The sequence below is a fragment of the Rhodococcus sp. IEGM 1330 genome (assembly GCF_033142445.1).
GTDB lineage: Bacteria > Actinomycetota > Actinomycetes > Mycobacteriales > Mycobacteriaceae > Rhodococcoides.
The window spans coordinates 284,002-398,429 of record NZ_JAWLSB010000003.1 but is presented as its reverse complement, the minus strand read 5'-3'; the positions used below and the strand labels follow the sequence as shown (position 1 = coordinate 398,429).

Sequence of the window (114,428 nt, the reverse complement as noted above, 5' to 3'; positions counted from 1 at the left end):
TTCGGCTGCGCGGCGGACCACATCGATGCAGATGTCGAGATTGAGCGGGCTCAACGTCGAGAAGCCCTGAGCCACTTCACCTTGTTCGAGCACCACCACCCGGCCCGCTGCGACGCTCGGCAACGAGGTGAACAGTCCGGTATCGACGATCCCGGCCGAGCCGAAGTCGAACACGACGAGCACGTCGGCATCGGCGAGAATGTCGGCGTTCTCAGCGGAGAACTCGGGGCGCGGGGCGTCGGCGGTCGCTCCGTCGGACAGAGCGGCGACCGTCGTGAACCCGGCTCGCCGGAACAGATCCACGGCGGGGATCGACTCGTGACCGAGCCCGTAGAAGGTCGACGTGTCGTAGGCGGCGATCAGACCGACCGTGGCACCGGCGACGTCGAGGCCGTCGAGCGCGGCGGACATCCTCGCCTCGGTGTCCGCGATGAGCTCGTCGGCGCGATCTCGACGATCGAGTGCGTCGCCGATCATCTGCAGGTTGCGTCGCCAATCGAAGTACGCGATCTGGACCACCGGGGCAAGCGATTCGAGCTGTGAACGAGAGTCGGCCACCCCGTCGTCTCCGATGATGAGATCCGGTTCGGCAGCGGCGATGCGCTCGGTGTCTATCGACTCGCCGAGGGAGATCCGCTCACTCGACCCGCCGAGTTCGATGAGGGCGTTCTCGTGCCACTCCCATGACCTGTCCGGTGCGCCGATCATCTCGGCGAAGCCCTCGCGCACCCCGAACTGCACGGGGACGATACCGAGCGCGAGCACCGTGTCGAGATCCCACAGGTTGGCCACACACGCCACCCGCTGGGGCCGACGGTCGATCACTACGGACTCACCGGCATCGTCGACGATCGTGCGGGGATAGCCATCCCCTGCCGTCCCGTCGCCCGAGGCCTGCTCATCATCGCTACCGCATCCGGCCAGCAACGCAGCGAGGGCAACGCTGCCGATGAGGAATTCACGACGCGTCGCCGCGTCGATCCTGGTTGTCTCGAACTGGGTTGCCCCGATAGCGAAGGCGGCGGCGAAGTCGGGCGCAGGTGCGGTCGTGACCCGGAATAATAGGCATGCCTAACCTAGGTCGTCAAGAGAAGGTCAGCCGAGCAACTTCTTCTGGACCTTCCCCATCGCGTTGCGCGGGAGGGAATCGACGACGCGAATCTCGCGGGGACGCTTGTGAATCGACAGCTCGGTGGCCACCAGATCGATCAGCACCCGATCCTCCACATCACTGCCGACGACGAACGCCACGATGCGCTGGCCCAGATCGTCGTCGGGCACACCGACCACGGCCACCTCGTCGACGCTCGGATGCCCCAGCAACACCGTCTCGATCTCCCCTGCGCCGACGCGATACCCGCCGGACTTGATCAGATCGGTCGAGGCACGCCCCACGATTCGGTGGAAGCCGTCGGGCTCGATGAGAGCGACGTCTCCGGTGTCGAACCACCCGTCCTCGGTGAAGGTCTTCGCTGTCGCCTCCGGGTCGTTCAGGTAGCCGTCGAACAGCATGGGGCAGCGGATCTGCAACGCTCCGATGGATTCGCCGTCGTGCGGGAGGAGTTCGCCCTTCTCACCGCGCAACCGCGTCTCGACGCCCGCGACCGGCAGTCCCACCGAGCCTGCTCGACGCTCCCCGTCGGCGCGGGTGCTGATGGTGATGAGGGTTTCGCTCATGCCGTAACGCTCGATCGGGGCCTGGCCGGTGAGTTCACGCAGCTTCTCGAACACCGGGACCGGGAGCGGGGCACTGCCGGAAACCAGCAGTCGGGCACCGGCCAGGGCGCGGGCCGAGGCCTCGTCCGCGGCAATGCGAGACCATACGGTCGGCACCCCGAAGTACAGGGATCCGCGCGCGGCCGCGTAGAGCTCCGGCGTCGGCTTACCGGTGTGGATCAGCGGGCTGCCCACTCGCAGTGGGCCGAGCACGCCGAGGATGAGACCGTGCACGTGGAACAACGGAAGACCCTGCACCACAGTGTCTTTCGACGTCCATGCCCAGGCCTGCGCCAACGCGTCGAGCCCGGCCGCAATGGCACTGCGCGAGATCAGGACGCCTTTCGGTGGGCCGGTGGTACCGGAGGTGTAGAGCACGAACGCGACCGAGGACGGCTGCGGTTCGGGGTAGCTGTGCCACGACCGTGCATGTTGACGCACCGGCAGGACCTCGAGCCCGGAGGTATCCGGCGGCGCTTCACCGAGCCACGCCTGCGCGCCCGAGTCACGGAGGATGTGCTCACGTTCGGCCACCCCGGCATCGGGCGGAACCGGCACCACGGTGACACCGGCGATGAGTGCGCCCACGACGGCGAGCACGGTCTTGACCGACGGTGTCGCGTAGATCGCAAGGCGGTCGGCTCGCGAGATGCGCTCGGCTACGGACGTCGCCGCGCCCAGGATATCGGCACGGGAGAGCGAGACTCCGTCGATGGTGATGGCGTCGGGAATGTCGTCTCCTCGCGCAACGGCGAGTGGGTTCAGTGAACGAAGCAGCACATGGCTACCGTACATACATGGACGTGGACGGAATCGACACCGGCGACTACGCCGAGTACATGACGGTCGCCGCCGGTGACCTGCAGGCGGGTGTCTATCTGATCGGGACCGACGCAGAGCAGGACACCGATTCCGAGGACGACCTCGACCTGGACCTCGAGGACTCCGATTCCGACGATGACGACATCGACATCGCGCACGTCACCGACGGCGCACCGCGGCTGGTCTACTCGGTGCAGTCCGACGACTTCTGGACCCGAGTCGAATTGGCCGATCTTCGAGCCACTCAGCTCTACGAGGAAGCTCACGCACGCAATCCCGAGGTAAACACGGAGCCCAAACGCTTCACCACTGTCGAGGCGTTCGGAAGCAACGAACTGGTCTACATCCTGCGCATCCGACGCGGCGGTTGGGATGTGGGCGAGCCGGACCTCGAGCCGTGATCAGCGCGCTCCGCTAGGCGGCGGACGCGACGGTTCCGACACCGAGGGCAACCAGGATTCCGGCGCTGATGCGATCCAGCCAGTCGGTCACCGCAGGCTTGCGCAGCAATGCGACCGCGCGCGAGGCGAGAACGGAGAACACTCCCATCACCAGCGCGGCGACAACCACCTCGACCAGACCGAGCGTCATGGCACCGGCGAACGTGACCACGGTGAGGAACTGCGGCACCACTGCGAGGTAGAACAGTCCCACCTTGGGGTTGAGCGCGCACGAGAGAACTCCGGCACCGAACGCCGACCACGCGGTCGCCGCGACCGGCACGAGTGGCTCACCGGCCACCTTGTTCTTCCGTCGCGCCCGAAACGCTTTGACGCCCAGGTACAGCAGGTACAACCCGCCGAGAATCTTGACGACGCGATACGCCGTCGCAGACTGCTCGACGATCGCTGCCAGCCCGACGGCCACCAACACGGCCCAGAACAGTCCACCGATCGCGACGCCCATCGCCGCCGCGATGCCCGGCCGCAGTCCGCCGATGCTGTAGCGCAGCACCAGAAACGAATCGGGCCCAGGCAGAATCGCCAGCAGAAAGCACACACCGGCGAAGCTGAGCAGCAGGCTGAGGGTCATGGGTACATGAGAACACCCAGGCCGAGCCGGGGCCAACTGACCTGAGCGTCCACAATTCACCTCGGCAGGCGGGATCCCGTCAGCCGTGGGAAATAGTGGACACTCAGCGCACCAGAAATCTCCAGCTACCCACGCAGGCGAGCGGCGGCAGCGTCGATTCGCTCGTCCGTGGCCGTCAGCGCAATACGCACGTGCTGTGCACCGTCCGGACCGTAGAACTCCCCAGGGGCGGCGAGGATGCCGCGCTGTGCGAGCCAGTCGACGGTGTCGCGGCACGGTTCGCCCCGCGTGGCCCAGAGGTAGAGGCCGGCCTCGGAGTGGTCGACGGTGAATCCAGCGGCTTCGACGGCGGCTTTGAGCACCGTCCGCCGAGCCCGGTACCGCTCGCGTTGAATGTTCTCGTGCTCGTCGTCGGCCAGTGCGGCGGTCATGGCGGCCTGGATCGGCAACGGCACCATCATGCCGGCGTGCTTGCGCACCTCGAGCAACTCGGCGACGAGGGAGGCGTCCCCGGTGACGAAGCCGGCGCGGTAGCTGGCCAGGTTCGATGTCTTCGAAAGAGAATGCACGGCAAGAAGATTGGTGTGATCACCGGCGCACACGCGGGGATCGAGGACCGACACGGCGTCGGCGTCCCAGGTCAGACCGAGGTAGCACTCGTCGGAGACGACGATCGCGTCCCGTTCACGGGCCCAGTCGACGACCTTGCGCAGGTGCTCGACTCCGAGCACCTTGCCGGTCGGGTTGGACGGTGAGTTGACGAAGATCAGCGACGCCCGCTCCGGGCCGAGGCGATTCAGCCCGTCCGCGCGCAGGATTCGCGCGCCCGCCAGCAAGGCACCCACTTCGTAAGTGGGATAAGCCAATTCGGGAATGACGACGAGGTCGTCGGCCCCGAGGCCCAACAGCGTCGGCAGCCAGGCGATCATTTCCTTGGTGCCGATGGCAGGCAGCACCGCGTCGGGCGAGATACCGGTGATCGAGTAACGGCGCTCCAGCGCAGCCACGGCCGCTTCCCGCAGCGAGCTGGTCCCGACTGTGGTCGGGTACCCGGGCTCGCCCGCAACCGAATTCAGCGCGGTGCGGATGACGTCGGCGACCGGATCCACCGGTGTACCGACCGACAGATTGACGATGCCGTCCGGGTGCGCCGACGCCTTCTCTTTGGCAGCGGTCAACGAGTCCCAGGGAAAATCGGGCAGCGCCGCTGCCACCGCTCTACGTGCCAAGGCGTCAGTTCTCGCCCATGGGAGGCAGAGCCTTGATGAACGGCGGGTCGTAATCGGTCTTGCCGAGCTTCGCCGCGCCACCGGGAGATCCCAGATCGTCGAAGAAGTCGACGTTGGCACCGACGTACGCGCTCCACTGCTCGGGCACGTCGTCCTCGTAGAAGATGGCCTCGACGGGGCACACGGGCTCGCAGGCTCCGCAGTCGACGCATTCGTCGGGGTGGATGTACAGCATTCGGTTACCCTCGTAGATGCAATCCACCGGGCACTCTTCGATGCACGCTTTGTCCAGTACATCTACGCACGGTTCTGCAATCGAGTAGGTCACTGCTGCTCTCCCCTCCTGTATCGATCGTGGGCGCTCGCGCGCCCTGAGCATCCTAGTATCCGCCGTCCGAACCTGGGGCAAACCGACCAGGGTGGCCTCACCTGCCCCGGACGGCTATCGCCGCAGCTGCTTCGCGGGCACGTCGGCACCGAAGGCGGACGCCTTCTGGTGGGCGGCGAGCCACTTACGTCCCTGCTTGGCGGCGCGAGAGAGCGCGCCGCGCTCGCCGAGATATCCGGCGACGCCACCGACGAGTGGGATGGCACCGAGCACGCGGTAGATGCCACGGGGATGCGGGCGCTTCTCCAATTCGCCGGCGACGTCGCGCAGCACGTTCGCGATCTGCCACATTCCGCGCAGCAGTGCGAACGGACCCGACTTGGGCGACTCGTCCTTCTTCACCGGGGCACTGTCTGCGAGCGCCGTCAGATCCCGCTTGCACAGCACCGATCCGAGCAGCGCCACGTGCGTCTCGCGGTCGGTCACACCCGACTCGCGCGCCACGGCCACGAGCACCATCGCCTGGTTGGCGAACCCGAGGAGATCCTGGATCGGCAGCCGATTGACCAGGATGCCGAACACGCCGGGAAACGCCACGGCGACGGTGTTGAGCGCTCCGATGCGGTTGACCCACCACTGCGAGCGCGCGTTGCTGTCGAGCTCTTCCCAGCCGGCCGTACCGGGAAAATCGGTGGTGTCGAATGCCTTCGCAAGGAAGTCGATGACGTTGTCGAGAGTGGAATCGTCGTCGGTGGGCTTACGGAACGTTCGCCCCTTGAGACCGATCGGGTCCCGTGTCGCAAGGATGTCGAGCACGGGATGAATGATGGCGACGGCACTGCTCAGAACCGCGGCGACTCGACGGTCGTCCATGTCAGACAAGCTCCATTTCGAAAGTGGGACCCGAGGGTCAGATCAGGCCGGCAACCGACACGGCCGGGGCCGGGTCGTATGTGGTGGTGCGCTGACGAACCGGGCGTCCGATGCCGTCGGCGATCTCGTGCAGTTCCGCGACGGTCTTCTCCGAACCGTTCTGCGAACCCGCCATACGCGAGATCGTCTCCTCCATCAGAGTCCCTCCCAGATCGTTCGCGCCTCCGTTCAGCATCGCCTGTGTACCCGTGATTCCCAATTTCACCCACGATGTCTGAATGTTGTCGATTCGGCCGTGCAGCATGATGCGAGCCAGGGCGTGCACCGCGCGGTTGTCGCGGTTGGTCGGCCCGGGTCGCGATGCGCCGGCCAGATACAGCGGCGAGGACTGGTGCACGAAGGGCAGCGGCACGAACTCGGTGAACCCACCGGTCTTGTCCTGGATCTTCTTGAGCACGTTCAGGTGACCGACCCAGTGCGACGGATTGTCGACGTGCCCGTACATCATCGTCGAGCTCGATCGCAGGCCGACCTCGTGCGCGGTGGTGATCACTTCGATCCACTCGGCCGCGGGGAGCTTGCCCTTGGTGAGCACCCAGCGGACCTCGTCGTCGAGAATTTCCGCGGCGGTACCCGGAATCGAGTCCAGGCCCGCAGCCCGTAGCTCGGTGAGCCACTCACGGATCGACTGCCCGCCGCGGGAGGCCCCGTTGACGATCTCCATCGGCGAGAAGGCGTGCACGTGCATCGACGGCACCTTGGCCTTCACTGCACGCACCAGATCGGCGTATCCCGTCACCGGCAGTTCGGGGTCGATCCCGCCCTGCATGCACACCTCGGTGGCTCCGACGACATGCGCTTCCCACGCGCGATCGGCGACCTCGGTGGTGGACAGGGTGAACGCATCGGCGTCGCCCTTGCGCTGAGCGAACGCACAGAAGCGGCACCCGGTGTAGCAGATGTTGGTGAAGTTGATGTTCCGGTTCACCACGTAGGTGACGGTGTCTCCGTTGACCTGCTTGCGCAGATCGTCCGCGAGGGCCGCGACGGCGTCCATGCCCGGGCCTTCGGCCGTCGCGAGCGCGAGGTACTGCTCGTCGGTCAGCCCGGCCGCATCCTTCTCCGCTGCCGTCAACGCGGACACCAAGTCCCGGTCGACCCGCTCGAGCCCGGCGAGATCGCGTACCTGCTCGCGGATCGACTCCCAGTCGCCGAACGCATTCGCCAGATCCGAGCGGGTCTCGGTGTTGCGGCCCTGCGTGTCGATCTCGGTGTTCAGATCGACGCGGCCCGAGGACTCCCACTGCTCGTCCGGTTCCTGCCACGGCAGACCCGTCGGGTTCACACCGCCGCGCGCCATGCCGGTCTCGGGATCGGCCAACGCGTGGACGTGCGCCGAGATCCGTGGATCTATCCACGGAGCGCCGGCCAGAACGTACTGCGGTTGCGCTGCAGTACGTTCCACCAACCGATATCCGGCCTTCGCCGACAGCTCGGCGAGGGTGTCGAGGTTCGGCCACGGCCGCTCCGGATTCACGTGATCGGGAGTCAGCGGAGACACCCCGCCCCAATCGTCGACGCCTGCGCCGAGCAGCGCCGCAGTCTCCTCCGGTTCCACCAGATTCGGCGGAGCCTGGATCCGCATCGACGGGCCGACCACCATGCGAGTCACAGCGATGGTCGCCAGGAATTCTTCGAGCCCCGCGTCGGGAACGGACCGCATCGCGGTATCGGACTTGGCCAGGAAATTCTGCACGATGATTTCCTGCACATGCCCGAAAGACTTGTGCACCTTACGAATTGCCATGATCGATTCGGCGCGGTCGCGCAGCGTCTCGCCGATTCCCACCAGAATGCCGGTCGTGAACGGGATATTGAGACGGCCCGCGTCGGTCAAGGTCCGCAGCCGAACCTCGGGATCCTTGTCGGGGCTGCCGTAGTGCGCCTGCCCCTTCTCCTCGAACAACCGACGCGAGGTGGTCTCGAGCATCATCCCCATCGACGGGGCCACCGGCTTGAGGCGCGACAGTTCCTGCCACGACATCACCCCGGGATTGAGGTGCGGCAGCAGGCCGGTCTCCTCGAGCACCCTGATCGACATGGCGCGCACGTAATCCAGCGTCGAATCGTAGCCGCGGGAATCGAGCCACTCCTTGGCCTCCGGCCACCGCTCCTCCGGCCGGTCACCGAGGGTGAACAGCGCCTCCTTGCAGCCCAGCGCGGCACCCTTGCGGGCGACGTCGAGGATCTCGTCGGGATCCATGAACATCCCGTGGCCGGACGCGTTGAGCTTGCCCGGCACCGTGACGAACGTGCAGTAGTGGCACTTGTCGCGGCACAGCCGGGTGATGGGTACGAACACCTTTCGCGAATACGAGACCGTCTTCGGACGTCCAGCCGACTCGAGTCCCGCGTCACGAACCCGCGCGGCCGACGCCATCAGGTCCACCAGATCGTCCCCACGCGCATGCAGCAGAACCGTCGCCTCGTCGACGTTCAACGAGACTCCGTCCCGGGCGCGACGCAGAACGCGACGCATGGCAGAAGCGGCTGGAGCGGTGTCAGGCTGCAAAGTCACCAGTCGATCATGCGCTTCCTGGTACGCACGTGCCACCCACGCCTCCCCTGCAGGGTCGTTCCGCAGGCTCCGGGGGTGGTGGATACCAAACGACACCCCTAGGTTTGTACCCGTGACAACGATGACCGATCCACAATGGCAACCGTCTCCGCGTGCACGTCTGCTCTGGGCTCTCGGTGCCGGACTGTTGTGGCTACCGATCTTCATCGCCCAGATCGTCTGGGCCGTCGTCGACTCGAGCTGGACCACCTGGCCGCATGTCGTTGTCCTCGTCGCCTCGATCGTGTTCGCGTCCCTGCACATCGCGATCGTGCCGCAGTGGCGGTATCGCGTACATCGCTGGGAGATCAGCGACACCGCGGTCTACACCCGCACCGGGTGGCTGAGCCAGGAGCGACGCATCGCACCGATCTCGCGGGTACAGACCGTCGACACCGAGCGCGGACCACTCGACCGTCTGTTGGGGTTGGCCACCGTCACCGTCACGACGGCATCGTCCGCGGGCGCGGTGAAGATCACGGCGCTCGATCAGGATGTCGCGGACAAGACGGTCGCGCGACTGACCGACATCGCCGGCCGTACCATCGGAGATGCAACGTGACCGCCGGTAACCCGCAGGACCAGGCGGAACTGCTCGCCGTCGAGGAGGAGCAGCCGTGGCTGCGCCTGGACAAGCGAATGCTGTTGGTACATCCGGTGAACGAGGGCATCAAGATCCTGCCGGTGCTGTTGATCTCGTTCTTCGTCGGTAGCCAGAGCGGCAACCACTTCTGGAGTCTCGGCCTTCTCGCGGTCGTCGTGGTGTTCGCGATTCTGCGGTGGTTCACCACCAGCTACCGGATCGGTCCGGTGCACGTGCAACTGCGCAGCGGGGTGTTGCAGAAGAAGGCGCTTTCGATTCCGCGCAACAGAATTCGGTCGGTCGACGTGGAAGCGAACGTTCTGCACCGCGTACTCGGCTTGTCCATCCTGCGCATCGGCACCGGGCAACAGGCAGGCAAGGGTGAGGCCTTCGAGCTCAACGCACTCGACACCTCGCTGGTACCGGCACTTCGTGGTGATCTGCTGCAGCGAGTCTCGGGGCAGATCCAAGCGACCGACGGAACACCCACCGCATCAGCCTATTCCGGCGTGGAGATTGCGCATTGGCAGTTCTCGTGGGTGCGGTTCGCGCCGTTCTCCATCACCGGCATCGTCACCATCGCCGCTGCCGTCGGCGTGCTGTTCCAGTACGGACTCGGGCAGACGCTGGCCGAATCGTCGGTGGTCTCCAACAGCATCGATTCCGCCGAGCGATTCGGAATCGCGGTGTTCGTCGTCGTGGCGCTGATGGCGTTGCTCGTCGTATCGAGCATCTTCGCGTGCGTCCGCTATCTGCTGGCTTACGCCAACCTGACGGTGACGGACCAGGGACGCACCATGCACGTCAGTCACGGACTGCTGCGCACCCGCCAGTCGACACTCGATCGCAAGCGGCTGCGCGGTACCTCGCTGTCCGAACCGCTGCTGCTTCGTGCGGCCGGTGGAGCCAGCCTGGACGCCATCATGACCGGCGTCAGCGCCGAGAAGAAGGAATCCTCTCTGCTGCTCCCCCAGGCCCCACGCGCCGAGGCACTGCGAATGATGACCACCGTGCTCGGCGAGGCCGGACTGCACGGTAGTGCCGACCGTCCTCTGCTGCAGCACGGATCCGCAGCGCGTCGACGCCGCTACACGCGCGCTGTTCTGCCCGTTGTGGTTCTCGGTGCAGGGCTGGGTATCGCACAATACGTCGGTGCACCGATCCCGGTGCTTACGTGGATCGCAATCGGGGTGTTGTTCGTTGCCGCATTCGGGCTCGCACACGATCGCTTCCAGGGCCTCGGCCATGCGGTGCTGCCCGGTTGGCTCATCACCCAGCACGGTTCGCTCGACAGGACTCGCCACAGCCTCGAAGCCGCAGGCATCATCGGTTGGACGGTGCGGCAGACGTTCTTCCAGCGCCGCGCCGGGGTGGCGACCATAGTCGCTGCGACTCCCGCCGGCGTCGGACACTACGAGGTGATCGACATCCCCATCGAGAACGCGTGGGCGATGATCGACGCCGTCACCCCGGGAGCCGGAGACGTCTGGCTGCAACGAACCTGACATGACGCGGCCGCAGACCATCGAACAACTCGACCTCGCGGTGGCCGAGTGCCGCGCCTGCCCTCGCCTGGTGCGGTGGCGCGAGCAGGTCGCCGCCGAGAAGCGGGCTGCCTTCGCCGACGAAACATATTGGGGCAAAGCGGTTCCCGGCTTCGGCCCGGCCGATGCATCGATGTTGATCGTCGGGCTCGCCCCGGCCGCACACGGTGCCAACCGCACCGGTCGCATGTTCACCGGCGATCGAAGCGGTGACGTGCTGTACCGAGCCATGCATGCCGTCGGGCTGGCGAGCCAACCCACCGCGACCCATATCGGCGACGGGTTGACGCTCAACGGAGTTCGCATCACGGCCCCGGTGCATTGCGCGCCGCCGCAGAACAAGCCGACTCCGGCCGAACGAGACAGGTGCAAGCCGTGGTTGGACGACGAATTGAGATTGCTGCGTCCGACGTTGCGATCGGTGCTCGTTCTCGGCGCCTTCGGCTGGCAGTCCCTGCTGCCGATACTGGCCGCCAACGGATGGGAGATACCAAGGCCTGCACCGAAATTCGGCCATGGGTTCAGGCTCGACCTGGGCTCGATCACCGTGTTCGCCAGCTATCACGTGAGCCAGCGAAATACCTTCACCGGACTGTTGACTCCGACGATGATCGAGGACGTGCTGCGGGATGCGGGTCGGCATGCACGTTTGCTGTGATCGCCTTCATCCGGAACATGAACAGCAGCACTCCGGCGGGGCCAGCACCGGCGACGATGAGCAGCATCGTGCGCCAATCGGCGAGCAGTAGCACATCGTTGCCCGGGCCGCCGAGCATGCACAGCACCACTGCGAAGAACCATCCGATCAGGGGCGACGCCACCCAGATCGGATGGTCTGCGACTTTGCGTGCGGCCAGAATCAGCGCGACGTTGGCGATCCCGCCGAGCACTGCGCTGATGGGGAACTGCACCGACCCGAGGTAGGTCGGAAGGAAGAAGACCGACAGAATTCCGGAAAGAAAGCCGTCGAACACCAGTACTGCGACGGTCGCCCAGGACACCAGGGCGACAGTATTGGATGCGGCCTTCGAGATCATGCGCCCAATACTGCCTTGACCCGGGTTGTTTCAGTGCATCGCATTCGAGAAACCGGGCATCGGCACTCAGGAAACCGGCGGGTATCCCAGCGAAGTGAGCAAGTTGCTCGCACCCATGGCGATCTGACCCAATACGTACTGGTACAGATCTGCCTGCGCGCCGAACTGCGGCTTGAGAGAATCGACGAACGCGACGATGGCGTCCTGCACTACCCAGTTGTACATGTGTGTTCCGCCCCTGCTGTATTGAGATCAGTGATTCAGACCACAGCTTAGTACGCCTGCGAACAGATCGTTCTCCCTACCCGTCTCATCTGGATCGAGTTCACCGCGGACGAGCACGTATTGCTCGTCGAGCAGGATCGGCTGGGCGATGTCGTTGGACAGTGCGTACTCGCTACCCGACGGCGCTACGGTCACCTGAGTCGCGTGGGCTCGGAGCGCATCCCTCTTGGCATCGAGCACGCCGCGGATGTCGATGCTGGTGGTGATGGTGTTCTCGGGAACGCTCGGGAGCTCGCCGGCCTCCGGCATTCGCCAGTGCGAGGGAATCTCTTCGATGGCTGTAAGGCCCGTCTGCAACTGATCGTGTCCGGTGACGGTCCAGTAGAACTTCGACACCTCCCAGGGCCATCCGACCCCGGGGTAGGAATCCGTCCCGCAGACCTCGACGGCCTCGGTCACCAGCGAGTGGACCTGCTGATGATCGGGGTGACCGTATCCGCCCTCGGGGTCGTACCCGACGACGACCTGCGGCCGGAGCTCACGCACCACCGCGACGAGCGCTCCGAGGGCCTCGGCGCGATCGGCGTTGACGAACGCGCGCGGCTTGCGGGCAGCCGACGTCCCCGCCATCCCCGAATCTCGCCAACGACCGGCTCCACCGAGGAATCGCGGCGGGTTGCACCCCAGCGCCGCGAGAGCGCGATGCAATTCAAGAATTCGATAGCCGCCGAGCTGATCCGCACGGTCGACGACCAGATCGGCCCACGTCTCGCCGATCACTTCCCCCTCCTCACCCAGCGAGCAGGTGAGCACCGTGACGTCTGCCCCGGCTCGAACGTAGTGAGCGATGGTGCCGCCGGTGGTGATGGTTTCGTCGTCCGGGTGTGCGTGCACCAGGAGCAACCGCTGCGGCTCCGTCATGGAAGGCTCCGTCATGGAAGGCTCCGTCATCGTCTGCTCGCTCGTCGACTTGTTCGTCATCTCTCCGCCGCTCGCTGTGTCGTTGTCGTCGGTGTCGACGGTGTCGACGGCTCGGTCATCGGGGCGTCCGCACCCATTGCGACGCGTCGGCGAAGATCCCGACCTCCACCGGGCCGGTCAGCGAGACGCCGGTGATGCCGGGAACAGCGGCCACCACGGACGAGTCCTGCATGATCGGCAGCGTCGACGCCAGCGACCACAGTGTGGGCTCGACGTCGTCGGTGGCCACGGAGGGTTCGAGACCGCTCACCAGTGCCCTGTCGATCGTCGGTTGCAGTTCCGGAACGCACAGGCCGGACAGGTTGCGCGGTACCTCGACGCCGTCGCCACTGCCGTCGGCCGGTTCGTCGACGCAGCCGAACCGTGAGGCGAGGGCCGTGGCGGGGTCGACTCCCGCGCTGGTCCATCCGACCACCGCGTCGACGGTTCCGTCGGTCAACGCCGTCGAATACAGCTCGTCGGCGGGCAGTGGGGTGACGGTGGCATCGATGCCCGCGCCGACGAGTTCGTCGGCGGCGGTTCCGGCGACTGCGAGCGCGATGTCGTCGTTCTCGACGGCACCGATCACGAACCGCAACGCGGTGCCGGTCGCGTCCGCAAGGCGGGTGACACTCGGAGCCGGAGCACTCGTGGCCGTCGGGTCGGGGCTTGTCGTCGGAGCGGCGGTGGTCGGTGCGCTCGGGTTCGGTGTTGCTGTCACCACGGCATCGGGTGTCGGCACGAACCCGGCCCGGTCGAGCAGATCGAGAGCGGCAGTTCTGCCGATGGGGGCTGGCGCGGTCGCGGAGTAGCCGGGGTCCGACGGCGAGGACAGCTGCGCTGCCGCCCGGCGATCCGTCGCACCGCCGCCTGCTCCGACCGTGGCCAGCAAGTTCGGATCGAGCAGACCGAATATCCCTTGCCGCACAGCAGAATCGGACATGTTCGGAGCTCGCCCGTTGACCGTCATCGACAGCACGCGTGACTGCCTGATGGTGTCGGTTCGCACTCCGGGAATTGCGGAGAGCTGAGCCAGCAGAGCCGAGCCTCCGCGAACCTGGGCGATCTGCGCGTCACTGGACCGCAGCGAATCGGCCAGCTGCGCTGAAGTTCCCCCGCGGCGGATGAGGATCTGGTCGGGTGATGCGGGTCGGTCCCAGAATCGGTCGTTGCGTTCGAGCAGAATCTCGTCCCGACCGCGGTCGACGGTCTTGATGTTGAACCGGGAACCGGAGACCGGCACATTGTCCGTCAGACCCCCCTGAAAACCGCCGGGTGAGTCCTTGAGCAGGTGTGAGGGGACCAGATCGGCGAACAGTCGCTGCCAGGCCGGATAGGGCGACGAGAGCGTCACGTCGACCGTCTTGCCACCGCCCGAGGACGCCACGTCGCTGATCAGGGCATACCCCGCAGGATCGACGACACCGGGCTCAGTGATCATCTGCTGCCACAGGTAGCGGAAATCCTCGGCGGCGATCGGAGCGCTGTCGGACCACTGGGCCTCGTTGCGCAGCTGATAGCGGATGGTGAACGGCGCTTGCGACGTCACCTCGGCCGAGATCATCAACGACAGGTCCGGTTCCCAGGTGGTCACCCCGGTGGCGGGGTTCCTGACCGGGCGGAACGGGCTGGGCAGAACCAGTGAACTCACCGCGGCCGTCGCGGGCGACTGATCCGCCAGAAGATGTGGATTGAAGCCGATACCGACGTCGTCGATGGCGACGACGACCGGATCACCGGTCTCGGCCGGAACCATCGTCGTGCTGACCGGAGTCTCGACACTCTCGATCGGGGGCGGCGGATCCGCAGTGCACGCGGTGAGTACCAGAGCGATGGCAGAAACCAGAACCGTCGGCATCAGCACCTTGCGCAACGAGGATCTCCTTCGTAGTCGGCTACCTTCCGCGACAGAAGCGACGCGCCCCACGAGGGTGACACGTCGCTTCTGTCGCACGAAGTGAGTCTTACAGAGCAGCCTTGTCGCGAGTCTTGCTACGCGAACGCTCGCGGGCGCGCTCGTTGGAATCGAGGTGCACCTTGCGGACGCGGACGACCTCGGGAGTCACCTCGACGCACTCGTCGCCTGCACAGAACTCCATGGCCATTTCCAGGTCGAGCTTCTTGGGCTTGGCCAGGGTCTCCATGACGTCTGCGGAGGACTGACGCATGTTGGTCAGCTTCTTCTCGCGCGTGACGTTGATGTCGAGGTCTTCCTGACGCGGGTTGATGCCCACGACCATGCCCTCGTAGGTGTCTGCGCCCGGCTCGACGAAGAACGTGCCGCGATCGGCCAGCTGGATCATCGCGAACGGGGTGACGGTGCCGTGGCGGTCCGAGACGAGCGAACCGGTGTGGCGCGCGCGGATCTCACCGGCCCACGGTGCGTAACCGTGGAAGACGGCGTTGGCGATACCGGTGCCACGCGTGTCCGTGAGGAACTCGGTGCGGAAGCCGATCAGGCCGCGCGAAGGAACGATGAATTCCATGCGAACCCAGCCTGCGCCGTGGTTCGTCATCTGCACCATCTTGCCCTTGCGAGCTGCGAGCAGCTGAGTGACCGCACCGAGGTACTCCTCCGGTGTGTCGACCATGAGCTCTTCGAAGGGCTCGTGCAGCTTGCCGTCGACCTGCTGGGTGACCACCTGTGGCTTGCCGACGGTGAGCTCGAAGCCTTCGCGACGCATCTGCTCGACGAGGATGGCGAGAGCGAGCTCACCACGACCCTGAACCTCCCACGCGTCGGGGCGACCGATGTCGAGGACCTTGAGCGAGACGTTACCGATGAGCTCCTGATCGAGACGGCTCTTGACCATGCGCGAGGTGAGCTTGTGGCCGCTGACGCGTCCGACGAGCGGGCTCGTGTTGGTGCCGATGGTGACCGAGATGGCGGGCTGGTCGACGGTGATGCGCGGGAGAGCGACCGGGTTCTCGAGATCGGCGAGCGTGTCACCGATCATGATGTCGGGGAAGCCCGCGACGGCGACGATGTCGCCGGCGACGCCGCGCTCACCGGGGACGCGCTCGACGCCGATGGTGTTGAGCAGCTCGGTGATCTTGGCCTTCTGGACGACGGGCTCGCCGTCGACCTCGCGCATCCAGCTCACGGTTTGGCCCTTTGAGAGCTGGCCGTTGTGGATACGCACCAGGGCGAGGCGGCCGAGGAAGGCCGACGCGTCGAGGTTGGTGACGTGCGCCTGCAGCGGTGCGTCGACGTTGCCCTTGGGCGCGGGGACGTAGCTGAGCAGAACCTCGAAGAGCTCGTCGAGGTTCTCGGCGTCGGGTGCGTTGCCGTTCTCGGGCTGAACGCGCGACGCCTTGCCCTCACGGCCGGAGGCGTAGAGAACAGGAAGATCGAGTGCGAGCTCGGCTGCCTCGGACGCTTCGTCGTCGAGGTCGGACGCGAGGTCGAGGAGCAGATCGTGGCTCTCCGAGACGACCTCTTCGATACGCGCGTCGGGACGGTCGGTCTTGTTCACGACCAGGATCACCGGGAGCGAGGCGGCGAGCGCCTTGCGCAGGACGAAGCGGGTCTGCGGAAGCGGGCCCTCGGACGCGTCGACGAGAAGGACGACGCCGTCGACCATGGACAGGCCACGCTCGACCTCTCCGCCGAAGTCGGCGTGGCCTGGGGTGTCGATCACGTTGATGACGGTGATCGTGCCGTCGGCATTGCGCTTGTGAACGGCCGTGTTCTTGGCCAGGATCGTGATGCCTTTTTCTTTTTCGAGGTCACCCGAGTCCATGACGCGGTCGATCGCTTCGGCACGTTCCTCGAACGCGCCGGACTGCCGGAGCATGGCGTCGACCAGGGTGGTCTTGCCATGGTCGACGTGTGCAACGATGGCTACGTTGCGAAAAGTGGTGGTGCTGTCGATGTTGTCTGCACTGCTTGGGGCGCTCACGCGAAAAATTCTCCTGGAGTCGAATGCGGGCTCTTGTTCGCTAGCGGGCTTATGTCGCTAGAGAAGCGCGCTGCACCGCGAGGTTCTCGCGACTGATCGAGTTTACCCGTAGTCCGACGGTGCCCTGCGCCACCCTCAGGTCTGTGACCTGCGCCACCCATTAGTCTTGGTGCTCATGGGCAAGATAAAGGCAGTAGATGTCTCGGGGATGAAGCCCAAGAAAAAATGTTGCCGCAAGAAGGTTCGGTGCATCACATGCCCCGTTGTCATCATGCGAATGAAGAAGCTCGAATCGGCAGGCGCAACCAAGAAGGACCTGAAGAAGGGCCTCAAGACCGCCCGGGCGAAGTGAGCAGAATCTGCTGTAGTTCTGGCAACCAGAGCCGATCCGCGTCAACCAGATCCATGGTCGGAAGCGTCCCCGCATCCACCCACCGCAAAGCCGAATGTTCCAGCGCTGCAGGCATTCCCGAGACGAGCGAGACCCGGTAAGCGCGAAGCACGAGACCTCCGGGCAGGTCGACGTCGCCGGTGAGTGCCGCTCCGATGGAGCACTCGACTCCCAGTTCCTCACGCAGCTCGCGCACCAGGGCCGCGTCCTCCGACTCCCCCGGCTCGACCTTGCCGCCGGGCAGTTCCCAGAGGCCCGCCAACTCGGGCGGACGAGTTCGTTGCGCGAGCAGAAGCATGCCGTCGTGCATCAACGCGGCTGCGACAACCACAGCGGTGGGTGTACCGGACATGCCACCATCTTTCTATGACCGAACTGCTGACCGACCGCGACATCGAGGACGCCCGGCTCGCCGAATGGACCGTGGTCGGGAAATCCCTGACTCGCACCGTCGAGCTGGCGTCGTTTCCGGCAGCGATCGAGGCGGTGAACCGCGTGGCCGACGCCGCGGAAGAGGCGGACCATCACCCCGATATCGACATCAGATGGCGGACGCTCACGTTCACCCTCTCCACGCACTCTGCAGGCGGTCTCACGCAGAAGGATGTGGACCTTGCGCGTCGGATCGACGATCTGATCGCGAACTGATGCGTCCGGAATAGACCACCCAGCCGAGGAACAACGCTGCTCCGACGACGTCCACGGCACCGGCCCACGCCTCGAGTGCGGGACGGGGGATGGTCCAGATCGATTCCTGGAAGAAACTGAGCAGCCACGGCACCCCCACGGTCACCGTCACCAACCAGTAGCCCGCGACGATCTTCGCCCCGGCGACGTCGCGCAGCGGCCCGTGCACCAGCCAGATCACCATCGGGATCACCCAGATCCAGTGATGCGACCACGAGATCGGCGAGATCAGCAGGCCGAGAAGTTGCACGACCACCAGCGTGCCCAGATGGTCTTCACGTCCGATCGCACGCCATGCCGCGATCGCAAGTCCTGTCGCGACGACGGCGGCGGCAATCCACAGCGGCCCCTGCCCGACGTCCTCCCCCGCGATCCGGCTGAGCGCGCCACGCAGAGACTGATTCCAGACCGAGCCGACGGGGCCGATGCGGTCGGCATCACCGAGCAGCGTGGTGAAGTACGTGGCCGCCTGATGTCCGAGCGCCGCGTAGCTCACCGCGACGGTGAGGGCGAAGGCCACTGCCGAGAACGCCGCAGCCTTCCACCGCCGAGTCGCCAGGAAGTAGAGACCGGTGATGGCCGGGGTCAGCTTGATTCCGGCAGCGAAGCCGACGAGTCCGCCTGCCACCCACCACCTGGTGCTGCGTACCGCGACAATCGCCACCAGCACCAGGAACACGTTGACCTGGCCGTAGTCCAGTGTCGTCCGCACGGGTTCGGACCACAGCCCAAGCGCGGTCCACAGCATGGCGATACGCACCCACCGCGGCTCGGCGGAGCGCTCGTCGCCGAGCACCATCGACAGGGTCAGCCTCACCACGGCGAACAGCGCGATCATGGTCGCTGCCTGCCAGAGGACGCCGACCAACGTGAACGGCAGATAGTGCAGTGGGAAGAACACGAGCGCGGCGAACGGCGGGTACGTGAACGGGAGCGGGAAGTCCGGGGTCTGCACCGAATACGTGTAGTCGTACAGATTGCCGCCGAGCAGTGCCGCGGAGCCGTCGACGTAGACGTGTAGGTCTACGAGATTCATTCCGTTGGGCGTCGCGAAGGCCCAGACGAATCGGCTGATCACCGAGACCGCGAGCAGAACGGGGGCCAGCCGAACAAGTCGGTTCACTGTGCGTGCGGTTCCGTTCGGTATCGATGCGTTGTATCGATCGTCGAGCTTATAGGGCTCCGCTCACGCGCCCCAACCGCGGATGCAGCCGAGTAACATTTGTATCACCTTTCACACTGATAACTTCAGTAACAGGTTATCGTGTGCGTCTGCGGACAATTCGCAGCGTGTGACCAATAGACTGCCCTGGCATAGATGCGACGGGGGAGGGCTCGATCGACAACAGCTGTACATCGGGGATTGCGCTACATAGAGTGGCCCCTCGAGCACCGGCTGTCGCCGTGGGCCCGCGTCATGATCAGAATGGGGAATATCACCGTGCTTCGTACCCGCGGAACGCGTCGCGTAGTTACAGCTTTGGCCGTAGCCGCAGCCGCCGCACTAGTCGTGCCGACCAGCGCATCCGCACAGCCATTGGTGCCGATGGCACCAGCAGATCTGCCCGCAGCACCGGCCGATCCCGCTGCTCTGATCGCACAGTTCCTTCCCGCCCCCGGTGAGCCATTGCCCAACCTGGCCGAGGTGGAAGCACTCGCCTCGTTCGCACCGGCCATTCTCGGTGCCGCAGCCGGACCTGCCGACGTGGGAGCTGCTCCGGCCGCCGACCTGCTGGGTCAGGCCCGCGCGCTGCTCGAGACGGCGCAGCTGCCGGACCAGGTCAAGTCCCTGCTCGAGAGGGTCATCACGTTCCTGGACGGCTCCGGCGGCGGCGGACCGGAACTTCCGGCCGACGGACCCGTCATCGCCCAGTTCCTGTACCCGACGCTCGGCGTGGGGTGCATCTCCGACACCGCCGATTCCGTCGGAACCGCCCTGGCCGTACCCGGCCCCGCAACCCTGCCGCCTCCCGGACCGGGCGCAGGCCAGGCCGGCTTCGTCTTCACCGCCCTCGGCACCGCACCGATTGCCGCGGAGCAGGCAGCTCCCCTGACGGTGACCTGGCTCAACATCGACAACCGTCGCTCGGGAACTCAGGATCTGACCGGCGCGGCCATGATCAACGCGGACGGTCCGGCGACGCTGTCTGCGATCGCCGACACCGGCCCCGGACGCGTCCTCTCGGTCGTCTCCGGTTCGATCACCACGCAGTCGAAGGAAGATCCGGCGGCAGCTCCGCGCAGCTGCACCTTCCTGCCCACCATCGGTACGGTCTACGTTCCGTAGCTCGTATCTGCGCTACCGACTCAGTTCGCCCCCGGCTTTCATCAGAAGCCGGGGGCGAACTGTTTGTAGAGCCGAATTCGGAAAGAATGGCGCGAGCGGCTCGAATCGAATGTCGCGCTACATTCGGAGATGGTCGGAATGAATTACATCGATGGTATTTCAGACAATGTCCGCGGCAGATTTCGACCACTGCCCGTAATCGGCTTTGAGAATATTGTTGATGTCGACTTTGACTCCGCCCACGAAATCCTTGTCGATTCGGATCTGATGAATGTGCGCGTCGGGATGAACGAAGCCCTTGGGTGTTCCCCAATTGTGCTGCCAATACCACTGGCCGAGGCCGGCGACCGAGGCCAATTCGATGGTCGGTGAATTGGCGTAGATCCCCGTGTTCTCGGCTCCGATCACCGACTGCCAGCCCAGGATGTACGGCGCGATCAGGGTTGCGAACTCCACTGCGGTGGGGTTGTCGTCGATCGACGCGTAGATCGGGCGGTCCGCAGGACCGCCGGCAGCCGTGTGGAGTTCGAGGCCGCGCGTGGCATGCTTCACGCCTGCTGCGTACCCGCCGCGCCAATCAGACGTGGTTCCCTTTCCGAACTGGTAGTTCGAGACCACCTCCAGCCCGGCGGAGGTGAGCGAGTCGGCCTCGGACCTACGCATCGGCTTGCCGATCATCCAGTTCGCATCCGGCCGCCGATCGGAGACATATCGGACGGCCCCGAGGTGACCGGCATTCTTGATCGCCGATGCCGATGGCACCCCGCCCGAGTAGTCGACGAGTGTGCCGAGTCCGGCGTCGGCGTGTGCGGTCGCGGTACCCAATGCAACCAATCCGACGGCGGCCGCGGAACCCGCGGCGGCGTACTTGAACAACTCACGTCGCGAAACCTGCACTGAAATCTCCATTGTCGTTCGATCGCCGCGGCGCGCCTACCCGAGAAATCGCACAACCACTGCTAGCTTGCATCGTTTGTCGTATCCCACCACAATCCCATCGGTACCGCCAGCCCCACTGCTCACACCCGCCACGTTGCCCTCCGGCTTCACACGAGCACCTCGAGCACCGACATCACGAACATGAATAAGGTGGAGAGCACGATGCACGGACGAACGCGCTGAGGAGTGGATGGACATGGGCGTAACGCTTGCCAAGGGTGGAAATGTCTCGCTGACCAAAGAAGCGCCGAACTTGACGGCCGTCAGCGTAGGACTCGGCTGGGATGTCCGTGCCACCACCGGCGGTGACTTCGATCTCGACGCCAGCGCCATCGGACTCCGCACCACGAAGAAGGCACTGAGCGACAGCTACTTCGTCTTCTACAACAACCTGCGCTCCCCCGACGGCGCCATCGAGCACACCGGCGACAACCGAACGGGCGAAGGCGAAGGCGACGACGAGAGCATCGATGTCGACCTGGCGGCCCTGAACCCGGAAGTCGACTCCATCGCCTTCCCCGTGTCCATTCACAACGCCGACGCCCTGGGCCAGAACTTCGGTCAGGTCGTCAACGCCTTCATCCGCGTGGTGGACAAGTTCGACGGGCGCGAACTCGCCCGATTCGACCTCAGCGAAGACGCCTCCACCGAAACGGCCATGGTGTTCGGCGAGCTGTACCGCCGCGGGGCCGAATGGAAATTCCGCGCCATCGGCCAGGGCTACGCCTCGGGCCTGGAGGGAATCGTGCGCGACTTCGGCATCGACGTGGGTTAGAAACGTCGACGCTCACCCGCCGACATTCGTCCATCCGGCGCTGCGTGCGCGTCTCGATTGGACAACGGTATGGGTCGGAACTTGTGACGCCCAGATGATGTGTGGTGGTATCAGCGCACACGCAACATAAGCCACATCAGTCACAGGAGTCACACATGTCTCGTCGCCTCAGCCGCTTGGCGGGCGCGCTCGCGCTCTCCTGCGCGGCATTGCTCGCTGTTCCCGCCACTGCTACAGCGGATCCGGCACCGGCCGATCCGCTGGCGCAGGCGATCGCCGCACTGCAGGGACAGGGTGGTGCCTCACTCGACGCCGCAACCGCGATCGCCGACTCACGTACCCCGGTCGCCGAGGACGCGAGCGTCGACCCGTTCGCTGCACTGAACGCCGCCAACAAAGCCCTCACCGACTTCGGCATCACGCCGTTCTTCTACCCCACCGCAGCGATCAACTGCGCCGCAACAGCGGGCTCGCCCCTCGGCATCGTTCCGGGTGTCGCAGGCGGAGCGGCCGGACCGTGGCCTCAGCTGACCGCGCCGGCCATCCCCACGTTGCCGTTCCTGCCGTCCATACAGATTCCCGAGCTCAATGCCGTGGACAAGGGCGAAACGATGTTCGCGTTCGTCCCGGCCGGAATCGTGAACGATTCTGCCGACAAGACCGGGATGCAGGTCGCCTGGTTCAACGTCAACACCCTGCAGGGCGGATTCGCCGACTTCGGCGGCTTGGCTACCACTCTCGCCGACTCGATCCTCACCAATTCCGGCGTGCCCGACGCCGCGAAAGACATCGTTCGGCCGTTCGTCATCGGAGCGATCGACTCGCTGCCTGCCGCCGGTGCCCGCGCCGTACCCGTCGAAACCGGATCGGGAACCGTTCTCGCCGCGGTGTTCGGCACAGTGAACCACAAGGCCCTCGACGGTTCGGACAAGAGTTGCTTCTTCTTCCCCACCGTCGGCATGATCAACGTCGCCTAGAGGTTACGCACGACCACGAAAGGCCCTGCCGCGCACTGCTGCAGGGCCTTTCGGCTGTTACGCCCTGACGATTCGGCCCAGCCGTCCCAGTACCGCCTGCATCTCGGTGTGTTCCGAGCGCGCCGCCCAGGGCCGTTGCCTGTTCCTTCCCCGCATCTGCATCGCGGCCCCGGTCACGAGGTCACCGTTGGGGGCGAAATGCACGCGAACTATCTCGTTGAGTGAGCGCCCCAACCCGAAACCCGGTACGACACTGCAGAACCCGTAGGGAAACAACGGTGCATCCGGTTCGTTGTACTTACCACCGACGAACACCGGGACGCCGGTACGGAAGTCGCGGCACTGCGCGATGAACCCGTGGAACGCACGACCCTTCTCGCGTCCGTAGTAGGCGATACCCACCCGCCCGGACCCGGTGGCGGTGATCGCGCCGAAGCGGGCGTCGCGCACCCCTGGTGCCGACACCACCACCGGCCTCGACCAACTCACCGCACCGTCGGAGGACCAGGCGGCATGCAGCAACCCGTCGCGGTCCGGCCACACCGCGTACACGTTTCCGTCGTCGTCGACGGCCATCGACTCCGGCAGCAGGTAACGCGAACCGAGCAGCAGAAAATGTAAGACATTGTGGTACTTCGCCAGCGCCGACCCCGGGACCATCCGAACGTCCCACGTCAGGCCTTCGTCACGACTGACCGCCACAGCGAACCGTCGACCGTAACGGCCACCGATGTAGACCGTGCCGTCCGGACCGACGACGCCCTTGCCGAACGCAACGTACTCCCGGCTCGGTAACCCGGGGATGTTCTTCGAATCGATGTCGAACCCACCGGCCACCTCCCACTTCACACCGCCGTCGAAGGACCGCCAGATGACCTGACGGGTGACGTTGATCAGTGGCCGCACGCGTACCGCGAACGGCGTGGGCGCGGAGAGGTACGTAACCCTGCCCGCCCGTGAATTGCTCGGTCCGGCAAATACTTTGGCGTCCATCCTGGCTTTCGATGCCACTGTTCGCGTGCGCCAGGTTTCCCCCCGATCGTCACTGACTCCGAGGGTGAAGCCCGTTCTCAGCGGGCGGGGCGGCACCGCGTCGAATCGGCCGGCGTGCAGAAACAGTCGCTCGTCGACGTCGTCGAAGTACAGATAGGGTCGATTCCGACTCTGTTGCACGCCCTCGGGAACCGATGCGCGCCATGACTTTCCGAAGTCGGGCGAGCGCAGTACACCGATACCGTCGACGGTGAACGCGGGCGCGACGAAGACGGTATTGTCCGCCGCGACCCCGAGGGTGCAGGCCGCGGAGCCGTACTCGGTGTAGGAGATGTCGGTGACGAAGTCGGCCGATGCGGCGGCGGTGGTCGAGGAACGCAGCCCTGCCCGATAGCCCGAGGCAACTCTGGGCGTCACGACACCCGCCATGAGGTGCCGCAGCGTCGCGGCCGCGGTGCTGGTCGATGCATTGGACCAGGCTAGCGCCGATGCTGCCGGTAGACCTCCAAGCAATCGAAGAAGTCCTTCGCCCGTCCTGGTGACAGTTCACAGAACAGGACCGGTCAGTACGTAAGCTCCCCGTTCGCAGTGGGACGCATAGGCTCATCGTGTGCCCCGCGCTCGAGCCGACCACATCCGCCCCAAATCGACGCGCCTGCATCCGTCCGACGCGCGCGCGTACTGGATGGCGTCGAAGATTCCGAGCGACCAGTTTCTGCTGTACTGCTTCGACAGCGGATCCGAGGACCTCGACACCGAGGTGGCACGCCTGCACGAGCGCAGCGGTCGTATCGAGGTTCTACGTCGACGCATCACCGAGTCCGCCTGCGGACTCGACTATCCCCGCTGGACCGAGGCGGGTCCGCGCTCCGACGCGATCTCCGTCCAGAGGAACACGAGCATCTGGTCGGAGTGCCTCGATGCGATCGCTGCATCGTTTGCCAGTCAGGTCGACCCCCGAGTGTCCGTATGGCACCTGCACCTGTATCCGAACATCGCCGACGCTCCCGGCGGCACAGCCCACGTTGCCGTACTACAGCTTTCGCACGCGGCAGCCGACGGAACACTGGCCGCTCGCACTGCCCGCGACCTGTTCGGCACGCATCCACTCCCACCGGCCTCTGCCCGGGCGGATCCTCCCGGGGTGTTCGAGCCGGCATCCACAATCGTTGCCGCTGCGACTGTCCCGCTCCGACTGGCGCGGATGGTTCGCGGCGGCATCCGTGCCCGACGCGACGCGCTGAGTCTCGGACGAGGCACCGACTCGGGTGAAATCCCCCCGCCCGCACACTCGCGCGCTCTGACCACCCTCGACGTCGCACCCACCGGCCGGACGTCCGTGCGGACCATCGTGCTTCCGAAAGCCGACCTGCAGTCCGGCGGTACCACCGTCACCACGTTCGTGCTGACCGCACTATCTGTTGCGCTCCAACGGCTTCTGGAAGATCCTGCGGATCTGGCCGCCGAGGTCACGGTCGCCAGGGACGCACGAGCCGATGCCCGCAACAATTTCGGGAACGTCGGCGTCGGACTGTTTCCCGCCGAACCGGACATCCGCGCTCGCAGTCGACTCGTATCGGCCGATCTGGCTGCGCGCCGTACCCGCGCGAATCATCCGCTGTCGCAGGCCGCCCGCGCAGCACAGGACGACGTCGAAGCCCACGTGCCGGCATTTCTGGCCGAATGGGGAGTCGCGCAGTTCGATCCGACCGCAGTCCCTCCGACGGTCACCGGGAACACCGTCGTGTCCAGCGTCTCACGCGGCGCCGCCGACCTCACGTTCGGCGGCGGCTCCGTCCGATTCACCGCAGGTTTCCCGGCCCTGTCCCCCGCCATGAGCCTGACCCATGGAGTCCACGGCATCGGCGATACGGTCACCATCGGCATCACGTCCAACAGCGCGGCCGTACCCGACCCGGATCTGTACGAGGCACTCCTTCGCGGCGCCCTCGACGACGTACGCACGGCTCTGGCCTGACTGGGACCGAACTGCCAGACAGTTCTCAGCATTTGTCGGGCGTCGGGCTCAGGTTCGCCCACCAGACTGACAGCCATGAGCCAGGAAAAGGTCACCGTACTCGCCGTCGGAGGTACCGGAGAATCACATCCGTCCGACCACAGGACACGGGTGACGGGCCTGCTGGCCTGCGTCGTCGGCGAGCTCGACGACCGCTTCGTCGGCCGGTGGGTCGGCTATCCGGCGTCGTACGGTCCGGTCGCGCTCGGCGGACTGTGCTTTCGACACAGCGCAGACATCGGCGTCAGACGCCTGCGCCGCGCGGTCGAGGGCACCAGCGGACCGATCGCCCTGATCGGGTACTCCCAGGGAGCGACCGTCGTACGCGAGGTGCTCGGTCTGGTGCACGACGGAACGATCGACGGCAGCCGCATCGTTGCCGCTGGTCTGGTATCGGATCCTCAGCAGCCGGTCGGTGCCGTCGACGGATGCACCGGACGTGGCGTCGCCGGTGCGGGTGCGGCTCTGCCCGAGTCGATTCCGGTCAAGTGGATCGGGCTGAAGTCCGACATGATCTGCAATGCCAGCGACGACAGCCTCATCCGCGACGTTGCCGACCTGACCCGATGGATGTCGTTTCGCACCCCGAAGACATGGCTACGCGAGCTGTGGAACCTACTGCGCAGCAACAGCTTCCAGAACGCGACTCGAACGCGCCTTCGACCCTCGCAGTGGGCGAAGGATGTTCGGCGTCTCCGCACCGCGGCCGTCGAAGTGGCCGGGTATCTACCGCAGTCGCTGCGCTGGCGTCGACTCGAATGGGCCAATCCCGGCGGTGGCCGACACATCGCGTACGCAAGCGAACCGTACGAGGACGACTCGACCGGCTGTCAGGTTCTCGCACGGTGGTTGGGCGGGCAGGCGGATCGGCGGGAGAACCGACTCAGCCCTTCTCTGCCACAGCGGCGAGCTGCCTGAGCCCCTTCTCGAAGTCCGGCCCGACGAGCTTGTCCATCGAGAACACTTTTCCGATCAGAGCGAACAGCTTGTTCTGCTTTCCCGACATTCGCCAGGTCACTCGGGTTCCGTCGGCGACAGGCTCGAGCAGGAACGCCGTGACGTTCCTGTTCTTGAACGGCTTGGTGAACGCGAGGTCGAGCACGATTCGTTGTTCGGGAATCGACTCGGTGATGGTCATCGTCCCCGCGCCGGCCTTGCGGTTACCCGACCACGAGTACGACGCCCCCACTCCGGCGTCGGGACCGGTGTAGGTGCGCGTCAGATCGGGGTCGACTCCCTCGTAGGGCGACCATTTCACCCACTGGTGAAAGTCGTCGATCAGGGCGTGCACGGTTGCGGCGTCGGCCCGAACCACGGCCGAGCGTTCGACGAGGACGGGGACGGGTTCGCTGGCCATCGCGGTGTCGTCAACTTCTCTTACAGAGACAGAAGATATGCCCGGCCGGATCGCGGAACACCCAGAACGAGGGTTGCGCGTGGTCGATGAGTTCGGCCCCGGCGTCGACGACGAAGTCTCTGGCCTGCTCCATGTCGTCGACCACCAGGTCGAGGTGAATCTTGATGCCCTCGTTCGGCCAGTCGATGGGGGTGAAGTCGGGTGCCTTCTGAAAGGCGAGCCGCAGTTCGCCCGGACCGTGAACCACCACCCAGTCCCCGTCGTCGCGGACCGGCTCCCATCCGAGGATGGTGCTGTAGAACCGGCCGAGTGCGGCGGGTTCCGGGCAGTCGAGCACGGTGTAGTCGACGGTGATCCGCGGTGGCGTCATGGCGGACAGAGTAGCGGTCAGCCGCCGACAGCAGGGGCGATCGTCTCGAACCATGCCTCGTGCAGGTGCTGCTCCCAGTGGTTCCACCAGTGCACACCGGTGCCGGTGATCTTGACGTTGGGACGCCCGCCTGCGGCCTGCAGCAACGGAACGAATGCGCGGCTGCTCATGCCGGCAGCCGTCTCCAGTGGCACCATCTGCGCGAACTTGACGGGGTCGAAGCGGCTGCTGGCCGGGTTGAACACAGGGTCCGTAGCCGGTGAGCCACTCCCCGAGGAGACGAAGACTGCCGTGTTGCGCAACGCGCCGACGTTGAGGGACGGGTCGTTGCGGATCCAATCCGCGGACGGCCAGGTGCCCCACATGTTGCGAGCGTTGCCGCCCATCTCGCCGACGGCCACCGAGATGCCCTGCGCAAATCCGGGGCTGCTCGCGGTCGGGTAGCCGCTGAACGATGCAACGGCCTTGTAGAAGTCGGGGTGGTGGGCGGCCAGGTTCAGAGCCGACGTTCCGCTCATCGACAGTCCGGCCACCGCGTTGTTGACGTTGTCGCTGCCGAAGCGATCCGCCATGAACGGAGGCAGCTCCTGGGTGAGGAAGGTTTCCCACTTCACGCGTCCGAGCTTGGGGTCGTCACGCTGCCAGTCGGAGTAGAAGGTGCCGCCGCCGCCGAACGGGATGGCCACGTTGACGTGCTTGTCGGCGAAGAAGCTCTCGACGTCGGTCTCGATGAGCCAGCCGTTGTCGTTCTCGGGCGCACGCAGGCCGTCGAGCAGATACAGGGTGGGGGCGGGGCCGCCGCCGGCAGCTTTGAGCACCTTGACCGGAATGTTCTTGTCCATCGACGGCGAGTAGACGTAGACGAGCTCGGAGTCGGCCTTCGCCACACCGGTCCCCATCAGCACCGTTGCCATCGTGGCGACCAACACCGCCACTACAGCGAGCAACAGACTTCGTATCCGACCATGCAGCATGAAGATTGTCCCCTTGTTCGTATCCAGCCGACCGTCTCGGGGAGGGTAACAGCCCGGTCACGGCAGCGCCTCTTCTAGCGCAGCGGGTTGTCGACGATCCACCACGCCGCATACGGCGGCAACCACACCGAGCCGGTGTCGTCGACCTGCAGATCGTGCTGCGAGAGAACCTCGACCGGGGCCGGAATTCCGAGTTCGATCAGCTGCGCGTGCGGGAACGAGCGATGTTCGGCGGTGACGTTGTACAGAGCGACGAGAGTGCCGCTGGGATGCCGCCTGCGCACCACGAGCAGACCGTCGTCCGACTCGCTCTGCACGTCCACCGGAGCCTCGGCGTGCAACATCGGTAGTCCGGCGCGCACCTTCGCGATCCGGGCGATCCCGTCGAACACTCGTTGCGCGTCGCTCCCCTGCTGGAATCGGCCGGCGCGATCGGCGTCGGTGACGCGGGGTCGATGCACCCACCGGTTGTCCTCGGCATGAGCTGGTTCCTCGGCCCAGTTCGGATCTCCAGGGGAGCCGAGCTCGTCGCCGCTCCACACGACCGGAATTCCGCCCCATCCGGCAATGATGGCGTGCGCCAGAAAGATTCGCCCGAACGCGCCGTCGGGATCCAGGCGGGACGTTCCCAGACCGGTCAGCGCGGCTGCGGTTCCGCTGATCCGGCGGTCACCGGTGTCCGGGTTGTACTGGAACACCAGGCCTTCGGCCCAGGAGCCGTCGAATTCGCCCGAGTACCAGTCGGCCAGGAAGTGGCGATGCCCTGCGCCCGAGAGTCCCAGGGACGCCGCGTCGCCGTCGTCGATGGCCCAGCCGATGTCGTCGTGGCAGCGAACGTAGGTCACCCAGGTGCCACTCGGCGGCGTCGGGGGCAACGACGCCAGTGCGTGCCGCGCCAATGCTGTACTGCCCGTTGCCAACATCGACCACACCTGCACCATCAGCGAGTTGTGGTAAGCGATATCCGAGACCCGTCCGGTGTGCCGCCCCTGACCCAGGTACGGCAGCAGATCGCGGGGTCCGACGATCGCCTCGGCCTTGAACAGCGTGGCCGGAGCAGCGAGTCGCGCGGTGGCGCGCAGGGCCTGGGTGACCGCATGCACCTCGGGTTGGTTCTGGCAGTTGGTTCCCAGCCGCTTCCACAGAAATGCGATCGCATCGAGGCGCAGCACTTCGACCCCGAGATTGGCCAGGTGCAGCACGATACTTGCGAACTCTTGCAGCACAGCAGGATTGGCCCAGTTCAGATCCCACTGCCATTCGTTGAACGTCGTCCACACCCACTCGCCGAGTGTGTCGTCGAAGGTGAAGCTGCCGGGCGCGAAGTCGGGAAACACCTCGGGGAGAGTGCGCTCGTACGAGTCCGGGGTGGTGCGATCGGGATAGATCAGGAAGTAGTCTCGATACTTCGGATCACCTGCGCGCGCCTTTTCGGCCCATTCGTGCTCGCGTGCAACGTGATTGAGCACCAGATCGACCACGAGACTGATGCCGCGTCCGCGCAGCGTTTCCGCGAGCGCCCGCAAGTCCTCGTTGGAGCCGAGGTCCTCGCGCACCGCTCGGTAGTCCATCACCGCGTATCCGCCGTCGTTGTCGCCGGGCCGCGGTTGCAGCAGCGGCATCAGGTGCAGGTAGGTGACACCCAGATCGGTCAGATGGTCGAGCCGTTCGCCTACCCCACGCAGCGTCTGTCCGTACCGGTCGACATAGCAGGCATAGCCGAACATGTCCGGCTGCTGAAACCAGTCCGGTTCGAGCAAACGACGCTGATCGAGCCGGTGCAGATCCTCGGGGCGGGCGGCATAGGCGCGCGCAGCGATCTCCACCAGGGTGGCTGCCACGGCGTCGGGATCGGGGTAGACGGCCGTGACCGCGTCGTGCAGATCGGGAAACCACTGCTCGAGACGCAACTCGAACGTCTCGCGTCGGTGGGCGGGAAGCTCGGCGAGGATCTCTCGGGTGACCTCGGAGACAGCGGGGTGAACCATGGACACATTCTGGCATCGACCCCAACGTGCGGACGCGCATACATCCGGTTACCGCGGGGTATCAGAGCGGCATGTCATTGCTGACCCGCACGCTGGACACGATCCTCGACAGAGCAGTCGTTCCCGGATACTCCCGCATCGGTGCCACGGTGCGCCGACGCTTCTGGGCCGCGGATCCGACGCCGTTCCCCTCCCCCATCGACATGGTGGTGACCGGCGCGTCGTCCGGGTTGGGCGCAGCCACCGCGAAAGAACTGGCCAGACTGGGGGCGCGGGTTCACCTGGTCGGCAGGTCTGCCGATCGGTTGGAGACCGCGGCCACCGCCATCCGAGCCGAGGTGCCCGACGCCTCCCTGGTGGTGCGCGAATGCGATATCAGCAACCTCGACTCCGTGGCCGAGTTGATTGCGGCTCTGGCGTCCGAGCTCACCGCGGTGCACGCTCTCGTCCACTGCGCCGGGGTCATGCCGGACGGGCGGCAGCTGTCCGCGCAGGGACACGAATCCGCTTTCGCCACCCACGTTCTCGGGCCGGTCGCATTGACGGTGGGACTGCGCGAGCTGTTCGACGCCGGATCGCGGGTCGTCTTCGTCTCCAGCGGCGGCATGTACCCGGTGCCGTTGCAGTCGGCCGACTTCGAGTTCGAGAACGGCAAGTACTCCGGTATGACGGCATACGCCAGGACCAAACGCATGCAGGTGGTGGTGACCGAGCAACTGGCGGAGCGGTTCTCACTCGAAGACGATCCGGTCGTCCACAGCATGCATCCCGGTTGGGCGGCCACTCCCGGCGTCACCGGCTCGATGCCGCTGTTCGGTTCGGTGATGAAGCCGATTCTGCGCAGCGCACACGACGGGGCAGACACCATCGTCTGGCTCGTCGCGTCCGACCAGGCATTGACCAGTACCGGCACGTTCTGGCACGACCGGGCCCCGCGTCCGACGCACTACCCCTCGTGGCGCGGCGATTCACCTCGCGTGCGAGATGCATTGTGGGCGAGCGTGGTCGAAGCAACGGGCGTCGAGCTCTGACGCTCGCTCAGCTGGTGACCACCGACCAGACATAGCCGTCGGGATCGGTGAATCGCGAGTCGCTCACAGCCTGTCCCCCCGCCGATTCCGCGGTACGCAGGATCGTGTCTGCCTCATCGCGCGAGGCGGTTCGGTACTCGAGCACGACGTTGCGCGCACCCACGGAACCCTTCTCGGCACCGGAATCCTTGGCCAGTGCGTCCACGGTCATCAGTCCGAGTCTGCACGCACTGTGTGCGGGCGCGAAGTCGATGTACTTGTTTCCGTAGTCTCGATCGGTCGTCATACCCAGAGCCTCGTAGAACTTCTTGGATGCCTTGGGCTCCGAAACTCCCAACAGAACAGCGATTTCCGTCGGCTTCGGACTGTCGAGCGCGGGCCCGGTGTCCTTCTTCGTGGGTGCCGCGACCTTCCAGAACGAACCGTCAGGAGCGAGGAACACCCCGGAGAACGCTCCGAACAGCATCTTCTTGGCCGGCTTGACGACGGTCGCGCCCGCCTGTTCCGCTGCAGCGAGAACGGACCGCACTTCAGTGGGCTGTTCGACGATGTACGACACCGTGTAGCCCTGATATCCGGACGGTTTCTCGTCGAAGTCACCGACACGGACCACATCGGAGGCCTGTAGGGCAGATGCGTAGAAGGCCCGCGCTCGCTGTGGATCGGACGATCCGAGCTGTATCGAATCCAGGGAGAAGGTCATGGCTCGAAGGGTAAGGGACCCGCCTTCATCCGTCTTCTCCGTTCCTGCTCACTTCCGAGTCGTCACAGACCCAGCAGGTCGGCCGATCGCCGCAGGCGCATGAGCACCTGAAGATCGAGGGCGTCGTCCGGGTCGCGCCACTGCGTACCGATCAGCCGGTCGATCGCCTCTAGCCGTTGGTAGAGCGTGTTGACGTGCACCCGCAGGCTGGACGCGGTAGCCGAATGATGCCGGCCGTGGGCCAGATACGTCGACAGCGTCTCCATGAGCGGGACTCCGCGCTTGGTCTGCTCGGCGAGCAGCGGCCCGAGCTTGTCCTCGGTCAGTTCGTCCAAATGCTCACGAGCCATGTGGCTCAGCAGGATTCGATAGATCCCCAGGCCGCGCGCCGAGGACACTTCGCCGTCTCTGCCGAGCGTCGTCAGCACGTCGGCAGTCTGTTGCGCCTCTCGGAACGCCGTCGCCAGAGCGTCGGCACCTCGCGCGGGCTCGGAAATTCCCACCGTGGCACGGGTGGTGATCATGCGGCGGACGGTGACGGACTCGCGAGCGGGAACGACCAGCAGGATTCTCGAACCTTGCTCTGCTACAACCGATCCCGGCGGCAGGGCAACGGCTTCCAACTCCGCTCTCGACGCGTTCCCCTGCGCGACCGCCACACAATACGTCACGTCCGGAGTCAGTCCGGCACGGTGGAACTGCCTGCGTTCGTCCTCGGGCGTCGACGTCGGATGGAGGAGTAGGTCGAGCAGGAATGCGTCCTGCGCCCGGCGTGCGGACTCCGCCGCCGCGCGCTCCTCGGCCAGCGACAGCGCGATGGCCGGCACGGCCCGATCGAGCAGTAGGCGGGTCTGGTCTTCGTCCCGTCCGACGGAGATCAACACCCCCAGAAAGCGACCGGCAGCCACCACCCGACGCGCGGTGATCTCATCGTCGACGGCAGCATCAGCGCCCGCCCTGCAGTGTTCGACCAAGGCTTCGACCCGGACAGCTCTGTCCTCCAGCGCAACCGGTACCGACGCGCCGTCGGCCAGGAAGTGCGCCGGCCGTTCGGTGGCCGACGCCACCTCCCGAACCAGGCTCCTTACCCCGCCTCCCCGGAGCACGACCTGGGTCAAGGTGCGGTCCCATTGCACGGTCTGTTCCAGTTCCGCAGTGCGGAGCGATAATTCGGCATTGAGTGTTTCGAGCTTGTCGATCGCTCGCACGTTTTCGATGGCGATGGCCGCATGTGCGGCCAGCGCCGACAGCAGAGCGATCTCACTGTCTGCGAAGTCCCGCTCCTGCCGCTTGCACGCGAACAATGCGCCGATGACGCGGTCGCCCACTCGGAGCGGTACGCCCAGTAGACCGCGCATGTTCTCCGACCGCGCAGCACTGTCGGCTCCCGTGATGTGCCGAAATGCAGGCTCGCTCTGATAGTCCGGGGTCCACGACGGCGACGCCCCGCGCACGATCAAACCGACGAGCCCCTCGTCGAGCGTGAGCCTGATGCCCACGAGCTTCGGCGTCAGAGCACCACTGGTGACCTCGATGACGAACTCGTCCCCGTACACCGAGCCCATATAGGCCAGATCCACGCCCAGAAGCCTGCGCGCCTGGTCCACCACTTCCTGCAGCAGAATGCGATTGTCGCGCACAGTCGTCAGGCGCACCGCGATGTCGTTGAGCGCCGAGAGCTCGGTGCTGCGCTGTTTGCGCTGATCGAGCAACGTGCGCAGCCGCAACGCCGCATGCGCCTCGGCACCGGGAAAGTCCCGGCGATGGGCTTCCAGCTGGTCGACGGACGCGTCGTCGAGAAGCAATTCCATCCATGACTTCGCGGGCGACATGGAGAAAACCTACATTGGACGAGATGCGTGTCACAGCTAAAGTCGTATGCATGTCGCTCGTCGAACAATTGTCCGAGGTCCTGCCCGCGGATCGAATCGTGGTCGACCCGGACGTCATCGCTTCCTATCGACACGACGAGGCCGAATGGGCACCGTATTCGACACCGGTCGCCGTCGTGCGGCCCCGCAGTGCGGAGGAAGTGCAGGCTGTCGTTCGCGCCTGTCTGGCCGACGGCACACCCGTCGTCACCCGGGGTGCGGGCACCGGCCTGTCCGGTGGCGCAAATGCCACCGAGGGATGCGTCGTGCTCGCGCTCGACGGCATGGACGCGATCAAGGAGATCGACTCACTCGAGCGCTACGCCGTCGTCGAGCCAGGGGTCGTCAACGATCACCTGCGTGCAGCCGTCGCCGAGCAGGGTCTGTGGTATCCCCCGGATCCGGCCAGCGCGCCGTGGTCGACCATCGGCGGCAACGTCGCCACCAACGCCGGCGGATTGTGCTGCGTGAAGTACGGCGTCACTCGCGACTACGTGATGGGCATGCAGGTCGTCACCGGAACCGGAGAACTGGTGAGGCTCGGGCGCAAGACCGCGAAAGGTGTTGCCGGCTACGACCTTGCAGGCTTGATGGTCGGATCGGAGGGCACCCTCGGGATCATCACCGAGGTGACGCTGAAGCTGCGTCCGCTCCAGGACCCGCAACGGACCGTGGCCGGCTATTTCGATTCGATCGTCGATGCCGGCCGTGCCGTCGCCGCAGTTGCCGCCGCCGGATTGACCCCGTCCGCACTGGAATTGATCGACAAACAGTGCCTCATCGCCGTCGACGCGTGGAAGAACATGGGCCTGTCGGTCGAGGCTGATGTGGTGCTGCTCGGACGTATCGACGATCCCGGACTGATCGGAGACCAGGAAGCCGAGAAGATGCTCTCGTGCTTCGACGAGGCAGGAGCTACGTGGTCTGCGGTCTCGACCGATCAGGAGGAGGCCGACGCCCTGTTTGCGGCTCGACGGTTGGCGTATCCGGCGATGGAACGTCTGGGTCCGGTGTTGACCGAGGACGTGTGCGTGCCGAAGAAGCATGTGCCCGAGATGCTCTCGCGCATAGAGCAGATCGGCCTTCGCTACGAGACGACGATCGCCAATATCGCACACGCGGGCGACGGCAACCTGCATCCGTTGCTCATCACTCCGCACGACGACCTTCCGGCCCGCGAGCGCGCACAGTCCGCCTTCGCCGAGATCATCGATGCTGCACTGGAACTCGGTGGCACCGTGACCGGCGAGCACGGAGTCGGATTGCTCAAGATGGACGGTCTGGTGCAGGAACTCGATCCGGTGGTGTTGGACATGCACCGCGCGGTGAAAAAGGCACTGGATCCACACGGAATCTTGAACCCCGGCAAGGTATTCGCACCCTGACAGCGCTGAGACCGTACGGTCCTAGGGTTGCGTGTGCAGTTTGCTGTTGTGCAGCGCAGTGACCAGCAGACTCGGCAGGCCGTTGACCAACAAGAGAACGGCCACCATGAGGCCGATCGCCAGCCACGGCTCGGTCAGCCAGAAATAGTTGCCGAGCTGTAGCGCACCGAAAATACTCAGTAACCATCCCGCGGTCTGGGCGCGTCGAGCAGGCCTGACCGGATACGAGCCGTTCACCGTGGGCAACCGCCGGCCATAGTTCTCACGGACTGCGATTCGAGCGGCCACGACGTGAAGCAGAACAGCGAACGTGAGGGCACATACTGCAAGCGACATGTATCCGTCTCCTTTCCCGGTTCCGTACTGCGCAGTCTCTCAGCCCTGGGACGATAGAACGATGACGACCAAGCTGACCAGGGACTTCGGATCTACGCTACCCATTGGGTGGACCGAACTCGACCGCAATCTCGAAGCGGAGCACTGGTCGGTGTTCACAAGTAAGTTCGGGTTTCGACCCGGGACCAAACCCGAGTCGTGGCCGGCCATTGCCGAGCCTGCCCCCTCGATGACATTCGACCTCTCAGCCCACACCGTCCGCACAACAGCTTCGTGGTCTGCGCGAGCCGACGCGATCAACGCGGAAGCGTTGCGCTGCTTCGTCACCGAGTTTTCGGACGACCCCACCTTCGTGGTCCTGGACTGGCAACACCCTTGCTACAGCTTCGACGCCGAAGCGCACGCCGATGCGGCCGAGAACGCCGAATGGCGTGTCCCCGTCCATCCGAACGGCGACCACTACATCTTCGCCCGCGACGAATTCATAGAAGGCACCTTCGGCCACCCGTGGGAACGCACCTTGTGTGTCTTCGGACCGCGCATGGTCGCCACGCTCGGTCGCACCTTAGCAACGTGGCTTCCCACGATCCGCGTCGACGGTGAACAGGTCGCGGCTCGACGAATGTAACCAAGCCCGACCCGCCGACAACAGGTCAACCGAGCGCAACAGAATCCGTATGGTTGCACGATGGACGACAACGACGCGTCGGAAGCGATCGATCTGGCCTTGACGAAGCTGGAGGGGCAACGCGCCTCTCATGTCGACATGATGGGTACTACGCCGTTCGCACCCTTGGCTCACGTGCAGCGCCCCGGCGTGGTCGCCGTCGTGCTGCAAAACAACGCCATGCGAATCACGGTCGTCGTCGACTACCACGAAGGTGGTTGGCGTGTCCCGACGATGCTGACAGGCTCTCGTCGCAACACCGCTGCCCGGGCGCTGGAAACCGGCCCGATGGGACTCCAAGCAAAGAGCATGAAAAAGGTGCGCTGGCCGTCGACCGACCCGAAACGTTCTACGCCGGAGCATTACTGGTTCACGCTGGCTGGCCTTGCCGCAGTCGATGTCGATCACGTCGTCGTCACCAGCGATGTCGATACATTTCGTGCAGTTCCAGACAGTGACGGGGTGGTGTTGGCACTCGTCGAGGCCACCGACACGAGCAACCCGGCCATCGTCGTCCACACAAGAGACGGCCGCGAAATGCTTGCTGGGCCGTGAAGGGACAGGCGTTACCGCCCTGTCGACAACGAAGATTCAGACGACATTTCGGGGCCGTGTTTCTCGAGCGCAACCACCGCAGCCACCAAGATCAGAGCGGCGCTAGCGATACCCGGTAACCATGTCGGATCCGGGGCGTAAAAAAACAGCAGCGCATAGTGCAGCTGAAAGATCGCCACTGGCAACAAAATCAGTGCCCTTGTTCGACGCATCCGGCCGTTCGAGAAAAGTATCTCGCTGATCGAACCAACAAGGATCAGCGCAACCAACGGTGGCCCCTGATGCCATTGCAGTAGTACTTCCCAGTGACTTTGGCCAGTAAAACTGGATCGCGCGAAGACGGCGAACGGAGCCGATACGAGTGCACAGACAATCCAGCTGATCGGATGGCGAAAAAGCTGGCGGACTCTTCTCAAAAACGCTTCCTTACAACATGAACAGCGACGACCTCGAACTGAACCAATGAGCAGCTCGCTTCTCTTCGAGCTGAGCACGTCAACAACCTACATTCCACGTCGTGGCCGGAGGCCTCGAATCACATGCAAAGGGGCCTTATCGTTCACTTGTCCGGGATCGCTCCGGCTTGTGAAACCATCGCCTCATGACCGTTCGACCGTGCACCGATGCTTCCCCAGCTCAGTGGTTACTCACCGCGGACCGCGATTGGTCGGACCTCACTGTTCGTGGGCCACTCGGATACGAGGCATACGCGCGCCTGCGGTTCATTCCCGACCCCACCTATCCTGGTCAGCGCGAGGGGGACGCAGACGTAGACGGTGAAATAATGCCAGAGATCAAGCAACTGGCGATTGCGACCTCACACCTCTCCAGCCACACCTCCACACCCGACGACTGCTACTTCGCAATCTGGGAAGGATGGGGTGGACTCGAACTCGTCGGAGCGGTGCAAGTACCGTTCGTCAATCGCGAAGCTGTTCTGTTCAACGGTGCCACCAGTGATCTCTCGACATGGGTCGACTCTCGCGATGACACCAGCCCCGACAACTTGCCGATCCCGTCATTCGTCTGGCCAGCCGACCGCGCCTGGTGCATCGCCAACGACGTCGACCCCCACTTCGCCACCATCGGAGCAAGTTTTACTGCGATCCAAGAACTACTGGAGAACACCACCATCGACGTCGCCGCGGACGATCCCGACCTTCCGCAGCCCTGGTACAGCGTCTAGAGACGAGTCACCGGCGCGCGGCGGCAAGCAAATCCACGGCCAGTTCGATCCACCACGCGAACGTGGTCATGGCCGTTGCCCCCCTGCTCGCGACGTCACGTCGTAGCTGAGTGGAAAGCCATCGGCATGAATGCGAAGCCGGTTCGCTTAGACGGCGTCACGATCGTCGAATTATCCTGATATTCAGGTAAGCACCAGGAAGTCCGCACGTTTCGACCAGTGCAGGGTTCGTAAGAACTGGCGTTGACATTGCCGTCCGTCCACGTATGAAGACTAAGCTGCGGGCATGTTGCGGTCGGTGTGGTGGGCCCTCGCCGTAGCCACGTTGGCTTTCACCGCATGGAACGGGTTGTCGCTGACAATGTTCGACGTGTCGATGGCGTGCTCCAAGATCGGCGAGGGCGGTTCCTACCACTGCGATGACAGAGCCATCGACGTGCTTGGGGTGTGGCCTCTGGTTGCCGTCGGGCTGTTGCTTGCCACGCCACCTGCGGTGGCAGCAATAGCAATGCGTCAGTGGGTTTCCTGGCTCGCCGTCGCCACCCTTGTTGTTCTGCTCATCGCGGGGGTGGTGTTCGTGACGCATGACTCCTACTTGAACTTGCTTGTTCTCGCTCTTCCTATGGCGGTCATCGGATCCGTATCAGCCACGTTCCAACGAACTTCCCTAGGCGGCGGAGGCAGGAAGGTCTCCTGACACATCGAAGTGAGCGATGACATCGCCCCTCGACCACCCCGCCCGTGCGGGAGGGAACCGCGTCAGCCTTCGAATCGCTCGATTCGCCACGGCGGAATCTCACGACGCGGTCGGACCTTGATCGCGCGAAAGCTGTAACCGTCCTGATCGATAACAGGCTCCCACTCGAAGTCGACCTGCTCGCCTACGTCGAGGTCGGAGACACCTCCACCGATGCTGAAGCCTCCCACCGATCGAGAGTCGATGACTTCGTCTGGATGAAGGGCACTGAAGAAAGTCCAGCACCCACCCGGAGTGTCGTCGGAATCGATGACACCCCAACTCTCTTCGCCGTTCCACACGGACACCACTCCGACGGACCACGTTCCAGCCCGAATCGGTTCTTCCCACTCCAGATCTGTCACTTCGGTGACGGTGCCGTCAGGGGCAATATCCCAAGCACCGGACGTCGGACGATCCGACTGTGCGACAGGCTCCGTGCCGAGCGGCCAGGCGCGAACTGAGAAGAAGCTGTACCCGTACAGAGGTTCTACCTGGTGCTGCCACTCGAACTCCACGTCCTCGCCTGGAGTCAGAACAGGATGTCCGTGAACAGCAACCGATATCGACGGCGTCCAACTTCCGCCCGGTGTGTCGTCGGAATCGATCACGCCCTGCATGCCCAGAATCTCCCAGCTCCGGACCCGCCCACGACTCGTCATCGGTCAAGTATGTCCGTGTTCGGCGCAAGAGCTGGATCCGGTTGCGTGGAGATACCCCGCTCCGTGAATACGCAGCCGTTCGTCAGTGTGCCACCGGCACTTCCTTGTTGCTCTCGGAGCGGACTCCCATTCGACTGCGCAGAGCGATCACGAGAACGACCGCCACGAGCATGACACCGCCGACGACCCACAGCCCGGCCTTGGCGTTGCCAGTCGCATCGAGCAGCCACCCCGTCACATACGGGGCACCGAAGCCCGAGGTGTTGCCCACCGAGTTGATGATCGCGATTCCAGCTGCTGCACCTGCTCCGGTGAGGAACGTACTGGGCAGGTACCAGAACACGGGAAGCGCACAGAACACACCGACGGCATTGACCGTCACCGCGATCATGGTGGTGAACGGCGAATCCATGTACAGCGCAAACGGAATGGAGATCGCACCGATCAGAGTCGGAATCGCCACATGCCAGGTTCGCTCGCCGGTCCGGTCCGAGTGTCGACTCCAGAGCACCATCGCCACTGCGCCCACTGCGAACGGCACGGCCACGATAAGACCGGTTGTCACGAGAGAGAAGTCGGTATCGAAGGTCTGCTTGAATCCCGCGACGATGCTGGGCAGAAAGAAACTCAGGGAGTAGAGACCGTAGGTGATGCCGAAGTAGATCAGGCCGAGCGTCCATACCCGTACATCACGGAGAGCGCGCTTGACCGAGCCGCTGATGTGCCCGTCCTTCACAGCGTCCTCGGACTCCAATTCTGTCGTCAGCCAGGCCTTCTCGTCATCGGTGAGCCACTTCGCCTGAGACGGTCGATCCGTGAGATAGAACCAGGTGACCACGCCGAGCAGAATCGCAGGAATACCCTCGAGGAGGAACATCACCCGCCAGCCGGACAGTCCGAACAGCCCGTCCATGTACTGAATGATCGCACTCGACAGGGGGGCGCCGAGCGCCGACGACACCGGCAGCGCGAGGAGGAACAGGCCCATCAACCGGACTCGGTAGGCGCGCGGAAACCACATCGTCATGTACAGCAGCACGCCGGGGAAGAAGCCGGCCTCGGCGATGCCGAGAAGAATCCGTAGCCCGTACAGCCACCCTGCCGTGGGCACAAAAGCCATGGCGGCGGCCACAATTCCCCACGACACCATGATGCGGGCGATCCATCGCCTGGCACCGAATTTGTGCAGAGCCAGGTTGCTGGGCACCTCGAACAGCAGATACCCGATGAAGAACAGGCCCGACGCCAGGCCGAACATCGTTTCGGTCAGGCCCAATTCGTCGCTCATGGTCAGCTTGGCGAGACCGATGTTGGTGCGATCGAGATAGTTGACGAAGTAGGCCAACCCGAGAAACGGAATGATGCGTCGGGCGACCTTCTTGACCACCCTCGATTCGATCTCGGGCTTCGACGTGGCTGCAGGCATGGGCTCGGCTTTCCTAGAGCGAAAGTGACCTGGACCACGTTATGGACGACTCGAGCGGAGGTCTATGGAGAAACCACCCATCGAAGACGCAGGGACGAGGGTGAAGTCTCCAGCACTCAGCCCCGGGCTGCCGTGTTGCAGCCGAATGCCCACGCTGCGATCCTGTGAACGTGCGAGTAGCTCTCATTGCCGATATTCACGGCAACATCGCGGCGCTCGACGCCGTTCTCGACGACATCGAACGGCAAGGTGTCGACTCGGTGGTCAATCTCGGCGATCTGCTCTCCGGCGGCCTGCATCCGCGTCGAACTGCGGACCGGCTGATGGCGCTGGGTTTTCCCACTATCGCGGGCAATCACGACCGCTATCTGCTCGAGCAGGCTCCCGATTCCATGGGCAGTTGGGATCGGCACGCCCATGATCGACTCGACGACGAGCATCGACAGTGGCTGGGCTCGCTGCCGTTCTCACTCGAGCTGGATCGCGGAATCCTGGCAGTGCACGGTACGCCCACCGATGATCAGCAGTATTTTCTGCACTCGGTGGACCCCGACGGCTCTCGCGAGGCCACCGAAGCCGAAATTATCGACCGAGCAGCAGGTTTCACCGACAGAGCTGTCATCGCCTGCGGGCACACCCACTTGCAGCGACAGTCGACTCTCCCCAGCGGCACACTCGTGGTCAATCCGGGGAGCGTCGGCGCGCCCGCGTACGACGACGATCAGCCCTACCCGCACGTCATGGAATCCGGGTCGCCGCATGCTCGGTACGCAGTACTCGACGATCACGACAGAGGCAGCTGGTCGGTATCGTTCGAGCTGGTCGAGTACGACCACCTCGGTGCTGCCGCCGATGCCCGCGCGCACGGTATGAACGACATCGCCGACGCTCTTCTCACCGGATTTGTCGGCCCTGCGCCACAAATGCCGTCACACTGATCGCGTGAAGATCACCGACGCTCAGCGCCGACACCGGCTCGTCGCGCAGCACTTCGCCCGTGCCTCGACCACCGAAGCTGTAGTGTCGTCACTCCTCGCGTTGCATGCCACCGATCCGGCGACGGTGTATCTGTCGGTGCTCGCCCGCGCTAGATCGCTGGGGCTCTCGGGTGTTCGTGATGCAATGTACGAGCGCCGGAGCCTGGTGCGGTTGATGGCGATGCGGCGCACGATGTTCGTCGTCGCTCACGACGACGTTCCGATGATTCACGCTGCGGCGAGCCTCGGGGTTGCGCGCACCATGCGGGCACGCCTGATCAAACAAGTCTCCACGTTGCCCACCGAACCGGTGATCGCCGACGTCGAATCTTGGCTCGCGGCAACCGAAGCCGAGACCGAATCGGCGTTGCGATCGATGGGGACCGCGACCGGAGCTGAGCTGTCCGCGGCTGTGCCCGGCCTGAAGACAGCGCTTCTACCGACCACCGACAAGGTGTACGACGTCAAGCGGTACGTCACCTCGGAGGTACTGGTGATGATGGCCGCCGAAGGAAGGCTGGTGCGCGTCGAACCACGGGGCGCGTGGACATCTCGACGTCACGCATGGGCACCGATCGATCACTGGTGGCCGGGCGGGATTCCAGATCTCGACGAGACCGAGGCCAGGACGGACTTGGCTCGACGCTGGCTCGAAGTGTTCGGACCTGCGACCCTCGACGATCTGCAGTGGTGGACGGGCTGGAACAAGACTCAGACTCGTGGGGCGATTTCCGGCCTGGAGACCGTGGCGGTCGAACTGACCGAGGGCGACGGAATCATGTTGCCCGGCACTACCTTCGACAAGATTGCCGGCTCGAGCGTCATGCTGCTACCTGCACTCGATCCCACTCCGATGGGATGGAAACACCGCGCCTGGTACCTGGGTGAGCACAAGGCTCCACTGTTCGACACCTTCGGCAACATCGGCCCGACCATCTGGTCCGGGGGTCGCATCGTCGGCGGTTGGGCGGTCACCGGGTCCGGAGAAGTGGTGACCGAAATCCTGGAGGACGTCGGATCGACGGTGACGAAAGCCGTTGCAGCCGAGACTGAACGACTCACCACCCTGCTCGACGGCACCCCGGTGGTCCCATCCTTCCCGACACCGCTGGAGAAAAAACTGCGCGGGAAGAAGTAGCCGACTTTGTCTACCAGTTATTGTGGGCACATGACCAGCGGACCTGTGCCTGAATAGCGGAGCGCCCGACCAATCAGCGCTCGAGTTCGCGGTAGGGTCAGACCGTGCCGATCAGTCTGGTTTCCATCGTCCTCCCCGTGTACAACGGGTTGCCCGATCTGGATGAGCAGCTCGAAGCCATCGCTGCACAGGACTACACGGGCGATGTCGAGCTCATAGTCAGCGACAACGGCCCGACCGACGGCTTGCGCTCACACCTCGAAGAACTCTCTTTGCCTCTGTCGGTGCGAAGGGTGGACGCCTCCGCCAAGCGTGGAGTCTCATACGCCAGAAACGTCGGAGTGAAAGCCGCACGCGGCGACATCGTTGCTTTCGTCGACCATGACGACGTCGCTTCTCCGACGTGGCTGACTGCAATGGTGCGCGCGCTCGACAGCTTCGACGCTGTGGGCGGCGCACTCGAAATCGAATCCCTCAATCCGGCGGAGGTGGCGGCGTGGCGAGATACCCCGCCGACCGGCACTCTGTTTCCCACTGCCTACCTGCCGTATGCACCGGGAAGCAACTTCGCACTGTGGCGGCAGGCCTTCGAGAAGGTCGGAGACTTCGACGAAGACCTCGTCGGCGGCGCCGAGGACGTCGACTACTCCTGGAGGATTCAGCAAGCGGGATTGACGCTCGGACATGCCGCGGACGCGTTGGTCGCTTACCGCATCAGAACGACTGTCCGGCGATCGTTCGACCAAGGCCGCGCGTACGGACACACGTCGTACCAACTGTCGACTAAGCACCGTGCATCGGGCTGCCCGCATCCGTCGTCCTTCGTCAGGATCCCCGTACATGCGGTGTCGATCATCTATCTTGCGACAGTTCGTAATCCGTGGCTGCCGCGGATACTGCGACCGATGCCCGTCGGTCTGTGGGCTCACTACATCGGGATTCACTACGGCGCTTTACGAATTCGAGTGTCCGCGTTCGGCCGACGACAGCGACCGAGCATCCGATGACACGCGAGACCATCGATGCGATACGCGAGGAGACTCTCGCCGTCCTGCGGCCTCACACGGCACCGGGGGATCGCGTGGCTCACTTGGACTTTCCGAATCACTACAATGCCGGTGACTCACTCATCTATGCCGGTGAGGTCGAGTACTTGAAGCGGTTGAACGTGCACGTCGACTACGTGTCGGATCCGTTCACCCACAACGATGCTCTACTCGAAGAACGAATCGGTGACGGGACTCTGTTTTTGCAAGGCGGAGGAAATTTCGGTGACCGCTGGCCGATCGACCAGCGATTTCGTGAAGCGATCGTTGCGCGGTTTCCTCGCAACAAGATCGTGTGCCTTCCGCAGAGCATCGACTTTGCCGACACCGAAGCCCTTACGAGGACCGCAGCCCTGTACGCGCAGCACCCGGATCTGACCCTCATGCTGCGTGAAAAACGTTCGTACGAACTGGCACTCGCCCATTTCCCGAGCAACCGCATCGAATACTGTCCGGACATGGCGTTCGGTGCCGACATCGCTCGACGCGCCGAAGGCTCTGCAGTGGACGTCGTGAAGCTCCTGCGCGCCGATTCGGAAAGCCTCGGCCACGCATCGGTGAACATCGACGCTTCGTCCGTGCAATACGATTGGGGCCTGCGCGGAACGGATCTGGTGATCTCGACGGCGGTGATGCTGCCGACTCTGATTGCGCAACGTTTCCCCAGCGCGAATCGGCTGCTCTACCCCGCTCTTCTACGCTCGTACGAGCAGACGGCAAAGCTCAACCTCCGTGTGGCCCAACGTATTCTGAACCTTGCGCCCGTTGTCCTCACCGATCGACTGCACGCTGCTGTCCTGGCCGCAATGATGGGCAAGCGTGTCGTGGCGATGGACAACGCGAACAAGAAGGTATCCGGCATCTACGACGCCTACCTGCACCGCTTCGACAACGTCCACTTCGCATCGACCACCGACGAGGCCGCCGAGTTGGTTCAGCAGGCCGTATCCGACAGTCGTAGATGAACGCTGGTTGACACAGCGCGGAGGTTCAGAAGGGGTAACGGCCCTCGGCCCAGGCGCGAGCGGCCGGAGGTGTCACCGCGTCGACAGGTTCTCCATCGCGGAAGTACTGCGTGTGCAGAATCCGACCCGTGTCGACGGCTTCCTGCCACGCCTGAGTGGGGCCTTCGCCGAACCAGAGCCACGGGGTGATGTCGTCCATGACGACCACCGACTCGGCGGTAGCGAGCGCACTTAGATCGTCGAGGTCTGCGCGAGCGCCCTCCACCGAGTGGTCTCCGTCGATGAAGATGACGTCGAACCGCATGTCCGGGTGTTCCTTCGCATAGGCCGCGATGGTGGTATGCGAGTCGCCCTGGATGAGGGTGTGTCGGCCCGGAAAGTGCTCGTCGATATGGGCTTTCGCGGCGTCGCTGTAGGCATACGCGGCCAAGTCGAAGGACACGACGGTCGTATCGGGCGACGCGTCCAGAAAAGCCCAACTCGAGAAGCCGGCATTGAACCCGACCTCACAGATCAACTTCGTACTCGCCCGGGCCGCGAGCGAGGACAGATACTTTTGCTCCGCCTCATCGGCTCCGCGCTCGAAAGGTTCACCGGCGGTGGCTGTCTGGTTCACCAACGACTCGAGTTCCTGCAGACCCATCTACGTTCTCCTATCCTCTGATTCGGAGCGTAGTCATTATCGATTCCCCGGGCTGACAACGGCCCGAGCTGTGACGTCAGCCCGGCGCATGGACGGTCAAAGCGTGCGCCTGTGCGGCCGCCGCCAGCCTGACGCCATAGGCGACGAACGCCGTGAGATGGTCTCGAACCGACAGTGCGCTGGCCAGATGGATCGCATCGAGGGTGCGCAGCATCGGGTCACCGACATCGGCCGCTAGGTCGGTTGCACTCGAATCGATGGGGACGAGATTCATCTGCGCTACAACTGCCCGAGCAGTGGGCACAGAACCCGGTGCGTATCGACGCGTTGCGCGCACAACTTCGATTTTGGCCAGTTCGCTACTGACCCAGGGCACTCCCGCTCGCTCCGTAAGCCAGGTCTGCAGGACGTCGCTTTCGGCCTCGTCGAAGATCAGCTTGAGCACAGCGGACGAGTCGAGGTAGATCACCGATCGTCACGCATGTCGTCGAGCATGGATTCTGTGGATACCTCTGCGCGCACTCGTTCGGGAAAACGAACCGGAAGCGTTGCTGCCGTCAATCGCCCTTCGGCAACGAGGCGATCGACGGCGTCGCGACCAGGTTCGGGTGGCACGAGCAGCGCCACGAGCTTGCCACGATCGGTGACCTCGACGGTTTCGCCGGCCTTCACCCGCGCCAGGTAGCGGCTGGCGTGTTGCCGTAGCTCCCTGATGCCGATTCGCTCCACCGCACCAAAGTAGCACTTCATGTGCTACCAGGCGGGCAGGCATTCTCCGGCCGGGCCAGTATTCGCCGACGGACTATTCATCTGCCCACGGTCACAGGTCGGCATCTGCACAAATTCGTGGGCAAAGCTCTATTGACTACACGTTGAAGCGGAACTCATCGCTGGGCGTTTGCTGTTGTTGGCAGTTACCGGAAACCAGCCCTGAGCAGCGCACCTGCAAGTTTGAACCGTTGGTGCGCGACGGTTGCTGATGACACTGCTGCGTACCGGCTGCGTACTGCCGGGGTGGGCCAGAGACCCTCGGTCCACGCCGACATCCGCCCTGGGTGAGGGAAACTCCCACTCCCGCGAATTAGACGGTTCCTGTGGAGAACCGAGGGGTACCGTCCAGAGCTATGGGCGCGGGCCGAACAGCGGGGACCGAAACTGACCGTCTGATAGATGCTCGCCGGGAGGTCGAGGATCTGCGACACCGGTGGACCGCTAAGTCTGCTGAACTGCAAGAGGTCACGACGTTGCTGGCAGCCGCAATCGAACGGGTAGCGGATCTCATTGCGGAGACGGAGAGCGGTGACGCCCGGCGCGAACGCCGCGGAGAGATGAATCGGACGGCTCAAGCAGTGCGGGTACCAACATCGCCATGGCTCAGTACGCGAGAGGCGGGGGAACGTGCTCGCTGCCACCGGCAAAGCATCTACGACGCTTTGCATCAAGAGGAGTTGAAACCAGGCTCGGGGCTGAAGGGACGGCAGAGGAAGGCACCGCAGGGTGCGTGGCTGATCCACGTCGACGACCTCGACGCCTGGGCCGCCAGCGAACCCCCACCCAAACGACAACCCCGAACGAGGTAAACCGTGGCAATTTCCGATGCTGACCGGGCAGAGATCGACCGCCGAGCTGCTGTCCTAGCTGCCGGGCTGGCCGATAAGCCAGTCCCCGACAGTGTGATCCAGTTGCTCAGACGGCTGACCAGACAGCAACACCTGGCCGAGCTTCAGGGTGCCCCATCAGAACCCCAGACCCGTACGGAGGGAAATCCGCCTCCCCCGAGGCGAAGATGACCCCAGTGGGGGAAGGTCCGATAGCCCACCCCCTGCGCGCTGCTGGTCACGGAGGTGAGTTCCTTCGGGTAACTCTCCTCGGAAGCTCCGCTCTGATCGAAAAGCTCTAACCTGCGGGAGTGGGAGTTTCCCTCACTCAGGGCGGGGGTCGGTGTGGCCTGAGGGTCTCTCGCCCACCCCAGCGAGGCGCTAGCGAGAATCGTTTGAACCTGACAGACCTGCGAGCGCCCTCCCTCAGGGCGAAGCGTGAACTGAGGGCTGAGCCCCTCCGCCCACCCCTGTCCGGCGGGTCGAAACTCCTCATTGGTTTCTTCGGTATGCGCGCTGAGCCTTGCGCCCGTTACATGATCTGCACATGGCCTGGAGTGGTCCCGATGGGTCGCCGCCGTGTTGGATGTCGACGATGTGATCGGCTGTCAGTCCTCCGTCAGCTGGTGCGAGCGCGTGCGGTGGGCGCTCGAATCCAGGGCACTGCTCCCCGTACTTCGATCGATGCTCGGCCACTGTTGCTTGCCGGCGCTTCTGCTCGGAGTAGTCACGTGTGGCCTTCGTTGGTGTCGTCGCTCGTTGGTGTCGGTTCACAGCTCGACGGTGGTTCAGGCACCGGGACTCGCGTTGGAGCTCGGGGCATCCGGGCTGTGCGCACACCTTCATAAGTGATCGTGGCATCTGAGGTCAGCCGTTCAGTAGGCGAGGAACGGTGAATGCGGCCAACGCTTCATCGTCGGGTAGTCGCCGCGTGCTTCTGGGTCGGGGATGAGTTCCCATGCTGCTGTGCCGAGGCGGACAGGTGTATCGATACCTGCTCGCCGTGGTCCGCCTGGCCAGTCGGAGACCATGACAGTGGAGATATCGCCGAGTGCTGCGGTGGTTATCGGATCGGCTGTGAAGTCGATGCCGCCTGTGGATTCGAGCCATCGTTCGGGGTTGGTCCGTGACCGTATTGACCAGCTCATAGCAGCGTCAACACTCCCAACATGAACTCCTGCAGTTCGGTGTCTCCGAACTTGAATTGCGATCGACCGTACAGGTCCTGTGTTCCGGTCTGGAAGATCTCGTGTGGCTTGAGGTCTGGCCGGTCTATGCCAGCTTCGTAGGTCTTACCGGTGTAGCCACGGGACCGCTCGGTCCAGTCGTCCTTGTAGGTCATCTCTCCGGATCCTGGGTACATCTCGGCTGGGGTTTCGAGTAGGCCGTTGCGTGTGGCTCGGGTGCGGGCGAGCGCGAACTCGAGTTGGGTCAGACCGGGAATCGATTTCTCCATTCGGTGTCCGAGCTCGTGGATCATGGTCTCGGTTGCCTCGTCGGCGTGGGCACCCCATTCGTAGGGATGGCTGCCTCGTTTGCTGACGACGATGGTGTCGGTGGTGAGAACACTGGGGTGTTGCTCAAGGAAGAATCCGCGGTCTGCGTGGCCAAGTCCGATCGGGCCGCGATCGTCGGCCGCTCTGAGCCAGTCAGTTGGGTAGAAGCGCTCGGCTTCACGGAGCATATCGAGGGCATCAGCATCGACGGGACTGATGGTGCTGCTGCTCTGTTCACCGATCTTCGCGCGGTCGTCCGGGGTGAGCGTGCGCACTGTCTGCTTGGTGCCGCCGAATCCGCGTGCGTCGGTGAGTGCTTCGAGGATGATCTCGCTTTCGCGTTTCGCCACATCGACTCGGCGGGCGTTGATGACCGTGTCGAACTTGAGGAGGTCCTGAAAGTTCCCGGCGGAGAGTAGGCGGTCTCGTTCGGCCGCAACGCTTTCAGAAGACAACAGCGCGCGGGCAGAAGTGAGGGCGTCATCGGCGTTCATGCGTCGCGCAATGTCGGTGTTGATAGCTCGGCCGGCGTCCGTGACCGTGGTCAGGTGCGCCTTGAGCCGACGTGACGGAACGAATGCGCCGTTGGCGTCCTTCGACAAGGTGCTCAGGTTGTCCCAGCCGTCTTGGCCGGCCGGTAGATCGGCGCGTGCAGAGGTGATGAGGTCGCGTGTCGCGCGGGACAGCGGGCGGGATTCTTCGTAGAGGCGTTCAGCTTCGAGCCAGGCCTTCGTGTCAGCGACCTTCTTCTGGTGGGCGGCGCGTTTCGCGGCCTCCGCGGCAGCGACAGCATCCAGATCGACGATGGGACGGACCGGCTTCGCGATATCCGGGACCAGACTCGTCCTCGAACCGACACCAGACGCAGGGCCCGAACGGTCCAGGATGTAGCCGTTTGCTCGTAGCAACCGCAGAGCATCCTCACGGGACTCCGCGATCTCCATGATCGACTCCGGCATCAACCTCGGCGTCGTACGCGGATCACGGCCACGAGCACGGATCACGTTGCCGGCGACACCACGCTTCGTCACACCCTCCGTCGACGTGAACAACTGCTGCCCATACACATCCTGGGTCTGCAACGCCCCCGTCGAACCGGCCGCCGAATCCAAACCTGTAGCACCACGGCGAACGTTGACGACCTGCCCGATATCAGCACCGGACCGGATCGCCTCCGCACCAGCCATCGTGAAGGTCTTGTTCTGCTCGGCGACCGACAGCGAATCGAAGTACTTCACCGGATCGACCATCGCGTCGTCGGCGGTTCCCTCGACAGCGGCAACCACTTTGCAGTCGCAACCGGGATGGCGACGGAACGCCGCGTTCCACCTGTAGAAGCGGCCAGCGAGGACGACACAGCGGGAGCAGGACGGGGGGTTGAGCATTCGGTACGAACCGACTCCGGGTCTCGTGGCAACAGCGACTTTCGTTGCGACTCGGGTAGCGTCCGCCAACTGCGTTTGCATGTACATCTGCAGGGTGGTGAATCCTGCCTGCCATGCCAGGGCGGATCCCTTGGTTTCGACCTGCTTACCCGCGGCAACGACAGCGCCGTAGAACAGGCCGTCGAGTGAACGCCCGTCCGCGGCTGTCCCGGCGAGGCTGTCGGTGATGAGGTCGGCTTCTGGTGTGACTGGGGTTCCCGCTTCGTCGAGGGTCGCTGTCACGTAGTCGTCGATGTCTCGTGTGGCCCGTTGTTGTCCGATGGTCATGATCTGCACCAGGTCGTCGACGTTCGCCGCGAACCACGCATCGAAATCGGCGGGTGGCCTTGAGCCCCAGATCTCCTCGGCATACGCGAGCAGTTCCATCGTCAGTCTCTGCTGACCGAGGTAGTGGGCTTTCACCGTTTCAGGGAGTGGCATATCTGCTCTCCTCAACAGCATTCGGCGCTGGCCGGGTCACCGGTGATGGAAAGGAGACGAGCGCCGCAGCGCTCTGTGTCACCACCTCACCGACCATGCATCCGCTGCACTGCCATGAACAGCCGCGGTGAGTTTGACGCCGATTCGTGGTCATCCCTGCACCCGCACAGCCAGGCTGTTGAAGTGATCCTGGACCTGGGCTGCACGGACACCGGCCTTCAGTTCACGACGGTCGTAGCCATTGACATCGATCTTGATTGGCCGCTGGCTCGCGAACGGATCCGTAGTGGGTTCCCCTGCGCCGGAACCGGCCTTCCCTCGAGCGTTGGCCATCGATGCGATCATGTTCCGCTCCGACTCCAAATACTTACGCTGATCATTGGTGAGCACCAACTCCGAGAAACCAGACATGTTGACCCCCAACGTTCCTGACTTCCACTCGCCACCGGTGTCGAACAACTTCGGGTTCATCGCCTTCATGAACTCGTCGATCCAGTTCGGGGCACCAGGAGTGACCGGCAACTGGGTTTGCGCTTCCTCCGGAGAGATCTGCATTTCCGGAGGATTCATCGCAGCGTTCAGGCCGACCATCGCCAACTTCCCGACCACGCCCATGTTGTCGGCCCCGTAGTAGCCGAGGACATCCCCGCCGTTCTCCGTGACCGCGGCCCCGACGATCTCGCCGAGAGCGGCCGACCACTGATCCGCAGTGGTGAACGCACCCGTTCCCGACGAGCCACCGGACTTGCTCTTTGTCAGTGCATTCCGGGCGCGTTGCAGAGCACGGTCCGCGTCGGCTTTCTCCTCCGGAGTGGATTCCGGGTCGGATGCCGCGTACACCTCGTTGCGTTTCCGGTTCGCCTCCACGACAGCTGCTTCCAGATCCAGCCGTGAGAGCTCGTCGTCGGTGTAGTTCGTCGTCAGCTCGGGAGCCTGCGGTGCCGGTGGAGTGTCCAACCCCTTTGCTGCGGCCTCCTTCTTCGCTTCGAGGTCCTTGACCTTCTGCTCTGCTGCGGTGATTTTCAGGACAGCCTGCTGCCGGTCCGCCTCGGTCTTCTTGCCGTTCGCGAACGTTTTGTCGCGGGACTCCTTGGCCTGCTGCACTGCGACAACAGCGCGGTCGAGGGCGATCTGGTCCTTCTCCGCCCACGTCGCCTTCTTCGACGTCCCCGAGTACGAATACCCGTCCACTGCCGTTGCGGGACTATCCCCGCTGACTGGGGGTGAGATCAGTTCCAGGGGAAGGTGGTATAGGCTCGTGAACTGAGGATCGAACGCGCCGACAGCTGTCCGGCCGTACTGCACACCACCGCCGGCACCACCGGACTCGATGTTGATACCACCGACGGTGGCGGACATGTGTTCCTGAGAGGTACCGACGACGAACAAGTCGGATGGGGAACCACCAGCCACCAATCCTGCGGTCATCCCATCGAGCAGGGAATAGGTGGTGTAGAGGCGTTTCGGTTCGCCACCCATCGCGACGGACTGCGCAGCCGACACCACGAACGAGCAGTCCCTGGAACCGACGACGTACTCCATGCCGTCCATGCCCTGGACGTACTGCTGTGCCGCCGTAACGCCATCGATCGCGCCGCCTGTGGCGTACCCCTTCACCGACCCTCGAGAGAGTGCTTCCCGGAATCGGTAGACGCCTTCCTGTCCGCCGAGACGGTCGACGTCGTCGGTGGTGAGCATGTGTTCGCCTGGCATTGCCAGGATCGGGACGGAGTCCTTGCCTGGAGTGCCTCCGACGATGGGTCCGCCGTCTGCGAACTGGCCGCGGTTGATGTGCCGGCCGGTTGCTTGCTCTGCTTCACGGATAGCGGCGGAGACGGCTCCGGGGTTCTCGACAGCGAAGTTCACCGAGACTGTCTTCGGTTTCGTAATGTCGTTGATGATCCTGTTTGCCTCATCGGCATCGACCGAGATGAGGGAGGAGACGTTGCCGGGAACGAGGTTGAGTCGATCCGCGAGTTCCCGGGCCCGATCTGCGCCGTATCCGGCGGCTTCGGCCTGGGCGATGATGCTGTCTCGCGCGGTCTGAATCGTCGCCGATGCAGCCACCTGTCCGGCTGCGAGGTCACCGTTGGCCGAGGCATTCTGGAATGCTGCTTGTGCGGCTCGTAGGGCTGCGTCTGCCTGGTTCTGGGTGGCGTCGAAGAGTGCCCGCCCGGATGCGGTGGAGGTGTCGATCGCGCCTCCGAGTCCGATGATCGCCCCACCGAATTCGGAGGTTCCATCTTCGGCGGCTTTGAATCCTGCTGCGACCCGGTCGTTCGCCTCGGCGAGGTTGCGTTGTGCGGTGTCGAGATTCAGCGTCCCGCCGTGCAGGTAGTCGAGGGCTTGCTTGAGTGCGTTGATCTTCGCGTCCGACGACGAGGCGGAGTCACCGAGGGTGATGATGGACGCCGCGAAATCACGCGTCTTCTGCGGTCCTTCGGCCAGCGCCTCGACGGTCTGCTGCACTTGCTTCTCTGCCTCAGTGAGATCGGCGTTCATCGAACCGAGCTTGAGACTCAGGTCGACAGCGTTCGTCCCGGATTCGCCGAGTCCGGCCGCGAAGTCCTTGAGTCGGATGGTGCCTTCGCCGGAGGTCTTGTTGTGTGTATCGAGGGCACCGTTGACACGGCCCTGCGCATCCAGATCGCCCATCAGCGCTCGGGTCAGGTCATCGGTGGAGATACCCATTTCCTTGAGGGCATCCGCGCGGACCTTGAACGGGCTGCTACCTTCGAGCGCTGCCTGAGCCTGTGAGCGGAGCGCGGTGTTGACCTTCTCCAGCTCCGGAACGGAACCTGCTGTGGCTTGGACGAATTCCTGCGCTGTGAACGCAGCGCCTTTCATCTTGTCGATGTAGCCGTCTTTGGCGAGCGCTTCTGCGTTGGCCTTGATGCCGGCCTGCGTGAGAGCGCCGGTCTCGGCGTCGAGATTCTGGACGAGACCGTCGACAGCGGCCTTGTGTTCGGCGGTTGCCTGCGCGGCGTCGCGTTGATTCTTGGCGTACAAAGACAATCCGACGACGGCGGCTGTGATCGCGATGCCTGCCGGTCCGCCGAGTGCCGAGAACAGGCCACCTGCGGCGAGCTGGAGTCCTTTGCCTGCGGCGGCTGCTGTGCCGAGTGCACCGGCGTATCGCTGTGTGTTGTCGGCGACTCCGCGGTACGAGGTCGCCATCGCGCCGATCGCGCCCTGCTGGTGGGATAAGACGGCCATCGCTGATCCGACGCGGGTCAGCGCGACGCCCTGATTCGCGGCCGCAGCACGCATGTCGTTGACCGAACGTACGGCACCTCGGAGGGAGTCGCTGTACCCGCGCACACGGCCTTGCACGGTCCCGATCTGGCTCGAGAACACCGATTGGGCGACGCGGAGGGCGACCAGTGCAACCGCGGCAGATTGGATGGGGCCGGGGAGGGCGGTGAAGACTCCGACGAGTGACCCCAGCCCGTTCGCGAGGGGTTCGATTACGTTGAGCGTTCCGGACAGTCCGGCGGACGCACCCTGTCCGGCGGCCTGCAGAGTGTCGAGGAGACCACCCGACACCAGCGCGCCTTCACCGAGATCCACGAGTGCGGATCCGGCAGTGGATGCGATACCGACGAGGCTTTCACCGGACGACGACAGGCTGCTCCATGCGGACTCCAGCATCGGGAAGTCCGACAGGGCAACGCCAGTGAGGGTGCCGCCGAGCCCGGTCATCGATGTCTGGGCGTTCGCAACGACACCATCGAACTTGTCGAGTGCACCATCAGCGAGGTCGACGACAGTTGTCCCCAATGACGTCAGAGGACCGTCGATCAAGTCGTACAACTGCAGCTGCAGCCGTTCGGACGTGTTCCCCATGCGCTCGAACACACCGGGAAGGCCCTGATTCTGTGCGGCAGCCAACGCAGCAGCTGCACCCTGCTCACCCACCGCAGCGCGCATCGAGTTGAACCCGGCAGCACCCTGCTCAGCAGCGACACCACCGAGACGCATCGCGTCCGAACCCAACAAAGTCGCGGTCGCCTGCTGGTACAGCTCAGGCGTCAAGTTCTGGGACGCGGTCTGCAGCTGCCCGATCAGCGACTCCATGCCGACGAACTGGCCCTGGGTGTCGTACACGGTGAGACCGAGAGTCTCCATCGCCCCCTGAGCAGGCTTCGACGTATCCGTCAGAGACAGGAGCGTCGACTTGAGCAGGGTGCCGGCGTCGGATCCGGTGATGCCGGCGTTGGCGAGCATGCCCAGCGTCGCGGAGGTGTCCTCGATGGACAACCCGAACTGGTTCGCGACCGCACCCGACTGCGCGAGACCTGATGCGATGTCGGTGATTTCCGCCGACGATGCGTTTGCGGCGTTCGCCAACACATCTGACGCCGTAGCGGCATAGGATGCATCCAGCCCGAACGCCTGCAGTGCCTGCGACTGGATCGTCGCCGCCTCCGCAGCATCGATCTGAGCAGCAGCAGCCAACTGCAGAGTGCCCTTAGCGGCCTCCATCGACTGCTCGACAGTGAAGCCGCCCTTGGACAGCTCCAACATCGCAGACGCAGCGTCGTTCGCGGATGTCGCCGACAGATCGACATCGTTGCCGAGTTCCATCGACTTGGCTTTAAGCGTCTCCATCTCGGCAGCTGTGGCTCCGGTGACACCGGACAGGCTGTTGAGAGTGCGAGTGAACTCGTTACCGGTCTCGATGACCGAAGCGAACGACAAGCCCGCCCCAGCCACAGCGAGTGCGCCCGCGACCTTCGCACCGATTCCACCGAGAACGTCCGCAGCGTGATCGGCACCGGACTGCACCTCACTGTTGAGGGCAGATAGATCAGCGCCAACCTCGATCTCGATCCTGCCGCCCGCCAAGGGTCAGCGCTCCCGAGTCGAAATATGCACGCGGAGAATGGAATCAATCTCCTCCGCGGTGACACCCTCATCGGTCAGTCGATCGACTAACGGGCCGATACCGCGGACGACGAGGTCCCGCATCGCCAACAACATGATCATCCCGACCGCGATCTGATGCTCGTGGACGACCGACCACAGCTTCGCGATCAACTCGTCATCGTTGTCGCGCAACCGAATCAAGCTTTCGTACAAGTCCGTCGCTGCGTCCGATGCGGACTCGGCGTCGAGCGGTGTGATCGGTAGGGAAGCAATCGGAGTCCCTGTCGGATCGATGATGTAGACCGAACTCGGAGCAGTCATCGGTCAGCCTGCGGCCGTCGCACCGGTGATCTTGATTGCCGCGTCGGGAGCATTGACGTACGGGACGCAGACTCGGCGAGCGCGGATGCGCCACTGGTCGTTGTCGTCGTCGCGGATCGACTTCGTCTCGACGACGTCTCCGGTGTAGCCTTCGCCGAGCTTCTCGTCGGCGATACCGCCGAGAGCATTCGAGTCGATGACCCACACGCCGGGAGCAGGGAGGTTCGGTGTGGGAAGAATGGTAAGTCCTGCGAGAGTGAAGAATTCGCCGGAGTACACCGGGTTCGTGGTGTCCTCGCGAGCTCGCTGCAGAGCGAGGTTCGGGTCCGCAGCCAAGTACGCCCAGGTGTCATCGTCTACGACGAGCAGGTCCGGGTCGTAACCCTTGTTGAGCTTCCGGATCTTCGCCTTCGCGAGCATCAAGTCGAGCAGGATCTTCGTCGACGAACTCCACTGGCCGTTGGAAACCGGTTGAGTCTGGGTGACGACCGACGCGACGAGGCTCAGCGACAGGCTGTCGACCGTACGGACCAAGGTGTTCACCAGGGTCTGCTGGGCTCGCTCGACCGGCGAGAAGTTGGAGCGCTTGATTTGCTCGTCCGTGATGGGAACGTCCTGGCCCCACTTGACGACCTTCACGGCTACGGCGGTTCCATTGTTCACGTTCGCGAGCGGGTACTCACCACCGGGAGAGATCGCTTCCGGTTCGCGGGTAGTGAACATGGGGTCGTCCTGCTCGATGATCACCGATCCGCCGTTGACGTCGGTGCGGCCCATGAGGATTCGGTCGGAGATGAATCGCTGCTTCGCGATTTCGTTGACGCGCTTGGCGACGACGGACGGGGTGCCGAGGTAACGGCTGATGGTCTGAAGGTCACCCGAGATGACGGGCGGACCTGCGGGGTATGTGATGGGCACTGCGAGCTCCTGAGGATGACGGAGCGCATCGGCTCCGGTCGGTATCAGTCCTCGGTGCGGGCGGCGCGTTCAGCTTTGAGTGCGTGAACGGCGTCTCGGGTAAACATCCATCGGCCGGAGCATCGCGCTCCGCCGAGTTCAATGACCAGTCGCTGGCATTGCCTTTGTGTCAGTCCCAGGATCTCGGCCGCTGCCCGAGTTCCGATCTGTTCTGTCAGGACTGAGTCTGGTTCTGACTCTTGCAATGTCGTGTCGTCATGTCGCGTGGACGACATCGCCGCCTGAACGTCCATCGCGTGACCGAGACGACGACGCAGGGTGTCGAAGACGAGGCTCGACCGGCGGCCGCTGTTGCGTGCGTGCATTATTTCCACGGCCCGCTGCACGAGCGCGAGCGCTTCACCCTGAATCAGGACGGCGTCGCCGAGGGTCTGCACAGGAGGTGATGGATAGAACACCGACGAGATGGGTGGAGCTGCGATGCGGTGACGGTCAATTGTCATGACACGCAACTCCTTTCAGTCTCATTGTCTCGTCTAGTTTAGCAGTGCTAATGATATTTAGACCCGAAGAAACCCCGCGACCTGTGGAGGTTCGCGGGGTTTGCTTTCAGGCTTTCACCACGGTTCCCGTGCCGCCTTACTGGCAGTAGCGTGCGCGGTGATCAGGCCGAATATCGCTTCGCCGCCATGATCGGTCCCAGCCTGCGCGACCAGCGGGTGCACCAGATAGTGAGTCACGCCGTACAGTGCCGCCGCGATGACCTCGGTGAACAGTTCCGCATGCTCGGACCTAGCATCCTTGAGCCGGGTCTGAATCGCTTCCGGGTCACCGCACACTGAGAGCAGATCCCAGATCAGGGGGTCGGCGGCCTCGCCGACCTGGCGTTTCGAGGCGAATGTGACTGGGGTGTTGTTGTCGTCGAGGACGAGTTGCATCCGGGTGTCGGTGTTGTCGTTTGTCATGTGGTTGAACCTTTCGATTGTCGGACTTCGGTTTTCGAGATGCAGCGCACGAGGCACTACAGATGTGGGGGCACCGGAATGCCGGTCTATGTCGTCTACGCGACGCGCGACGGCTCGGTGGTCCAGCGGTAGGCGGTGGATTCGGAGACGCCGAGCGCCTCGGCGATCTGCTTCCGCGAGGCACCGTCGGCGAGAAGCCGTTGAGCCTGCTCCTTCGGGCCGACTTGAGTGTCGGCGGAAGTTGTTCTCTGTAGCAGCACCGTCAGGTGCGTTGAGAGCAAGAGTGCGATCGGAGGGACACACGCGATTCCGACCGCGACAGGTGTCGATACGGAATGCGTCGACAGCGTCGAGTGGATCGCGTTACCAACCACGCTGATGCCGGCGGAGACGATCAGCAACGTCCACCCGTACCAACGGGCGCGCTCCAATGCCACGACGGCCGCGGTGCTGGTGACGATCAACCCATCCACGATCAGCGGCCAGAGCTCAGGGATCGACACCCCTGCCATCCGTGCAAGGTCGGCGAGAGCCGCGAAACTCAGCCAGAACGAGAGCACCGCGATGACGATGGTGCCAGCGGTGGCCGTGCGAGACGATGTTGTTCCCGTTGTCATCTCAGGCCCCCTGTTCGGAGGCATCGCGTACGAGACTCCACTCGGTGGCGACGGACTGGCCACGTTTCGATACGGGGGCAGAGATAGACGCCGACTTGATCGCGTCCCTTTGAAACCCTGCGGCCAGCCCCGCCGAGTACGCGTCAGCCGCTTTCACCCATGACGTCGATTGGTTCGAGAGCCAATCGGTCAGCCACCGCTCCGCGCTGACGATCGTGTTCTGCCCGCCCGCCCCGAGAGTCCAGACAGCGACACCTCCGCGCCGTCCCGACACTGAGATCAGGTTCGACGACTTCGCAGCCTGACGAAGGTTGTCGATCTTGAATCCGGCATCACAACCAGCTCCGTACACCGCGCTCGATTCGATGGTGGCGGTCCCTGCGGCGACGAGTTGGAACACATGCGAGTCGATCCACTCTCGTGCAGTCAGCGGCCGGGCATCTGTCGGTTCAGGATCAGCGACTGCCCGAAGATGAGGACCCTTCTGCGATTCATGGGAGTTACTTTGCGGACCCACCGTGGACCCCAGGTCCACCGTCTCTGAGCTGGCGTTTTGCACGGTGGACCCTAGTCCACGGTGGACCCCTTCGCGAAGTCGATAGCGATGCCCTCGATCGACCTCGATTTCTTCCAAAGCGCCGTCGTCAACCAGCTCGGAAACAGCCGCAGATACTTGGTCCCTCCAGTCCGATCGAGCACGCTTTCGGAGGTCACTCATTGGAAGCTCCTCGTGGAGATCGAGCCACCGAATCACCGCGGCCTTAGCTCGATCCAGTTTGCGGTCAGCAATGAATTCCTCACCCGCTGCCCGAGCGCTGGCGCGTTCGCGAACCTTTCGATGGACGACCTTCTTCGACTCCGACACCACCCAGCCGCGCGTCCGGTTGGACACCTCCATCACAAAGCCTGACAACGCCCAGTCGAGTTCCGACACCACAATCCGGTGATGCAGAATCGCCATGCACGCGGCGACCTTCAACCGGGTCAGCATTGCGTGCCCGTCCAACGCGTCTTCCTGGCCGCGCTGACGGGCGATGTGAGCGGCGATGATGGTCTCCGCAATCTCGGACGGTCCGTACACGACCTCGATGACACCGTTGTCCGCTGCCCAGAACGGCAGCCTCGTGTTCAACGGTTCGGGATCAGAGGTCGCCTCGGCGGGCATGTCAGGGTCAGTGGTGGGAAACCACAGAAACCGCTGTGGAGTGCCGCCCGTGGTGTCGTCGAATAACACTCCGGTGTGCGCTGGCTGCGCGCCGACGCTCATGCACAGGCGGTATGAGTGTGGTGGGACGATCCGTGTCGTCGCCTCACTCGAGTTCCCCTGACCGAGTTGCTCGCCCATAGCTGCGGACTTCAGCTGAGCCAACAGGATCGATCCTTGCCGTGACGCGATGCCTGCCAGCGAGTCGATCTCCGACACGTTGATGATCGCGCGGGTGATGGGCTCGACGCCTTCCTTCTTGGGTGGCACGAACGTTGCTGCGATTCCCTCACCGGATCCGATCGGTCGCTCGACGATCGGTGCCGGCCAAACCAGTCGGGCAACTTTGTCGGAGACACCCTTTCCGCCACCTGATGGGGAGACGAATGCTGCCAACAGGTTCAGGGATGCTCGTCCGCCGATGATGCCGGGCAGTTGGATCTCCGGGCCGGTAGTGGCGGCGACTCGGAGCAGTACCCCGCCGAACACCGCCCACGGTGCTGCGTATCTGGCGCGGGCCCACTGCCGGATCACCTGCAATTCGGGTGTGGCGTCGAAGAACTCTGTGGTGTTCACGCTGTTCTCCGCCCTGTGGTTCGCTGCGCTGATCGAAGGCAGGTCTCCACCTCCCGCTCCGTCAGTCCTGTACCGAGAGCAGCGGCTCGAATCTCTTCGAGCACACCATTACTGCTCCCTCGTTCAAGAGCTCGGCACAACGCCCAGAAGGTGATCGCGTTCCGTTCTCCACCCTGAGAGTCGGAGACTCGTTTGACGAGTCCGTCTATCCGTCGTTCAGGGTTGATGCGCGTCGGCTGCGGTGTGTAGGCGGGTTGCGATACAAGCGGGAGCAGATGGTTTGGGAGGTCCGCGATTTCAGAGCTGTCCTCGATGACGTAGGGATGTCCAGTATCGGGATGAAAGCTGGGTGGAACGACGACGTATCCGGTCGAGCCGCTTTTGATGTCGACTCCGTCCCTGTCGGCGAGTTTGCCTCGGACGGTTCCGTTGTGCCGGAAGTAATGGTGGGTTCCACCGGATCCGGTTCTGACAGTGAATGTTGCCGGTAGGTTCAGGCCGTCGACCGTGCCACCGTTACGTGGGTCGGTGTCGAGTTGAATCACGCCAGGTAGGAATGCGCCCCAGTTGCAGTTGGGCCAGCGCCGGGCCCATCTTTCGATGGTGGCGCGGTCGCGGGTTCCGTTTCGGAAACCTCCTGTGCCGGTGAGGGTTGCTTGCTTTCCTGCGAGGGGTACGACGTAGAACCCCCGTCGCAGTAGTTCGGTGGGGATCATCAGCTTTCGCCGTCCTTTTCACGTCGGGCGCATACGGGCCCGAGGTGTCGTTTGACGCTGACCGGGTCGACGAGCCATGCGCCGCACGAGTGGCAACGGGACGCGAGTCGGTAGGTGCCGGTGCGGAGTGCAGCGGCCATCAGCTTGTCTGCCGGTTCGCGCAATTTCTCAAGTTCATCGTCGGTGTCAGGTGCGATCATCAAGAAGTTCTCCTGTCGATGGTTCGGGGATGGTGGGGGTTCGTGTGATGGCGAACCCCCACCATCGGTTGGCGGTTCTAGCGGCCGGGCCATCGCCGGAAGTCGACGGAAATCCATGCAATCGACTGCACTGCAAGCAGTCCCGCGAGGGTGACTTCGACGGCCGTCACAACGCCTCCCTGATTTCAGCGGCGGCACGAACTTCGTCTTCATTGCGAAGTAGTTCTCGGCGATGATGCTCGGCCTGTACTTCCAGTGCAGCGTGCAGTTGGTCGATGAGGTCACGTGCCTCGCTCGCGTCCCGGAGGATGACAGCGCCAAGGAACCCGAACCGCATGCTCAACTTGTCGGTCAGACCGTTGTGTTTGACTACGATCTTTTCGTCGTCGGTGATGATGTCCACGTGGGCCATTCAGGCCACCCCAGCGATCTCATCAGGGGTGTCGGTGGCCACGTCGACCATCAGCAGCAGAAGATGCGCTAGCTCGACGGCCTCACCGATCGTCAGTTGGCTCAGGTGGTATTCGACGAAATCGTTGGTGTCCGGGTCGACGCACGATTTAGATGCCATCAGGTACGGCTCGTTCGATGTGACACCCATACGAAGCTGCAGACCAAGCCGCGCCATAGTCATCGTGCCGTCGAACCTCTTTCCGCGCTCACGACGCAGAAGCATGTTTAGTGTCAGCGACTTCCAGATGGAGTTACAGGGGAATCGGGATTCGTGAAACTCGTCAGGATCGGCCCATACCGGTGCATGTTCTTCCGGGTAGAGAGTGTCGATTACGGACCCCAGTTCGAGGACGCTCGTCTGGTTGAAGGCTCTCCGCTCGAGCTCCCACGCCGGCGTCCCCGGCTTGATCGAGGAACCTTCCATGTACTCGGCGAATTCGATGTCATCGTTCGGGTCGTTTATAGTGGCCACAGATCCTTCTTCTCTCAGGTTGTTGGATTCGATGCCCTCGGCCCCGGTGCTCGACACACCGGAATCTGCCGAGGGCGTTTCCATTTGGGGTGTTCCCAACTGCTGCTCGATGAGATGAGCCATCTCAGGCGACGCCGCCGCGGGTAGTTGCTGCCTCCTGATTCGTGAGCCACTTCTCGACGCTCGAGAGCCTGTAGATCACTCGAGCTCCTCGTTTGAAGGAGGCTGGGCCTGCCCCAACGTGACGCCAATACCGCAGCGTTGCCGTAGGGATCGAATAGAGGCTGCTCACCTCGTTGGTGGTTAGGAAACGGTCGCTGTTCACGCTGACGGATTCGACGGTCATTCGACACCCTTTTGTTGTAGTGATTCCGACAACAAAACGGTAGCACAACGAATCCGTGGATAGTCAATACCCCAAAACGTTGTTAGTGTTGGAAACGTGAACGACACCAATCCCGACGAGTCGATCGGCGCGCGCATCCAAGACCTGCGCACACAGCTGCAAATGTCTCAGGCCGATGTTGCGAATTACGTTGCGCGACTTATGGGCTCGCCGTTTCATCAGCAAACGATCTTGAAGATCGAGAAGGGCACCAGGTCTCTCAAATTCTTGGAAGCGACCTACATCGCGCGGGCTCTTGGCGTAACACTTGAAGAGCTTGGCGGTGCGCAGGGGGAGTCTCGCGAACTGTTCATGAAGTCCGAGCTCCGTGCTCGAATGGTGGATCACGCGTTCGTGACAGCCGAGGAGGCCCTACTCGCTCTCGCCCGGGAATTCGAGTACACGTGGGAGATGCTCGAGAGGACCACACCGGAGCATGCGCAGGGTATCTCCGAAGAGGATGTCAAGGTCGCGCAGGAGAACCTGAAGAGAGCGTTGAGCCTGACCTTCGCTGATTTCGAGCGACTGATCTCCGTGGGATTCATGAGTCGGCTCGCGAAGATCAGAGAGGAACTGGCTGGTGACGCAGAGACGGAATAGGCGCGCCGGCGTCGAAGATCTGTGGCGCGACCTCAAGAAGCCCCGTCCCGTACTCGACGGCGAGGGACACCCGGCGCTCACAAGAGACGGGACGCCGGTCACGACGTCTAAGCCCAAGCTGTACGGCAGCGGCAAACGTTGGCGCGCAAGATATGTCGATGACTCCGGACAGGAGCGGACTCAGCGTTTCGAGCGCAAGGTCGACGCCCAAAAATGGCTGGACAGCATCGTCTCAAGTCAGGTCACTGGCAACTATGTCGACCCGCGACTAGGCAAGATCACGTTCGCATCGTTCTACAAGGAATGGTCTTCGCGACAGGTGTGGGTACCGGGGACCGTACAGGCAATGAATCTCGCAGCGAACGGGGTGACGTTCGCGAATGTTGCGCTGGGTGATCTCCGGCCCTCCCATATCGAGTCGTGGGTAAAGGCTATGCAGGACAAGCCGTTAGCCGCATCAACGATCAAGACACGATTCAACAACGTGCGATCGGTACTGAAAGCAGCGAAACGCGACAAGGTACTCGGCGAAGACCCCACCGAACGGATTACCCTCCCCCGCCGACGGCGATCGGACGCCGCGATGCAGATCCCCACGCCACTCCAGGTCGGGTTACTGATATCGGGTGCCGAAGATGACTTCAAGGCGTTCGTCGCGCTTGCCGCGTTTGCCGGGTTGCGGCTCGGCGAGGCCACTGCCCTGCAGGTTCACGACATCGATTTTCTCCGACGCGAGATCCACGCCCAACGCCAGGTCCAGCGCGCCAACGGCGGCGCGGTCGAGATCCGCGCGCCAAAGTACGGCAGCGAACGCACTATCCCGGCACCGCAAGGTTTGCTCGACCTACTGGCCGAGTACATCGCGACGTGGCGACCCGGAACCGATGCGGATCGCTGGCTGTTCCCGGGCGAGAGCGACAATCCATGGCACCAGAACTCGGTCGGGTACCGGTGGAGAAAGACCAAGGCGGTGGCAGCGCAACCGGATTGGCATCTGCACGACCTCAGGCACTTCTACGCATCCGGGCTCATCTACGCCGGCTGCGACGTCGTCACCGTGCAGCGCGCACTCGGCCACAGCTCACCGAACGTCACGCTCTCCACATACGCCCATCTGTGGCCGAACGCGGACGATCGCACTCGAAAGGCCGCCGCTCAGTTATGGATAGACGCGTCGCTCTCGAATACACCAAGCATGGGTAACGGCGTCAGCTGAGCAAGCAGATCATGGTTCGCGTAGACGTTGCGGTGCCGGGCGAATTCTGACCGACCGATGAGTTGATCTACGTACAAAGTCCTGGCCTGCAGCTTCGATGCCCCCTCGTCGTACATGCTCAGTTTGTCGTCGACACCAGAGGCTTTCATCAGCTGCTCGACGGTTGAGCTCGCTGAAAGACCGGCAGCTTTGAGCGTCTCCATCCGACGGCCAACAGGCAGCTTGGCGTGCTCTCGCGATACTCCACTGACCAACGAAACTACGTGGTCACGCACCCGATCGTGCATCGCTAAGGTGATCACGAAATTGTCCTCGGGGTCCATCTGCTCCAGCACTGAGTCGATAGTGTCATCAGGTAGAGCAGCCACTACAACCGCATCACCGGATGCTGTTAGACCCATACGAGCAATGTCCCATCTCGTCAGTAGAGCGTGCCGGGTTGTCTTTACGAATGCCTCGGCCGCGGCACGTCGCTCAGCCTGGTGCGAGTCCAACTGATACCGCAACCGGAAGCCTGGGGTGAGTCGAAACTCCACGTACTCTGCGACTGCGCTTCTCCTGCTGGAGTCAGCTGGCCTCGGATGTCGTGCAGATCTGCGTTTGAACGAAGTCCGGACGCTGGCTACATCGTCGCCGAAACCGACCAGTGCTTTCGGTAGTGTCTGATATGTCCAGGAAGGAGACGCGTCGGCGTCATAGGTGTAAACCACGCCATGGATTTCGGCAGGTGGCCGCGACTCGGACTCTGCGATGAGCGATAGGTAAATTTCGCCTGACGCATCGTCCTCCTCGGACACGACTGCATCGAACGACAACCCTTCGAGCCTATCGACGGCTTGAACGGTTTCACCAACCACAACCGGAGCATCGGCCCACGATCTCAGCGCTACCACCTTGCCGCCTCGGGCCACATCGTTGAAGTCGACGTTGACGATTGTCATCAATGCCCCCTTCCAAGGTTTGGCTCTGGCTCACCGAAACACGCAATCAGCCGCATTATATCTTCGGCCGTCGCATCGCCGCCGATTCCCAAATTGTAGTGGTTGGGATTTTGACCGTTGGAGGTGTCCAGTTCAAGTGTAAAGCCGTTGTCGAGCAGGGCCTGGGCGTCGGCGGTCCGCACTTTGCCGTGAGGTAAACCCGTGGACGCCCTTGTAAGAACGGACTCGCGGTCTTCGCCGACTTCCCATGGCTCCGCTTGAACGGAAATCACGCCATCTCGGCCACGCGCCTTGGCCCTGTCGAGCTTTGCGATGACTACCTCGACGGTGAGTTGTTGACCACCGATCACCACCATGCTCGGCCTGCCGCCCACCCGTCCCCCTCTCGACCCCAGCGCCCACCTACTGGGCTGTTGTGCGGTTTCACTGTTGAGGTCTCGGCAGAGCACTGCGTACCGACTGCGTACCAAGACGCTGAAAAGACGAGCTGACCTGGTGTCTTACACGTTGAAGCGGAACTCCACCACATCGCCGTCGGACATGATGTATTCCTTGCCCTCGATGCGCACCTTGCCTGCGGCCTTGGCCGAGGCCATGGAACCCGCGGCGACGAGGTCGTCGAAGGAGACGATTTCTGCTTTGATGAATCCACGCTCGAAGTCGGTGTGAATGACGCCCGCTGCCTGCGGTGCGGTGTCACCCCGATGAATCGTCCATGCGCGGGCCTCTTTCGGGCCAGCGGTGAGGTAGGTCTGCAGGCCCAGGGTGTGGAAGCCTGCGCGGGCGAGAGCGTCGAGACCGGGCTCGGTCTGTCCGACCGATTCGAGCAGCTCGGCAGCCGACTCCTTGTCGAGTTCGAGCAACTCGGATTCGATCTTGGCGTCGAGGAACACCGCATCGGCGGGGGCGACGAGACGCGCGAGTTCACCGATCTTCGCGTCGTCGGTGAGCACCGACTCGTCGGCGTTGAAGACGTAGAGGAACGGCTTGGTGGTGAGCAGCTGGAATTCACCGAGCAGCTCGAAGTCCAGCTTCGCCTTCGCGGAAAACAGCGTCTTGCCGTCGTTCAGCACAGCCTGCGCTGCCAGCGCCGCGTCGAGCGCAGGCTTGCGATCCTTCTTGATCCGCACCTCCTTCTCGAGGCGCGGGATGGCCTTCTCCAGCGTCTGCAGATCCGCGATCGCGAGTTCGGTTTCGATGACCTCGATGTCGGCGGTCGGGTCGACGCGACCGTCGACGTGCACCACGTCGTCGTCGGCGAAAACACGAACGACCTGGCAGATGGCGTCGGCTTCACGAATGTTGGCGAGGAACTTGTTGCCCAGACCTGCGCCCTCGGACGCACCCTTGACGATGCCGGCGATGTCGACGAACGACACCAATGCGGGCACGAGCTTCTCCGAACCGAACACCTCGGCCAGCTTCTCGAGCCGAGGATCCGGCAGCGCGACCACACCGACGTTCGGCTCGATGGTGGCGAACGGATAGTTCGCGGCCAGCACATCGTTGTTGGTCAGTGCATTGAAGAGGGTGGACTTGCCGACGTTGGGCAGTCCGACGATTCCGAGGGTGAGGCTCACGGTCTATGGAGTCTACTTTGACGACACCACCAGCTCGGACAGTGCCCGGCCAGCGTCGATGCTCGAAGCACCGAGCGGCGCAAGAACGACGTGATCCGCCCCGGCTTTGTGGTGGGAAGCCACCCGCGAAGCGATGCCCTCGACGCTCCCCCACACGACCAGGGCGTCGACCAATCGGTCGCTGAGCTGGTCGATGTCCGCGTCGGTGAATCCCATGCGCACAAAGTTCTGCCGATAGCCGGGGACGGTGGCGAGAAAGCTCAGCGGCTTCCGCGCCGCCGCACGGGCACGATCAGGATCGGACTCGACCACAACAAACTGGTCGACGACCAGCTCGGCCGTCCCCAGAGAGTGCCGCGCCTGCGCCGTCCACTCGGGCGTCACGAGCAGCCCGATCGCGCCGCCAGCGCGGTCCCGAGCCATCTCCAACTTCTTCGGCCCGAGCGCCGCGAGCAGAATCCGACCCGCGGGCACGGCGAGCTCGTCGAGGTAGCGATGCAGCCCCGCCAATGGCCGGGCACTCTGCGGCCCACCGAGCCCGAGGACGAATCGACCGGTGGGCGAGAGCTCGTCGAACAGTTCCCCGGTCTGCGAAGGCGTGTACACGTCGACCGGCACGATGCCGGGGACGATGGTGGCGGTCTCGGTGGCACGGACCAGATCGACCAACCTGCCGAGTCGATCGATCTGCCCGCCCGAGGGCCACAGCGCTGTGTAGCCGTACGACTCCAGCGTGCGTGCGTCGTCGAGATACGACGGCGATACGTCGATGGAAATGCCGATTCGGCCGAGGTTCAGTGTGTCCATGCCCACGACGCTAGAACCTCGAGTTATGTCGAGGTCAAGCGTCGGGACCTAGTACGAGTTCGCGACGACCAGGGCAATGAAGGCGAAGTACAGAACTATGAGGACGACGAATATCCCCAGCGACAGTTTCCCGAAGAACCCGGCACGATTCGACGAATAGAGCGCGCCCTGAGCGTCACCCAGCATCCACAGAGGGTGCACCTTCAGTGCGTGATTGAACGCCGGGATGGCCAACGGCCAGAAGAAGATGATGGCGACGACGGCCCATCCCGCATTGGACGACGGCAGAGTCGGTGCCTGCATATAGGGCTGCGCTGCCGGATAGGGCTGCTGGGTCGGCTGGAACTCTGACTGCTCGTACGGATTCGACATGATCATTTCCCCCGATTGTTCGATGACGGACAGCTAGTAGGACGCCGCACCGACGCGTTGGGTTCCATCGATTCGAATATCGTCGACCTACATGTCTGTGCTCACGACCCGAACACACCCGGGCGATCTCGAGTTCATGTGGTAATTGCCGAATTCGGGTCCCAACTCGCCAAGATCGGCAGAATCTTGGCAGTGCTCGACCCGTCCTCGACCGTGTAGACGATGAGGCTCTGATCCGGCTCGCTGGGCGAGGTCAGAAATTCGATACCGAATTCGAGAGTTCCCGCCGCCGTGTGCTGGATGATCTTGGTTGTGCGCTCGAACTCGCGAACCTCGTGATCGCTCCACCATTGCTCGAAAGAACTTTCACTGGAACGTAATTCGTCGATCAGGGAAATCAGCGTTCGGTCCCCCGGTCGACGAGCGAGGTCACGGCGCAGATTGGCGACCGAAGCTGCCGCGAACTGCGACCAGTTGACGATTCGCTCACGGGCGATGGGATTGCGGAACAGATAGTGGAAGAGCGAGTCTCCGGCCGACGACGGCAAACTCAGCACCGATCGAACCAGCGCATTGCTGGCCAGGATGGCACCGCTACGACCGAGCAGAAGCACCGGAATGTGATCGAGCGCCTTCATCACCTGGAGCAGCCCTTGATCCGGCTGCTGCACAGCCTTGTCTGTCGATACGGCAGGGGACGCGAGATCGAACAGGTGTGCCGACTCCACCTCGTCCAGCATCAGCGCCCTGGCGATTGCTCGCAGCACCTCGATCGAGACGTTCGCCTGGCGACCCTGCTCGAGTTTGCTGTAGTAGTCGGGGCTCACTCCGGCCATCGCAGCAAGTTCTTCCCGCCGCAGTCCAGGCACTCGTCGGGCACCGGGGTACGTGCGCAGTCCGGCCTCGATCGGGGTGATGCGGTCGCGCCGATCACGCAGAAACGCGCTGAGGGCGGACCTGTCGTTGCTCACGAATCCCACAGTAGCGACCCGGGCGGTTGCCAGCCTGGTCATGCCAGACCTAGGTCGAGTGACGCCTGGTTGGCCGTGTTCACCGTCCGTAGACATGACGTCATGACTTCTTCGACACCACAGCGACTTTTCGGACGGACCGCCGTCATCACCGGATCCACCAGCGGTATCGGTGCCGCAATCGCCTCGACTCTCGCCGCGCATGGAGCATCGATCGTCGTCAGCGGCCGCGACTCCGCGAAGGGGTCAGCGGTGGTGGATCGAATCTCTGCGGCCGGCGGCACCGCGAGCTTCGTGCCGGTGGACCTCTCCGGCAGCTACCAGGACATCCGCGACTTCGCCGGGGCCGCCACCGATGCTCTGGGAGGTCGCGTCGACATTCTCGTCAACAACGCCGGCATCTATCCCGCCACCGCAACGGCAGATCTCGCCGACGAGCAACTCGACGCGATGCTTGCCGTCAACATCCGAGCTCCGCACGTGCTCGTCGGTGAACTGGCACCGGCCATGGCCGAGCGCAGCCGTGGCGTCATCGTGAACATCGGATCGTGGATGGCCACGATGGGGAGCCCGTTCGCCGCGATGTACTCCGCAACCAAGGCCGCCGACGAACAACTCACTCGCAGTTGGGCCGCCGAGTTCGGTCCACGCGGTGTGCGGGTCAACGCCCTCGCACCCGGTGCGACCCTGACGCCGGGCAACGAGGATGCGCGGCACGTGTTGGACGCCATGACGGCCGGAACGCCTGCAGGCACAGTGCTCGAGCCGCAGGACATTGCGAACGGAGTGCTGTTTCTGGTCTCCGACGACGCCGCGATGGTGCACGGGACGACGCTCTACGTGGACGGCGGTATCTCGGTCACCCGCGGATGAACACGCGTGGTGCGGACCACTACTGGGCTGTGGCCTTCAGCGTCGAGGTGGCCTCGGCCAAACGAGTGACGGCGTCCCAATCTTCCTGCGCGACGGCCGAAGCCGGTGTGAGCCACGATCCGCCGACGCATCCGACGTTCGGCAGAGCCAGGTAGCTCGATGCATTGGAGGTGGAGATGCCACCCGTTGGGCAGAAGCGTGCGGCCGGGATCGGCGAGTGGATCGACTTCAGGAAGTTCGCGCCACCCGACGCCTCGGCGGGGAAGAACTTGAGCTCGGTGTAGCCGGCCTCGAGGAGGGTGAGCACCTCGGACACCGTTGCGGCACCGGGCAAGTGGGGCAGCCCGGTGTCTCGCATGGCTTTGGTCAATCCCGGCGTGCAGCCCGGCGACACCAGGAACTGAGCGCCGGCGTCGGCGGCCTGCTTGGCCTGGCCGGGAGTGATGATCGTGCCTGCACCGATGAGGATCTCGGGAACCTCGGCGGCGATGCGCTCGATCGCGTCGAGCGCCACCGGTGTCCGCAGGGTCAGCTCGATGACCGGCACTCCGCCCGCCACCAGGGCGCGGGCGATCGGAACGGCATGATCGAGATCGTCGATGACGACGACAGGGATGACGGGCACGCGGTCGAGCAGGGATGCAGTCACGTTCTTACCTTCTTCTGGAGTTACAGGGACTCAGCGCATCACGAACATCGCACCCTCGTCGGCCGGACCGACGAGCGCACGCATCCCGGAGAACAGATCACGACCGGTGCTCGACCACTCGTCGGCGTCCAACACTCGACCGGTGACCGGTCGTGCCTCGAACTCGGCGAGCGGTACGTCGATCGACAATGTGCCACCGAGAGAATCGAGGGTGATCATGTCACCGTCGAGGATTTTCGCAATCGGCCCACCGCTCGCGGCCTCGGGCGTGAGGTGAATTGCCGCAGCGACTTTGCCGGAGGCACCGGACATTCGGCCGTCGGTGATGAGCGCGACGGACCGCCCCTTGTCCTGCAGGATTCCGAGGGCCGGGGTCAGCTTGTGCAACTCGGGCATACCGTTGGCCTTCGGGCCCTGATAACGCAGCACGGCAACGAAGTCACTGTCGAGAAGCCCTGCATCGAATGCCTCGAGGAAGTCGGCTTGGTCGTCGAATACTCGCGCCGGTCCGGTGACCACGCGGTGTTCGGGTGCCAGTGCAGACGTCTTGATGACGCACTTTCCGATCGGCCCGGTCAGCATCTTCAGTCCGCCGTCGGCGCTGAACGGCTCGTTCGCGCCACGTAACACGGTGTCGTCGTGGCTCATCCGAGTACCGTCCTGCCACATCACCCCGTCGCCGTCGAGCTTCGGCTCCTGTGTGTAGCGCCGCAGGCCCTGCCCGGCAACGGTTTTCACATCCTCGTGCATAAGTCCGGCGTCGAGCAGTGATCCGATGACGAACCCGAGTCCACCGGCCGCGTGGAAGTGATTCACGTCGGCCTTGCCGTTCGGGTAGATCCTGGCCATCAGCGGCACGACGGCCGACAGATCTGACAAGTCCTGCCAGGTCAACGTGATTCCGGCGGCCTTCGCGATGGCGACGAGGTGCATCGTGTGATTGGTCGAACCGCCGGTGGCGAGCAACGCGACGCAGCCGTTGACGATGGACTTGACGTCGACGACCTCCCCGACCGGGGTGTAGTTGTCGCCCAACGACGTCAGACCGGTGACGACGTGGGCGGCCTCGCGGGTCAATGCGTCGCGCATCGCGGTTCCGGGGTTGACGAACGAAGAGCCGGGCAGATGCAGACCCATGACCTCCATGAGCAGCTGGTTGGAATTGGCCGTTCCGAAGAACGTGCACGTGCCACTGCCGTGATACGACGCGGCCTCGGCGTCCAGAAGAGCCTCGCGGCCCACTTTGCCCTCGGCGTAGAGCTGGCGCGCTTTTGCCTTCTCCCCGTTGGGAAGTCCGGACGTCATCGGGCCCGCGGGCACGAACACCGCGGGAAGATGGCCGAAACTCAGTGCGCCGATGAGCATTCCGGGGACGATCTTGTCGCACACCCCGAGCATCAGGGTGGCGTCGAACATGTCGTGGGACAGGGCAATTGCGGTCGACATCGCGATGATGTCGCGGCTGAAGAGCGAGAGCTGCATGCCGTCGCGGCCCTGGGTGATGCCGTCGCACATCGCGGGGACTCCGCCGGCGAACTGCGCGATGCCACCGGCATCGATGACGGACTTCTTCAGCACGGCGGGGTAGTTCTCGAACGGCTTGTGCGCCGAGAGCATGTCGTTGTACGCAGAGACGATCGCAATATTGGGCTTCACCATGGCGCGCAGAGCCTGCTTGTCGGCAGTGCCGGAGGCAGCGAAGCCGTGGGCGATGTTGGCGCAGGCGAGGCGGCCGCGGGCGGGGCCTCGATCCCCTGCGGCGGCGATTCGAGCGAGGTAGGCGGCGCGAGCGGACTGGCTACGGTCTGCGATGCGGTCGGTGACCTGACGCAGGACCGGATGAAGTGTGTCCATGAGCATCTCCGATGTTCGGTCTCTCGTGACTCAGCCTAAAGCCAGTTAGGTCCATCAGCAACCCAACTTATGTTTTTAGAAGTTATAAGTAGCAGTTCTTAGGGTGTTGCCGTAAAAGTTGCCAGTTGGTTGAATGGCGTATATGTCCATGCCGCGCCTGAGCGCTCCGCCTGCGACCGCAGGCGAGATCTTCGCTCTGGTTCGCGACGGAGAGGCCGATACCCGTGCCGAGCTGGGACGGATCACCGGACTCTCACGATCGGCCGTCGCCTCCCGTGTCGCCGCACTCACCGGCCTGGGGCTGGTGATCGAAACCGAGGACACCCAGTCGACCGGCGGACGCCCGCCGGCGAGACTGTCCTTCGATGTGGACGCAGGCGTCGTACTCGCCGCCGCGATCGGCCGCAGCCGGTCGCAACTGGGCGTCTTCACTCTCGGCGGAGAATTCCTCGCCAGCGATACTGTCGACCAGGAGATCGGCGTAGGCCCGGACGAGCTGATGCCGCAGATCACCAAGCGGCTGCAGGCACTGCTCGACGAGTCGCACCGAACCGGACATCGCATCCTCGGGGTCGGCCTGTCCATCCCCGGCACCGCCGACACCGAGCGGGGCTGCAGCTTGGACTCGCCGATCATGCACGGCTGGGACGGGGTGCCGCTGGCATCGTTCTTCGCGGACATCACGTCGGCTCCGGTGTTTCTCGACAACGACGCCAACGCGATGGTGCTGGCCGAACGTCGCGACAATCGAGATCGCTTCCAGAACGCCTTACTGGTCAAGGCCTCGACGGGTCTCGGAGCCGGGATCGTCGCGGGCGGAGCGCTGCAACGTGGATCACTGGGAGCCGCAGGCGAATTCGGCCACACCAAGACCGCAGCCGCGGCGGGCGTTGCATGTAGGTGCGGAGACAGCGGCTGCCTCGAAGCCATCGCAGGCGGCTGGGCGCTGGTGCGCGCACTCAACGAGCAGGGCCGCGAAGTCGGCCACGTCCGCGGCGTCGTCGACCTCGCGGTGAGCGGCGACCCCGAAGCACGCAGGCTCATTCGCGACAGCGGTCGCCACATCGGCGAAACCCTGGCCGGGGCCGTGAACCTGCTCAACCCCGAGGTACTCATCATCGGCGGCGACATGGCGAACGCCTACGACATCTTCGTCGCCGGGCTGCGTGAAACCGTCTACGGAAACGCCACCGCACTGGCCACCAAGGCCCTCACCATCCAGGCCACCACCCACGGTGACCTCTCCGGGGTCATCGGCAGCGCCGCGCTGGTGCTGGACCAGGTGCTCAGCGCCAGGGCCGTCGACGACGCTCTGGGCAGCTGACCGGCGGGCGTCGTCGGTACGGTTGCCGCTCGTCGCACTCCAGCGACCGCCGGGCGCACCACGAAGCGTCGATTCGAGGACGCGCGCCCGCGCCGGCCATAGGGTGATCGCAGTCACACCTGCGAGCATGGAGACCCCACACATGTCATTGAAAGCGGCCGACGAACCACACGTCGAATTGCTGAAGACAGATCCCGATCTACCGCCCGTCGGCGTCGTCGAGTCACATCCGATGACCCCGATCAAGCGCCTGATGCTCGTCGCCATCGGCCTACTCGGCGGTGTTGCGTGGACGATCATCGCGATCGTCCGCGGAGAGAATCCCAACGCCGTCTGGTTCGTCATCGCCGCGGTGTGTACGTACATCTTCGCTTTTCGCTTCTACGCCAGACTGATCGAACGCAAGATCGTCTTCCCACGCGACGACCGCGCCACTCCTGCCGAGATTCTGGAAAACGGCAAGGACTACATGCCGACGGACCGTCGGGTGCTGTTCGGCCACCACTTCGCCGCGATCGCCGGAGCAGGCCCGCTCGTCGGACCCGTCCTCGCCGCTCAGATGGGCTACCTGCCGGGCACCATGTGGATCATCATCGGCGTCGTGTTCGCCGGTGCCGTCCAGGATTTCCTGGTGCTGTGGATCTCGACGCGTCGCCACGGCCGCAGCCTCGGACAGATGGCCCGCGACGAACTCGGAGTCGTCGGCGGAACCGCCGCTCTGGTCGCGGTGTTCGTCATCATGATCATCCTCATCGCGGTGCTCGCACTCGTCGTCGTCAACGCGCTCGCCGAAAGCCCCTGGGGCGTCTTCTCCATCGCGCTGACCATTCCGATCGCACTGTTCATGGGCGTCTACCTGCGCTTCCTGCGACCGGGCAACGTCACCGAGGTCTCGCTCATCGGCGTCGTCCTGCTGCTGCTCGCCATCGTCGCCGGCGGCTGGGTTGCCGAAACCGACTGGGGCACAGATTGGTTCACCCTCTCCAAGGTGACCGTCGCCTGGCTGCTGATCGGCTACGGCCTGCTCGCCTGCATCCTGCCGGTGTGGCTGCTGCTCGCCCCGCGCGACTACCTGTCGACGTTCATGAAGGTCGGCACCATCGCCCTGCTGGCCGTCGGCATTCTCATCGCACGTCCCGAGATCCAGATGCCCGCCATGACGAGCTTCGCCACCGAGGGCAACGGCCCGGCGTTCGCAGGGTCCCTGTTCCCGTTCCTGTTCATCACCATCGCCTGCGGTGCGCTGTCGGGTTTCCACGCTCTGATCTCCTCCGGCACCACGCCGAAGTTGCTGGAGAAGGAAAAGCAGATGCGCATGATCGGCTACGGCGGCATGCTCACCGAGTCCTTCGTCGCCATCATGGCTCTGATCACGGCCTGCGTCCTCGATCAGCACATCTACTTCGCGCTGAATGCTCCCGCGACGCTGACCGGCGGCACTCCCGAAACTGCGGCGACGTACGTCAACGGACTTGGGTTGAGCGGCGGCGACATCACCCCGGCCGAATTGAGCCAGGCCGCAACCGATGTGGGCGAGGAATCGATCATCTCCCGCACCGGCGGCGCACCGACTCTCGCGTTCGGCATGTCCGAGGTACTGCACCAGGTGTTCGGCGGCGAATCGCTCAAGTCGTTCTGGTACCACTTCGCGATCATGTTCGAGGCCCTGTTCATCCTCACCACGGTCGATGCAGGCACCCGCGTCGCGCGCTTCATGCTCTCCGACAGCATCGGCAACCTGCCCGGCGCATCGGCCAAGAAGTTCAAGGATCCGTCGTGGCGTCCCGGTGCCTGGATCTGCTCACTGATCGTCGTCGCAGCTTGGGGCGCAATCCTTCTCATGGGCGTCACCGATCCACTGGGCGGCATCAACACCCTGTTCCCGCTGTTCGGCATCGCCAACCAGCTGCTGGCCGCGATCGCACTGACGGTGGTACTCGTCATCGTCGTCAAACGAGGCCTGTACAAGTGGGCGTGGATCCCCGGACTCCCCCTCGCCTGGGACCTCATCGTCACCATGACGGCGTCATACCAGAAGATCTTCTCCTCCGTCCCGGCCATCGGCTACTGGACTCAGCACTCGCAGTTCCGCGACGCCAAGGCGCAGGGGCTCACCGAATTCGGCAGCGCCAAGACACCCGAAGCCATCGACGCCGTCATCCGCAACACCTTCATCCAGGGCACGCTGTCGATCATCTTCGCGGTACTCGTCCTGGTGGTCGTGTTCGCCGGAGTGTGGGTGTGCATCAGGGCCGTTCGGGGAGACAACCTGCCCGACAACGAGGAGCCCGAGGTGCCGTCGAAGATCTTCGGCCCCACCGGTTTCGTCCTCACCCCGGCCGAGAAGAAGATCCAAGCCGAATGGGACGAGCTGATCGAGGCGGGCACCGTCCGTCGCCCCGGATCGGCGCACTAGATGCGCGGGCTGTGGTGGTGGATCACCTCCGTGATGGGCGACCACGATTACGACCGTTACGTCGCCCATCTGGCCCGCCACCACCCGGGCCAGGAACCGCCCACCGTGCGGCAGTACTGGAAGGACCGGCACGCCGAGGCGGACCGAAACCCGGGGGCTCGATGCTGTTGACACGGTGATGTCCGATTTCCGCTAGCACCGACGCGTCCGCGCTGACACAGTAGGTGCATGAGCAGCGAACGGCAGGTGGAAGAACTGGACTTCGATCGGTGTTATCGCGCGGTCTCCTCGCGTGACGCACGGTTCGACGGCCAGTTCTTCACTGCCGTCTCCACCACCGGCATCTACTGTCGACCCTCCTGCCCGGCCCGCACACCCAACCCGGGCAACGTCTCGTTTCTGGCCACTGCAGCGGCGGCGCAACAATCCGGCTACCGAGCCTGTCGCCGCTGCCAGCCCGACGCCACCCCCGGTTCCCCACGCTGGAACATCCACTCGGACCTCAGTTCTCGCGCCATGCGGCTGATCTCCGACGGAGCCGTGGAACGCGGTGGCGTCGACGGCCTCGCCAGCACCCTCGGCTACTCGACCCGACAGCTGACCCGCGTGCTGACGGCCGAGGTCGGTGCGGGACCGCTCGCTCTGGCCCGCGCGCACCGCGCACACACCGCCCGGACGCTGATTCAGACCACCGACATGTCGATGGCCGACGTCGCCTTCGCGGCCGGCTTCGCCAGCGTCCGGCAATTCAACGACACCATCAAAGAAGTCTTCGCCGTCGACCCGTCGACGTTGCGTCGAGAAGCGCACCGCACGGCCGTACCGACCGCGGGTGGAACGGTCACACTGCGATTGCCGTACCGCCCGCCGCTGGACCGCGGCTGGATCGAGTGGTTCCTTCGGGGCCACGTGGTCGAGGGCATCGAATCCTTTTCCGAGGACGGCGAGTACGTTCGATCACTGCGCCTGCCGCACGCCGCCGGGCTCGTGGCGTTGCGAGTGATGGACGGATTCGTCAGCGCTGCAGTGACATTGCAGGACATGCGCGATCTGGCCCCTGCCGTCGCCCGAATCCGCCACCTACTCGATCTCGATGCAGATCCACTCGCCGTCGACGACGCCCTGGGCACGGATCCGCAGCTGGCACCGAGCGTCGACGCCCACCCGGGAATCCGCGCCCTGGGAGTGGTCGACGGCGCAGAGATGTTGCTGCGCACCGTGATCGGGCAGCAGATCTCCTTGAAGGCTGCGGCCACCCACACCGCCCGGCTCGTCGATGCTCTCGGTTCACGGCTCGATCTCGGCAACGACACCGTCACCAGATTGTTTCCCGAACCTGCCGTCATTGCCGAACGGGGTCACGAGGTACTCACCGGACCTGCCGCCCGTGTTCAGACCGTCATCCGCGTCGCCGACGCCATCGCTTCGGGAACCGTCGTGCTGCATCCCGCGCGAGAAGGGCCGGAACTGGAGCGAGAACTGCTCGCGCTCAAAGGAATCGGGCCCTGGACCGCCCGGTACGTCGTGATGCGGCTACTCGGCGATCCCGATGTTCTGCTCGATACCGATCTCGTCGTCCGCCAAGGTGCTCAGGCACTCGACATCTCGTTGAAGAATTCTGCCCGCTGGGCTCCGTGGCGTTCGTACGTCTCGATGCACCTGTGGATCACCGCACTGGAAAGAAGAGAAGCATGACTGCCACCGCCGCCACCCAGGACACTCCGATCGGGCCGTTCAGCACCATCGTCGACGCCGATCAGCGCGTCCTCGCGTCCGGCTGGACTGCCGATGTCGAAGAGCTCCGCGTCCTGATCCACCCGACGATGCGACCCGACAGCGTCCGCACTGCGGCCGATCTCGGCGAGGTGACGCGCGCCGTCGAGAACTATCACCGCGGTGAGCTGACCGTCATCGACTCCGTTGCCGTCGCGCAACGATCCGGCGAATTTCTCATGCATGCCTGGGGAGTGCTCCGCACCGTCGAACCCGGTGCGCCGGTGACCTACTCCGAGTTCGCAGAACTGTCCGGCAGACCGGCAGCCATCCGCGGTGCTGCGTCGGCGTGCGCTCGCAATGCGGCCGCGCTGTTCGTGCCGTGCCACCGGGTGGTTCGAATCGGCGGGGCGCTCGGCGGTTTCCGCTGGGGTTTGCCCGTCAAGGAATGGCTGTTGACACACGAGGCGGCCTGACCGGCCTTGCCTTGAACGGCGGTGACATACAGCTGAGCCTGCCAAGACGTTATGGTTCTTCACGATCCGCCATCCGCCGAATGTGAGGAAGCCACAGTGACCGAATCGGCAGTGCCAGGCAGTACGTCGAAGTCCACGACGTCCGGCAACGATCGTGGTGACCTCATCGGGGTCGGCGGCATGTGGCTGGCCAAGTGGTCGCTGATCCTCATTTCGATCGCGGCCGGGGCGTGGGTGTTGGGCTGGCTGATCGGGCACCTCTGGGTGATCCTGCTGCCGGTCCTGCTGGCCGTGATCGTCGCGACGGTGCTGTGGCCGCCGGCGAAGCTGATGATGCGTCTGGGATTTCCTCCCGCCCTGGCCGCGTCGGTCTCGCTCGTGGTGTTCTTCGTCGTCATCGGCGGCGTGATAACCCTGATCGTTCCCTCGGTCGCCGAGCAGGCTCCCGAGTTGGTCGACCAGGCGTCGGGTGGTATCGCGCAGGTACAAGACTGGTTGAAGGGTCCGCCGCTGAACATCGGCGACGACCAGATCGACTCGGCCGTGTCGGCCATCGTTGCGCGGCTACAGGACAGCGGCGAGGCCATCGCCACCGGCGTGTTCACCGGCGTATCCGCCGCAGGCTCGCTGTTGGTCACTCTGGCGCTGGTGCTGGTGCTGACGTTCTTCTTCGTCAAGGACGGACCGAAGTTCCTGCCGTGGTTGCACGGGTTCTCCGGTGGCCGCGCCGGAAGCCATCTGGGCGAGGTGCTCTCACGGATGTGGGCGACCCTCGGGGGATTCATCCGAACTCAGGCCATCGTCAGTTTCATCGACGCGCTCTTCATCGGTCTCGGACTGGTCATTCTCGGCGTTCCGCTGGCGCTGGTGCTCGCGACCCTGACGTTCATCGGTGGCTTCATCCCGATCATCGGTGCGTTCGTCGCGGGCGCTCTCGCTGTGCTGGTTGCCCTGGTTGCGAACGGACTGACGACGGCGCTGATCGTGCTCGCCATCATCGTCGCGGTGCAGCAATTGGAAGGCAATGTGCTGCAGCCGATTCTGCAGAGCCGCAGCATGAACCTGCATCCAGCAATCGTGCTGTTGGCCGTTGCGGGCGGAAGCTCACTGTTCGGCATCATCGGAGCGTTCCTCGCCGTCCCGGCTGCCGCGGTTGCCGCTGTGCTGATCAGGTACCTGTCCGAGCAGATCGACGCCCGCTCGAACGAGCCGGACCAGGACGAACTCGAAGACGAAATCCCGCCGCCCGAGGGACTGACCGACGAACAGGCCGGTATGGACGATGAGGGCGAGTCGAAGTCCGACAAACCTGCGTCAGGTCAGGACGCAACGACCTGAAGGGTGGATCCGGTGCGCTCCCGCTTGACGTGGAGGCGGCTGGGAATGCGCTGACGCATCTCGTCGACATGGCTGACGACGCCGACGACGCGTCCGCCTGCACGTAGTTCGTCGAGAACCGCCATCACCGATTCGAGGGTGTCGGCGTCGAGCGTGCCGAATCCTTCGTCGATGAACATGGTGTCGAGAACGACACCGCCGGATTCGGCGGCCACGACATCGGCGAGGCCCAACGCGAGCGAAAGCGACGCAAGGAACGCCTCACCGCCCGACAATGTCTTGGCCGAGCGCACGACGCCGGTGTAGTCGTCCCGAATGTCCAGTCCCAGACCGCCCCGTTTGCCGCGGACGCCGGCCTCGTCGGAGTGCACGAATTCGTAGCGCCCCGAGGACATTCGACGCAGCCGCGCGGAGGCGGACTCGGCGACGTCCTCGAGTCGGGACGCGAGCACATACGAGCGCAACGACATCTTGCGAGAATTCTGCCCCCGGCCGGCCACCACGTCCGCCAGGTTGGCGAGTTCGTCGAATTCGGCCCGTTGTGGCGCGATGGCCTGGGCCGCGGTGAACAGTTCGGCGATCAGCCGTTCCAGATCGTCTGCGCGCCTTCGGCATTCCGCCACCGCCGCGGCGGCGGCCCTGACCTCGTCGTCCAGCTCGGCGCACGCCTGCTCCAACGGGTCCAGATCCACCGGCGGCCGACCGGCCACGTCCACGATGGTGGGCTCGCGCAGCACGTGCTCGGCATGTGCACGCGCCTCCTCGGCGGTGCGCAGCTCGGTCTCGATCTGCTCGACGCGGTCGGCGGCCAGCACTGCCCCGGCCGCAGCGTCGACGGACTCGAAGTTCGACGCCTCCACTCGTCGGTCCAGTTCGGCTACCAGCGCATCGGCCCGCGCAGTGGCGTCGAGCCAGGCGATGCGCGCCTCCTGAATTCGCCGGGCACCGTCGATCAAGGCCTCTCGCTCCGAGATTCGGTCTGCCAGCGACGCACCCTCGTCGACTTCCTCGGCCACCGACGCACGCATCTTCGCCAGCGATTCCTCGGTAGCCGAGATGCGCTCGTCCACGGCACCACGCAAGGCAACGAGCTCGTGGAGCGTGACCGTCAGCGCGTCCGACTCGCTCCGCAGGCGATTCAATTCTGCGGTTGCCGGTGCGACATCGGCGGCACGCGCGCGGGCGTCCTGCACTGCGGCGGTCGCGGCATCGAGCATCTGGGTCAACTCCGCAGCGGAGGCCCCTCCGGTGCGGTCGTGCAGTAGATCCACGTCCCGTTGCGCTCGAGCGACAACCGCGACCGCGTGATCGAGCGCAGCGGCCGCCGTGCGTTCTGCGGCGGCGGCCTTGTCTTCCTGTGCCTTGGTCACCGTCGACGTCGACGGTGCAGCGGGATGCGGGTGCACCTCCGATCCGCACACGACGCAGGGCTCGCCCGCTTCCAGACGGGCCGCCAGCTCGGCCGCCATCCCGTCGATGCGTCGCTCACGGAGGTCGAGCAGGTGCGACCGGGCCGTGTTGTGCGCTGCTCCGGCGGTGTCGCGGGCACGTTCGGCCTCGGCCATAGTCGCCCGCTTGCGGACCAATTCGAGTGCAGACTCGGCTGCCACGCGGGAACGACTGCAGCGCTCCTCGAGACCCGGCAACTCTGCCGCAGCCGAGGCGGCTCGTGCCATCCGTGATTCGACCGCTGAGATCTGCTCGGGCGTCGAGGCCTGCAATTGCACGGTACGTTCGATCGCCGCTGCGGTAGTACGTTGCTGCGCAAGATATTCGGCGAGTGTCCCGTCGAGTCGGTCGGCTTCGCGGGCGAGACCGAGCAGCGACTGCAGCCGCGCGACGTCGGTGGTCCAGTCACGCACGAACTGTGCAACGACCATGCGCTCGGCCGACGGATCCGCCGGCGCGGGCGGCCAGTGCAGCGCGGCGTGGAAGCGTCGGCCCTCCGCCGTTGTGGGTAAGGCACGCTCCGCCGCCGCGAGTGCGGATGTTGCGGCGTCGGTGGACAGGCGTGCAAGACGGAGGTCTGCGGCAGTGGCCGCGATCGGTCCTGCGGCCGCAGAATCGGCGAGCTCGCTTCTGCGTGCTGCTCGTGCCGTCTCGCCCTCCCGGTACTGCGCGAGTTGGACCTCCGCGAGAGCCCGTCGCCGCTGCAGATCGAGATCGGTGGTGGCCTTCGCCAGAGCTGCCGATGCACGCCGAGCTGCTGCGTCGATCAGCACCGCCCGACCTTGCGCGAGGGTTCGATTCTGCCGGGCATAGTCGAGGACGTCGGCCGCCCATTCGAGGGGGTCCGGCTGTTCGCCGTCCTCGCCCGCGGGCTCGGGCGCTCCCGATGCCTGCGACACCCGGCCGAGCATGATGTCGATGGCGTGGTGGGCGTCGGCGAGTTCAGCGGCGAGCTCCCGGCGGCGCTGCGCGAACCACTCCTCGACGTCACCGAATCGGCTTGTGTCGAAGAGTCTTTCGAGCAGATTGCCACGTTCGTCGCTGTCGGCTCGGAGGAATCGCGCGAATTCACCCTGCGGCAACAGCACCACCTGAAAGAACTGGTCGGCACTCATCCCGAGCAGCGCGTTGACGGCGTCACCGATCTCGCTCAGCCGGGTGAGATTCTGCCCGCGGCCGTCGAGCCAGGTGAGACTGGCCTTGGCGTGTTGCTTGGTGGTTCCCGTGCTTCGGAGCTTGGGCCGCAGGAACTCCGGACTGCGCACTATTCTGATGCGCCGCCCACCCAGTGTGGCTTCCAACGTGACCTGTGGCACCGCACCCTTGGCTGCGTGATCGGACAGCAGTCGCTTGCCCTCCCGACGAGCTCCGGGCACAGTTCCGTACAGCGCGAACGCCACGGCGTCGAGCACCGTCGTCTTGCCTGCTCCGGTGTGACCGTGCAACAGGAAGAGCCCGTCGGCCCCCAGTGTGTCGAAGTCCACCGTCTCGGTGCCCGCGAAGGGGCCGAACGCGGTGATCTCGAGTGAATGCAGCCTCATGCAGCACCGCGGTCGGCTGTGGTGGCCGTCCCGCGGGTGGCCTCGGTCTCGCGTTGCACGGAGGCCAGAGCACGAGCCAGGAGCGCGGACTCCGCCGCCGTCGGCACGCTACGCATGTCCGTCACGAACGAGGTGGCGATGTCGAGATCGCTACGACCGCGCACACGGTCGCGATAGCGAAGCTCGCCGGATCCCTCGGGGCGCCGCCATTCCAAATGGATCGCGTGCGGGAAACGCTGCTGCAGCACGCGCATTGCGTCGACCGGACGCACCTCGTCGGTGAGCACGGCGGAGACGTAATGATCCTCGAACTCGCAATATGCTGTGTCCGTTGTCAATTCCTCGACCGTGCCTTCGATGCGGGCGAGTCCGCGTACCACCGGCAGGTCCACTCGCTCGACGCTGCCCAGCCCGTTCGCGTCGAGATCGAGAATCCATACCGCCTTGTGGTGCGACCGCTCGCCGAACGAATAGGGCAGGGGCGAACCGGAGTACCGCACCCGGTCGGTGAGGGTCTGGGGCGAATGCAGATGTCCGAGCGCCACGTAGTCGACGCCGTCGAACGCCGACGCAGGCGCGGTTTCGATACCGCCGGAGGAGATGGACCGCTCCGAGCCGGTCGCCTCACCGCCGACGATGAAGGCGTGGGCGAGCACGACCGAGCGAACCCGTTGCCCTGGTTCGCTTCTCGTCGCGAGGTCGCCGCGTACCCGATCCATCGCGGCACCGAGCACGTCGGCATGGGTACGCGCAGTGGGAACGTCGAGTTCGAGGCGAGTGGTTTCGGGCTCGAGATACGGAATGCCGTAGAACGCAACGCAGCCGTGCTCGTCGTCGATCAGGACCGGGGTGGCGACGTCGCCCACCCGCGTCATCAGATGCAGCCCGCCTGCCGAAGCGAACGCAGCGCCTGCGCCGAGCCGCGCGGGTGAATCGTGGTTTCCCGACGTCGCGACGATCACGGCACCGGCCGCTCGAATGGCCTCCAGTCCGCGGTTGCAGACCAGGACGGCATCGGCACTGGGAACAGCGCGGTCGTAGATGTCGCCCGGCACCACCACCACATCGATCGATTGTGCCGCAACCAGTTCCGCGATGGACCCCAGCACAGCGCCCTGATCGGCCAACAGGTCGACACCGTGAAAGGTGCGACCGATGTGCCAGTCCGAGGTGTGGAGGATTCTCATGCGTTCGACGCTATCGGGAACCACCGACAAACTCCCCGAGGCGCCTCGGCCTGTCGGACGTGAGCTCGGTCCACAGGCTTCGCGAACCGACGTTGTCGGTACCGTCCTGCATCATCTGCTCCATGAACATTCTCACCGCGTTCGGCCTGCTCGTCGCTCTCGGAATCGGCGCGGTCGTCGGCTGGTTGTTGCACGCCTCGCGGATGGGCGATCGTGCCGTGCGAGCCGAGGCCCAACTGGCCGCGCTGCGCGAGCACGAGGGCATGCTCAGGCAGTCACTGAGTGCGGTCAACGAGGATTCCGCGCGACGCAATTCGACCGTGATCGGTCAGCAGGTCTCGCACCTGGTCGAGCCGTTGCACGACGCCGTCGATGCGCTCTCCGAGCACGTGCGGCAGGTCGAGCACAATCGCATCCGTGCGTATGCGGGATTGTCGGAGCAGGTCACCGGTATGCATCGTGCGTCGATGCATCTGTCCACCCAAACCGGTCAGCTGGTCACGGCACTGCGCGCACCGCAGATCCGGGGCCGGTGGGGCGAGATCCAGCTCGAGCGCGTCGTCGAGCTTGCGGGGATGCTCAAGCACTGCGATTTCGACACGCAGGTCAGCAAGGACGGCATCAGACCCGACATGATCGTCCGTCTCGCCGGCGGTCGACAGATCGTCGTCGACGCCAAAGTGCCGTTCGCGGCATACCTCGACGCCGCTCAGGACGAGGATCCCGCCGCGCGGGAGAAGAATCTGCGACGCCACGCCAAGCAACTGCGGACCCACATCGACCAGTTGGCCGACAAGGCGTACTGGCAGGCGTTCGAGCCGACGCCGGAATTCGTCGTGCTGTTCGTTCCCGGCGACCCGTTTCTCGACGCGGCCCTGACCTCGGACACCGGTCTGCTCGAGTACGCCTTCGGTCGGAACGTGATCCTGGCCACCCCGACCACCCTGGTCGCGCTACTGCGGACCGTCGCCTACACGTGGAAGCAGGAGTCACTGGCCGAGGACGCTGCACGCATCCAGCAACTGGGACGCGAGCTGTACACGCGGATCGGTGTCGTCTCGACGCACCTGGACAAGCTCGGTGCCCATCTCGGCAAGGCCGTGGAGTCCTTCAATTCCACCGTCGGGTCCGTCGATACCCGGGTGAGCGTGACGGCGAGAAAGCTGCACGAGCTCGAGCTGTTCGACGCCGAGCCGGTGGACATCGCCCGTGTGGACGAGCGGCCCAAACTGTCCGATTCGTCCCGCTACCGGCACGACTTCGGTCATGTCAGCGATGCAGTGGGCTGAACAACGGCTAACCTCGGGGGGTGTCTACCTCCCAACGTGCCCGCTCCGGGGTACCGCTGGATCACCGATCCATCCTCGCGACCCTGCCCGGCGTTCCCGCGTGGGGTGCCGTCGCGATCGCCGCGGGACTGACCTTTCTCGGGTTTCTGATCGATGCCGCACGCGGTACAGAGCTGACCGGTGCGTTCGCGTTCATGTACGTCCTCGGCTGCATCGCCGGAGTCCTTCTCGTCCGCTTCCGCGGACTGTTCACCGCGATGGTGCAAGCCCCGCTGATCCTGTTCGTGGCCGTGCCGCTGTCGTACCAGTACTTCACCGACAACGCAGGCACCAGCCTCAAGGACATCATCCTCAACGTTGCCATTCCGCTGGTCAACCGTTTTCCGCTGATGTTGCTCGGCACCGTGGTCGCCGTCGGACTCGGAGCCCTGCGCATCGTGCTCAAACGGCAGAACACGCACGCCCCCGCTGTTCGACGCAGCCCGAAGCCCAGCGATGACAAGCCCACCAGAGCACAGCGTCGGGCACAGGAAGAGCGCCCCGAACGATCCCGCAGGCGAGCAGCCGCAGCCGATCGCAGCACCGACTCCGCGGCCGAGGCCACCGACATCGTGCCCGGGCCGTACGTCGGTCGCAGAGGCACCGATTCTCGCCCGCGTCCCGACACCGACCCTCGCGCGAGTTCGACCCCTCGCCCCGGCTCGCGTACTGCGGCAGATCCCACCGCGAGCCCCCGGCGATCGGCTGCATCGGCACCGCAGACTCGATACGCCGCCACCGACTCCCCGCGGCACGACTACAAACCCGAATACCAGAAGCCCGACTACTCGCGAACGCAGTATCCGCAGGCACAGTCCCGGCAGGTGGCAAGAGAAACAGAGCCCCGGTATTCGACCGAACCTCGTCGCGAGCGATCGGCCCGGGTTCATGCTCCTCGCGAGGTCGCCGATCCGTACAGCACCGGAGCCAGGCCTGTCGTGACTCCCCAGACAAGCGCCCCCGCAGGTGGTTCCGCTGCCAACGATTCCACCGCCGTGAACGGCCAGGGCAGTCATTCGCTGCCGACCCCACACCGGGACGACATTCCCCCGCATCCGGTGCCGAAGGTTCGCTACCGCGACCGTCACAGCGACTAGCCCGAACACGAAAAAACGCCCCGTATCGGTTTCCCTGCTCCTGCGCAGGGGTTCCGATACGAGGCGTGAACTCTTCGTGGACCTTGCTACTAGCGAGCTGGGCGCAGCTCGCGGGGCAAAGAGAACACCAGAGTCTCATTGGCGGTGGTGACCGGCTGTACGTCTGCGTAACCGTGCTCGGCGAACAGTTCGATGACTCCCTGCACCAGGATCTCTGGTACGGACGCACCCGAGGTGATGCCGATCGTCTCGACGCCGTCGAGCCAGGCCAGGTCGATTTCCTTGGCGTAGTCGACGAGGTAGCTCGCCCGCGCACCCGCGCCCAGTGCAACCTCGACCAACCGCACGGAGTTCGAGGAGTTCTTGGAGCCGACGACGATCACCAGATCGCATTCCGGTGCCATCGCCTTTACCGCGACCTGACGGTTCTGCGTGGCGTAGCAGATGTCGTCGCTCGGCGGGTCCTGCAACGTCGGAAATCGCTCGCGCAGCTTGGCGACCGTCATCATCGTCTCGTCGACGCTCAGCGTGGTCTGTGACAACCAGATCACCTTGTTCTCGTCCCGGACGGTGACGTTGGCGACCGATTCGGGGCCGTCCACCAGCTGAATGTGCTCGGGAGCCTCGCCTGCGGTGCCCTCGACCTCCTCGTGGCCCTCGTGGCCGATGAGCAGGATGTCGTAGTCGTCTCGGGCGAAGCGCTTGGCTTCCTGGTGCACCTTGGTCACCAACGGGCAGGTGGCGTCGATGGTGCGCAGGTTTCGCTCGGCCGCAGAGGTGTGCACGGCGGGAGAGACGCCGTGCGCGGAGAACACCAGCAGTGATCCCTCGGGAACCTCGTCGGTCTCCTCCACGAACACCGCGCCGCGATCGGACAGCGTCTCGACGACGTGCTTGTTGTGCACGATCTCCTTGCGCACGTAGACCGGCGCACCGTGCTGTTCCAGTGCTTTCTCGACGGTCTCGACCGCGCGATCGACACCCGCGCAGTAGCCCCGCGGCTCCGCGAGCAGCACTCGCTTACCCCCGGCGTACGAGGACTTACCCGTACCGGCGGACTGTGCAATACCAAGATTCAGTGGAACAGCCGAAGACATACCTCCCAGGATACGTGCACTCAGCTCGCCTGCCTCGTTTCCACGTCCTCGAGCCCCGGCGCGAACGGTCGTACAGCCTGTCGGCTACCCAAAGTTCACCGTTTCGGGCAGTCTGGTGCACATGACTCGAGTCCCCTTTGCAGCGCGTGTGGCTGCAGGCGTCGCCGTGACCGTCGTGGAAGAGGCTCGCAAGCTTCCCGGTTCCGCCCTGATGCTGCCGATGACGGTCGTCAGCGAGGCACTGGCGCGCGGCATGCGATTCCAGCAGCAGGTGACGGCGCTGGCCATCAAGGGCGATTTGATCATCGCGACCTTGCCGGTGATCGGGACCCCGAGCGAGGAGCAGCCCGCCTGGGCCAGTTTCGACGAGGACGAGACCTTCGACACCGAGTCGAGATTCGACGCCGCAGTCATCACCGACGACGTCGATGTGCCCGATGCCCCTGTGGCCGAGCCGGTCGCGGCGAACGGCCGCTTCGCTCTGTATTCGACGCCTCCGCTGGACGAGCCGGTCCAGGACACCTCGGCCAAGCGCGCTCCCTCCGCCGACAAGCCCGAGATCGTCGAGATGATCGACTTCGACACCCTCGCCCTTGCGCAGTTGCGCGCGCGCCTGCGCACGCTGTCGATCGAGGACCTCGAAACCCTGCTCGACTACGAGAACGACACGCTCTCCCGCGCACCCTTCCAGACGATGCTCGCCAACCGCATCACCACCGCCAAGGCCAAGTGAGCACTCCCCCAACCCAGTCCGGTCCCACCCAGCCAGGCGCGAGCACCGCCGAACAGCCATGGCCGGTGCGTACCGTCGCCATGAAGGTTGCCGGCTGGATCGACAAGCTCGGCTCCATCTGGGTGGAGGGGCAGCTCACTCAGATCAACGCTCGTCCCGGTACCAGGACGGCCTTTCTGACGCTGCGTGATCCGTCGGCCGACATGTCGCTGTCGGTGACGTGTTCGCCGCAGTTGCTCGACCGTTCACCCGTTCCGCTGACCGAGGGTGCGCGCGTCATCCTCTACGGCAAGCTGTCGTTCTTCACCGGTAGGGGAACGATCTCGCTGCGCGCCACGGACATTCGCGCGGTTGGCGTCGGCGAACTGCTGGCTCGCATCGAACGACTCAGAGCCCTGCTCGCCGCGGAGGGGTTGTTCGACCCACGACTCAAGCGTCCGCTGCCGTTCCTGCCGGGCACCATCGGCCTGATCACCGCGCGCGCCAGCGCAGCCGAGAAGGACGTGCTGACCGTCGCGCAGAGGCGTTGGCCGGCGGTCCGATTCGAGGTCCGCAACACACCGGTTCAGGGTCCGCAATCGGTGCCGGCGATTCTGGACGCGCTGAAAGAGCTGAACGACGACCCCGGCGTCGACGTCATCATCCTCGCCCGCGGCGGCGGTAGCGTCGAGGACCTGCTGCCGTTCTCGGACGAGGCCCTGTGCCGCGCCATCTCTCGCGCCACCACGCCGATCGTCAGTGCCATCGGCCACGAGCCCGACAGCCCCCTGAGCGACCACGTCGCGGATCTGCGGGCCGCAACCCCTACCGATGCCGCCAAGCTCGTGGTGCCCGACGCCGTCGCCGAACAAGCTCTGGTCTCGGAATTGAAGTCGAGAAGCGCTGCAGCGCTGCGCAATTGGGTCGAGCGTGAGGCACGCGGCCTGGACATGCTCCGCCACAGGCCGGTACTGGCTGACCCACTTGCCTCGCTCGAGCAACGTCGCGAGGAGGTTCGACGGCTGCTCGACGCTGCCCGACGCGACGTGCAACGCGAACTCACCACTCAGGACACGCTCGTCGAACATCTGCGGGCCAGGCTGTCGACGCTGGGGCCTGCTGCCACACTTGCTCGGGGCTACGCCGTCGTACAGCGGGTGGTCGCGGGTTCGGATCCCGAGGTTCTGCGTTCGGTCGAGGACGCGCCACCGGGTACACAGATCAGAGTGCGCGTGGCCGACGGTGCCGTCACCGCCGCAGTCATGGGGCGAGTCAAATGACAGAAGGAGTACGCATGAGCGAGAACGAAGACAAGCCGGTATCGGAACTGGGCTACGAAGAGGCCCGCGACGAGCTGGTCGGCGTGGTGAAGATCCTCGAGCAGGGCGGGCTCGATCTCGACGCCTCCCTGGCTCTGTGGGAGCGGGGAGAGCAGCTGGCCACTCGCTGCGAGGAGCAGCTCGCCGGTGCCCGCAAGCGGATCGAGACCGCGCTCGCGAGCACCGAGAAGGACAGCTAGGGCACGAGCGGTTCGGTGACCTCGAGGATCGTCGCGAGAGTGGTGAAGTCCTCGGTGGTTGCGGTGCCGCCCAGCAGGATTCGGACGTCACCGAAATCCGAGACCCAGTAGTTTCGCGAACCTTCCTCGCCGTAGACCACCCAGTCTCGACCCGACACGTTCTGTGCGCCCGACGCGTACACCGTTTCACTTCCGGCCACGAACGGAACCACCTGTTCCTCGGACGCCGACGTCTGTGTCAATTGCAAGTAAGCACCGGTACCGGTGATGTATCCGACAGTCGACACCGCTCCACCGGTGTCGCCGGAGATGGTCGCGCGGCTGCCCGAGTTGGGCGTCCACCCCTCGGGAACACTCGGATTGCGCACCGGGAAGCCGATCTCCGAGGCGTCGTACTGCAGCGCCGTGTTCACGTCGAAGTTGGGAATGGGACCCTGCTGGGGGCCACCGGGGCTCAGCGAGCACTGGCTGGCGACGCCCGCGATCAGCAAACAGGCAATGACCAGCGGAATCAGCGACCAGACCATGTCGCGGTTGTTGTTGAGAATCCGAGGTTTGCTGTTCGCCACACCACCAGTATCCCCTCTGCGCGGCAATGCTCGGTCGGCGCGTACCTCACAGTCGACCCGACCCCACCGCAGGCATCACAGAAGTGAGATAATCGCGCCTGGGTAACACCCCACCAACCAGGAGGCTACAAACCGATGACGGCCAGCACCGAGTCCACTCGCGCCATGGCGCCAGATCGCAACCTCGCACTCGAACTCGTACGCGTCACCGAGGCCGGTGCACTCGCATCGGGCCGCTGGGTCGGTCGCGGCGACAAGGAAGGTGGCGACGGAGCGGCAGTCGACGCCATGCGTCAGTTGGTCGCCTCGGTCTCGATGCGCGGCGTCGTCGTCATCGGTGAGGGCGAGAAGGACGAAGCGCCGATGCTCTACAACGGCGAAGAGGTCGGCAACGGCAACGGACCCGACGTCGACTTCGCCGTCGACCCCGTCGACGGAACCACGCTGATGGCCAAGGGCATGCCCAACGCCATCTCGGTCCTCGCGGTCGCTGAGCGGGGCGCGATGTTCGACCCCTCCGCCGTCTTCTACATGGAGAAGATCGCCGTCGGCCCGGACTACGCGGACGTCATCGACATCACCGTCCCGGTCGCCGAGAACATCGCTCGGATCGCCAAGATCAAGAAGGGATCTGCGTCCGACGTCACGGTGTGCATCCTCGATCGCCCGCGGCACGCCGGACTGATCCAGCAGGTGCGCGACGCCGGATCCCGCATCCGGTTGATCTCCGACGGTGACGTTGCCGGTGCGATCGCTGCCGCCCGTCCCGATTCCGGAACCGACATGCTCATCGGTATCGGCGGCACGCCCGAGGGCATCATCGCCGCCGCCGCGATGCGCTGCATGGACGGTGCCATCCTGGGGCGTCTGGCACCCACGGACGACGACGAGCGACAGAAGGCCATCGACGCGGGACACGACCTCGACCGCGTCCTCGATACCAAAGACCTCGTCTCGGGTGAGAACGTCTTCTTCACCGCCACCGGCGTCACCGACGGTGACCTGCTGCGCGGCGTTCGCTACGCAGGAGGCGGCGCACACACCCAGTCCATCGTCATGCGGTCGAAGTCCGGCACCGTGCGCATGATCGACGCCTACCACCGCCTCGAGAAGCTGCGCGAATACTCCTCGGTCGACTTCGACGCCGACGAATCCGGCCAAGCACCGTCCTTCTGATCCCTGAAACCACGACTGGCAAAGTAAGGCTCATGACGCAGACAGACGAACAGCAGTTCCGGATCGAACACGACACCATGGGAGAGGTTCGCGTTCCGATCGATGCGCTCTGGCGTGCCCAGACTCAGCGTGCCGTGGAGAACTTCCCCATCTCGGGCCGTCCGCTCGAGCGCACTCAGATTCGCGCGATGGGTCTGCTCAAGGCAGCCTGCGCACAGGTCAACAAGGACCTCGGTCTGCTCGACGGCGCACTGGCCGACGCGATCATCGCCGCCGCCACCGAGATCGCCGAGGGCAAGCACGACGATCAGTTCCCGATCGACGTCTTCCAGACCGGCTCGGGCACCAGCTCGAACATGAACGCCAACGAGGTCATCGCGTCGATCGCGAAGGCGGCAGGCGTCGAGGTGCACCCCAACGATCACGTGAACATGTCGCAGTCCTCCAACGACACGTTCCCGACGGCCACTCACGTCGCCGCCACCGAGGCAGCCGTCACGTCGCTCGTGCCCGCGCTGAAGCACCTGCACGAGGCACTCGCCGCCAAGTCCGTCGAGTGGAAGACCGTCGTGAAGTCCGGCCGCACCCACCTCATGGATGCCGTTCCGGTCACCCTCGGACAGGAATTCGGTGGCTACGCCCGTCAGATCGAAGCCGGCATCGAACGCGTCGAGGCCACCCTGCCGCGGCTCGGCGAACTGCCCATCGGCGGCACCGCCGTAGGAACCGGACTCAACGCACCCGACGGCTTCGGCCCCAAAGTCGTTGCGGAACTGGTCAAGTCGACCGGCATCGATGCACTCACCCCAGCCAAGGATTCGTTCGAGGCACAGGCCGCGCGCGACGGATTGGTCGAGGCGTCGGGCGCACTGCGCACCATCGCGGTGTCACTGACCAAGATTGCCAACGACATTCGTTGGATGGGATCGGGACCGCTCACCGGACTCGGCGAGCTCGCCCTCCCCGACCTGCAGCCCGGCAGCTCCATCATGCCCGGCAAGGTCAATCCTGTTCTCCCCGAGGCTGTTACGCAGGTCGCGGCTCAGGTCATCGGCAACGACGCCGCAGTCGCGTTCGGCGGCGCGTCGGGCGCATTCGAGCTCAACGTGTACATCCCGATGATGGCGCGCAACGTGCTCGAGTCGTTCAAGTTGCTCGCCAACGTCTCGGTCCTGTTCGCCGACAAGTGTGTCGTCGGTTTGCACGCGAACGTCGAGCACCTCAAGACCCTCGCCGAGTCCTCGCCGTCCATCGTGACGCCGTTGAACTCCGCGATCGGCTACGAGGAAGCTGCCGCCGTGGCCAAGCAGGCACTCAAGGAAAAGAAGACAATCCGTCAGACGGTCATCGACCGCGGACTGATCGGCGACAAGCTCAGCGAAGAAGAACTGGACAAGCGCCTCGACGTCCTCGCCATGGCGAAGGTCAAGGACTAGTTTTCTGCTTCACCCGCCGGACCCCTGAACGCGTGAATGGTCCATTGCACCGCCGAGACGTGTGCAATGGACCATTCACGCTTTCGAAAGGGGGGCCGAACCTCAAGCCAGGTGAGCGAGTTCCTCGCGTGCCTTCAGGCCGTCCTCGCCCAGATCGGTGCGGTCGAAGATCTTCCAGCCTGCGAGCAGCGGCTTGAACACCTTGTCGCGTTCCTGATCGGCGTCGTAGATTCCGGCTTCGGCGAGGGCGACGGTGCTGTTGCCCCGCTCGGGGAGGTCGACGACCGGAATCTTGAACCCATTGATCCGGTCTGCGATGGCGCGGGCGGCCTGATCGGGTACCACGGCGAAGGCCTCGTCGAGGATGCTGGCGAAGAATGCCGACTGCAGCGCGTCGTCGTCGGCGATCTTGCCGAGGATGGTGGCCAGTACCGGATCTTTGCTCAGAGCAACCGTGTTGCGGTGACGCAGCGCGGCGGCAGCTTCCTCGATGGCGAAATGCGCGAGGATGTCGAGCAGATGCTGGCTCGGCGCGTCGTAACCGAGTGTCATGTGCTCCATCCGAACGCGCTCGAGTGCGACCGGATCGACTGCGCGGGTGAGCACCAGGAAGTTGCGGAGCACGATCGACTGACGGTTCTCCTCCGACGTCCATCGGCCGGTCCACTTCCACCAGGCACCGAGACCGGTGAGTGCATGTGCCAGTTCGCGGTGGTACGCGGGCAGGTTGTCGGCCACCAGGACGGCGACCGTCGCAGCCAGGATTTCGACATCGCTGAGGTGCGACTGCTCGGGCGCCCAGTCCTCGCCGCCGAGGAACGCGAAGTTCTTGCCCTCGTCGAACGGCGCGAGATCGTGGGGGTGCCAGTCGCTGGCTGCCTCGATGTGGCGTCGTAGATTCTCTTCGACCGCGGGCTCCAAACGGACCAGCAGATCACCGTCGGACAGGTTCGTAGACATGCGGTAACCGTAGCGCCTGCGCCTGAGCGCCCGACGTCGCGCCCCTGACCATTGTGAATTCTCCTAACGCCAGGTCGTTGCGGGTCTGTTCTCTGGTGCATCCAGTCATCGACGTGAGGACTCCTCATGATGCGGTCGGGTCGAAATTTTCTGTGTCTTGCTGTTGTGTGCTCGATGGTCGTGCTGGTCGGGTGGTCCAACGACGCACCAACCGCAGACAGTCCACCGACATCCGAGCCCGCACCGCCCAGCGACCTCTCCCCCGGTCAGGTCGCAGGCGTCGATGTTCCGACCGGACGCATCGACGAGGCGGTCGGCAAGCTCGACGGCATCGCCGAGGACCTGATGGCGTCGTCGAACATCCCAGGTATGGCCATTGCCGTCGTGCACGGCTCGGACATCGTCTACTCGAAGGGCTTCGACGTCCGCGAAGTGGGCGCGGACGACCCCGTCGACGGTGACTCGGTGTTCCAGTTGGCCTCGCTGTCCAGATCGGTCGGTGCGACGGTCATCGCGTCCCAGGTGGGAGCGGGCGTGATCGACTGGTCGACGCCGGTGGTCTCGCAGTTGCCGTGGTTCGCGCTCGACGACCCGTGGGTGACCGAGTCCATCACGGTCGGCGACTTCTACTCCCACCGAAGCGGACTGCCCGAGCATGCCGGGGACCTGCTCGAGGACCTCGGCTACGACCGGCGCCAGGTTCTCGAACGCCTTCGGGAGGTGCCCCTCGACCCGTTCCGCTCCACGTACCACTACACCAACTTCGGGATCACGGCCGCGGCCGAGGCCGTCGCTGCGGCGTCGGGCAAGGACTGGGACACCCTCAGCCAGGACACGATCTACGGTCCGCTGGGCATGACCTCGACCAGCTCGTCGTTCGCGGACTACATCGCGCGGGCCGATCGGGCCGTACCCCACGTACTCGTCGACGGCGAATATCAGGCGAAGTATCAGCGGGAACCCGATCCACAGACCCCGGCCGGTGGCGTCAGCTCCTCGGTGAACGATCTCGCGAAGTGGCTGACGATGCTCGTGGCCGACGGAACGCACGACGGACGAGAGCTCGTCGATCCCGACGCCCTCGTGCCCGCCGTCAGCGCGCAGATCGTCTCGAGCCCGTCGGCGACACCGGACTCACGCGCCGGCTACTACGGCTTCGGATTCAACGTCTCCACCAGTGCGGCGGGTCGCACGACGGTGAGCCATTCGGGAGCGTTCGCACTCGGAGCCGGCACCAACTTCGTCTGGATTCCTTCGCTCGACGTCGCCATCGTAGTACTGACGAATGCCGCACCCCTCGGCATCGCCGAAACGGTGACCGCCGAGTTCGCAGACCTCGTTCAGTTCGGTGAGGTGCGTGAGGACTGGCGAACGCTGTACAAGAATGCCTTCGCCGGCATGAGCGAACCGGAGGGCGAGCTCGCGGGCAAAACCGCCCCCGCGAATCCCACTGCGCCACAACCTCTCGCGTCGTACGTGGGGGTGTACCAGAACAGCTACTGGGGGCCGGCGACGGTGGCGGAGGTCAACGGGGAGCTGACGTTGGCTCTCGGCCAGAACCAAAGCTCATACGAGTTGACGCCGTGGGACGGTGACACGTTCACGTTCGAGCCGAGCGGCGAGAATGCACCCGACGGGTCCATTTCCCAGGCGACGTTCGACGCGAATACGCTGACACTCGAGTTCTTCGACGGCGATGGATTGGGGCGGTTCACGAAATGACCGAGACACAGCAGGCAACCGATACTGTAGTAGATCTGTTCGACGCGTTGAGAAGTCGAGACACCGAACGCGCGATGTCGTGCCTCGACGATGAGATCGTGTGGCACAACGTCGGATTACCGAAGGTCCGCGGCCGTTCGAACGTGGGCAGGTTCATGGCCTCACTCGCCAAGCCGGCGTACGGCTTCGACGTCATCGTGCACAACATCGCGGCCGACGGAGATGTCGTCCTCACCGAACGCACCGATGTCCTGATCTGGCGTCGGCTTCGAATCGAATTCTGGGTATGCGGAACCTTCGAGCTGCGCGACGGCAAAGTGGCAGTGTGGCGGGACTACTTCGACAACGTCGATTTCCTGAAAGGCCTTGCGCGAGGCACTTTCCGGGCCGCAGTGGGCCGGTGACCCAGGTGAGCGGAACTTCGTAGCGGGCTACGAAGTTCCGCTCACATGCGCGCAGCGCCTATGCGCCCGAAGGCCCGAACTCTTCGAGCATTTCCGTCACCAGTGCCGCGATCGGTGAACGCTCGCTGCGGGTGAGAGTGATGTGCGCGAAAAGTGGGTGGCCCTTGAGCTTTTCGATCACTGCAGCAACGCCGTCGTGTCGTCCGACTCGCAGGTTGTCTCGCTGAGCGACGTCGTGGGTGAGTACGACGCGTGAGCCCGAACCCAGCCGGGACAGAACCGTCAGCAGTACGTTGCGCTCGAGTGACTGCGCCTCGTCGACGATCACGAAGGAGTCGTGCAGCGATCGGCCGCGAATGTGCGTCAGTGGCAACACTTCCAGCATTCCGCGGGCGATGACCTCCTCCATCACCTCCGGGCTCGCGAGCCCTTCGAGGGTGTCGAAGACCGCCTGTCCCCAGGGGCCCATCTTCTCGCTCTCGCTACCGGGCAGGTAGCCGAGCTCCTGGCCGCCGACGGCGTAGAGAGGCCGGAAGACAACGACTTTCCGATGCGAGCGACGTTCGAGGACGGCCTCGAGTCCGGCAGTCAGCGCCAGAGCAGACTTACCTGTGCCGGCCTTTCCACCGAGCGAGACGATGCCGATGCTCTCGTCGAGCAGAAGATCCAGCGCCACTCGCTGTTCTGCCGAACGGCCGTGCAGGCCGAACGCCTCACGCTCACCGCGCACGAGTTGGATCTGCTTGTCGGGCGTGACGCGCCCCAGCGCACTCTGCCGTCCGGCAAGCAGTCGAACTCCGGTGTGGCACGGCAGGTCTCGCGCCTCTGCGAGGTCGATGACGCCGTCGTTGAACAGCGTGTCGACTGCGTCGGACGGCACGTCGAGCTCGGTCATGCCGGTCCAACCGGACGGCACGACGTCGTGAGCGTGGTACTCGTCGGCGGGAAGACCGACAGCACCGGCCTTGACGCGCAACGGAATGTCCTTGCTGACGAGCACGACGTCCTTGCCCTCGGCCGCCAGATTCAGGGCGCACGCGAGGATTCTGGAGTCGTTGGAGTCGGTACGAAACCCGACGGGAAGCACCGAAGGATCGGTGTGATTGAGCTCGACTTGCAGTGTGCCACCGGATGTTCCGATGGGAACCGGCTGGTCGAGTCGGCCGAATTCGACGCGAAGGTCGTCGAGCATGCGCAAGGATTCCCGCGCGAACCATCCCAATTCGTGATGGTGGCGTTTGCCCTCCAACTCGCTGATCACGATCAGCGGAAGTACCACATTGTGCTCGGCGAACCTGATGACTGCCCATGGATCCGAGAGCAGGACCGAGGTATCGAGCACGAATGTCCGAAGAGGGGCGGAAACGGAGCGTGAAGTGGTCACGTGGGGCTCCTACGTCTGCGCGGTACCGCGCAAACTCTGTCGCTCGGCCGGTCGGGTCCGATGTGTCAGGTGACACGAGGACCGGGTACCGGCCCTCTCGCGCTCACTAGCTCAGTCACGTATCAGAACCTCCCGCACAGGTAGCTTCCCCGCTGCCTGTTACTGCCGACCGTACCGCCGAAATCCGGGATCGGCTCGCTGGAAGTCTGGCGTGTCGGTGAACAACGCGTTACGTCGACATCGCCCCTGGTCGCCGGCCGACCGGTATCGAAAGCGCCCTCACCCGGGTGGATCAATGCGGCTTTGTTGCACTCAGATTGACTGAAAGCCACATTGATCCGACGAGGATGGGCGTGGATGAACCACTGCATACGTCTGGGCGGTGCAATGGTCCATTGACGCGGAACCGGGGGCCGCGAGCCCCGATCAGCCCAGCAGTCCCCAGTCTTCGAGGCCTTCGTACAGCGGCTTGCTCTGTGCCAACTTCACGACGCGGCTCTTGAGGGAATCGGTGGCCTCGCCGGTGGCCAGGGCGGTGCCGATGATGTCGGCGACCTCGGTGAACTCGGCCTCACCGAATCCGCGGGTTGCCAGTGCGCCGGTGCCGATGCGCAGGCCGGAGGTGACCATCGGCGGGCGCGGGTCGAAGGGCACTGCGTTGCGGTTGACGGTGATGCCGACCTCGTGCAGTAGGTCCTCGGCCTGCTGGCCGTCGAGCTCGGAGTTGCGCAGGTCGACGAGTGCGAGGTGTACGTCGGTGCCGCCGGTGAGGACGGAGATGCCCTTGTCTGCGACGTCGGCACCGGTGAGGCGCTCGGCGAGCAGTGATGCACCGAGGAGGGTGCGTTCCTGGCGTTCCTTGAACTCGGGCGTCGCAGCGATCTTGAAGGCGACGGCCTTGGCGGCGATGGCGTGCATCAGTGGTCCGCCCTGCTGGCCGGGGAACACTGCGGAGTTGAGCTTCTTGGCCCATTCCTTCTTGGCCAGGATGATGCCGGAGCGCGGTCCGCCGAGGGTCTTGTGCACGGTGGAGGAGACGACGTCCGCGTACGGCACGGGCGAGGGGTGCACGCCTGCGGCGACGAGTCCGGCGAAGTGCGCCATGTCGACCCAGAGCAGTGCGCCCACTTCGTCGGCGATGGAGCGGAACGCAGCGAAGTCCTGATGGCGCGGGTAGGCCGACCAGCCGGCGATGAGTACCTGCGGCTTGGCGGCGATGGCCTGCTTGCGCACCTCGTCCATGTCGATTCGGTGGTCTTCCTTCGACACCCCGTAGGACTCGACCTCGTAGAGCTTGCCCGAGAAGTTGAGCTTCATGCCGTGGGTGAGGTGGCCGCCGTGCGCCAGGTCGAGGCCCATGATCTTGTCGCCCGGGTTGATCAGTGCCATCAGCACGGCCGCGTTGGCCTGCGCGCCTGCGTGCGGCTGCACGTTGGCGAACTCGGCACCGAAGAGTTCCTTGGCGCGGTTGCGCGCGAGATCCTCGACGATGTCGACATGCTCGCAGCCGCCGTAGTAGCGGCGGCCGGGGTAGCCCTCGGCGTACTTGTTGGTCAGGACACTGCCCTGGGCCTGCAGCACCGCGCGGGGGACGAAGTTCTCCGAGGCGATCATTTCGAGGGTGTCGCGCTGGCGTCCCAGTTCACCGGCCATCGCTTCGGCGACCTCGGGATCGAGTTCGGCCAGTGACAGGTTGTTGACGTCAGTCATAACAGGAGTCTCCCAAGGGACAGCAGAGTAAGAGGGGCGAGACCCAGTTTACGAGACGCGTACTGCACCCGGTGTCAGCGGCTCGTCGAGCAGCCTGCCGAACAGCTGCGCACGCTCGCTGACGGTCGTACCCTGGTCGAGCCAGCCGGCGAGCAGCTTGTAGCCCTCGACGTAGGTGCTGATGTACGCCCGCCACAGTGGGGAGGACAGAAACCGCAGGCTGTGCCGGGCCCGCTGCGGCGATGCCAACGACCATCGCTCCAGGTAGGCGGCCACGTCGTCCTCGCTCTTGTGCTGATCGTGCAGTAGCAGCGCCGCGTCCTGCCGCACCCCCAACAGTTGGCTCGACGCGGCCGCGAGACGCTCGGCCTTCTCGCCGTCGAATCGCAGTCCCAGATCGGCGTAGATCTCCTGCGCCCACAGGCCCCAACCTTCGCCGACGACGGCCCCGAGCGCGTGATCGGCCAGGCCCTCGGCCATCAGGCACTGCGGGGTGTTGACCAGGAACAGCGTCTGCTCGAGCTGGCCTGCACCGACCAGTCCGGTCTCTTTCCGGCAGTGTTCGGTGTGGTGTCCCGGGTAGGACTCGTGCGCGATCAGATGCGGCAGATTGGCCATCTGCTGCTCGATGTCGGAGTTGATCGCGACGGTCGAGCGGTAGTCACCGAGGTAGTAGTTGAACCCGGACCACGGCTTGTCGCCGACGACCTCGTAGGTCACCTTCTCGGTGTCGGGCAATGTGTATTCGGCGCGGACGCGGTCGCGCAGAGCGGACGAGAACGCCTCGACGCAGTCCTGCAGTCGGTCGGCGGGAATGACGTCGGCACGGCGATGCGCGATCAACCGTTCGCCGAGCGACCCGGGACCGGCGAGGACCTCGTCCATCTTGCGGTGCGCCTGCAGGTACCGGTCCTGATCGCCTGCGGAGATTCGGACGTCGAAGTAGGCGTACACCTCGTCGACGAAGCCGATGTCCTCGCCTGCGAACTTGTGCGCCGAGCATTCGAGTGCGCGCAGGTGGACGTCGAGGAACGTCGTGCGCTCGGGTGTCAGATCGACGTTGCCGAGCTCGCCGCGCAGTGTCTGTGCTCGACGGACCAGCTCACGCGGCTCGGGTGCGGGGGCGTTCTCGGTGATACGACGCAACTCGGGATCGCCGGTGTACGCGTCGACGAATCCGTCTTCGAGCCGGTCGAAACTCAGGCCCAGCAGCAGGTATTCACGAACGAGGGAAGCAGCATCCATATCCGAACCCTAGTACGGCGAACGACCCCGCCCGTGCGCGATCGACCGGCACCGAGCACAATCTGGAACCATGCGACTCGCGCTCGACAGGAGCTCAGCCGAACCCTCCGCAGCTCCGGTATGTCGGAGCCGTGCGTGAGCGAGTCCAGTCCGTACGTCGAGTTCGACCGTGTGCAGTGGCGCACGCTGCGCCAATCCACGCCGTTGGTGCTGACCGAGGAAGAACTCGTCGGTCTGCGTGGGCTGGGTGAACAGATCGATCTCGACGAGGTGGCGGAGGTCTATCTGCCGCTGGCACGACTGATTCACCTCCAGGTCGCGGCTCGGCAACGGCTGTTCGCCGCGACCGCGACGTTCCTCGGCGAGAAGCACCCCGACCGTCAGGTTCCGTTCGTCATCGGTGTCGCGGGGAGCGTCGCCGTCGGAAAGTCGACGACGGCCCGTGTGCTGCAGGCACTCCTGGCTCGATGGGACCATCATCCGCGGGTCGATCTGGTCACCACCGACGGATTCCTGTACCCGACGGCCGAGCTCATGCGTCGAGGCATATTGCACCGCAAGGGGTTTCCCGAAAGTTACGACAGGCGCAAGCTGCTCAGATTCGTCACCGAGGTCAAGTCCGGGACCGAAGAGGTGGGCGCACCGGTCTATTCGCACGTCTCGTACGACATCGTCAAGGGTCAGTATCACATGGTCCGACAGCCCGACATCCTGATCGTGGAGGGGCTCAACGTATTACAGACCGGATCGCGGTTGATGGTCTCGGATCTGTTCGACTTCTCGATCTACGTCGACGCGCGGATCGAGGACATCGAGAGTTGGTACGTCAAACGCTTTCTCGCATTGCGCAAGACATCCTTCACCGATCCGTCCTCGCACTTCCACCACTACGCCGGCCTGTCCGACGACCACGCGCAGATCGCGGCCGAGGATCTGTGGCATTCGATCAACCTGCCCAATCTGGTGGAGAACATCCTGCCGACGCGACCGCGAGCGACGATGGTGTTACGCAAGGACAACGACCACGCGATCAACCGGCTGCGGCTTCGTAAGTTGTAGACCATAATCCACCAATGGCGGTGGAAAAGCGGTCGATCGGCGAGGTGCCGCTGATCGGTCGAGACGGCGAGCTGCAGCAAATTCTGCATGCCGCCGGCAGGTACGGCGGGATGGCCGTCAAGGCCGCGCCCGGTGTCGGGCGAACCCACCTGTTGACCGAGGCGGTGCGGTCGCTGGTGCGCCTCGGGTGGCATCCCCATCGAGTGGTGACGGTGATGCCGACCGGTACCGGATTCGTCCCCGTCGAATCGGACCGAGCTCTGGCCGCCACACTGGCAAACGCGCACGGCGGTCGCCACACCGTCGTGGTCATCGACGATGCCCAATGGCTGGCCGATTCGACCGTCGAGCTCCTCGCACGTCGCGTCGGATCGAAGGATCTGTTCGTGCTGGCCAGCGTGAGCGCGGGTCGACGCCGCACCCCCGTGCTCGACGCTCTGTGGAAGGACGGTGTGATCGACCGCATCGATCTCGAGCCGCTCACTCCCGAGCAGTGCCGATCGCTGATCGAGTCGATGCTCGGTCGCAGTGGCGAAATAGTCGACAGTGCAGCAGTTTTCGCAGTCACGGCATTGTCCTCGGGCAACCTCGTGGTGCTCCGAGATCTGGTGGCGACGGCAGTCGAGCGCCGCGCGTTGACGGTGTCGTCGCACGTGTGGCGCCTGTCCGCTCCCCTGCCCGTGTCGGCCGGTCTTGCCGATGTGGTGCGCGATCATCTGGCCGAGGTGATCGCGCTCGCCGACTACGCCGGTGCGGCCGAGATCGACGACGCACTCGACATGGTCGCCCTGGCCGGTTCGCTGGCCTTCGAAGCCGCAGCCGCCGTGATGGATCCACGTCTGATCGAGGAACTCGAATCGGCCGGCGTGCTGACGATCCGCACCGAACAGAACATCGACCGGGTGACGTTCTCGACGCCCATCACCGCCCAGGTGCGCACCGAGGACATGACCACACTGCGCAGGCGTCGCCTGAGCCTGACGGTCGCCGACGCCCTCGACGCCTCGACCGACGGGCTCGGCCCCCGCGAACGCGTCACCGCTGCACTGCTTCGTATCGACGCGGGCGTCTCGCTCGATGCCCCGACGGCGGTGGAGGCGGCTCGGTTGTCGTGGCGCTTCGTGCCCCCGGAGACGACGCGCAAGCTGGCCTCGGCCGCTGCGGCGGCCGGCGGCGGGTTCGATGCCCAGCTCATCCTCGCGTCCGCGGAGAGCCAGCTCGGCATGACCGAGTCCGCGCAGCAGCGGCTCGACGATCTTCTGCGGGGGGCCGACAACGACATTCGGCGCGCGACGGCCGTGCGCGCGTGCACCGACAACATGGTCCTGCGGTTGGCGGATCCGACGCGGGCGCTGGCCCTGAACGCGAGTACCGAGCTCGCCATCGTCGATCCCGGCATCCGAACGCAACTGCGAGCGCAGCGCGGCCTGATGATGCATGCCATCGGCGATACCGCCGGTTCACTGGCCCTGCTCGAGCCGTTGATGGACGATCTGGAGGGCCCGACGCTGATCTCTGCCAGTTTCGCCGTTGCCGCCGGGGCCACCGTCGTAGGTCGGTTGTCGGCCGCGTTCTCTGCGCTCGCCCGGGTGCAGCCCGAGCCCGACAATCCGGCGGCGACGGTGCTGGATCTGACGCGGTGCTTCACGATTGCCTGCGCCGGCAACTTCGAGGAGGCCACTGCACTCGCTCGCTATCGGTACGACGAAGCGGTGGAACAGTTCTCACCACTGCAGCAGGCGTGGTTCGGGTGGGCCCGGGGAGGTCTACTGCTCTCGCAGGGCCACGCGGCCGAGGCGATCCGCTGGTGCTCGGAGGCCTACACGCTCGCGGGCACACTCGGCCAGCGGTCGATGGAACCGATGGTGGCGTGCGATCTGGTCCGCGCCCTCGCGCTCGACGGGCGCTCGGAGGAGGCGTCGGACCTCATCGAGGCCGCGGACCTCGACAACCCGGCCTCGCCTGCGTTGTTCGGGGCTCGCGGCACGCGTCTGGCGGCGCTGGGCTGGGCCGCCGCAGCCCGCGGTGACGTCGACGAGGCCTGCGAGCTGCTGATCGCCTCCGCCGAGGCCCATGCCGCTATCGACCACCACCTGCCCGCCCTGTTCTCCTACGTCGATGCTGCTCGGTGCGGAGCCGCAGCTGCCGCACTGGCTCCCGTCCACCAGCTGGCAGGTCTGATCGAAGGGGACTTGGCCCGCACCGAAGTACGCATGGTCGAGGTGCTCGCAGCACCGTCCGGGCCGGACAACGCGGTCACCGAGCAGGTGGTGGCCGTCGCCGCGAGCGCCGAAAAACACGGCCTGGACCTACACGCGGCCGAGATGTACTTCTATGCGCAAAACCTGTTGCTGCGCAGTAGCCCTCGCGCCGCGGCGACAGCGGGAAGGCAGGGCCACGTACTGGCCGCGCGCTGCGGACATCCCAGCACGCCCCTGCTGCATGGAACACGAGACCCGGCCCTGACGGCACGCGAACGCCAGATCGCGTCCCTCGCCGCATCCGGCCTGTCCAACCGCGACATCGCCGACGCCGTCGTGCTGTCGATCCGCACCGTCGAGACGCACCTCAACCGCATCTTCGGGAAGTTGGGGATCAGCACCCGCGCCGAGCTCACATCGCTACGAGGCTCACTGCTCGATTGACCGAACCGCTCCCGTACAGGGATGCCTCGATGTCGACCAGGTACCGCGACGGAGCCACCCCGAGTTCGCTGTGCAGAACCGCCTCTGCTCGCCGAAAGGCAACCACGGCCTCGGCCGTGCGGTGCGACCGATCGAGGGCGATCATCAGCTGACCCCACAGGTGTTCTCGCAACGGGGCGGCCCGCAGTGCGCGCTCGATCTCGGCGATCACCGTCTCGTGTCGACCGAGCTGCAGACGGGCCTCGAACGTCGATTCCAGCACCACGGCGTGCACCTCGTCGAAATGGACCCGCTCGTCGACGGCGAAGCCCAGATCACCGAATTCGACGAGCGCCGGGCCCCGCCACAGCGCAAGTGCGCGGCCGAACTGGCCATCGGCCTCGGCGAACCGGCCGCGGCCGAGTGCCTCCCGCCCGCGCGTGGCCAGCATCTCGAACTCGCGCAGATCGAGTCGGTCACTGCCCAGATCCAACCGATAACCCCAGGACGTCGTGACGAGCCGAGCGCCGTTCTCCGCGCCGAGTACCCGACGCAGATTCGCCATGTACGCACGCAGTGACGTCAATGCCTTGGCCGGCGGCCGGCAGTTCCAGACGAGATCGATCAGTCGGTCGAACTCGACGACGTTTCCCGCTTCCACGAGCAGCACCGCCAAGACGGTCCGCTGCTTGAGCCCACCGACTGGCTTCACCCCGGTCGCGTCGCGCACCACCATGGGTCCGAGCACGTTGTAGTCCACGATCGGAAATTTTCCGAGCCTCGCGCCGATCGCGCCACAGATTACGTAGCAATACAGAGGTAAGTACGTAGTGCTCTGAGGTCGTGAGTGGAACTTCGTAGCAGACTACGAGCAGGAGTGGAGCCCGCGGAACGACCGGACAGTCCGGCCGCGCAGGTCAGATACCGAAGCGTCGGTGTCTGGCCGCGAAGTCGCGAAGCGCGCGCAGGAAGTCGACTCGACGGAATTCGGGCCAGTAGGCCTCGGTGAACCAGATTTCCGAGTACGCGCTCTGCCACAGCAGGAAGCCGGAGAGTCGCTGTTCGCCCGATGTACGGATGACGAGATCCGGATCGGGTTGGCCGGAGGTGTAGAGGTGACTGCCGATCTCGTCGACGTTGATCGAGGCCACCAGCTCGTCACCGCTGATGCCCTCGGCGATCTTCTCGGTCACCAGGGATTGGACGGCGTCGGCGATTTCCTGCCGACCGCCGTATCCGACGGCGACGTTGACGTGCGTTCCCGACCGTCCCTCGGTCAGCGCTGCTGCTTCCTTGAGTCGACGCGCGGTCGACGCGGGCAGCAGGTCGAGGGTGCCGACGAGCTTGACGCCCCAGTTCATCTCGGGTCCGCAGATCTCCTCGACGACGTCGGTGATGATGTCGAGCAACGAATCCAATTCGTCCGCGTCTCGGCGCAGGTTCTCGGTGGAGAGCAGGTAGATGGTGGCCATCTCGATTCCGGCGGCGTCGCACCAGCCGAGCATCTCGGCGATCTTCAGAGCGCCCATACGGTGTCCGTGCGCTACGTCGGTGAACCCGTTCTCGCGCGCCCAGCGGCGATTGCCGTCGCACATCACTGCCACGTGCCTCGGGTGCTGAACCCCTTCGAGCTGGCTCAGCAGACGCCGCTCGTAGACGTTGTAGAGAACGCCGCGAACCTTTTGCGGAATGATCACCACTGCTTCGTCACCGCTGCTCTCATCACCACGAAGGATCACCTTACGCCGACCTCTGCGAGCCGGTCGCCGGTACAGTAGCGTCAGAACCTACGGTGGCGTAGGTTTCGACGGCGGTACGGAGAGGTCATCTTCATGACGATGTTCGGACTGGACGAGATACCCGTCAAACCGCGGATGCGCGGCTGGATTCACCTGTATGCGTTCGGCGTGGCGGTGGTGTGCGCGATCACTCTCGTCACGCTCGCGTTCAGCATGGTCTCGGTCGGTGCGGGTGTAGCCGTGAGCGTGTATTCCATCACCGTCTGCGGCGTGTTCGGCGTCAGTGCCACCTACCATCGCGTGCACTGGAAGACGACGGCGTCGCAGATCTGGATGAAGCGCGCCGATCATTCGATGATCTTCCTGTTCATCGCAGGTAGCTACACCCCGTTCGCCGTGCTCGGTCTACCCGCCTCGACCGGACGCACGTTGCTCATCGTCGTGTGGATCGGGGCCCTCGCCGGGGTGGCCCTGAAGATGTTGTGGCCCACCGCTCCCCGATGGGTCGGGGTACCGCTGTACCTGCTCCTCGGCTGGGCGATCGTGCCGGTCGCACCCGCGCTGATCGACCACGTCGGCTACGCACCGTTTGTGTTGCTGCTCGTGGGCGGAATCTTCTACAGCGTCGGGGCCGTGCTGTACGCCACCAAGTGGCCCAATCCGTGGCCGACGACCTTCGGCCATCACGAGTTCTTCCACGCGGCAACGGTATTGGCGGCAACGTGCCACCTCGTTGCCGTGTGGCTCGTCGTGTTCTGATCGCCCTCAGGTGGTCCGGGATGCCTTGTCTCGATACATCAGTGCGTCGGCGCGCTGAATCAGCCGATCTCTCGACTCCCCCGGCTCACGCATCGCAACGCCCACGCTCACCGACACCCCGAGCAGATTCGATCCGAACGGCACCGGCTCGCCGCAGATCGCCGACCGCACCGATTCCGTGAGTTCGGTGCTGTCGAGCCCCTTCGACCCGTCGAACGTCACAGCGAACACGAACTCGTCTCCCGCGTATCGACCGACGACGCTCCCGCGCGGCGACCACTGCAGCAGTCGACGCCCCGCTGCCTCCAGCACGGCGTCACCTGCCGGGTGACCGTGCGCGTCGTTGATCGACTTCAACCGATCGACGTCGACGAAGGCCAGGGCAACCGGCAGATCCTCGACGATCCACTCGTCGACGTGGGCGAGCAGAGGACCTCGTCGCAGCAATCCGGTCAGTTCGTCGCGCTCGGCGCGATCGCGCCAGTGAACGGTGTCGTCGGCGACGGGATTGACCAGGTCCAGCAGTGCGACGATGAACCGTCGCCCGGCGATCGTCGAGAGCCCGACATGCATCCAGCAGGAGACGACCTCCCCGTCGCCGCGCCGCACTCGACGCAGAGCTCCGATCGGTCGACCGTGTTCGGTGGAGCCTGCGGCGGGGTAGCGATGCTCGAGCTGGACCGCCATGCGCGTCGCCGACGCGCGATCTCCGAGCGGCACGAAATCTGCCACGGGGCGACCCACCATGTCGTCCACGGCGCATCCGAGAACGCCCTCACAGAGGATGTTGGCACCGACCACCTCGTAGTGCATCGAGTGCACCATGGCCGCCATCGGAACCGCGGCCACGAAATCGGCGACAGCAGCGCGCTGCTCGTCGGTCACCGCGTCGTGCACGGTGTCCGCACGCACCACACCCTCATTCATGACACCTTCACTCATGACACCGTCGATCCATTGGTAGACGTTCGACCGCCCCAGGCCGAGGAAACTCCCGGCAACAGTACTGTTCCCCCGTCGAAGCATCGACGAGCGTGGTCACCTCTGCAGTACGAACGGCAATTCTTGGGCAGAGGTCACAGGACGGTCGCACACGAAGCCGCGACACACGTATGCCGTCTCGAGGCGGTCGACGGGTGGACGGTCGGTCAGCAGCACCGACGAATCCGTCACCCCTGCCACCACCACGGAACCTCCCGGAGCCAGTGCCCGCACGGCCGAGAGCAGGTCACCGCCGGGTGCCGTCGACACCGCGATCTGAATCGGGCCACGAACGGACGCTTCTGCCACGGCCAGCCAGTGCCCACCGGACCTGGGCGCTCGTTCGAGAATCGACGCCGATCTCGCCAATGAGGCAGCCGCCAGTTCGCCGTAACGCGCCGAGGAATTGTGATCGACCAACGCCGCCGCGGTGAGCAGCGCCTCGGCCATCGTGGATGCGCCCGACGGGGTGGCCCCGTCGATCGGGTCACGAGGCCGGGTCACGAGAGTCTCGGCATCGTCGGCGGTGTCGAACCACCCGCCGACGTCGTCGGGGTCGGCGAAGTGGTCGATCGCAGCATCGATGATCGACGTCATGCGCTCGGTCCAGACTGCGTCTCCGGTGGCCTGGAACAGCGCTGCCGCGGCGACCGCGAGACACGCGTAGTCCTCGAGCACACCGGTGGCCTCGCCGACTGCGCTGCCGAGTGAGGCGCGGCGGATACGGCCCGACTCGACGTGGCCGGCGAACAGTTGCTCGCCGCACTCGACTGCCGCGTCGACCCATCGCGGCTGCCCCAGCCCGGTACCGGCCTCGACCAGTGCGGTGATCGCCAACCCGTTCCATGCAGTGACGACCTTGTCGTCACGGCCGGGTTGCGGCCGAGTCGCGCGAGCGGCCGACATCGTGCTGCGCACCCGGGCGAACCGTTCGTAGTCCTCGGGTTCGGCAGGCAGCTGCAGTACCGACATGCCGGCCTCGAACGTGCCCGCCGAGTTCACCGCAAACAACCCGGCAGCCCAGACACCGTCCTCGAAGCCGAGTGTCTCGGTCAGTTGCTCCGGAGTCCACGCGTAGGTCAGACCCTCGACGCCTTCCGTGTCGGCATCGAGTGCCGACGCGAAACAGCCGTTCTCCGTGCGTAATTCGCGGAGCATGAACTCCGCAGTGTCCGACGCCACCCGCCGGGCGAGCGCATCGTCGTCGACACGGGCTGCGTGCGCGTAGAACCGCAACAGCAGAGCGTTGTCGTAGAGCATCTTCTCGAAGTGCGGGACGACCCACTCGGCATCGACGGAGTAGCGCGCGAATCCTCCGCCCAGCTGGTCGTAGATGCCCCCGCGCGCCATGGCCGACGCGGTACGGCGAACGACGCCGAGGACCTCGGTGCTGCCGGTGCGCTCGTAGTGCCGGAGCAGACCTTCGAGCAGCGCGCCGGGTGGGAACTTCGGTGCCCGGCCGAAGCCGCCGTAGGTGGTGTCCTCGTCGGCACAGATCGCAGAGACCGAGGCCGCCAGTGCGTCGGCGTCGATCGGGCGACCGCCTGCGGGCACGCCTGCACTGTGCTTGCGTAGTTCGGTGACGATGTCGGCGGAGGCGTCGAACACCTCCTGTCGCCGCGTCGACCAGGTGTCGGCGATCGCGGTGAGCAACTGCTGGAACGACGGCATTCCCTGACGTGGGGCCGGCGGGAAGTAAGTACCGCAGTAGAAGGGTTCGGTGTCGGGCGTCAGGAAACACGTCATCGGCCATCCGCCGTGGCCGGTCATCGCGACGGTGGCGTTCATGTACACCGAATCGAGGTCGGGTCGTTCCTCGCGATCGACCTTGATGCACACGAAATGCTCGTTCATCAGCGCCGCGGTCGCCTCGTCCTCGAACGACTCGTGTGCCATGACATGACACCAATGGCACGCCGAGTATCCGATCGACAGCAGGATCGGAACATCGCGATCGCGAGCGGACTGCAGAGCCTGCGGTCCCCACTGCTGCCAGTGCACCGGGTTGTCCGCGTGCTGCCTCAGATACGGGCTGGTGGACTCACCCAGGGCATTGGCGTCGAGCATCAGGGCTCGTCGGACACGGCGGGTTTGGGTCGATTCTGTTCCGGTGGAAACGGATCCGCTATCCCGCCGCGATCGGTGCCCTCGTCGAGGGCCTGATCCAACGTCGGATCCTCTGTCTCGAACGTGGCGGGCAGCCGCTTGATCTTCTTGTTCATGGACCAGATCAGCAGCGCCGTTCCGACCAACAGCGCGACCAGGATCACCAGCCCGATCGGCGAGGACTTGCCGAATTCGGGACCGGTGGGCTGCTGGGCGAGGATCGAAACGATCATGTGTCGGTCTCTTCTATTCCGGCGAACAGGTCCGTCTCGGGCAGCGACGTCGTGACCCGAGTGCGGGCCAGCTCGAACTCCTCGGTGGGCCACAACTTGCGCTGCACGTCCAGCGGCACTGCGAAGAAGGATCCGTTGGGATCGATCTGCGTCGCGTGTGCGCGGAGGGCATCGTCGCGCTGCTCGAAGTAGTCACCGACGGTCACCTGAGTGGTGATGCGGCCGATGATCTCGTCGCGTTGGCCGTCCCATCGCTTCAGCCAGTCGACGAACGGGCTTTCCTCGCCGCGGTCGATGAACCAATCGTGAAAGAGCTGCATGCGCTTACGAATGAAACCGTGCGAGTAGTAGAGCTTGAGCGGAGTCCAGGGCTCACCCGCGTCGGGGAAGCGTTCGGGATCCCCCGCTGCCTCCCATGCCGCCATCGAGACCTCGTGGCAGCGAATGTGGTCCGGGTGCGGGTAGCCGCCACGTTCGTCGTAGGTGGTGATGACGTGCGGCTTGAACTCGCGCACCACCTTCACCAGCGCCTCGGTCGAGACCTCCAACGGGACCAACGCGAAACAGCCATCGGGAAGAGGCGGGAGCGGATCGCCCTCGGGCAACCCTGAGTCCTCGAAACCGAGCCAGGTCTGCTGCACGCCCAGAAAGCGAGCGGCCTCGGCCATTTCCTCACGCCGAACCTCGTGGATGCGCTCGTGCACCCCCGGAATGTCCATCGCCGGATTGAGGATGTCTCCCCGCTCGCCGCCGGTGAGGGTGACGACCAGAACATCGTGTCCTTCGGCCGCGTATCGAGCCGTTGTCGCAGCGCCTTTACTCGATTCGTCGTCGGGATGGGCATGCACTGCCATGAGCCGCAGTCCGGACACGTTCTTCCTCACCTCGGATTCGCCTGATTCTTGCCTGCCCCTATAGTTCCATCTGACGCCGACAGGCCCCAAGCGGCACCCCCGAATCGATCCCGAGAGCGGCCATGACCAACGCACTTCCCGCAGGTAGATACCCGTCGGGTTCCGGTCCGAGCGGCATTCGGCAGGCACCGAAACGTGCGACGAAGATCGCACTGATAGCGCTGGTCCTGCTGGTAGGGGTGGGCGTTGCCTACTACGGGTACAGCAAGTTCTCGGTCAAACCCATCGAAGGCAGTCAGCTCTCGTTCGACATCGTCGACGACTCCACGATGTCGATCAGGTTCAGCGTCACCCGGCAGGATCCCGAGCAACCGGCCGTGTGCATCGTCCGCGCTCGCTCGCGCGACGGGTCCGAGACCGGCAGGCGCGAGGTGTACATCCCACCGGAGTCGACGTCCACCTCCGTGGAGCTGACCACCGAGGTGACGACGTCGGCTGCCCCTGCCGTCGGCGACGTCTACGGCTGCAGCCTCGATGTTCCCGAATATTTACGAGCCCGATAGGCGAACTGCCTGTTCGTGGTAAGGTCGGGTCATACACGGCCGCCGAACAGGTGCCGTGTATTGCTGCATTGCGGGCAGGGTTCACCTGCGAACGATGACGACGGCTCCAGGATGTGGGCCGACCAAGGGGATCCAACCATTGGAGTCCCCTGTTCGTTGCGTGCCCTACCTGCTCAGAAACCGGAATCGACCTCATGATTCCGACTACGAGGGAGTGATCGAGATGACCGAGACCCAGGTGACCTGGCTTACCCAGGAATCACACGACAGGCTCAAGAGCGAACTCGACCAGCTCATTTCCAATCGCCCCGTCATCGCCGCCGAGATCAACGAGCGTCGCGAAGAGGGCGATCTGAAGGAGAACGGCGGTTACCACGCTGCACGCGAGGATCAGGGTCAGCAGGAAGCGCGCATTCGCCAGCTGCAGGAACTGCTCAACAACGCGAAGGTCGGCGAAGCGCCGACCCAGTCCGGCGTCGCACTGCCAGGCTCCGTCGTCAAGGTCTACTACGACGGCGACGAGTCCGACACCGAGACCTTCCTGATCGCCACTCGCGAAGAGGGTGCCCGCGACAGCAAGCTCGAGGTGTACTCCCCCGCGTCGCCCCTGGGCGGCTCGCTCATCGACGCGAAGGTCGGCGACACCCGTCAGTACACGCTGCCCAACGGCAAGACCATGAAGGTCACACTCGTCAGCGCGGAGCCGTACCACACGTAGATCTTCACCTTCTCGAAAAGACGACAGTGCACCCCCGGCCACTCAGTGGTCGGGGGTGCACTCGTCCGAGCAGGTCAGCACTGCTCGTACACGTATTCCGGATCGTTCGGAGCCACCAGAGCCCGGTCTCTCAGAATCGTGACGGACGGCCGATCCGTTCGAGCGCAGACCTGATCGAACGGTGCCGGGAGGTTGTCGGTGTACTCGATGTCGTACACCCGTGAGCCGTACGCCTGGGTGTACGAGCCACATTCGTCGTACGCAAGGCACTCCTCCGCCACGGCGAAGTCGAACCCGACGTCCTCGCGGATCCGACCGGCTCCGTCCGGCGTGTTCTTCTGCGCGATCTCCATGCCCGACGCGTGTGCCCGGTCCGCGTAGAGGCGCGCCAATGCCATGACCGAATCCTCGTCGATCAGGTCCGGAAATCGGGTCCAGGTGTCGAGGTTGTCGATTTCCACGGCGCTGAATCCCTTTGCCGCACAGGCGTCGATGACGGGCCCGAGAACAGTGTCGATCTCTGCCCGCTTCTGGGCGGTACTCGGGTCGAGGATGTTCTCGTCGGGCCATTCCGGATCGACGACGGTCTCCCCGCCCGCGTCGCGCAGTAGCAGTTCCGGATTCCACTCGGCACCGGGCTGCGTCTGCAGACCGTTGACGTAGCAGATCGAATACGCGCCGGTCAGCGGCTCGGCGGTGGAATCACGCACGACGGTGTCGAGGCCACCCTCGGCCTCGTAGGCCCCACCGAGTTGGTAGTCGAATCGTTCGGTGCTTGCCGGGTCGGAACTGCAGCCCCCGAGCGCTACCGCAGCGGCCAGCACACACGCCCTCGCCGCCGCGGTACGCATCAGGCAGTCATCGTCTTCTGGTACTTACGCACCGACAGCGGCACGAACACCACGAGCATCAACACGACCCAGATCAGGGTGTAGAGCACGGGGTTCTGCAGCGGCCACACCTCCGGCGGCGGTGCCATCGGGTTGGTGTTGCCGAACTGTTCACGCACGGCCAACGTCACCGACGAGATCGGGTTCCACTCCGCGATCGTCTTGAGCACGCTCGGGAAATTGTCGATCGGGACGAACGTGTTGGCGATGAACGTCAACGGGAAAATCACGATGAACGACGCGTTGTTGAAGATCTCGGGCGAACGCACCGTGAGTCCCACCAGCGCCATCACCCACGAGATCGAATACGCGAACAGCAACAACAACACGTAGCCGAGCAGCGCGTCGAAGAACGATGACGTGATGCGCCAGCCCACGATGAGTCCGGTGATCGACATGATCGTGATGGTGACGAGATTGTTGCCCACGTCGGCCGCAGTGCGCCCGATGACGACGGCCGATCGTGCCATCGGCAGCGATCGGAATCGATCCATCACACCCTTCTGCAGATCCTCGGCCAGTGAGGACCCGGTGAGGGAGGCACCGAAAATCATCGTCTGCACGAAGATCCCGCCCATCAGGAAGCTCTTGTAGTCGATGCCGGGTACGTCGATGGCACTGCCGAAGACGTAGGCGAAGAGCAGAACGAACATGATCGGCGACAGCATCGCGAAGAACAGCAGATCGGGAACTCGCTTGAGCTTGATCAGGTTTCGCTTGGTGATGATCGCGGAGTCCAGGAAAACGTTGCTCATTTCTCTTCCTCCGCCGTCTCGGGCTCGCCGGTGGTCTGACCGGTCAGACTCAGGAACACATCGTCGAGGTTGGGCCTGCGCAGTCCGACGTCGACCACGCCGATCCCCGCCGCGTCGAGCTGGGCCAACGCAGTGGACAGGTCTTTCGAGCCTCCGTTGACCGGCATGACAATCCTGCCCACCTGTTCGTCGAATGTGGGTGACTCGACGCCGATCGGGGCCAGAATCTGCTTCGCCTGATCTACCTGGGATCGATCGGTGAGCACGAATTCGACTCGCTCACCGCCGGTTTGGGCCTTGAGCTCGTCGGCCGTGCCGCGAGCGATGATCTTGCCCTTGTTCAGCACGATGATCGAATCGGCCAGGCGGTCGGCCTCCTCGAGGTACTGGGTGGTCAACAGAATGGTCGTGCCGTCGCGGACGAGATCCGCGATGAACTCCCACATGGTGATTCGGCTACGCGGATCGAGTCCGGTGGTCGGCTCGTCGAGGAACACAACCCGTGGTCGGCCGATCAGGCTGGCCGCGATGTCGAGTCGCCGACGCATACCTCCCGAGTACTGCTTGGCGGTGCGATCGCGTGCGTACTCCAGGTCGAATCGTGCGAGCAGTTCCTCGGCCCGCTTCTTGGCCTCCGCCTTGCGTAGGCCGAACAGTCGGCCGACCATCTCGAGATTCTCGTACCCGGTCAGGTACTCGTCCACGGCCGCGAACTGGCCGGTCAATCCGATCGTGCTGCGCACCTCGTTGGCCTGCGTCGCGACGTCGAGCCCGAAGATTCGCGCGGAACCCGACGTCGCCTCGAGCAAGGTGGCGAGAATACGGACTGCCGTCGTCTTTCCGGCACCGTTGGGGCCGAGCACACCCAGCACCGTG

113 protein-coding genes (2 of these 113 only partly in view) are annotated in these 114,428 nt (G+C 64.6%); 45 read left to right on the top strand and 68 right to left on the bottom strand.

The genetic code is table 11. The annotated features are described in order from the left end of the window. Both R4P57_RS10045 and R4P57_RS10040 read right to left on the bottom strand, forming a co-directional pair. On the bottom strand, positions 1-927 hold the 5' portion of the coding sequence (locus tag R4P57_RS10045; RefSeq protein ID WP_317802680.1) for an ABC transporter substrate-binding protein. The gene continues 9 nt to the left of window position 1, outside the view; only the first 927 of its 936 coding nucleotides appear in the window; the start codon lies at positions 925-927; its stop codon lies beyond the left edge, outside the window. A gap of 168 nt (positions 928-1,095) precedes the next feature. After that, a complete protein-coding gene (locus R4P57_RS10040; protein WP_317802679.1) occupies positions 1,096-2,511 on the bottom strand; it encodes an acyl-CoA synthetase in 1,416 nt (471 codons plus the stop codon). Positions 2,512-2,513: 2 nt separating this feature from the next. Between R4P57_RS10040 and R4P57_RS10035 the strand changes: the two genes are divergently transcribed. Further along, complete coding sequence (locus R4P57_RS10035) at positions 2,514-2,939, top strand: hypothetical protein (protein ID WP_094641249.1); 426 nt, start codon at positions 2,514-2,516, stop codon at positions 2,937-2,939. A gap of 13 nt (positions 2,940-2,952) precedes the next feature. Here the strand turns inward: R4P57_RS10035 and R4P57_RS10030 are convergent, their stop codons facing one another. The 5 genes from R4P57_RS10030 to R4P57_RS10010 form a co-directional block, all read right to left on the bottom strand. Next, positions 2,953-3,570, bottom strand: coding sequence for a LysE family translocator (locus R4P57_RS10030; RefSeq protein WP_317802678.1), 618 nt, complete (start codon positions 3,568-3,570; stop codon positions 2,953-2,955). A gap of 125 nt (positions 3,571-3,695) precedes the next feature. Next, positions 3,696-4,799 carry a succinyldiaminopimelate transaminase gene (dapC, locus tag R4P57_RS10025; protein WP_317802677.1) on the bottom strand — a complete coding sequence of 368 codons (1,104 nt, stop codon included), beginning with the start codon at positions 4,797-4,799 and terminating at the stop codon, positions 3,696-3,698. A 4-nt stretch (positions 4,800-4,803) separates the two neighbouring features. Continuing rightward, complete coding sequence (gene fdxA / locus R4P57_RS10020) at positions 4,804-5,127, bottom strand: ferredoxin (RefSeq protein WP_008714223.1); 324 nt, start codon at positions 5,125-5,127, stop codon at positions 4,804-4,806. Between the two features lie 114 nt (positions 5,128-5,241). After that, positions 5,242-6,000, bottom strand: coding sequence for a hypothetical protein (locus tag R4P57_RS10015; RefSeq protein WP_317802676.1), 759 nt, complete (start codon positions 5,998-6,000; stop codon positions 5,242-5,244). Positions 6,001-6,037: 37 nt separating this feature from the next. Then, positions 6,038-8,578, bottom strand: a complete 2,541-nt coding sequence (locus tag R4P57_RS10010; protein WP_317802675.1) for a bifunctional FO biosynthesis protein CofGH — start codon at positions 8,576-8,578, stop codon at positions 6,038-6,040. Between the two features lie 121 nt (positions 8,579-8,699). Between R4P57_RS10010 and R4P57_RS10005 the strand changes: the two genes are divergently transcribed. The 3 genes from R4P57_RS10005 to R4P57_RS09995 all read left to right on the top strand — a co-directional run bounded on the left by R4P57_RS10005 (position 8,700) and on the right by R4P57_RS09995 (position 11,402). Continuing rightward, positions 8,700-9,179, top strand: a complete 480-nt coding sequence (locus R4P57_RS10005; protein WP_317802674.1) for a PH domain-containing protein — start codon at positions 8,700-8,702, stop codon at positions 9,177-9,179. Between the two features lie 77 nt (positions 9,180-9,256). Next, the gene (locus R4P57_RS10000) at positions 9,257-10,705 is read left to right on the top strand and encodes a PH domain-containing protein (protein WP_317802805.1); all 1,449 of its coding nucleotides are present in this window, start codon (positions 9,257-9,259) and stop codon (positions 10,703-10,705) included. 1 nt (position 10,706) lies between these two features. After that, positions 10,707-11,402: a uracil-DNA glycosylase gene (locus R4P57_RS09995; RefSeq protein WP_317802673.1), complete on the top strand. Its 696-nt coding sequence runs from the start codon at positions 10,707-10,709 to the stop codon at positions 11,400-11,402. Here R4P57_RS09995 and R4P57_RS09990 read toward each other — a convergent pair. The 5 genes from R4P57_RS09990 to typA all read right to left on the bottom strand — a co-directional run bounded on the left by R4P57_RS09990 (position 11,329) and on the right by typA (position 16,868). Further along, positions 11,329-11,781, bottom strand: a complete 453-nt coding sequence (locus tag R4P57_RS09990) for a hypothetical protein (protein ID WP_317802672.1) — start codon at positions 11,779-11,781, stop codon at positions 11,329-11,331. The genes R4P57_RS09995 and R4P57_RS09990 overlap by 74 nt on opposite strands. 66 nt (positions 11,782-11,847) lie before the next feature. Further along, entirely contained in the window at positions 11,848-12,006 is a 159-nt protein-coding gene (locus tag R4P57_RS09985; protein WP_008714214.1) for a hypothetical protein, read from the bottom strand. A gap of 27 nt (positions 12,007-12,033) precedes the next feature. After that, a complete protein-coding gene (mshB, locus tag R4P57_RS09980; RefSeq protein ID WP_411742340.1) occupies positions 12,034-12,942 on the bottom strand; it encodes an N-acetyl-1-D-myo-inositol-2-amino-2-deoxy-alpha-D-glucopyranoside deacetylase in 909 nt (302 codons plus the stop codon). A gap of 100 nt (positions 12,943-13,042) precedes the next feature. Then, the gene (locus R4P57_RS09975) at positions 13,043-14,824 is read right to left on the bottom strand and encodes an ABC transporter family substrate-binding protein (RefSeq protein WP_317802803.1); all 1,782 of its coding nucleotides are present in this window, start codon (positions 14,822-14,824) and stop codon (positions 13,043-13,045) included. A gap of 106 nt (positions 14,825-14,930) precedes the next feature. Continuing rightward, positions 14,931-16,868, bottom strand: coding sequence for a translational GTPase TypA (gene typA / locus R4P57_RS09970; protein ID WP_317802671.1), 1,938 nt, complete (start codon positions 16,866-16,868; stop codon positions 14,931-14,933). A 175-nt stretch (positions 16,869-17,043) separates the two neighbouring features. On the opposite strand from typA, the gene R4P57_RS09965 reads away from it, so the two are divergent. Next, a complete protein-coding gene (locus R4P57_RS09965) occupies positions 17,044-17,220 on the top strand; it encodes a hypothetical protein (protein WP_094633883.1) in 177 nt (58 codons plus the stop codon). Here the strand turns inward: R4P57_RS09965 and R4P57_RS09960 are convergent. After that, positions 17,198-17,611 (bottom strand): (deoxy)nucleoside triphosphate pyrophosphohydrolase, encoded by a 414-nt coding sequence (locus tag R4P57_RS09960; RefSeq protein WP_317802670.1) that lies wholly within the window; start codon positions 17,609-17,611, stop codon positions 17,198-17,200. The genes R4P57_RS09965 and R4P57_RS09960 overlap by 23 nt on opposite strands. Positions 17,612-17,625: 14 nt before the next feature. On the opposite strand from R4P57_RS09960, the gene R4P57_RS09955 reads away from it, so the two are divergent. Next, complete coding sequence (locus tag R4P57_RS09955) at positions 17,626-17,907, top strand: 4a-hydroxytetrahydrobiopterin dehydratase (protein ID WP_317802669.1); 282 nt, start codon at positions 17,626-17,628, stop codon at positions 17,905-17,907. Here the strand turns inward: R4P57_RS09955 and R4P57_RS09950 are convergent. Continuing rightward, positions 17,852-19,069 carry a mannosyltransferase gene (locus R4P57_RS09950; protein ID WP_317802668.1) on the bottom strand — a complete coding sequence of 406 codons (1,218 nt, stop codon included), beginning with the start codon at positions 19,067-19,069 and terminating at the stop codon, positions 17,852-17,854. The two genes, R4P57_RS09955 and R4P57_RS09950, sit on opposite strands and share 56 nt — an antisense overlap. Before the next feature lie 303 nt (positions 19,070-19,372). Here R4P57_RS09950 and R4P57_RS09945 point away from each other — a divergent pair, with 303 nt between their 5' ends. Then, on the top strand, positions 19,373-20,233 hold the full coding sequence (locus R4P57_RS09945) for a hypothetical protein (protein ID WP_317802667.1): 861 nt from the start codon (positions 19,373-19,375) through the stop codon (positions 20,231-20,233). Between the two features lie 159 nt (positions 20,234-20,392). Here R4P57_RS09945 and R4P57_RS09940 read toward each other — a convergent pair whose 3' ends face one another. Then, entirely contained in the window at positions 20,393-21,142 is a 750-nt protein-coding gene (locus R4P57_RS09940) for a DUF1906 domain-containing protein (protein WP_317802666.1), read from the bottom strand. A 226-nt stretch (positions 21,143-21,368) separates the two neighbouring features. Here R4P57_RS09940 and R4P57_RS09935 point away from each other — a divergent pair, with 226 nt between their 5' ends. Both R4P57_RS09935 and R4P57_RS09930 read left to right on the top strand, forming a co-directional pair. Beyond that, positions 21,369-21,947 (top strand): TerD family protein, encoded by a 579-nt coding sequence (locus tag R4P57_RS09935; protein WP_317802665.1) that lies wholly within the window; start codon positions 21,369-21,371, stop codon positions 21,945-21,947. Between the two features lie 155 nt (positions 21,948-22,102). Beyond that, positions 22,103-22,924 (top strand): hypothetical protein, encoded by an 822-nt coding sequence (locus tag R4P57_RS09930; RefSeq protein ID WP_317802664.1) that lies wholly within the window; start codon positions 22,103-22,105, stop codon positions 22,922-22,924. 57 nt (positions 22,925-22,981) lie between these two features. Here R4P57_RS09930 and R4P57_RS09925 read toward each other — a convergent pair whose 3' ends face one another. After that, complete coding sequence (locus R4P57_RS09925) at positions 22,982-24,334, bottom strand: sialidase family protein (protein WP_317802663.1); 1,353 nt, start codon at positions 24,332-24,334, stop codon at positions 22,982-22,984. 193 nt (positions 24,335-24,527) lie between these two features. Between R4P57_RS09925 and R4P57_RS09920 the strand changes: the two genes are divergently transcribed. Together R4P57_RS09920 and R4P57_RS09915 are read left to right on the top strand one after the other, a co-directional pair. Beyond that, on the top strand, positions 24,528-25,895 hold the full coding sequence (locus R4P57_RS09920; protein WP_317802662.1) for a WS/DGAT domain-containing protein: 1,368 nt from the start codon (positions 24,528-24,530) through the stop codon (positions 25,893-25,895). Between the two features lie 75 nt (positions 25,896-25,970). Beyond that, the gene (locus tag R4P57_RS09915) at positions 25,971-26,852 is read left to right on the top strand and encodes a PE-PPE domain-containing protein (protein ID WP_317802661.1); all 882 of its coding nucleotides are present in this window, start codon (positions 25,971-25,973) and stop codon (positions 26,850-26,852) included. On the opposite strand, the gene R4P57_RS09910 is transcribed toward R4P57_RS09915, so the two are convergent. The 4 genes from R4P57_RS09910 to R4P57_RS09895 form a co-directional block, all read right to left on the bottom strand. Then, a complete protein-coding gene (locus R4P57_RS09910; protein WP_317802660.1) occupies positions 26,818-27,291 on the bottom strand; it encodes an SRPBCC family protein in 474 nt (157 codons plus the stop codon). The genes R4P57_RS09915 and R4P57_RS09910 overlap by 35 nt on opposite strands. 10 nt (positions 27,292-27,301) lie before the next feature. Further along, the gene (locus R4P57_RS09905) at positions 27,302-27,661 is read right to left on the bottom strand and encodes a VOC family protein (RefSeq protein WP_317802659.1); all 360 of its coding nucleotides are present in this window, start codon (positions 27,659-27,661) and stop codon (positions 27,302-27,304) included. Between the two features lie 17 nt (positions 27,662-27,678). Beyond that, a complete protein-coding gene (locus R4P57_RS09900) occupies positions 27,679-28,635 on the bottom strand; it encodes an alpha/beta hydrolase family protein (RefSeq protein ID WP_317802658.1) in 957 nt (318 codons plus the stop codon). 74 nt (positions 28,636-28,709) lie between these two features. Further along, complete coding sequence (locus tag R4P57_RS09895) at positions 28,710-30,623, bottom strand: alpha-amylase family protein (RefSeq protein ID WP_317802657.1); 1,914 nt, start codon at positions 30,621-30,623, stop codon at positions 28,710-28,712. A gap of 71 nt (positions 30,624-30,694) precedes the next feature. On the opposite strand from R4P57_RS09895, the gene R4P57_RS09890 reads away from it, so the two are divergent. Next, positions 30,695-31,654, top strand: a complete 960-nt coding sequence (locus tag R4P57_RS09890; protein WP_317802656.1) for an SDR family NAD(P)-dependent oxidoreductase — start codon at positions 30,695-30,697, stop codon at positions 31,652-31,654. Positions 31,655-31,661: 7 nt separating this feature from the next. Here the strand turns inward: R4P57_RS09890 and R4P57_RS09885 are convergent, their stop codons facing one another. Then, positions 31,662-32,357, bottom strand: a complete 696-nt coding sequence (locus R4P57_RS09885) for a glyoxalase (protein ID WP_317802655.1) — start codon at positions 32,355-32,357, stop codon at positions 31,662-31,664. Between the two features lie 62 nt (positions 32,358-32,419). After that, positions 32,420-34,168: a helix-turn-helix domain-containing protein gene (locus tag R4P57_RS09880; protein WP_411742346.1), complete on the bottom strand. Its 1,749-nt coding sequence runs from the start codon at positions 34,166-34,168 to the stop codon at positions 32,420-32,422. Positions 34,169-34,239: 71 nt separating this feature from the next. Between R4P57_RS09880 and R4P57_RS09875 the strand changes: the two genes are divergently transcribed. Further along, positions 34,240-35,613, top strand: coding sequence for an FAD-binding oxidoreductase (locus R4P57_RS09875; RefSeq protein WP_317802653.1), 1,374 nt, complete (start codon positions 34,240-34,242; stop codon positions 35,611-35,613). A gap of 21 nt (positions 35,614-35,634) precedes the next feature. Here the strand turns inward: R4P57_RS09875 and R4P57_RS09870 are convergent, their stop codons facing one another. Beyond that, positions 35,635-35,949, bottom strand: a complete 315-nt coding sequence (locus R4P57_RS09870; RefSeq protein ID WP_317802652.1) for a hypothetical protein — start codon at positions 35,947-35,949, stop codon at positions 35,635-35,637. Between the two features lie 61 nt (positions 35,950-36,010). Between R4P57_RS09870 and R4P57_RS09865 the strand changes: the two genes are divergently transcribed. After that, positions 36,011-36,577: a DUF2716 domain-containing protein gene (locus R4P57_RS09865; RefSeq protein WP_317802651.1), complete on the top strand. Its 567-nt coding sequence runs from the start codon at positions 36,011-36,013 to the stop codon at positions 36,575-36,577. 60 nt (positions 36,578-36,637) lie between these two features. Beyond that, positions 36,638-37,171 (top strand): hypothetical protein, encoded by a 534-nt coding sequence (locus R4P57_RS09860; protein ID WP_317802650.1) that lies wholly within the window; start codon positions 36,638-36,640, stop codon positions 37,169-37,171. An 11-nt stretch (positions 37,172-37,182) separates the two neighbouring features. Here the strand turns inward: R4P57_RS09860 and R4P57_RS09855 are convergent, their stop codons facing one another. Further along, complete coding sequence (locus tag R4P57_RS09855) at positions 37,183-37,665, bottom strand: hypothetical protein (RefSeq protein ID WP_317802649.1); 483 nt, start codon at positions 37,663-37,665, stop codon at positions 37,183-37,185. A gap of 107 nt (positions 37,666-37,772) precedes the next feature. On the opposite strand from R4P57_RS09855, the gene R4P57_RS09850 reads away from it, so the two are divergent. Together R4P57_RS09850 and R4P57_RS09845 are read left to right on the top strand one after the other, a co-directional pair. Next, complete coding sequence (locus R4P57_RS09850) at positions 37,773-38,357, top strand: hypothetical protein (protein ID WP_317802648.1); 585 nt, start codon at positions 37,773-37,775, stop codon at positions 38,355-38,357. 286 nt (positions 38,358-38,643) lie between these two features. Continuing rightward, the gene (locus tag R4P57_RS09845; protein WP_317802647.1) at positions 38,644-39,054 is read left to right on the top strand and encodes an ABC transporter permease; all 411 of its coding nucleotides are present in this window, start codon (positions 38,644-38,646) and stop codon (positions 39,052-39,054) included. Positions 39,055-39,116: 62 nt separating this feature from the next. On the opposite strand, the gene R4P57_RS09840 is transcribed toward R4P57_RS09845, so the two are convergent. After that, entirely contained in the window at positions 39,117-39,755 is a 639-nt protein-coding gene (locus R4P57_RS09840) for a hypothetical protein (RefSeq protein ID WP_317802646.1), read from the bottom strand. 82 nt (positions 39,756-39,837) lie between these two features. Continuing rightward, positions 39,838-41,181, bottom strand: coding sequence for an MFS transporter (locus R4P57_RS09835; RefSeq protein WP_317802645.1), 1,344 nt, complete (start codon positions 41,179-41,181; stop codon positions 39,838-39,840). Between the two features lie 170 nt (positions 41,182-41,351). On the opposite strand from R4P57_RS09835, the gene R4P57_RS09830 reads away from it, so the two are divergent. The 4 genes from R4P57_RS09830 to R4P57_RS09815 all read left to right on the top strand — a co-directional run bounded on the left by R4P57_RS09830 (position 41,352) and on the right by R4P57_RS09815 (position 45,307). Further along, positions 41,352-42,119 carry a metallophosphoesterase family protein gene (locus tag R4P57_RS09830; RefSeq protein WP_317802644.1) on the top strand — a complete coding sequence of 256 codons (768 nt, stop codon included), beginning with the start codon at positions 41,352-41,354 and terminating at the stop codon, positions 42,117-42,119. A gap of 4 nt (positions 42,120-42,123) precedes the next feature. Then, positions 42,124-43,296 (top strand): winged helix DNA-binding domain-containing protein, encoded by a 1,173-nt coding sequence (locus R4P57_RS09825; RefSeq protein WP_317802643.1) that lies wholly within the window; start codon positions 42,124-42,126, stop codon positions 43,294-43,296. A gap of 104 nt (positions 43,297-43,400) precedes the next feature. Continuing rightward, positions 43,401-44,303 carry a glycosyltransferase gene (locus R4P57_RS09820; protein WP_317802642.1) on the top strand — a complete coding sequence of 301 codons (903 nt, stop codon included), beginning with the start codon at positions 43,401-43,403 and terminating at the stop codon, positions 44,301-44,303. Next, positions 44,300-45,307: a polysaccharide pyruvyl transferase family protein gene (locus R4P57_RS09815; RefSeq protein ID WP_317802641.1), complete on the top strand. Its 1,008-nt coding sequence runs from the start codon at positions 44,300-44,302 to the stop codon at positions 45,305-45,307. The genes R4P57_RS09820 and R4P57_RS09815 overlap by 4 nt, the downstream gene beginning before the upstream one ends. A gap of 25 nt (positions 45,308-45,332) precedes the next feature. Here R4P57_RS09815 and R4P57_RS09810 read toward each other — a convergent pair whose 3' ends face one another. From R4P57_RS09810 to R4P57_RS09800, 3 genes are all read right to left on the bottom strand, one after another. Further along, entirely contained in the window at positions 45,333-45,950 is a 618-nt protein-coding gene (locus R4P57_RS09810) for a class I SAM-dependent methyltransferase (protein WP_317802640.1), read from the bottom strand. 76 nt (positions 45,951-46,026) lie between these two features. Next, complete coding sequence (locus tag R4P57_RS09805; protein WP_317802639.1) at positions 46,027-46,419, bottom strand: type II toxin-antitoxin system VapC family toxin; 393 nt, start codon at positions 46,417-46,419, stop codon at positions 46,027-46,029. Beyond that, complete coding sequence (locus R4P57_RS09800) at positions 46,416-46,679, bottom strand: type II toxin-antitoxin system prevent-host-death family antitoxin (RefSeq protein WP_317802638.1); 264 nt, start codon at positions 46,677-46,679, stop codon at positions 46,416-46,418. The genes R4P57_RS09805 and R4P57_RS09800 overlap by 4 nt, the downstream gene beginning before the upstream one ends. A 395-nt stretch (positions 46,680-47,074) precedes the next feature. Between R4P57_RS09800 and R4P57_RS26800 the strand changes: the two genes are divergently transcribed. Further along, positions 47,075-47,530, top strand: coding sequence for a helix-turn-helix domain-containing protein (locus tag R4P57_RS26800; RefSeq protein ID WP_411742339.1), 456 nt, complete (start codon positions 47,075-47,077; stop codon positions 47,528-47,530). Positions 47,531-48,423: 893 nt separating this feature from the next. Here the strand turns inward: R4P57_RS26800 and R4P57_RS09795 are convergent. The 14 genes from R4P57_RS09795 to R4P57_RS09730 all read right to left on the bottom strand — a co-directional run bounded on the left by R4P57_RS09795 (position 48,424) and on the right by R4P57_RS09730 (position 62,566). After that, positions 48,424-48,696 (bottom strand): hypothetical protein, encoded by a 273-nt coding sequence (locus R4P57_RS09795; protein WP_317802637.1) that lies wholly within the window; start codon positions 48,694-48,696, stop codon positions 48,424-48,426. After that, positions 48,693-50,909, bottom strand: coding sequence for a hypothetical protein (locus tag R4P57_RS09790; RefSeq protein ID WP_317802636.1), 2,217 nt, complete (start codon positions 50,907-50,909; stop codon positions 48,693-48,695). Before R4P57_RS09790 ends, R4P57_RS09795 begins: the two co-directional genes overlap by 4 nt. Positions 50,910-51,059: 150 nt before the next feature. After that, on the bottom strand, positions 51,060-55,757 hold the full coding sequence (locus R4P57_RS09785) for a phage tail tape measure protein (RefSeq protein WP_317802635.1): 4,698 nt from the start codon (positions 55,755-55,757) through the stop codon (positions 51,060-51,062). Positions 55,758-55,760: 3 nt separating this feature from the next. Then, positions 55,761-56,099 (bottom strand): hypothetical protein, encoded by a 339-nt coding sequence (locus R4P57_RS09780; RefSeq protein ID WP_317802634.1) that lies wholly within the window; start codon positions 56,097-56,099, stop codon positions 55,761-55,763. A gap of 3 nt (positions 56,100-56,102) precedes the next feature. Beyond that, entirely contained in the window at positions 56,103-57,017 is a 915-nt protein-coding gene (locus R4P57_RS09775) for a hypothetical protein (protein ID WP_317802633.1), read from the bottom strand. A gap of 44 nt (positions 57,018-57,061) precedes the next feature. After that, on the bottom strand, positions 57,062-57,520 hold the full coding sequence (locus R4P57_RS09770) for a hypothetical protein (protein WP_317802632.1): 459 nt from the start codon (positions 57,518-57,520) through the stop codon (positions 57,062-57,064). Positions 57,521-57,634: 114 nt separating this feature from the next. Continuing rightward, complete coding sequence (locus R4P57_RS09765) at positions 57,635-57,982, bottom strand: hypothetical protein (RefSeq protein WP_317802631.1); 348 nt, start codon at positions 57,980-57,982, stop codon at positions 57,635-57,637. Between the two features lie 95 nt (positions 57,983-58,077). Beyond that, positions 58,078-58,599 (bottom strand): DUF2637 domain-containing protein, encoded by a 522-nt coding sequence (locus R4P57_RS09760; RefSeq protein ID WP_317802630.1) that lies wholly within the window; start codon positions 58,597-58,599, stop codon positions 58,078-58,080. A gap of 1 nt (position 58,600) precedes the next feature. Continuing rightward, positions 58,601-60,379: a hypothetical protein gene (locus R4P57_RS09755; RefSeq protein ID WP_317802629.1), complete on the bottom strand. Its 1,779-nt coding sequence runs from the start codon at positions 60,377-60,379 to the stop codon at positions 58,601-58,603. Continuing rightward, positions 60,376-61,095: a bifunctional DNA primase/polymerase gene (locus tag R4P57_RS09750; protein WP_317802628.1), complete on the bottom strand. Its 720-nt coding sequence runs from the start codon at positions 61,093-61,095 to the stop codon at positions 60,376-60,378. The genes R4P57_RS09755 and R4P57_RS09750 overlap by 4 nt, the downstream gene beginning before the upstream one ends. Then, entirely contained in the window at positions 61,095-61,295 is a 201-nt protein-coding gene (locus R4P57_RS09745; protein WP_317802627.1) for a DUF6011 domain-containing protein, read from the bottom strand. The genes R4P57_RS09750 and R4P57_RS09745 overlap by 1 nt, the downstream gene beginning before the upstream one ends. A gap of 166 nt (positions 61,296-61,461) precedes the next feature. Further along, positions 61,462-61,698, bottom strand: a complete 237-nt coding sequence (locus R4P57_RS09740; RefSeq protein ID WP_317802626.1) for a hypothetical protein — start codon at positions 61,696-61,698, stop codon at positions 61,462-61,464. A 9-nt stretch (positions 61,699-61,707) separates the two neighbouring features. Beyond that, positions 61,708-62,304, bottom strand: coding sequence for a hypothetical protein (locus R4P57_RS09735; RefSeq protein WP_317802625.1), 597 nt, complete (start codon positions 62,302-62,304; stop codon positions 61,708-61,710). A gap of 40 nt (positions 62,305-62,344) precedes the next feature. Beyond that, positions 62,345-62,566, bottom strand: coding sequence for a helix-turn-helix domain-containing protein (locus R4P57_RS09730; protein ID WP_317802624.1), 222 nt, complete (start codon positions 62,564-62,566; stop codon positions 62,345-62,347). A 96-nt stretch (positions 62,567-62,662) separates the two neighbouring features. Between R4P57_RS09730 and R4P57_RS09725 the strand changes: the two genes are divergently transcribed. Together R4P57_RS09725 and R4P57_RS09720 are read left to right on the top strand one after the other, a co-directional pair. Next, a complete protein-coding gene (locus R4P57_RS09725) occupies positions 62,663-63,205 on the top strand; it encodes a helix-turn-helix transcriptional regulator (RefSeq protein ID WP_317802623.1) in 543 nt (180 codons plus the stop codon). Further along, on the top strand, positions 63,186-64,421 hold the full coding sequence (locus R4P57_RS09720; RefSeq protein ID WP_317802622.1) for a tyrosine-type recombinase/integrase: 1,236 nt from the start codon (positions 63,186-63,188) through the stop codon (positions 64,419-64,421). Before R4P57_RS09725 ends, R4P57_RS09720 begins: the two co-directional genes overlap by 20 nt. Here the strand turns inward: R4P57_RS09720 and R4P57_RS09715 are convergent. The 6 genes from R4P57_RS09715 to R4P57_RS09690 form a co-directional block, all read right to left on the bottom strand. Next, the gene (locus R4P57_RS09715) at positions 64,361-65,362 is read right to left on the bottom strand and encodes a hypothetical protein (RefSeq protein ID WP_317802621.1); all 1,002 of its coding nucleotides are present in this window, start codon (positions 65,360-65,362) and stop codon (positions 64,361-64,363) included. The two genes, R4P57_RS09720 and R4P57_RS09715, sit on opposite strands and share 61 nt — an antisense overlap. Then, positions 65,362-65,718, bottom strand: coding sequence for a hypothetical protein (locus tag R4P57_RS09710; protein ID WP_317802620.1), 357 nt, complete (start codon positions 65,716-65,718; stop codon positions 65,362-65,364). The genes R4P57_RS09715 and R4P57_RS09710 overlap by 1 nt, the downstream gene beginning before the upstream one ends. A gap of 144 nt (positions 65,719-65,862) precedes the next feature. After that, the gene (gene ychF / locus R4P57_RS09705; protein WP_317802619.1) at positions 65,863-66,942 is read right to left on the bottom strand and encodes a redox-regulated ATPase YchF; all 1,080 of its coding nucleotides are present in this window, start codon (positions 66,940-66,942) and stop codon (positions 65,863-65,865) included. Between the two features lie 12 nt (positions 66,943-66,954). Beyond that, positions 66,955-67,749: a TIGR03620 family F420-dependent LLM class oxidoreductase gene (locus R4P57_RS09700; protein WP_317802618.1), complete on the bottom strand. Its 795-nt coding sequence runs from the start codon at positions 67,747-67,749 to the stop codon at positions 66,955-66,957. Between the two features lie 48 nt (positions 67,750-67,797). Beyond that, positions 67,798-68,127 (bottom strand): CD225/dispanin family protein, encoded by a 330-nt coding sequence (locus tag R4P57_RS09695; RefSeq protein WP_317802617.1) that lies wholly within the window; start codon positions 68,125-68,127, stop codon positions 67,798-67,800. A 128-nt stretch (positions 68,128-68,255) separates the two neighbouring features. After that, on the bottom strand, positions 68,256-69,092 hold the full coding sequence (locus R4P57_RS09690; RefSeq protein ID WP_317802616.1) for a helix-turn-helix transcriptional regulator: 837 nt from the start codon (positions 69,090-69,092) through the stop codon (positions 68,256-68,258). A 102-nt stretch (positions 69,093-69,194) separates the two neighbouring features. Between R4P57_RS09690 and R4P57_RS09685 the strand changes: the two genes are divergently transcribed. Then, the gene (locus R4P57_RS09685) at positions 69,195-69,965 is read left to right on the top strand and encodes an SDR family oxidoreductase (RefSeq protein WP_317802615.1); all 771 of its coding nucleotides are present in this window, start codon (positions 69,195-69,197) and stop codon (positions 69,963-69,965) included. A gap of 19 nt (positions 69,966-69,984) precedes the next feature. On the opposite strand, the gene eda is transcribed toward R4P57_RS09685, so the two are convergent. Together eda and edd are read right to left on the bottom strand one after the other, a co-directional pair. Further along, on the bottom strand, positions 69,985-70,614 hold the full coding sequence (eda, locus tag R4P57_RS09680) for a bifunctional 4-hydroxy-2-oxoglutarate aldolase/2-dehydro-3-deoxy-phosphogluconate aldolase (RefSeq protein WP_317802614.1): 630 nt from the start codon (positions 70,612-70,614) through the stop codon (positions 69,985-69,987). A 30-nt stretch (positions 70,615-70,644) separates the two neighbouring features. Beyond that, a complete protein-coding gene (edd, locus tag R4P57_RS09675; protein ID WP_317802613.1) occupies positions 70,645-72,468 on the bottom strand; it encodes a phosphogluconate dehydratase in 1,824 nt (607 codons plus the stop codon). 142 nt (positions 72,469-72,610) lie between these two features. Between edd and R4P57_RS09670 the strand changes: the two genes are divergently transcribed. From R4P57_RS09670 to R4P57_RS09645, 6 genes are all read left to right on the top strand, one after another. Next, positions 72,611-73,792 carry an ROK family protein gene (locus R4P57_RS09670; RefSeq protein ID WP_317802612.1) on the top strand — a complete coding sequence of 394 codons (1,182 nt, stop codon included), beginning with the start codon at positions 72,611-72,613 and terminating at the stop codon, positions 73,790-73,792. Between the two features lie 142 nt (positions 73,793-73,934). Beyond that, positions 73,935-76,208 carry a carbon starvation CstA family protein gene (locus R4P57_RS09665; RefSeq protein WP_317802611.1) on the top strand — a complete coding sequence of 758 codons (2,274 nt, stop codon included), beginning with the start codon at positions 73,935-73,937 and terminating at the stop codon, positions 76,206-76,208. Further along, complete coding sequence (locus R4P57_RS09660) at positions 76,209-76,379, top strand: YbdD/YjiX family protein (RefSeq protein WP_072692145.1); 171 nt, start codon at positions 76,209-76,211, stop codon at positions 76,377-76,379. Between the two features lie 57 nt (positions 76,380-76,436). Continuing rightward, on the top strand, positions 76,437-77,903 hold the full coding sequence (locus tag R4P57_RS09655; RefSeq protein WP_317802610.1) for a DNA-3-methyladenine glycosylase 2 family protein: 1,467 nt from the start codon (positions 76,437-76,439) through the stop codon (positions 77,901-77,903). Next, a complete protein-coding gene (locus R4P57_RS09650; RefSeq protein ID WP_317802609.1) occupies positions 77,900-78,397 on the top strand; it encodes a methylated-DNA--[protein]-cysteine S-methyltransferase in 498 nt (165 codons plus the stop codon). The genes R4P57_RS09655 and R4P57_RS09650 overlap by 4 nt, the downstream gene beginning before the upstream one ends. 96 nt (positions 78,398-78,493) lie before the next feature. Continuing rightward, on the top strand, positions 78,494-79,735 hold the full coding sequence (locus tag R4P57_RS09645) for an AI-2E family transporter (protein ID WP_411742338.1): 1,242 nt from the start codon (positions 78,494-78,496) through the stop codon (positions 79,733-79,735). Here the strand turns inward: R4P57_RS09645 and R4P57_RS09640 are convergent. Together R4P57_RS09640 and R4P57_RS09635 are read right to left on the bottom strand one after the other, a co-directional pair. After that, positions 79,717-82,725 carry an SMC family ATPase gene (locus R4P57_RS09640; RefSeq protein WP_317802608.1) on the bottom strand — a complete coding sequence of 1,003 codons (3,009 nt, stop codon included), beginning with the start codon at positions 82,723-82,725 and terminating at the stop codon, positions 79,717-79,719. The genes R4P57_RS09645 and R4P57_RS09640 overlap by 19 nt on opposite strands. Beyond that, a complete protein-coding gene (locus tag R4P57_RS09635; RefSeq protein WP_317802607.1) occupies positions 82,722-83,912 on the bottom strand; it encodes an exonuclease SbcCD subunit D in 1,191 nt (396 codons plus the stop codon). The genes R4P57_RS09640 and R4P57_RS09635 overlap by 4 nt, the downstream gene beginning before the upstream one ends. Positions 83,913-84,034: 122 nt before the next feature. Here R4P57_RS09635 and R4P57_RS09630 point away from each other — a divergent pair, with 122 nt between their 5' ends. Together R4P57_RS09630 and R4P57_RS09625 are read left to right on the top strand one after the other, a co-directional pair. Beyond that, the gene (locus R4P57_RS09630) at positions 84,035-85,201 is read left to right on the top strand and encodes a DNA recombination protein RmuC (protein WP_317802606.1); all 1,167 of its coding nucleotides are present in this window, start codon (positions 84,035-84,037) and stop codon (positions 85,199-85,201) included. Between the two features lie 20 nt (positions 85,202-85,221). Continuing rightward, positions 85,222-86,337: a DUF6542 domain-containing protein gene (locus R4P57_RS09625; protein WP_317802605.1), complete on the top strand. Its 1,116-nt coding sequence runs from the start codon at positions 85,222-85,224 to the stop codon at positions 86,335-86,337. Positions 86,338-86,426: 89 nt separating this feature from the next. On the opposite strand, the gene R4P57_RS09620 is transcribed toward R4P57_RS09625, so the two are convergent. Further along, positions 86,427-87,434: a 4-hydroxy-3-methylbut-2-enyl diphosphate reductase gene (locus R4P57_RS09620; protein WP_317802603.1), complete on the bottom strand. Its 1,008-nt coding sequence runs from the start codon at positions 87,432-87,434 to the stop codon at positions 86,427-86,429. Positions 87,435-87,555: 121 nt separating this feature from the next. Here R4P57_RS09620 and R4P57_RS09615 point away from each other — a divergent pair, with 121 nt between their 5' ends. From R4P57_RS09615 to R4P57_RS09605, 3 genes are all read left to right on the top strand, one after another. Then, complete coding sequence (locus tag R4P57_RS09615) at positions 87,556-88,167, top strand: lipid droplet-associated protein (protein WP_317802602.1); 612 nt, start codon at positions 87,556-87,558, stop codon at positions 88,165-88,167. Between the two features lie 80 nt (positions 88,168-88,247). Then, complete coding sequence (xseA, locus tag R4P57_RS09610) at positions 88,248-89,426, top strand: exodeoxyribonuclease VII large subunit (RefSeq protein WP_411742345.1); 1,179 nt, start codon at positions 88,248-88,250, stop codon at positions 89,424-89,426. A gap of 14 nt (positions 89,427-89,440) precedes the next feature. Next, a complete protein-coding gene (locus tag R4P57_RS09605; RefSeq protein ID WP_068052858.1) occupies positions 89,441-89,665 on the top strand; it encodes an exodeoxyribonuclease VII small subunit in 225 nt (74 codons plus the stop codon). Here R4P57_RS09605 and R4P57_RS09600 read toward each other — a convergent pair. After that, the gene (locus tag R4P57_RS09600; RefSeq protein ID WP_317802600.1) at positions 89,662-90,234 is read right to left on the bottom strand and encodes a DUF4245 domain-containing protein; all 573 of its coding nucleotides are present in this window, start codon (positions 90,232-90,234) and stop codon (positions 89,662-89,664) included. The genes R4P57_RS09605 and R4P57_RS09600 overlap by 4 nt on opposite strands. Positions 90,235-90,369: 135 nt before the next feature. On the opposite strand from R4P57_RS09600, the gene glpX reads away from it, so the two are divergent. Together glpX and R4P57_RS09590 are read left to right on the top strand one after the other, a co-directional pair. Then, positions 90,370-91,410 (top strand): class II fructose-bisphosphatase, encoded by a 1,041-nt coding sequence (gene glpX / locus R4P57_RS09595; RefSeq protein WP_317802599.1) that lies wholly within the window; start codon positions 90,370-90,372, stop codon positions 91,408-91,410. Positions 91,411-91,442: 32 nt separating this feature from the next. Beyond that, positions 91,443-92,846: a class II fumarate hydratase gene (locus tag R4P57_RS09590; RefSeq protein ID WP_317802598.1), complete on the top strand. Its 1,404-nt coding sequence runs from the start codon at positions 91,443-91,445 to the stop codon at positions 92,844-92,846. 102 nt (positions 92,847-92,948) lie between these two features. Here the strand turns inward: R4P57_RS09590 and R4P57_RS09585 are convergent, their stop codons facing one another. Continuing rightward, positions 92,949-93,806 (bottom strand): acyl-ACP desaturase, encoded by an 858-nt coding sequence (locus R4P57_RS09585; RefSeq protein ID WP_317802597.1) that lies wholly within the window; start codon positions 93,804-93,806, stop codon positions 92,949-92,951. 129 nt (positions 93,807-93,935) lie between these two features. On the opposite strand from R4P57_RS09585, the gene R4P57_RS09580 reads away from it, so the two are divergent. Together R4P57_RS09580 and R4P57_RS09575 are read left to right on the top strand one after the other, a co-directional pair. Further along, entirely contained in the window at positions 93,936-95,528 is a 1,593-nt protein-coding gene (locus R4P57_RS09580) for a serine hydrolase (RefSeq protein ID WP_411742344.1), read from the top strand. Next, positions 95,525-95,932, top strand: a complete 408-nt coding sequence (locus R4P57_RS09575; RefSeq protein WP_317802595.1) for a limonene-1,2-epoxide hydrolase family protein — start codon at positions 95,525-95,527, stop codon at positions 95,930-95,932. The genes R4P57_RS09580 and R4P57_RS09575 overlap by 4 nt, the downstream gene beginning before the upstream one ends. Positions 95,933-95,990: 58 nt before the next feature. Here R4P57_RS09575 and R4P57_RS09570 read toward each other — a convergent pair whose 3' ends face one another. The 3 genes from R4P57_RS09570 to R4P57_RS09560 all read right to left on the bottom strand — a co-directional run bounded on the left by R4P57_RS09570 (position 95,991) and on the right by R4P57_RS09560 (position 100,271). Further along, positions 95,991-97,316: a PhoH family protein gene (locus tag R4P57_RS09570; protein WP_170945933.1), complete on the bottom strand. Its 1,326-nt coding sequence runs from the start codon at positions 97,314-97,316 to the stop codon at positions 95,991-95,993. 426 nt (positions 97,317-97,742) lie between these two features. Beyond that, positions 97,743-99,026 carry a serine hydroxymethyltransferase gene (gene glyA / locus R4P57_RS09565; RefSeq protein ID WP_317802594.1) on the bottom strand — a complete coding sequence of 428 codons (1,284 nt, stop codon included), beginning with the start codon at positions 99,024-99,026 and terminating at the stop codon, positions 97,743-97,745. A gap of 48 nt (positions 99,027-99,074) precedes the next feature. After that, a complete protein-coding gene (locus R4P57_RS09560; RefSeq protein WP_317802593.1) occupies positions 99,075-100,271 on the bottom strand; it encodes a DUF885 domain-containing protein in 1,197 nt (398 codons plus the stop codon). Between the two features lie 120 nt (positions 100,272-100,391). Here R4P57_RS09560 and coaA point away from each other — a divergent pair, with 120 nt between their 5' ends. After that, positions 100,392-101,330, top strand: a complete 939-nt coding sequence (gene coaA / locus R4P57_RS09555; protein ID WP_317802592.1) for a type I pantothenate kinase — start codon at positions 100,392-100,394, stop codon at positions 101,328-101,330. A gap of 14 nt (positions 101,331-101,344) precedes the next feature. Beyond that, entirely contained in the window at positions 101,345-103,975 is a 2,631-nt protein-coding gene (locus tag R4P57_RS09550) for a helix-turn-helix transcriptional regulator (RefSeq protein ID WP_317802591.1), read from the top strand. Here R4P57_RS09550 and R4P57_RS09545 read toward each other — a convergent pair. Together R4P57_RS09545 and R4P57_RS09540 are read right to left on the bottom strand one after the other, a co-directional pair. Then, positions 103,944-104,714 (bottom strand): AfsR/SARP family transcriptional regulator, encoded by a 771-nt coding sequence (locus R4P57_RS09545; protein WP_317802590.1) that lies wholly within the window; start codon positions 104,712-104,714, stop codon positions 103,944-103,946. The genes R4P57_RS09550 and R4P57_RS09545 overlap by 32 nt on opposite strands. Positions 104,715-104,871: 157 nt before the next feature. Further along, entirely contained in the window at positions 104,872-105,654 is a 783-nt protein-coding gene (locus tag R4P57_RS09540) for an isoprenyl transferase (protein WP_317802801.1), read from the bottom strand. 132 nt (positions 105,655-105,786) lie between these two features. Here R4P57_RS09540 and trhA point away from each other — a divergent pair, with 132 nt between their 5' ends. Then, positions 105,787-106,452 (top strand): PAQR family membrane homeostasis protein TrhA, encoded by a 666-nt coding sequence (gene trhA / locus R4P57_RS09535; protein ID WP_317802589.1) that lies wholly within the window; start codon positions 105,787-105,789, stop codon positions 106,450-106,452. Between the two features lie 6 nt (positions 106,453-106,458). Here trhA and R4P57_RS09530 read toward each other — a convergent pair whose 3' ends face one another. The 4 genes from R4P57_RS09530 to mca all read right to left on the bottom strand — a co-directional run bounded on the left by R4P57_RS09530 (position 106,459) and on the right by mca (position 110,644). Continuing rightward, positions 106,459-107,394, bottom strand: a complete 936-nt coding sequence (locus R4P57_RS09530; RefSeq protein WP_317802588.1) for a GGDEF domain-containing protein — start codon at positions 107,392-107,394, stop codon at positions 106,459-106,461. Between the two features lie 96 nt (positions 107,395-107,490). After that, positions 107,491-109,500 (bottom strand): thioredoxin domain-containing protein, encoded by a 2,010-nt coding sequence (locus R4P57_RS09525; protein WP_317802587.1) that lies wholly within the window; start codon positions 109,498-109,500, stop codon positions 107,491-107,493. Next, a complete protein-coding gene (locus R4P57_RS09520) occupies positions 109,500-109,772 on the bottom strand; it encodes a hypothetical protein (protein WP_317802586.1) in 273 nt (90 codons plus the stop codon). The genes R4P57_RS09525 and R4P57_RS09520 overlap by 1 nt, the downstream gene beginning before the upstream one ends. Then, positions 109,769-110,644 carry a mycothiol conjugate amidase Mca gene (gene mca / locus R4P57_RS09515; protein WP_317802585.1) on the bottom strand — a complete coding sequence of 292 codons (876 nt, stop codon included), beginning with the start codon at positions 110,642-110,644 and terminating at the stop codon, positions 109,769-109,771. The genes R4P57_RS09520 and mca overlap by 4 nt, the downstream gene beginning before the upstream one ends. A gap of 104 nt (positions 110,645-110,748) precedes the next feature. Between mca and R4P57_RS09510 the strand changes: the two genes are divergently transcribed. Together R4P57_RS09510 and greA are read left to right on the top strand one after the other, a co-directional pair. Beyond that, entirely contained in the window at positions 110,749-111,189 is a 441-nt protein-coding gene (locus tag R4P57_RS09510; protein ID WP_317802584.1) for a DUF4307 domain-containing protein, read from the top strand. A gap of 223 nt (positions 111,190-111,412) precedes the next feature. Next, positions 111,413-111,907, top strand: coding sequence for a transcription elongation factor GreA (gene greA / locus R4P57_RS09505; protein WP_008714076.1), 495 nt, complete (start codon positions 111,413-111,415; stop codon positions 111,905-111,907). 74 nt (positions 111,908-111,981) lie between these two features. Here the strand turns inward: greA and R4P57_RS09500 are convergent, their stop codons facing one another. The 3 genes in view from R4P57_RS09500 to R4P57_RS09490 are tightly spaced (each overlapping or abutting the next) and all read right to left on the bottom strand, a layout consistent with a single transcriptional unit that may run on beyond the window. After that, positions 111,982-112,758 carry an endo alpha-1,4 polygalactosaminidase gene (locus tag R4P57_RS09500; RefSeq protein WP_317802583.1) on the bottom strand — a complete coding sequence of 259 codons (777 nt, stop codon included), beginning with the start codon at positions 112,756-112,758 and terminating at the stop codon, positions 111,982-111,984. After that, positions 112,758-113,552: an ABC transporter permease gene (locus R4P57_RS09495; protein WP_121873348.1), complete on the bottom strand. Its 795-nt coding sequence runs from the start codon at positions 113,550-113,552 to the stop codon at positions 112,758-112,760. Before R4P57_RS09495 ends, R4P57_RS09500 begins: the two co-directional genes overlap by 1 nt. Continuing rightward, positions 113,549-114,428, bottom strand: the 3' portion of a protein-coding gene (locus R4P57_RS09490; RefSeq protein WP_317802582.1) for an ATP-binding cassette domain-containing protein. 89 nt of this gene lie beyond the right edge of the window; only the last 880 of its 969 coding nucleotides appear in the window; the start codon falls outside the window, past its right edge; its stop codon occupies positions 113,549-113,551. The genes R4P57_RS09495 and R4P57_RS09490 overlap by 4 nt, the downstream gene beginning before the upstream one ends.

Coding starts and splice junctions, on each gene's coding strand:
- R4P57_RS10040 (WP_317802679.1), bottom strand. CDS start 2,511: ATGTACGGTAGCCATGTGCTGCTTCGTTCACTGAACCCACTCGCCGTT.
- R4P57_RS10035 (WP_094641249.1), top strand. CDS start 2,514: ATGGACGTGGACGGAATCGACACCGGCGACTACGCCGAGTACATGACG.
- R4P57_RS10030 (WP_317802678.1), bottom strand. CDS start 3,570: ATGACCCTCAGCCTGCTGCTCAGCTTCGCCGGTGTGTGCTTTCTGCTG.
- R4P57_RS10015 (WP_317802676.1), bottom strand. CDS start 6,000: ATGGACGACCGTCGAGTCGCCGCGGTTCTGAGCAGTGCCGTCGCCATC.
- R4P57_RS10005 (WP_317802674.1), top strand. CDS start 8,700: ATGACCGATCCACAATGGCAACCGTCTCCGCGTGCACGTCTGCTCTGG.
- R4P57_RS10000 (WP_317802805.1), top strand. CDS start 9,257: ATGCTGTTGGTACATCCGGTGAACGAGGGCATCAAGATCCTGCCGGTG.
- R4P57_RS09995 (WP_317802673.1), top strand. CDS start 10,707: ATGACGCGGCCGCAGACCATCGAACAACTCGACCTCGCGGTGGCCGAG.
- R4P57_RS09990 (WP_317802672.1), bottom strand. CDS start 11,781: ATGATCTCGAAGGCCGCATCCAATACTGTCGCCCTGGTGTCCTGGGCG.
- R4P57_RS09985 (WP_008714214.1), bottom strand. CDS start 12,006: ATGTACAACTGGGTAGTGCAGGACGCCATCGTCGCGTTCGTCGATTCT.
- mshB (WP_411742340.1), bottom strand. CDS start 12,942: ATGACGGAGCCTTCCATGACGGAGCCGCAGCGGTTGCTCCTGGTGCAC.
- R4P57_RS09975 (WP_317802803.1), bottom strand. CDS start 14,824: ATGCCGACGGTTCTGGTTTCTGCCATCGCTCTGGTACTCACCGCGTGC.
- R4P57_RS09965 (WP_094633883.1), top strand. CDS start 17,044: ATGGGCAAGATAAAGGCAGTAGATGTCTCGGGGATGAAGCCCAAGAAA.
- R4P57_RS09960 (WP_317802670.1), bottom strand. CDS start 17,611: ATGTCCGGTACACCCACCGCTGTGGTTGTCGCAGCCGCGTTGATGCAC.
- R4P57_RS09955 (WP_317802669.1), top strand. CDS start 17,626: ATGACCGAACTGCTGACCGACCGCGACATCGAGGACGCCCGGCTCGCC.
- R4P57_RS09945 (WP_317802667.1), top strand. CDS start 19,373: ATGGGGAATATCACCGTGCTTCGTACCCGCGGAACGCGTCGCGTAGTT.
- R4P57_RS09940 (WP_317802666.1), bottom strand. CDS start 21,142: ATGGAGATTTCAGTGCAGGTTTCGCGACGTGAGTTGTTCAAGTACGCC.
- R4P57_RS09935 (WP_317802665.1), top strand. CDS start 21,369: ATGGGCGTAACGCTTGCCAAGGGTGGAAATGTCTCGCTGACCAAAGAA.
- R4P57_RS09930 (WP_317802664.1), top strand. CDS start 22,103: ATGTCTCGTCGCCTCAGCCGCTTGGCGGGCGCGCTCGCGCTCTCCTGC.
- R4P57_RS09915 (WP_317802661.1), top strand. CDS start 25,971: ATGAGCCAGGAAAAGGTCACCGTACTCGCCGTCGGAGGTACCGGAGAA.
- R4P57_RS09910 (WP_317802660.1), bottom strand. CDS start 27,291: ATGGCCAGCGAACCCGTCCCCGTCCTCGTCGAACGCTCGGCCGTGGTT.
- R4P57_RS09905 (WP_317802659.1), bottom strand. CDS start 27,661: ATGACGCCACCGCGGATCACCGTCGACTACACCGTGCTCGACTGCCCG.
- R4P57_RS09900 (WP_317802658.1), bottom strand. CDS start 28,635: ATGCTGCATGGTCGGATACGAAGTCTGTTGCTCGCTGTAGTGGCGGTG.
- R4P57_RS09895 (WP_317802657.1), bottom strand. CDS start 30,623: ATGGTTCACCCCGCTGTCTCCGAGGTCACCCGAGAGATCCTCGCCGAG.
- R4P57_RS09890 (WP_317802656.1), top strand. CDS start 30,695: ATGTCATTGCTGACCCGCACGCTGGACACGATCCTCGACAGAGCAGTC.
- R4P57_RS09885 (WP_317802655.1), bottom strand. CDS start 32,357: ATGACCTTCTCCCTGGATTCGATACAGCTCGGATCGTCCGATCCACAG.
- R4P57_RS09880 (WP_411742346.1), bottom strand. CDS start 34,168: ATGGAATTGCTTCTCGACGACGCGTCCGTCGACCAGCTGGAAGCCCAT.
- R4P57_RS09875 (WP_317802653.1), top strand. CDS start 34,240: ATGTCGCTCGTCGAACAATTGTCCGAGGTCCTGCCCGCGGATCGAATC.
- R4P57_RS09870 (WP_317802652.1), bottom strand. CDS start 35,949: ATGTCGCTTGCAGTATGTGCCCTCACGTTCGCTGTTCTGCTTCACGTC.
- R4P57_RS09865 (WP_317802651.1), top strand. CDS start 36,011: ATGACGACCAAGCTGACCAGGGACTTCGGATCTACGCTACCCATTGGG.
- R4P57_RS09860 (WP_317802650.1), top strand. CDS start 36,638: ATGGACGACAACGACGCGTCGGAAGCGATCGATCTGGCCTTGACGAAG.
- R4P57_RS09850 (WP_317802648.1), top strand. CDS start 37,773: ATGACCGTTCGACCGTGCACCGATGCTTCCCCAGCTCAGTGGTTACTC.
- R4P57_RS09845 (WP_317802647.1), top strand. CDS start 38,644: ATGTTGCGGTCGGTGTGGTGGGCCCTCGCCGTAGCCACGTTGGCTTTC.
- R4P57_RS09840 (WP_317802646.1), bottom strand. CDS start 39,755: ATGACGAGTCGTGGGCGGGTCCGGAGCTGGGAGATTCTGGGCATGCAG.
- R4P57_RS09835 (WP_317802645.1), bottom strand. CDS start 41,181: ATGCCTGCAGCCACGTCGAAGCCCGAGATCGAATCGAGGGTGGTCAAG.
- R4P57_RS09815 (WP_317802641.1), top strand. CDS start 44,300: ATGACACGCGAGACCATCGATGCGATACGCGAGGAGACTCTCGCCGTC.
- R4P57_RS09810 (WP_317802640.1), bottom strand. CDS start 45,950: ATGGGTCTGCAGGAACTCGAGTCGTTGGTGAACCAGACAGCCACCGCC.
- R4P57_RS26800 (WP_411742339.1), top strand. CDS start 47,075: ATGGGCGCGGGCCGAACAGCGGGGACCGAAACTGACCGTCTGATAGAT.
- R4P57_RS09795 (WP_317802637.1), bottom strand. CDS start 48,696: ATGAGCTGGTCAATACGGTCACGGACCAACCCCGAACGATGGCTCGAA.
- R4P57_RS09790 (WP_317802636.1), bottom strand. CDS start 50,909: ATGCCACTCCCTGAAACGGTGAAAGCCCACTACCTCGGTCAGCAGAGA.
- R4P57_RS09780 (WP_317802634.1), bottom strand. CDS start 56,099: ATGACTGCTCCGAGTTCGGTCTACATCATCGATCCGACAGGGACTCCG.
- R4P57_RS09770 (WP_317802632.1), bottom strand. CDS start 57,520: ATGACAATTGACCGTCACCGCATCGCAGCTCCACCCATCTCGTCGGTG.
- R4P57_RS09765 (WP_317802631.1), bottom strand. CDS start 57,982: ATGACAAACGACAACACCGACACCCGGATGCAACTCGTCCTCGACGAC.
- R4P57_RS09760 (WP_317802630.1), bottom strand. CDS start 58,599: ATGACAACGGGAACAACATCGTCTCGCACGGCCACCGCTGGCACCATC.
- R4P57_RS09750 (WP_317802628.1), bottom strand. CDS start 61,095: ATGATCCCCACCGAACTACTGCGACGGGGGTTCTACGTCGTACCCCTC.
- R4P57_RS09745 (WP_317802627.1), bottom strand. CDS start 61,295: ATGATCGCACCTGACACCGACGATGAACTTGAGAAATTGCGCGAACCG.
- R4P57_RS09735 (WP_317802625.1), bottom strand. CDS start 62,304: ATGGAAACGCCCTCGGCAGATTCCGGTGTGTCGAGCACCGGGGCCGAG.
- R4P57_RS09730 (WP_317802624.1), bottom strand. CDS start 62,566: ATGACCGTCGAATCCGTCAGCGTGAACAGCGACCGTTTCCTAACCACC.
- R4P57_RS09715 (WP_317802621.1), bottom strand. CDS start 65,362: ATGACAATCGTCAACGTCGACTTCAACGATGTGGCCCGAGGCGGCAAG.
- R4P57_RS09710 (WP_317802620.1), bottom strand. CDS start 65,718: ATGGTGGTGATCGGTGGTCAACAACTCACCGTCGAGGTAGTCATCGCA.
- R4P57_RS09700 (WP_317802618.1), bottom strand. CDS start 67,749: ATGGACACACTGAACCTCGGCCGAATCGGCATTTCCATCGACGTATCG.
- R4P57_RS09695 (WP_317802617.1), bottom strand. CDS start 68,127: ATGATCATGTCGAATCCGTACGAGCAGTCAGAGTTCCAGCCGACCCAG.
- R4P57_RS09685 (WP_317802615.1), top strand. CDS start 69,195: ATGACTTCTTCGACACCACAGCGACTTTTCGGACGGACCGCCGTCATC.
- edd (WP_317802613.1), bottom strand. CDS start 72,468: ATGGACACACTTCATCCGGTCCTGCGTCAGGTCACCGACCGCATCGCA.
- R4P57_RS09670 (WP_317802612.1), top strand. CDS start 72,611: ATGTCCATGCCGCGCCTGAGCGCTCCGCCTGCGACCGCAGGCGAGATC.
- R4P57_RS09665 (WP_317802611.1), top strand. CDS start 73,935: ATGTCATTGAAAGCGGCCGACGAACCACACGTCGAATTGCTGAAGACA.
- R4P57_RS09660 (WP_072692145.1), top strand. CDS start 76,209: ATGCGCGGGCTGTGGTGGTGGATCACCTCCGTGATGGGCGACCACGAT.
- R4P57_RS09655 (WP_317802610.1), top strand. CDS start 76,437: ATGAGCAGCGAACGGCAGGTGGAAGAACTGGACTTCGATCGGTGTTAT.
- R4P57_RS09650 (WP_317802609.1), top strand. CDS start 77,900: ATGACTGCCACCGCCGCCACCCAGGACACTCCGATCGGGCCGTTCAGC.
- R4P57_RS09640 (WP_317802608.1), bottom strand. CDS start 82,725: ATGAGGCTGCATTCACTCGAGATCACCGCGTTCGGCCCCTTCGCGGGC.
- R4P57_RS09635 (WP_317802607.1), bottom strand. CDS start 83,912: ATGAGAATCCTCCACACCTCGGACTGGCACATCGGTCGCACCTTTCAC.
- R4P57_RS09630 (WP_317802606.1), top strand. CDS start 84,035: ATGAACATTCTCACCGCGTTCGGCCTGCTCGTCGCTCTCGGAATCGGC.
- R4P57_RS09620 (WP_317802603.1), bottom strand. CDS start 87,434: ATGTCTTCGGCTGTTCCACTGAATCTTGGTATTGCACAGTCCGCCGGT.
- R4P57_RS09615 (WP_317802602.1), top strand. CDS start 87,556: ATGACTCGAGTCCCCTTTGCAGCGCGTGTGGCTGCAGGCGTCGCCGTG.
- xseA (WP_411742345.1), top strand. CDS start 88,248: ATGAAGGTTGCCGGCTGGATCGACAAGCTCGGCTCCATCTGGGTGGAG.
- R4P57_RS09605 (WP_068052858.1), top strand. CDS start 89,441: ATGAGCGAGAACGAAGACAAGCCGGTATCGGAACTGGGCTACGAAGAG.
- glpX (WP_317802599.1), top strand. CDS start 90,370: ATGACGGCCAGCACCGAGTCCACTCGCGCCATGGCGCCAGATCGCAAC.
- R4P57_RS09590 (WP_317802598.1), top strand. CDS start 91,443: ATGACGCAGACAGACGAACAGCAGTTCCGGATCGAACACGACACCATG.
- R4P57_RS09585 (WP_317802597.1), bottom strand. CDS start 93,806: ATGTCTACGAACCTGTCCGACGGTGATCTGCTGGTCCGTTTGGAGCCC.
- R4P57_RS09580 (WP_411742344.1), top strand. CDS start 93,936: ATGCGGTCGGGTCGAAATTTTCTGTGTCTTGCTGTTGTGTGCTCGATG.
- R4P57_RS09575 (WP_317802595.1), top strand. CDS start 95,525: ATGACCGAGACACAGCAGGCAACCGATACTGTAGTAGATCTGTTCGAC.
- glyA (WP_317802594.1), bottom strand. CDS start 99,026: ATGACTGACGTCAACAACCTGTCACTGGCCGAACTCGATCCCGAGGTC.
- R4P57_RS09560 (WP_317802593.1), bottom strand. CDS start 100,271: ATGGATGCTGCTTCCCTCGTTCGTGAATACCTGCTGCTGGGCCTGAGT.
- coaA (WP_317802592.1), top strand. CDS start 100,392: ATGTCGGAGCCGTGCGTGAGCGAGTCCAGTCCGTACGTCGAGTTCGAC.
- R4P57_RS09550 (WP_317802591.1), top strand. CDS start 101,345: ATGGCGGTGGAAAAGCGGTCGATCGGCGAGGTGCCGCTGATCGGTCGA.
- trhA (WP_317802589.1), top strand. CDS start 105,787: ATGACGATGTTCGGACTGGACGAGATACCCGTCAAACCGCGGATGCGC.
- R4P57_RS09530 (WP_317802588.1), bottom strand. CDS start 107,394: ATGAGTGAAGGTGTCATGAATGAGGGTGTGGTGCGTGCGGACACCGTG.
- R4P57_RS09525 (WP_317802587.1), bottom strand. CDS start 109,500: ATGCTCGACGCCAATGCCCTGGGTGAGTCCACCAGCCCGTATCTGAGG.
- R4P57_RS09520 (WP_317802586.1), bottom strand. CDS start 109,772: ATGATCGTTTCGATCCTCGCCCAGCAGCCCACCGGTCCCGAATTCGGC.
- R4P57_RS09510 (WP_317802584.1), top strand. CDS start 110,749: ATGACCAACGCACTTCCCGCAGGTAGATACCCGTCGGGTTCCGGTCCG.
- greA (WP_008714076.1), top strand. CDS start 111,413: ATGACCGAGACCCAGGTGACCTGGCTTACCCAGGAATCACACGACAGG.
- R4P57_RS09500 (WP_317802583.1), bottom strand. CDS start 112,758: ATGCGTACCGCGGCGGCGAGGGCGTGTGTGCTGGCCGCTGCGGTAGCG.
- R4P57_RS09495 (WP_121873348.1), bottom strand. CDS start 113,552: ATGAGCAACGTTTTCCTGGACTCCGCGATCATCACCAAGCGAAACCTG.